Source organism: Microvirga sp. ACRRW, from assembly GCF_022346925.1.
In the GTDB taxonomy this organism is placed as follows: Bacteria; Pseudomonadota; Alphaproteobacteria; order Rhizobiales; family Beijerinckiaceae; genus Microvirga.
Genome location: NZ_JAKRNJ010000002.1, coordinates 398,380 through 512,085, shown reverse-complemented (window position 1 = coordinate 512,085; position 113,706 = coordinate 398,380). Strand labels below are relative to the sequence as shown.

The window sequence follows — 113,706 nt, the reverse complement described above, 5'->3', positions numbered from 1 at the left end:
GTGTGGCCATAATCAATGTTCCGGAAAGCGAAAGACGTAAGCGAGATGGCGCCGCCACCAGGGCGCGAAAGCGACGTCGGCAACGGAGGCCCCGTCATGGGCGTGAATCATAGTCTCGGTCGAAGTCGCGATGGCGCAGTGCTTGGCCGGGACATTGTCGCGCCAACGAAAGAGCAGCACGTCACCCGGCTCGAACGCCGCACCGTCGATCGCGATGAGATGCCTGCGCGCGGCGGCAACGAGCGTGTCGGCGCCAGCTTCCGCCCAATCGGGTGAGTACGGCGGCGGCAACTCAGGCTCTGCACCCATCACGCCCCGCCAAACACCGCGCAGCAGGCCGAGGCAGTCGCAGCCGACGCCTTTCAGCGATGCCTGATGGCGGTAAGGCGTACCGATCCAGGAGCGTGCTTCAGTGATGACGCGTGTCGAGAGGGCCTCGATCATTTGAACAGGCTCCCGCCATCGAGCCCCGGCTCGCCCTGCTGCGGCATGCGGATGATGAAATCATTGCCGGGCATATGCGGGAAGCCACGGAAATTCGCCGCATTCTTGAACTTCCTGCGGCACATGCCGTGCGTCTTGTCGCAGCCCGCCGTCACGCGGAACGTGTCGCCAGCCTTGATCGCCTGCGGCGCGCGCTGCCAGAGATCGAACTCATCGGTGCCGCTGATCGCGCGGTGCACCTTGATCTCGACGGAGACGCCCACATTGCTACCGGTCAGCCACGTGAGCATTCCGCCCGTGCACCAGCCGTCCGCAAAGCCGATGCCGGAAGCCGCGATTCCGAGGAAGCCATCGGTACGCGTGACGGTGCCCGTGTCGGAATAGGTGGATGACGAGAGGTTCATCTTGCACCTCGCATCGCCCAGATCCGCCGCGCAGGTGGCGCGATACAGGCGTCCGCGTTCCTCATCGTAGCGGTGCATGATGCCGCGCACCTCGGCGACGAAGCTTCCGTCGGAGCGGCGGATCTCGCCGATGGAGCCAATGTCGAGAAGCAGGCGCTCCTCCACCTTGCTCCAGTTCACGAGCCAGGTTTCCACGCTCGCGTCATCGTAGAGGCCGGAGGAGATGTCATCCTCCGTCAGCCCCGCTGACATGAGCGCGCCTGATACCTCGCCACCGCCGACCGCGAAGCCGAGTTCGGCAGTGGCCTCCGCTGCCTCCAGGCCCGAGCGCGCGGCAAAGGTCGTTCCGCCGAAAGCGAGATCGCGATCGTGGTCGGTGAACCCGAAGCTTTTGCCGTCGCGGCGAATGAGCTTCCAGCAATGACAAAGATTCGTCGCCCCGTCCGCCATATGGGCGGCGAGGTTCGAAGGGATGTTGCGCATGTTGTGATGTGCCTTAGGGAACGATCTCGATCAGCGGGATCTGCGGAATGCCGCCCGCCTCGAAAGTGGACAAATCGATGTCGAGTTCATCCGTGTCGAAGCGCACGGGCACGTCGAAGCCGTAGCCCGCCGTGATCGCAGCCCCTGCGGGCGGCGGAAACGGAAACGTCACGAGACCGGTCGCCGGATCGCAGTTGAACGCCGAACCAACCGGCTGCTCAGTGCCGTTCATCGCCACACGCACCGATCCGCCCACGGGCTTTGCGATGGTGCGTATATAAGGCGCGAAGGACGAACCATAGGTTTTGACGAGCTGAAACACTTTTGTCGTGCCGTCGCCCGTGCCTATGCGCTGGTCTAACGGCGTCGGCTCCTTCGAGGGTTGGCCTGAGCGCCAATCGGTCCGGTCGCGAAAGCGGAAACCGTAGAGCTTGCCGCGCCGCTCCTCGAAGAAGGCGATCACCGCGTGCAGAGCATCGACGGTTCGCACGCCTAAGCCCGCATCGTAGCGCCGGCGGGACGTGGCCCAGCGGCTGTTGCGGTGCTCGCGGCCGGAGGCAAGCGTGACGATATCGGTCCGCCGCACAGGCCCTCCCCGGCTGCCTAAGCTGACGTCGAGAGGAAAGCGGACCTCATGGAAATCGGATGCCATGATCCATCCTTATGAATATGAAACGAAAAAAGAGCGGGTGGCGTTGTCGTCCGAGCAGGACATTCGAGCCAAGGAGACGGCAGGCGATGAGCAACGCCCCCAACGACCTCCCAGAAGATTTTCCGGACAAGATCGACCGCATCCGCCAGCTCAAGGAGAGCAACAATCACTTTGCGCGGCTCTATGACGAGTACAACGAGCTGAACCGCACGATCCATCGCGTCGAGACGCGGGTGGAGCCGAAGCCTGAGGAAGTCGAGGAAGAGCTCAAGCGTCGCCGCCTGAAGATCAAGGACGAGATCATGGCGATGCTCGACAACGAGAAAGCCTGATCCATCCTTTCAAGAATTACATTCCGCGCTGCCCGCGCGCGACCGCCCGCGCCAGCGCGGCGGAGACCTGCGCCTCGGACCGGCGGAAGCTCTGCGCATCCGGCGTCGAGATGTTCACCGTGATCGAGGCTGAGCCACCTCCGCCGCCGGAACGTACGCCGAGCTTGCCGTCAGGCCCGCGAGCCAGCGGCATCACGGCCTCCGCGCCCCGCTCACCCATGACGCCGAGACCGCGCCCAAGCGGAAAGTAAGTCGGCGCGCCGACTACGCCCCCTTGCGCGAACGGCATCACCATGCCGCGAGAGAACACGCCGCCTTTGGCGAAGGGCGCGGCGGAGGTCGCACCTCCGCCGCCACCGAAGAGAGAGCTGAAGATCGAGCCGATTCCCTTGAAGAGGCCGCCGAACAGGTCCCCGCCGCTCATGGGCAGTGAGCTTCCCATGCTCCCAACAGTCATACCCTTGATGCTCTGGCTCAAGGCCATCTGAAGAGGCGCCAGGGCCAGACGTAACCCTGTTTCCACAAGAGACTCGCGCATCTTCTTCAAAACCAGATCGAACTTCTTGCCCTCGGCGATATTCTTCGCGAAAGCATTAGACAAAGAGTCACCGAACTTCTCGGAGAGGCTGATGAGTGTACCGAGCTGGCGTTCTCTGTCCTTCTCCCAATCCGATTTGGAATTGTTATTGCCGGGCTTCGTGTCTTCAGCAGCCATGAAATATAGCTCTCTTATCTTTATCACAGCATCCACGATGCTAATAGGTTGTAATACGAAGCCGGAAACAAGGCCGAACTTCATCTTCAATACACAAGATTTAAATCAAAAGCAGTTCCGCCAAGCTGAAGCGGAGTGCGACCTGGAAGCTGAGAAAGTTGCCATGCAGGCCAGCAATGGCATCACAGCAGGTGAGAGATGGAGAAAGATCTTCATCCTTTGCATGGAGGCGAAAGGGATCCGGTTTGTCGGGACAGCCGACCAAGTGCCTCCAGACGCGAAATCCCATCGGATCCACCAATGACTCTTCGCTCCATCATCGCCATCACCCTGTTCATCCCAGCAGTTGGACTTAGCGCGTGTATGAGCGTCCCTCCGACGAGGAGCATCTACAAGACACCTGGGATGAGCGATGCGGAATGGAGCCGCATCAGGGATGAATGCTGGTACGAGGCGGAAAAGGCAACAGCTTCTGCCGACCCAATGACAGCGACCTCCTATACGCAGCGACGCCTTTTCAAGATGTGTGTGGAGCTCAAGGGTGCAACATTTGCTGGCAGGGTCACGATGCCCAATGATCAATGGAATCGGATCGAAACTCTCTGCAAGGAGGAGGCCGCCAATGCTGTTGCAGGACAACCGCCATCACGCGGAAGAGACGAACGAAAAGAGGATGTAGAAGTTGAATGCGCCAAGCGGAATGGCGCGGTGTTTCAACAATCGCTCTATCCCTGACAGGCCCTGCAAAATCGAACTGCAGGGCTATCCGGCTCGAAACATGTAGCTGAATGATGTTCTTTGGAGACTTCATTCTGTCGGCCGTATTGAGAGCACTCGTCACACCTCTTTTATATCATCAGGAAACGCCTCCATCATCCGCCTCAAGTCGCGACTAACCGCAGGCTCCGTCCGTCGCTCGCCGCTCAACCCCTCCCATGCCGCGAATAACTCACGCGGCGTTGCGCGCCAGAACTGGTCGGGGCTCCACCGCAGGACGCTCAAGCCCAGCATCATCGCGTCTTCCCAGGGAAAGACCTGCGGTTCGCTTAAATGTCCTGCGGCTGCGGAGGGTTTGCGGAAGGTGAACCTGCGCCGAAAGTGACGACGAGAAGATCGGCGATGGCAGATGCCACGGGCTCGATGCCTTCCGTGAGTGAAAGGCTCGCCACCTCCCCGTCGCTCATCTCGTGACCGCCGCCGCGCAAAGCGACGGCCAAGAGCTTCATCAGATTCCGGCTCGACAAGCGCCCCGTGCCGAAGCGCTCGGCGAGAGCCATGAGATCCTCGACGCCGAATGCCTCTTCCAGTTCGGCAAGAGCCCCGAGCGTCAGGCACAGGGTATAGCGCTTTTCACCCAATTGCAGCGCGACTTCGCCGCGTCTTTTATTCGCCATGACGACAGCCCTCACAGTGCCACAAAGGTCAACGCGCCGGCGGATTCGAAGGCCATCTCGAAGGTGACTTCGCCCGCGTGATCGCCGCGATATTCGAGGCTGGTGATCTGGAACGGGCCTTCGATGCGCCCGAAATCGGGAACGATGATCTGATAGGTGAGAATATCGCCATCGAAGAACACCTGGCGCATGCGTGCATCCGAGGATTCATCCTTGAACACGCCGGAGCCGGTGATGCCGGCGCGGCGCACGCCGACGCCGGCCAGAAGCTCACGCCAGCGCCCGGCGGATTCCGCGTGGGTCACATCGACGGTTTCCGCATTGAACGAAATCTGGCGGGTACGAAGGCCTGCCACGGTGACGAAGCCGGTGCCGCCGTCGCTGATCTTGATGAGCAGGTCCTTGCCCTTTTGAGCAGGCATGAAGAAGTCCTTTCTGAAGAAGAGAGCAAACGCTCACGCACGTTCGGTGACCGCGCGCAGATGAAGAGTGACGCGGGAAAGCTGCGTGTCCTTGTCGCGCGCGGATGCGATTTCCGTCACGCGCAGGTTCACGAGGCGATGCATGTCGAGATCGAGCGGCACATCGTCGAGAATGGCGGCGAAACGTTCAGCGACAGCAAGACCGGTGCGCGTGCTGCCGCGTTCGGACCACACCACGAGGGAGAGGTCCTGCTCGTGCCCGCGATCCGTATCGGTCGACCAGTCCTGAGCCGTCACATCGCCGAACAGGGCATAGACAGGCTCCACATTGCGTGGCGGCTCATCGTAGAGGCGCATCGTTCCGCCCATGAGCGACGCCAGCTCAGCATCCGCCGAGGCCGCTTCGACGATGGCGCGGCGCAGCGCGAGGATCGGACTCGTCATGCCTTGATCTCCTCGACGAGGCACACGAGATCGCGCCGCGAACCATCCGGATCGGAGGCCGCGCGGATCGCGAACCGGCGAAGGCCCGAGGTCAGGCGCATGGCGCCCGTCACGCCATCGCGATAGCGCAGCGTGATCCTATGCGTGAGGCTCTGCTCAGGCCGGTCTCCACGCACGCGCTCGGAGCCGGAGAGCATCTCCATCGCGCCCCAGAGCTGCGGCCCGGACCTGTAGGAGCGGATGACGCCCCCGAACCCGTCGGGACTCTCGAGAGGCACTTCGAGAACGAACCGGCGCGAGCGTGCGCCGATGGGCAATGATTTGGTTTTCATCGGAAACTCGAAAAAGAATTAAAGGCGCACTCGCTGGAACGGCGCGACGAGCGCCATGGCTTCCGGCGGCAGGATCTGCTCGCCCGCCACATCGCCCCGGTTCTCGAACCAATGGGCGACGAGAATCTTGATGGCGAGCTTCAAGGTGGCTGGAACCGCATCGGGCGAGGTGCCGAAGCCGGCGCGGAGCTCGATCTCGATGCCGTTTCGCGGCTTGCCGGGATGAGGCGCATCGGCAGCTATGATGCTCGGCGGATCGCCCATGAGATCGACGTCGATGGAACTGGCCTCCACCTCAGAGGCCGTGCCTGCCGCGTCCAGCACTTTGATGGCGTCCACACTGAGCAGAGGTCCGACCGGCAGCAGCACTTTCCCGCCCGTCGGCCAGCGATCCATGAACACCCGCCAGCGCTGTTCTATCAGGACGCGGCGGGAGGCGGCCTCCACCATGAGCCTCGCGGCCTTGATGAGCCCGGCGACCAGATCGTCCTCCGCCTCGTGGTCAATCCGCAGATAGGCCTTCATCTCAGGCAGTGTTATGGGCTCGACGGCGGGGCCATCTACGAATATCGGGATCATCGAAACAGGAATCCTTCCATGATGAATCGTCTGATCACGCTCTCCCTCGCCCTGTCGCTGGCTGCGACCGGGGCAAAGGCCATCGTCGGCGGAGCGGAGGACCAAGGTCCCCTCGCCCGCCAGAGCGTGATGGTGTTGAGTTCGAACGGCGGCGTCTGCAGCGCCGTGGTGGTGGCGCGCGACGTGGTGCTCACGGCCGCCCATTGCGTGACGGGCGCGGACGAGCACCGGGTGCATTTCCGGGACGAGACGGGCGAGCCGGTGCTGATCAAGCCAGCCTCAAAGGCTGTTCACCCGGGCTACAACGCGAAAGCCATCGAGGCCCGGCAGCGCTCCATCGACCTGGCGCTCGTGCGTATCCCCGAGGCGCTCCCCGAGCGTTTCGAGCGAGCGACGCTCACCGCTTCAACACCTGTCAAGGGTGAAGCCGTCATCGTCGGCGGCTACGGGCTGGCCAGCGAGGGCGACGCCAAGACAACAGGCACCTTCCGCGCGGCTCATCTGAGCGTCACGGAACCCTACGGCCCCAGCAAGATCCTGCTCTGGTTGCAAGGCTCCGGCGCCATGGGAGCATGCCAGGGCGATTCCGGAGGTCCAATGGCATCGGGGGCGGCCATTGCGGCGATCACTTCCTGGTCATCGCCATCGCGCGGCAAGAGCTGCGGAGGCGCCACGCAGGGCATTCTTCTGGGCCCGCAGAAGGAATGGATCGACCGCACGCTCAAATCATGGAATCGCGCGGCGTTGTGGATCGGCAACTAGCGCTGGAAATTTCCACACGCGTGGAACTATCCTAGCTTAGCAAATCTTGCCCCTTCGTAACGCCCTTTCCTCACTCCATTTTTTTCAGATGCGCGCACTTCCATTTCTCGCACTTGCTGCCCTCACTTTGCTCACAAGTTCCGCGCAAGCGGTTCTGCTGGGCGCAACGTCGCGCGACCCCAACGGATTGCGGCGCTCTGTCGTGTCCATCGAAAACTCCCTGGGCGAGCTTTGCTCAGGGGCTCTCATCGCATCGGATCTCGTTCTCACCGCGGCTCATTGCGTCACCGATCCGGCCTCTTATCGAGTCACGGCGGTCAATCGCGCATTCAAGCCGCAGCGCATCCGGGTCATCGCCATGGCGACGCATCCCAGCTTCAAGACCGGCACGACGCCGCGCACGCAGCCCGGCGTCGATCTGGCGATCCTGCGTCTCGAACGTCCGCTCGGCGGCGAGTTCCTGCCGCTCGATCCTTCCCTGGCCGGCAGGATCGATGTCGGCGACGAGGTAACCATTGCGGGCTTCGGCGTCTCCGCCGAGAGCCGCAAAGGAACGGCGCGCGTTCTCCGTCAGACCAATCTCGTCTCGCTCGGCCCCATCGAGGTAGCCAATCGCGTCCTGATCGTCGTCGACCGCCAGCGCCTGGCCGAAACGAGCGGCGCCGGCGCCTGCCGAGGCGATTCCGGTGGCCCGATCCTCGCCGAAACTCAGGACAGCTACCTGCTTTACGGCATCATCAGCTGGTCGAGCGGCGCATTCCGCACGCGCTCAGCCAGCGCATGCGGAGGCCTGACTGCGGTCACGCCCATCGTTGAGCATCTCGGCTGGATCAGGCAGGCGGTCCGCAGTCTCAGCGCGGATGGAGAATGGGCGAGACGTTGATCTCGCCCACGCTTTCAACTTAAGCCGCGAACTTCAGCAGCTTGATCGCCGCATAATCCTGCACGCCGCCGCCCACACGCTTGGTGGTGTAGAACAGCACGTAGGGCTTTGCGGAATACGGATCGCGCAGGACACGCATGCCGGCGCGGTCGACGATCAGGTAACCGCGCTTGAAATCGCCGAAGGCGATGGCGCAGGCGCCTGCAGCGATGTCCGGCATGTCCTCAGCCTCCACCACAGGGAAGCCCATGAGGCTTGCAGACTGGCCGAGGCTCGCGGGCGGCGTCCAGAGATACTGGCCGTTCGTGTCCTTGAACTTGCGGATCGCACTCTGCGTCTTGCGGTTCATGATGAAGGAGGCGTTCTGGCGATAGCCCGCCTTCAGGGCATAGACGAGCTCCACCAGCACATCGGAGGGATTGCTCGACGGGAACACCGCGCCGCCCGTATGGACTGCGCCGAGCTTGCCCCAGCTCCAGGTGTCATCCTTCACGATGTCGGAGGCGAGGAAACCCTTCGGCTTGTTGATGCCGTCGCCGTTCACGAAAGCCATGCTCTCCTGCTCAGCGAAGGCAGCCTCGACCTCTTCGGCGATCCAGCGGTCAATGTCGACCACCGCATCGTCGAGAAGCGTCTGGGTCGCCGCAGGCATGGCATAGAGCTCCATGGCCGGGAAGCTCATCTCGGAGAGTGTGGGACTTGCGGTCTGCGGACGGGCCCCCGTCTCGCCGACCCATCCGGTCGCCGGGCCAGATGTTGAGAAGGCGCGCTTGTACTGACCGCCCGAGATCACGCGCACCGACGAGATCGCGCGGATCGGAGAGACGGCGGAGAGACGGCGCAGAACTTCCGTCTCGACGGTATCGGGAACGAGATAGCCGCCGTCCGGGCCGGAGCCGGCGGAGAGCGCCTTCTCCTCCAGGCGCTTCAGGCCCGATGCCTCGCCGGAGCGCATATAGGCATGAAAGGCGGTCTTGTGCTCATTGCGCGCCGGATCGCGCTGCGTATCGGCATCGCGGCCCAGCGGCGGGCGGGAACGGTCGAGGGCGAGCCGGTCGAGGCGGCGCTTGGCATCGTCGAGCGCGGTATCGATGCGGGTGAGCTTTTCTTCCGTGACCACGTCGCTCGACAGGCGCGTCTCGATCTCGGACAGGCGCGTGTCGTTGGTGTCCTTGAACGCCTCGAAGGCGCGGGCGAAATCCTCGAAGGCCGACGCGACATCGTCGGAGACGGATTTGGTTTCAACAGCAGGAATCATATCAATCCAATAATTTTGCCAAAGGTTTTGAAAAAGTTCGGCTTCAACGAAAAAGGCCCGCCGAGGGGCGGGCCCGTTATTTCCCGTGAGGGAATGCTTACATCCGGCGAGCCGCGCGGCGGGTCGTTTTTGCGACGGTCGGTCCGGTCACAGCGCCGACAGCGCCGCCGACGATTGCACCGGGGGGGCCGGCCACAGCGCCGACGCCGGCGCCGACGGCCGCGCCGCCAACGCGCTCTTCCGTGGTGGTGCAGGCTGCGGCGGCAAGGCCGATCAGGGCAACGAAAGCGAGTTTCTTCATGGAAAACTCCCGAGGAAGCGGACGGCATATCGGGTCACGCCCGCAGCATCCGCTTCCCTGCGGGCTAGCGTGTAACGCGCCTGGTCAACCGAGGTTCAGGAAAATAATCGAGCCGTACCGGCTCGAATGGATGAGGCTAGGTTTTTTGGCACCTCCTTCACGGTTTCCACGCGCGCCCCCGGCAGCATCGGAAAGGTCACGACGGAGATCTCCCACAGGTCGAGCTTTTCGAGGCGCCGCAGGCCGGTGGGCCGCTCCGCCCTCGCCCGCTCCACGCGAAAGCCGATGGACAATCCATCCACCGAACCCTCGCGCATGAGCGCATGGATGTCCCGCGCCCGCTCGACGGCGAGGTTGAGCTTGCCGCGGACGCGAAGCCCGCGCCGATCTTCCGCGATGGAGAGCCAGCGGCCGATAGGTGTCGATGGATCGTGCTGCCAGAGCAGCCTCACCGCACCCGCGTCGCGCTTCTTCAGGCTCTCGGCGAATGCACCCGGCATGACCACGTCCTTACCGAGATCGGCCACGCCGAAGAGGCTGGCATAGCCTTCGAACACGCCGTCCACATCGACGGCATTCAGCGGCTGACTCAGAAACTTCATCTCCTGCGTAATGGGAACGGACGCCTGCTTCATGCCCGCGCTCCGCGAGGAGGCTTAGGCGGCTTTGCATCGAGCTTTTCGAGCTGACGCACGAAGTCGCGGAACACGAGCGACGAGCGGCTCTGCCCGTTCCGCTCAGATTTAGGCTTCCGGGCGGAACGAGGCGCGGATCGGGTCATGAAAGATCTCCCGTATGACGGCGGTTGAAGAGGGACAGCTCGCGCACGAACTCGTCGAAGCGGCGGTTGGCCGCGAAGAGGTCTCGAAGAGTCATGGCAAGCAGCGTGGATGCTCCGCTCGCCCAGACGAAAAGGGCGAGGTGAGCAAGATCGCCCCGGCTGATCACAGCCTCGGCGATCTTATCGGCAATGTTCATTGTTTGTTCCTTTTGCAAGATCATGTCGGGCTGATCTTGCTGGGATTTTTTGGAAGGAACGGGTGGATGATGAATGTCGGGACGGTTCGATGCCGCAAACATCCCGGGACTGCGAAGCAGAACCCGGGATCATGCGACAAGCCTGGCGCACATCCTGGCGACGATCTCGGATCTTCGCTGCACTTCGTCCGGGACTGTGCTAGGCAGCCCGCGAACGTTTCCCCTTCCCCGCATTCTCAGCGGGCGCGCGACCATAACCCACGGCCTCGCGCTTCTCATCCTCCGTGAGGAACGACGCCGCCGAGACGCGGCGCCAGAGGCTTTCGCGCTCATCGGCCAGGGCGTTGATGGCGTCGAGATCGGGTTCGAGCTGCAGCGCCTCACTGAACCCGGGCGAGAGCCATTGCGCGAAGGCTTCCATCGTGCGTTTCACGAGCGGGATCACCGTCTGCCGGTAGAAGGCGCGGTTGGCCTCCGCGTAATTCGCATGCGTGTTGTCACCCGGAAGGCCGAGCAGCAGCGGAGGTACTCCGAACGCCAACGCGATCTCTCGCGCAGCTCCCGTCTTCGCTTCCACGAAATCCATATCCTTCGGCGATAGCGACAAGGGCTTCCAGTCGAGGCCTCCTTCGAGAAGCAGCGGACGGCCTGCATGGGATGCGCCTTGGTAGTTTGCCTCCAACTCGCCTTTCAAGCGGTCGAACTGCGTATCGGTGAGCGTCGCGCCACCGACGACGAGCGCGCCCGAGGGACGCGCAGCGTTGTCGAGGAGCGCCTTGTTCCAGGCTCCCGCCGCGTTGTGGATGTCGAGCGCGGTGGCCGCCGCCTCCATCGGCGACAATCCGTAATGATCGTCCGCCGGATGAAACAGGGTCAGATGCAGGATCGGCGGAACCGCCTCCCCCATGGCGAAACGGATCGTCTCCGTTCCGACATTGTATTCGTAAGCGGCAGGCCATCCGTCCGTGCCCGGCACCACGCGCATGCGATCGGGCCGCAGGGCATACAGCTCGGACGGCGAACCATCGACGCCAACCGCCTCCACATAGGCGTTGCCCGACACCATCAGATGCCCGTAAACGCTCTCGAGAAAACGTTGCCCGCCCTCCCGTGCATTCGGACGCGACAGCAGCGACAGCAGCGGATGCGCCGCCAGATCGCGTCCTTCGTGCTTCAGGGTCAGCGGCAGCGAGGCCGCGGCCTCCGCCACCAGCCGCACCGCGCGATGCACGATGGCATTCTTCTGAAATCCCTCACGGGCAAGCGCTCCATAATCGCGCGGCGTCCACACGGCACGTCCGTCGAAATAGAACGCAACGGCAGAATGCGCGCGCGAGGCCTTGGCTTCGGGCACAGCCCGAAACCAGCGGGTTACTTTGGTCAGCATGAAAAACTCCTGGCCTCTCGATCTTAGGCCAATGAATCAAAGACACTCAGTTGCGTCAGAAAAGGAAAGCGCACTCTGCCTGTTCAAACTGCAAACGATTTCCTCAGCCATTGCTGAACAAGCGTGCAGCTTGGCCGAAATCGTCATTCGACAGTCACACCCCGCAGGGTAATCTTGAGATGTTGCGGGGCAGCTTGCGACATTCACGCGCCAGCCGAGCGGTGTTTCCCCCCTTGGCTGGCGCGACCATCGGTTTCTTAAACTCTGCCATGTTTCATGGCATGAGGCAGACGGCGCGGCGGACGGGCACGGATGTACTGCCCTCCGCCCGCCCTTTGCACGAAGCGCATCTCAGACGTTCTCAATCCACAGATGCGTTTCCTACCCCATGACGACGCCGCTCATGGCGTTCTTGGCGGCCACCACATTGAGAAACTTAGCGGTTGGCACACCCTCCACCATGGCAGCCATTTCGCTCCACAAAGCGCGAACTTGCGGCATGGCGGCTTGGGCTGCAGCTTCATCGTCGAAGAGAGCAACGACGACAAAGTCTCCCTTGTCGTCCATCAACCCGATCCAGTCCCGTAGACCCGGTTGGTCATAGATCCTGGCCTCGTTGGCATCGCGCCAGCGGCGCATGTCCTCGACTTTGTCGGGCTTTACGCGGAACGTCGTCAGTCGTGCATACATGGTAGCCTCCTGAAGGAGGAAGAGACTGGCATCAGGCCAGCGCTGCACAGGGTACGACGGAGGGAGTCTAGTTTGTCCCGAAGCCGTTGTGAATTAGAAAGCGCCTGTTGAAGGCTATAGCATCCGCAAACGCGGCTCTTTCTTCTCGCGCAGCATCAATTCGGTGAGCGCCCAGACGAGCGCATCCATACGGTCCGGAGACCGGCCGGAGGTCAGGCCGCCGGGACCGAAATCGCACATCTCGTCTTCGAGTTCCGGCATCACGCCCACATGGCGCACGCGGCCCTGTGCGTACAGCACCGAGACGGGTTCCGCGCGCAGATACTTTCCGCGCGTGGCGCGCACGCTCATGACAGGCACGGCTGGGTCGACCTCGCGGATCACGCCGGTCGCCATCTCGCCGCCCTGGTTCGTCTCGACGATTAGCGCATCCGCCTGAAGCCGGTGATAGAGCGCTACTGCCTTCGCCGCCCATTCGGGTGGCTTGAGGCCGGACGCCGTCGCATCCTCCAGCACATATGCCGTGCCGCCGTCATCCATGCCGACCGCGACGATGCCGCAGGCATCCGCGCGTTTGGAGGACGAGGCGGGCGGATCGACGGCGACCACGATGCGCATGAGCGGAGGCGCGGCGTCGATGCGGCTCAGTTCGATCATGTCGCGCGTCCAGAGCGCGTCGGGACGATCCTCGATGATGTCGCCGTCGAGTTCCTGCCGTCCGAGCCGCGTGCCGGCATAGCGGCCGACGACGGTTTCGAGAAAAGCGGGCGCAAGGTTCTCCGCATTATCCGATGTTCTGACACGCGATACCGCAACCCTGGGATCAGCCAGGAACCGCTTCAGAAGCGGAATGGGACGCGGCGTCGTCGTCACCATCTGGCGCGGATGCGCGCCGAGACGCAGACCGAATTGCAGCATGTCCCAAGTTTCCTCCACGTGTTTCCACTTGGCGAGCTCGTCCGCCCAGGCAGCCTCGAATTGCGGGCCGCGAAGCGAATCCGGATCCTCCGCAGAGAACACATGCGCCACCGCGCCGTTGGGCCATTCGAGCTTGCGCAATGACGGCGACCAGGCGGGTCGCTCGTGACGCGCATGGACGGCGAGAATGCCCGCAGGCCCCTCCACCATCACGTTGCGCGCGTCCGAAAATGTTTCTCCGATCAGCGCGATGCGCCGCATGGGACCATCCGTGAAATCCGGCTCGCCGAGCGCGATGCCGCGGACCCATTCGGAGCCCGCGCGGGTTTTGCCCGCACCGCGACCGCCGAGCACAAGCCAAAGCGTCCATGGGTCGTGGTGGCGGCTTAATCCCGGCATGCGCTGATCGACCCGACACCGGATCGGCCAGAAGCGGATGAGTTGTTGTAGTTCGGCCTCAGATAAGCAGGCCGTCGCTTCCGCGAGCTTCCTCTTCCGCGATAACCCGCTCAAGATGGCGAGCAAGCTCGTCGCGGAGTTCGTGGAGGCTGCGGGGAGTTTCGTTGTGTTGCTCGTTGGCATCGAGCGTTGAACCTTCCTGCTCCAGGAGCGCCCGCGCGGTGGTCAATGTCTTGGCAAAGGAAGCCAGCGTTCGGGCGATCCGGTCATGATCATCAAGGCCCCCGCTCCGCTGCTGCTCCATGAGTTCATTGATCTGCGTCCTCGTGGCCCGCGCCAGGGTTCGCGCCGCTGCGTGCAAGGATGTCGTCGCGCCCGCAGCGCCGACGGCGACATCGGCGGGGTCCTTCGCGGCCTTGCTCAATTCGTTCTGGTTGAGTGCGGCATGGCGCGGCGGCCAGCCCCAACGCTGCCTCATGCGAACGAAGGTGCTCGCGCCGACGCCAAGAAAGGCGGCAATGTCATTCAAGGTGACCTTCGGGTCCCCTGCGTAAAGAGCATAAGCCTGCTGACGCTTATCGTCGGAAACTTCGATCCTGGGGAGCATGGGCACTCAACAAAAAACCGCCCAAGCGGCACTTGAGCGGTGGAGGTCTTTGTCACGAATGAAGCCGGGCGGGGTTTCATTCACACTTCGTCAGTGTTCACGTTTTGTACTCTATCAGCGTTGCGCTGTCAAGCGAGATTTCGGGGCTGGCGGAAATTCGGACATCGACGCTTCATCCAGTTGCGCGCCAGCGTCTTGGTCACCCCTAAGGAATAAGGGAAATGCTCTCACTCTCACTGGGCTGATTGTCAAAACACGACATCCATGACGATCATCTCGTGATCGGAGATTGGCTGTCCTTGCGAATCCAGGGACGGAATCACCCGCGGATTTTCCACCGACACGCCGCGCACGAAAAACCAATCGAGTTTTCGGAAAGGTCGCGGGTGCGATTTCGAAGGACCGTCGCGCTGCGTCGGCACAGGCAGGTTCGCGCCGGCCCAAGAAAATCCTGCGGCGTGGAAATCGGCGAAGAACGGTTCGTACCGCTCCGGCTCCTTGAGCAGGAGATGCCGCTCGCCCTTCTCTCCCGGCAGGGCCTTCGTATTGAAATCCCCGCCGACGATACAGGCCTCGTTCAGCGCGAGACGATCGAGCGCGCACAGCAGATGACGGACTTGGGATTGCCGGTCGGCAGGATCGGTTTTGCTTTCGAGATGTAGACTCACGACCCATACCGGACGTGGGCAGCCGACCAGGCGCGTAGTAACCGCCATTCGTCCGCCGATCCGTCTCTGCGCGCCCTTGAACCCCGCAAACCATCGCCCGCTTTCCTCGATTGGAATCAGATGCGGCTTCTCGCATGCGAGACGGCTGACGACGGCGTTGCCATGAAGGCTGCAGGCATTGCGCTCGCCCGCGTGGCGGCGCATCTCCTCCGCATCGCCGAGATCGAGTTCCACGAACTCGACGCCGTAGAGATAGCCCTCGCCCGATGAGCCTACGAGTTCGCGGATCGTATGCACGTTGCCGGATCGCGCCATGCCCACGTCAACCTCGCTGAGAAGCAGCACGTCTATCCCTTCGCGATCCGCTGTTTGCCTGACAGCATCGGGGCGCTTCAGCCGCTCGGCATTCAGGGCGGCCACCCTTAACCGCTCCGGGCACGACACCTCCTTTCTCGGAGGCCGGGCCTCAAGGGCCTGGAAGGCCTCGACCCGCTCCCAAAGGCGCCCGTGCATGGACGGGTCCGGCGCTCCGTTACGCACCTCCTCGAGAAGAGGCTGTTCCGGGCATCGAAGATCTTCGACGGTCGCATGGATCAAGGAACGCAAGGCTCACACCTCCGCCGTTCGGGCATTCCAGCACATAAGGCAGGCGGAAGCATGCGCGAGCGGCGACGCACGAAAAAAATTCTGGGTTAGGATTAGGAACTTCTTTGCCTCTTTCGAGTTATCGCAGCGCACGAGAACATGCAGGGAGAAAGCCCATGCTTGCCTGGGCTACGATCGTCGCGTCCATCATCGGCGCGCTTTTCTATTTTGCGGACCCTGCAACCTTCGCGAGAAGCATCGCGGAACTGGTTGCGGTCATCGCCCTCTTTGCCCTCGTCTGCGCAGCGGAAGTCTTCAGCGAGCCAAAGGGCTGATCGCAGCAGGTGTTACACCCTCCCCGGAACAGCTTTCGGAAGAGCGTGGACGCCTATTAAACTTTTATCCTGGCACAGATTTTTAACCGCACTCCAAGCATGGCCGAGGATTGCCCTTTTGATGCAACATCATTATATTTCATCAAATGACTATGCCGCGCTCCGCTTTATCCAGCTCTCCTGACCAGGACAGGCTCTCGAGCGATCTCGTCATCCCGAACTCGTACAAGGGTTCTCAGGGAATGAGGGGCGACGTCATTCAGCATGCCATCGCCCAATCCGTGGAAGCGAAGGTCGAGGCCCGTCTCTCCGTCATCCTGGAGGGCATTGGGGACGCCTTCTACTCACTCGATGGCGATTGGCGCTTCACCTATATCAACCGCGCGGCACAGGAATATTTCGGCGCCCCCGCTCAGGATATGCTCGGGCGCGTCATCTGGGACATCTTCTCCCATTCGGAGGGCACCGAGCTCAGGCGCCGCTATGAGGAAGTCGCCGCCACCGGGATTGCGGCGATGTTCGAGGCGGAGGCCGTGGGGGTGCAGGGACGCTTCCTAGAACTCCGCGTGTTTCCCTATAATGGCGGCCTGGGCGTGAGCTTCCGCGACTGGACGGAGCGCCGCCGCACCGAGGAGGAACTCCGCGAGAGCCAGGCCCGCCTCAGCGCCCTTGCCGACAACCTGCCCTCCTGCATGGTTTTCCAGTTCCTGGATTCGGCGGAGTACAAGGACCGGCGCCCGGTTTACATTTCCAAGGCGTGCGAACAGCTGACCGGCATCCGCGCAGAGGATGCGTTGGCCAATATGGGCCTGATCGCTCAACTCATCCTGCCCGAGTATCTCGAGCAGATGCACGTGCGGGGGATGAAGGCTCATGACGAGCGCAAGACCTTCGACACGGAACTGAAGCTTCGGCATGCCAAGACCGGGGAGATCCGCTGGCACCGCATGATCACCATGCCGCGTCAGTTGAGCAACGGAACCTATATCTGGGACGGCGTTCAATACGACATCACGGACCACAAGCGCGCGGAAGAGCATCTGCGCCTCATGGTCAACGAGCTGAACCACCGGGTGAAGAACACGCTTGCCACCGTCCAGTCCCTGGCCGTCCAGAGCTTTCATAAATTCGGCATCACGGCCTCCGACGATATCGGCGCGGCGCGCACGGCTTTCGAAGCCCGTCTTTTCGCCCTCTCCCGCGCCCACGATGTTCTCACGCGGGAGAACTGGGAAGGAGCCTATCTTTCGGATGTCGCCCTCGAGGCCTGCGCACCCTTCCGGACCCATATGGAAGACGAAAGCAGGATCGAGGTGCGGGGCGAGGATCTGCGCCTCCCGCCAGCCATGTCGCTGAGCCTGTCCATGGCCATCCATGAGCTCTGCACGAACGCGCTGAAATACGGCGCGCTCAAAACGTCCGCAGGCGGCGTGCGGATCTCCTGGGCTACCGTCCCGAACGAGACCGGCACGCGCCTCGTGTTCCGCTGGGAGGAGCATGGCGGGCCTGTCGTCATCCCTCCCCGCCGGACGGGCTTCGGCTCCCGTCTGATTCAGAAGGGCCTGGCGCGGGAGCTAAACGGCTCCGCGGAAATCGCTTACGAGCCCACAGGTGTGGTCTGCATCATCGACGTGCCCCTGGATGTGCCGTTTTCTTGAGCACCCGAAGGCTGTTTTCAAAGAGCGTCTAAGTCATTGGTCGATAATGCGCGAAACCTTCTTGCGAGGTGGCCCGGATTCAGTGTCAATTGGGCGCAAGTGACGAAGTCACGATCCAGGGAGGAGTTTAAGACTATGAAGCGTCGTCAGTTTCTTCAGGCCGCTACGGTCGGTGCCGCCACGACGGCGGTAGCCGCCCCCGCCATTGCCCAGTCGATGCCGGAGATCAAGTGGCGCCTGCAATCCGGTTTCCCGAAGTCCCTCGACACGATCTACGGCGGCGCCGAAGTGATCGCGAAGTACGTTTCGGAAGCAACGGACGGCAAGTTCCAGATCCAGCCTTTCGCCGCCGGTGAAATCGTCGGCCAGCCCCAGATCGCCGATGCCGTGGGCAACGGCACCGTCGAACTCGGCCATACCTGCTCCTATTATTATTTCGGCAAGGACCCGACCTTCTCTCTCGGCACGGCAGCCCCCTTCGGCCTCAATGCCCGCCAGATGAATGCCTGGCTCTATCACGGCGGCGGCAACGACCTGCTGAATGAATTCTATGCCAAGCATAACCTGTACGGCATGCCCGCCGGCAATACCGGCGTGCAGATGGGCGGTTGGTTCCGCAAGGAGATCAAGTCCGTTGATGACCTGAAGGGCCTGAAGATCCGTATCGCCGGCATCGCTGGCATGGTTCTCGCCAAGCTCGGCGCCGTTCCGCAGCAGATCCCCGGCGGCGATATCTACCCGTCGCTCGAGCGCGGCACCATCGATGCCGCCGAGTGGGTCGGCCCCTATGACGACGAGAAGCTCGGCTTCTCGAAAGTCGCGCCGTACTACTACTATCCGGGCTTCTGGGAAGGCGGTCCCGCCATCCACCTTTTCGTCAATCAGACGAAATGGAAGGAGCTCCCGAAGGCTTATCAGGCCGTCCTGACGACCGCTGCCGGCTACGCCAACACCGACATGCTGGCCAAGTACGACGCCCGCAACCCGGCCGCTCTGCGCCGCCTGCTCGGCGCCGGTACGCAGCTGCGTCCGTTCTCGCCGGAGATCCTCGAAGCCGCCTATAAGGCGACGAACGAAGTCTATGACGAGGTTTCGGCCAAGAATCCCGACTTCAAGAAGGTCATCGACTCGATCCGCGCCTTCCGCAACGAGGAATATCTCTGGTTCCAAGTGGCCGAATACGCCTACGACACCTTCATGATCCGCGCCCGCGCTCGCGGCTGATCGGACCAGAATCGATCCTGAAAAGGGCGGCCAATCGGTCGCCCTTTTTTATGCCCTGGCGATTCCTACATAGGAAACCTCCCCCCTGCTGCCCGGCCTGCTACGCGCGGGACAGTCGCTGCATAACGAAGGGATGGTTTTTGGCTTATGCGCTGGACATTTCGGATCAGTTTTTTCCTCTTCCTGGCCTGGGCGATCTTCATGGTTTCGCCCTTCGTGGCGCTCTACGACCTCAGCAAGGCGGTTGAGGCGAAGGATGTCGGGAGGATCACGGAGCGTGTGAACTTCAACGCCTTGAGATCATCCCTCTCCCGCCAAATCCTCGGCGAGTATTTGAAAGATCAGGATCTTCAGGGCGCTGAGCTGGACATCGCGACCGAGGCTGGAACCGCCGTCCTCAATCCCGTCGTCGAGGAGCTCGTCTCTCCTCAGGCCCTGATCGATCTGTTCGAGAAGGGCTGGCCCGAGAAGGCTACGGGCGGACGCTCAAGCAGCGGCGTTTCCCCGTTAAGCTTCGATTTCGGCTCGCTCCGGCAAGCCTGGCGCACCTTCCTGTTTTCGGAATCGCAAGGCTTTCGAAGCGTGACGATTCCCATCCCGATCGAGAGTCCGAAAGACCAGCAGTTCAGGATCACCATGCGCCTGCGCAACACGACTTGGCGGCTGAGCGGCCTCGAACTGCCCGTTGCCCTGAGAGAGGAACTCATCAAGCGTGCGGCCGTAGCTTCACGGTACGCGCAGCCCTCTTCCGGACATCAAAAAACCCGCCTCTGACATGGCGGGCTTTTTTATATTTGCATCGCAGACAACTTCCGCATTCACTGCCATCATCTTACGGACAGCCCATCTATACACTACTGATGAACAATCATCCAGCCGACTGCGGCGAGCGGGAACACAGTACCAAGCAAAAAGCAGATTACCTGAGAGGTCATTACATGAATCCTCCTTCTGCTTTATCAACTTCCTCCACCGTTTTACGTTCCTAATCCGCGACGAAATCCCTTAGATCAAAATAATAATAGCCAAGCATGAACTAAATCGGCCCTTGGGATATATGCGGGATCTTTCGAGGGAACTCGGCTTTGCCGTTTCGATTGTCCTCCGGAGCGAGGCAGGGGATGGGCTGATGGACGAGGACAGATACTCTTTTCGCAGGATCATGGGCGATGCCGAGTTCGTGCGAAAAACGCTCATCGTCCTGGGTTTGATTCTGCTGGCTCTTCTGCTCTGGAAACTCGCGGATGTTCTCCTGCTGGCTTTCGGCGCCATCCTTGTCGCGTTGATCCTGCATTCCTCCGCGGATGTGCTGGTGCGTTATGCCCGTGTGCCGGAACGCTGGAGCCTCTGGATCGCGACCCTCATCATCTTCCTCATCTTCGTGGGATTGATTGCCCTCTTCGGCACACAGATCCGCGCCCAGTTCACCAACGTGATGGAACGCCTTCCCTCCGTCATCGACGACTTCAGCAAGAATCTCGGCTTCGGCGCGGTGTCGGACGATCTTTCCGAGATGGTCAACAACATGCCGAGCGGGGGCCTGGCGACGCGCATCGCAGGCATCGGCGGCGCGGTTCTCAGCGGGCTGGCCGATTTCCTGCTGGTGGTGATCGCCGGCATCTACATCGCGGCCTCGCCGCGCCTTTACAAGCAAGGCCTCATCAAGCTCTTCCCGAAACGCCATCATGAACGCGTCGAGAGTTCGCTCGATGCCTCGGGCCAGGCCCTTCGGCTCTGGCTCATGTCCCAGATGATCGCCATGGCCTGCGTCGCCGTGCTCGCCAGCCTCGCCTTCTGGCTCATCGGGCTGCCTTCGCCCTATGCGCTGGGCATCATCGCGGGCCTTGCGGATTTCATCCCGTTCCTCGGGCCCATTCTCGGCGCGCTTCCGGCCGTCCTGTTCGCCTTCAGCATCAGCAGCGAGACGGCTCTGTGGACGGTGCTTGCGATCCTTGCGATCCAGCAGATCGAAGGCAACGTGATCTTCCCTCTCGTGGCCCGAAGCATGGTCAGCATCCCCCCGGCCCTCGCGCTCTTCGCGATCCTTGTCGCTAGTATCCTGTTCGGCTCCACGGGCCTCGTCTTTGGCTTCCCGCTTGCCGTCGTCACCTATGTGCTGGTGAAGAAGCTCTACGTGCGCGAGGCCCTGGGCGAGGAAACGAGCGTTCCCGGAGAAGCCGAGGCCAAGGAGAAGGGAAGCGTTTAAGCAGGCTCCTCGGACGACACGTCCTCCATGGGCCAGTCGGTGAGGCGTTCGAGAAGCTCGGCTAGCGAAAAGTCTTCCTCCGGCCCCGCGACCCGATCCCGCACGGAAACCCCTGCGGCGTGCACCGTCTCGGGATCGCCGGAGACCAGCGGGTGCCACCAGGGCAGATCCCGTCCCTCGGACACGAGGCGATAGGCGCAAGTGTGCGGCAGCCAGGACAGGCCGCGCACGGTCTCAGGCGTAAGCCGCACGCAATCGGACACCTTGGCCTGCCGGTTGGGATAATCGCGGCAGCGGCAGCTTCCTTCGTCGAGAAGCGTGCAGGCCACATCCGTATAGAGAACCTCGGCCGTATCCTCGTCCTCTAGCTTGACCAGGCAGCAGCGTCCGCAGCCGTCGCACAGGCTCTCCCATTCGTCGGAGCTCAGGGCCTCAAGCGTCTTCACGCGCCAGAAGGGTTGCTCCTCCGGCTTGGAGCGGGGTCGGGATGCGGTTTTGGACATGCGGGCTCTGTGGTCTCTCTTTACGGCGGTTTGAAGGAATGTGCGGCCTCGCACAAGCCCAAGCCTTTTTTCCGGACGAGGTAGATCTATTTGAACCGCAGAACCTGTTTGTGAGTTGTTGATAATGCATCACGTTACGTGCAAACGTTGCCGTAAGGGAAATCAACGATCATAAGACGGCATCTCAGGCCTCCTGACCTGCCCCGAAGGACCAAAGTGTCACAGCAGCCCCCCACCCCTCTCTCGACACGGATGAAGCGTGCCGCGCTCTGGCTGGACGCGTGGTTGAACTCGTTCCTGTTTCAGAGCGGGCGAGGACTGGCTTCGGCTTACGATTCCTATTCCGAGAAGATGAAGGCCCTGCGCTTTCGCGGGCCCCTGCGCATTGTCCTGGACCTGACGAGCGAGGCGACGACTCTTGGCGCCGTCGGCGCCGTCGTGATGCTGGCTCTCGCGCTGCCCGCCTTCCGCGAGACTGAGGACGACTGGCTCAAGACCCAGGACCTCGCCGTCACCTTCCTCGACCGCTACGGGCAGGAAGTCGGCCGCCGCGGCCTGCACCTGGACGATTCCTACAAGCTCGAGGATTTCCCGGATTACATGATCAAGGCTGCGCTCGCGACGGAAGACCGGCGCTTCTACGATCATTGGGGCATCGACCCCATTGGCACCTTCCGCGCCGTCGTGGTCAACGCCAAGGGCGGCGGGGTCGTGCAGGGCGGCTCCTCCATCACCCAGCAATTGGCGAAGAACCTGTTCCTCACCAACGAGCGCTCGCTCGAACGCAAGATCAAGGAAGCCTTCCTGGCGGTCTGGCTCGAGTTTCATCTGACCAAAGACGAGATTCTCAAGCTTTATCTCGACCGCGCCTATATGGGCGGCGGCGCGCACGGCGTCGTGGCGGCGGCGGATTACTATTTCGGCAAGCCGGCGAAAGACCTGACGCTCGCCGAATCCGCCATGTTGGCGGGCCTGTTCAAGGCCCCGACGAAATATGCCCCGCACGTGAACCTGCCGGCAGCCCGCTCCCGCGCGAACGAGGTTCTGCGCAACATGGTCGAGGCGGGTTTCCTCACCGATGGCCAGATCCAGACAGCCCGCCGCAATCCGGCCACTCCTGTAAACCGCGAGCGCGAGACGACCCCCGATTTCTATCTCGACTGGGCCTATGAGCAGGTTCAGGCGCTGGCGGCCCAGAAGAAGTTCGGCAGCGAGCGTGTTCTCATCGTCAAGACGCCCCTCGACACCACCCTTCAGCGGCATACGGAAGAAGTTCTGGAAAACCAGCTGCGCCAGAGCGGGCGCCAGTATCACGCCGGACAAGGCGCCATCGTCGTGATGGACGTGGACGGGGCCGTGCGCACCATCGTCGGCGGCCGCGATTACGGCCTGAGCCAGTTCAACCGCGCCACCAATGGCCTGCGGCAGCCGGGCTCGTCCTTCAAACCCTTCGTCTATGCCGCCGCGCTCACCACCAACCCGAAGCTCAATCCCAACTCGAAGGTGGTGGACGCCCCCATCTGCCTCGGCAATTGGTGCCCACAGAATTATGGCCGTTCCTTCTCGGGCGCGATGCCCATGGTTTCCGCCCTGGCGCGCTCGATCAACTCCATCCCGGTCCGCATGTCGCTTGAGATCGGCAAGGGTAACGCCAAGGCCGGCCGCGCCATCATCATCGATACCGCCAAGCGCATGGGCCTGACCCATCCGCTCGCGAACGAAGCCCCTCTCCCCATCGGTGCCGCCGAGGTGACGCCCATCGACATGGCCTCCGGCTATGCGGTCTTTGCCAATGGCGGCAAGCAGGCAACGCCCTATGCGGCCTGGGAGGTGCGCAACTCGTCCGGTGAGGTGATCTACAGCCACGACCGCGACACGCCGCCCAAGCAGGTGCTCGAGCCCCGCGTCGTCACCGACATGAACTTCATGCTGAACAAGGTGGTGACCGAAGGCACCGGCAAGCGCGCCGCCGTCGAAGGCGTTCCGGTCGCGGGAAAGACCGGCACGACCAACGGTTACAAGGACGCATGGTTCGTAGGCTATACCGGCAACCTCGTCGCCTCCGTCTGGTACGGCAACGACGATTCCAAGCCCATGAACAACATGACTGGCGGCACGCTTCCGGCCCTGACCTGGCACGAGGTGATGAACTTCGCGCACCAGAACCTGGAAATCCGCCCGATCCCAGGCGTCGATTCCGGAGCCTTCGCCCGTGTGGCGACGTCGAACCGTCCAGCCGCCGATCAGGCTCAGGGCGCATCGCAGGCCTTCCTCGCCGGCACGCTCTCCCGGAAGTCCTATGAGGCTCTGGGGAATATCGGCAACCTGTTCGAGACCGCCGAGCGCTCTATCTCCACCGCGAAGGAGAACTCCGTCCCCAGCGCGACGGGTTCCGTGGAAGTTCCCCGCCAAGTGGCCATGCCATAACAATGAATACAGAGGCGATATTGACGAACGCCCCCGGGGCCGCTTCGATGCGCGCCCCTGTGACAGCGTTGAGATCCGTGACCAATCGAATTGTCCCTACTGCTTTTCTGGTCGTCTATGCGCTCCTGCTCGCCCTCGGGCTGGGACTGGGCTCGACCTATTGGGTCCTGAAAGGTGAGCCGCCCCTGGGGAGCCTGCGCATCGGCCCTTGGAAAGCCTGGCCCGATCTCGGATCGGCCGATGCCGACCCTTACATGCGCGCTATTCTCGCACAGCGCGGCGAGGTGCCCTTGGCCACCGGCGAGGGGCTCGGCTTTACCGCCGTGACGGACAGCGAAGGCAGGCCGCTCGATTCCACTTGCACCTATCGCATCGGCTCCGTCATACCGACGGCACGCCTTTGGACCCTCACGGTCTACGATCAGAACGGCGGGCTGGTCCGCAGCGAACTGGGACGGGCGAGTTTCACATCCGCCGAGATTTTGCGCGATGCGCAGGACCAGTTCACGATCGCTCTCTCGCGCAGCCTCCAGGACGGAAACTGGCTCCAGCTTCCGGTCTCGGGCAAGATCAGCATCATGCTGAGGCTCTACGACACGCCGGGTGCCGCAGGCACGGGGCTCGACGAGAGCGTCTTCCCCACGATCCAGCGCGGGGAGTGCGGAGCATGAGAGGGTTCAGCCGCTTCCTGATCGCCACCCTCAGCGGCCTCGTCCTGGCTGTGGGTGTTCACATCGTCTCTATTCTTGCCACACCGCATCTCGCCGAGCAGGACGCGTTCGCGAAAGTGCAGTCGACCCTCACCGCCGAAACGGCGCAGATCATCAGTGCTCCCGGCGGCGAGAACACGTGGATGCCCCTGCCCGATCCGGCGATCGCAGTGGCCGCCTGCGCCTTCGATCTGCGCGATGGGCCCATGCGCGTTTCCGCCAAGACCGGGCAGAACCTCTTGACCTTCTCCTTTCACAAGGAATCGGGCGGCGTGTTCTTCGCCGTGACTGATCGCGCGGCCGTGCGCGGAGAGCTCGAGATCGTCGCCATGACGGCACGCCAGCTCGATGAGGCCCGCGCAGCCGAGGACGAGAACGATCCGTCCCGGGACGTGCGCATCGTCGCCCCCGAGCAGCAGGGCTTCGTGATCGTGCGCGTGGCCGCTCCCACCGCAAGCCAACGCCCCCAGGCGGAGGATGCAGCGAAAGCTGTCTCGTGCGTCACCGAACAGGCAGAGGGCTGAAAACGAAATGCCCTGGCGTCCCATGACTGCGCAGGACCTCGCGCAGGTTCAGATCCTGGCTGACACGATCCATCTCGATCACCCGGAAGATGCGCGGGTCTTCGAGGAGCGTCAGCGACTTTATCCGCAAGGGTGCCTCGTGCTCGAAGAGGGCGGACGCATCGTCGGATACGCGCTCACCCATCCCTGGCATTTCGGCTCGCCGCCTGCGCTGAATTCCCTGCTCGGAGAGATCCCGAGCAAAGCCACGACCTATTACGTGCACGACGTGGCCCTGCTGCCGGAGACGCGCGGCAAGGGTTATGCTGTGCAGGCAGGCGAGCGGCTGGCACGTCACGCACACGATGCCGGCTTCGGTAATATGTCGCTGGTCGCTGTAAACAACTCTCAGGCATTCTGGGAGCGGCTGGATTTTCGCGCAGCTGATGTTCCCGGCCTGGAGGCAAAACTCCTCACATATGGACCGGATGCGGTGCTGATGATGCGCAACCTGGCGCAGGCATACAGCTGACGCGAAAAGCGTCTCGTCTTTGCAAAAAACTCAAATGGAAATTACGAGCGACGGCGACCGGGACGGCTGCTGGCGTAAGGACGGGAAGGACCTGGACTGGGCTCGGGCCGTTCGTAACGCACACCCGTGAAGAGAAGGATCTCGCCTCGCGGTTCGCCGGCATTCAGGAGCGGACGTTGCGGTCGATCCGCAGCATCCGGGAAAGTGACCACCACGCCGGGCGATCTTGCCCATGCATCCTGCATTGTGTCCTCCTCTATGGTCTCACGATTGGCCTCTGTAACTGACTCACACAAAAAGCCTTATGGTTAACAGACCGTTTCCAGCAGGCATGCCCTGCCCGAAAATTCGCTCACCCTGGCACAAAAACAACATTGGCCGCCGCGCTTCAGTTCCGAGAAAGGCACGAACATGTGTGCCATCTCGCACACTCGTAAGGTGTAGTCGCGGCCCGGATTTAAAGATGCGCTAACAGACCGCCTCTACGGTGTGAGCGGGCTCAAGCTGGTGAGAGAGTTGAGTATGGCGTCCTCTGCGAACCCTGGTCTCTGGTCCGACCTGTCCGATCTGAGCGGCGCGGATGCCTGCGCCGCTCTTCTGAAAGTAAATGCGGAAATGTTCGTCGCCGCGCCTGCGCGCGACCGTGAAAGCATCGAAACCTTCGAGGCATTGGCGCTGGGTTTCTTACCCAAGGCGGATGATGCCACTCTCAGCGACATCGCGCGCATTCTCGCGCCTTGTCCTGATACGCCAACTTCGGTTCGCGACTACCTCCACCGGCATACATCGGAATTGCACAGCCCCGCACGGCAAAACCGGATGTATTCTGCTCCCACATCCGACAAGCAGCATCTCGCAACACCTGCGGGACGATTGAATCTTGCCTCGCGCGCCCGGCTCGATGCTGAAATCATCGAGCGGATTCTCGTGTTGCGGGAAGACGCGAGTGAGAATGCTCTTGCGTCCAATCTAGCCTTCCCGTCCTCAATACCGGCGTTCCACCAGTTGGTCAGGCGTGCCATCGAACGACCTGACCTTGCACGTATCCTGCTTCAGCGCAGCGACCTCACGGCGGCGCATGAAGCCTGCCTTTATCTTGCGGCCAACGCTGAGCAACGCGCCCTCATTCGCGAGCGCATCACACGGGGTGAAAGTTCTTCGCCCTTTCGCGTATCGTCACAGGACATGGACGCCATCTCGGCTGCCGCCGCCGATGGCGACATCGCATGCTTCGAGCGGCTGCTGACGGAAGCCTTCGGTTTTCCCGAATCAAAGGAATGGCGCATTCTGCAGATCGGCCGCCATGTGCTTCTCGCACTCGCTCTGAAAGCCCTCGGCGTGGAGACCAAGGAAGCGGCCCGCATCTTCCTGAACCTGCATCCCGCCCTCTCATACCCGCTCTCCGCCATCCGCGAATTGATGCATGAGATGCGGGACGTTCCGCAGGCAGTCGCTCTTGTTCTTATCGAGTCGATTTTAAGTGCGAAGGCGCTCTGCGGGCAGAGCGGAGAAGTCTAGGCGTCGGACGCGAGATCGAGGAAGTGACGGCCGTCGCGGTCGTCCACTTCCACCAACCAGAGATCGGAATCGAAGCGCAGCTCCTTCGTCATCCTCTCCTCCACATCGAGTGGCGTTACGCCTTGCAGGATCGGCGTGAAGAGGCGCTCGCTCGAATCTTCGACAAACGATTGCGGCGCGGGTCCGTAGAGACTTGCCGTTCCGTCGAGATGATCGACCTTTACGAAGATCGCACCTGCTTCCGCTGAGCCACGCTTGCGCAAGGCGGCATCCAGGCCTTCGACGCCGCAGCGGCGCAGGTATGCGGACACCCAGAAATCGGAGCGCAGACGTGCCATTACTGCACGGCAATGCCCGACAGCGCGGAGAGTTCGCGCGCCGTGCGGGCATTGAGCGAGCCGGTGACGGGCAAGCGCCTGTCCTGCTCGAAACGCTCGATGGCCTGGCGGGTGCCCGGCCCCATCGCACCGTCGACCTTCACTCCGTAGCCGAGCCGCGCGAGGGCGCGCTGACCTGCGAGCACAATGTCCCCGCCATCGGGCCGTCCCACATTGGCAGGCGGCGTCGGCACCGGGCCGCCGAGGCGGATCATTTCGGCGATGGGATCGCGCACCGTCGGCGCGCGCGACGGCGCGGGTGCCGGAGCCGGGCTTTGGACGGCGGCCTGCTGCGCGCGCTGTGGAGCAGCGCTCGGTGTCCCGTTGTTGCGGATCATGTCGGTGATGGCGCCGCGCGGTGCGGGACGTGGCGCGGAAGTGGCCGAGGATGGAGCAGCCTCGACCGATGCGACCGGAGCATATGGCTCCTGCGCCACCATGGCCTGCGCTTCGGGCACTTCGCTTCCGGGGCGGGCCGGCGGCAGGGGCTGCTCCGAAGTCGAGAGCTGTATCGGCGCGGGAGCCACGGGACCCGCCGGATCGTGATGGGTGAACAGCGGTGCGGGATGGCGCACATTCTGCAGGACCAGCGCATTCCATGCGATCACGCCGGCGCAGCCGGTCAAGAGCACGGAGGCGGCCATCCGGCCCGGATGCTTCAGCGCCTGCGCAGCGAGACGCTCGCCCATACCCGCCTTGCGCGGCGCCTGCTTGGCCGAGCGCTTCTGCTGCGGACGCGGCGAAGCCTTCCGCCGGACCACGGCGGGCAGTTCCATATCGTCATCCATGTCGGCAGCGAAAGCGTCACGCACAATCATCGTCCTGTCTTTGGAAGAGCGCCGCCTCTCCATGATCCCCTCCATGACATGCCCGGCCGCGCCGGAAGTCACGGGCGAGAGCATTGAAGCCGCTCCTCCCTCTTCTTGGCGAAAGCGTGGCAGAGCCCCTTTAACGAACGCTAAAACCCGCGCCCTCTTCTTATCCTGCTCATAGCCCCCTGACGGGAGAATGAACGCCCGCGAATTCGCACGCGGAATGAAGCCCGTCTCATTTTCCTTGAATTTCAAAGGTCTTAACAGCCATGCCAAAACACGAAGGGCGTTTAACCTTTCATTCATCCTGTTCGCATGTTCCCGTTCCAGCGCCTACGCGGGACCGGGGCGGCACGTTATGATGCATCACCTTTCATTCGTTTCAGGCAACGGCAGCCGCCATATGTTTTCGATCCTGCGTTTCATCGTCATCGTCGGCGTGATCTTCTACTACTCGCCCGTCCGTCAGCGCGGCGAAGGACCGGACCCGCTCCAGGCCTTCTTCGCTCCGAAGACGACGGAGCAGGCAGCCCCTGCCGCAACCTCTCCCTCCGCCGACGCATCGTCCGGGCATCTCGAGACGGTATGGCAGGCTCTGCCCGACACCGCCAAGCAGGCGGTGGTGGAGAAAATCCTGACCACCTCCGGCCTCGCGCCTGCCTCCACGAAATCCACCGACACCCTGACCTCGGACGACCGCGCCCCTGCGCCGCATAAGCCTCGCGGCTGATATGCGGCCTCCCCGGTCGCCAAATGCCCGCGTCGTGATTATATGACCGGCAGACAAAGCAGGGATGCCATGCTGCCGAACATTGACGAGATCGTCTCCAATTTCGAGCTGCTCGACGACTGGGAAGAGCGCTATCGCTATGTGATCGAGCTGGGGCGGATGATGGAGCCGCTGCCGGAGGAGGCGCATACCGACGCCAACAAGGTGCGCGGCTGCGCCAGCCAGGTCTGGTTGGAGACACGCCTCGACCGCTCCAACGACAAGCCGGCGCTGCACCTCCTCGGAGACAGCGACGCCCATATCGTGCGCGGCCTCGTGGCGCTGATGATCGCCCTCTACAACGGCAAGACCCCTGAGGAGGCTCTCGCTACCGATGCGCTGGGCCTGTTCAAGGAACTCGGCCTCGCGGAGCATCTGACGCCGCAACGGTCGAACGGCGTCAGATCCATGGTCGAGCGCATCCGCCACGATGCGCAGGCGGCTCAGATAAGCAATTAAGATCGAATTTCACTAAGCCTCTCACAGTCGAAAGCCACTGTTGCAACAGGAAGCAAATCAACCCTAGAGTTGCAGCAGAGAAGCAGAAAACTTTGGGGCATAGTTCGTGTTAGGACTAGAGATATCTGATGGGCACATTCTGGAAGTGCTCCCTATCCACTTTAATGTCCCAGGTCATCACCTTCCCCTCAGAACCTTCATTGAAACCGCATATGAGGCAGAATCCATAATTGGAGCCTTCAATGAGAAAATTTTCTTAGGGAGGCTGCAGTATGAGCTTTTAGTTTTGCCACCTGAGCCTGGGTCATTCATGACCAAGCTGGCCCTCATCGTAAGTGGTTCGGCAGCTGCGCTTTGGGGTGGTCTTGAGAGTGATATTGGCAAAGGATTTGTGAAAGGCTTAACAGGTTATGAGCCCGCTCATTGGGCAGAGCTTGCGGGGGAACGGCTGTCGCAAAGCATAAAATCAGCGAGCGCCCCTGAACTTCCAGGCCCTCAAAAGATATCATACGATCAGCTACAGGCGATTATACTACTCGAATCGACTAAGTCTTTTCTTCAGAAAGATGAAAGTGAATTAAGAAGAATAGGAGTAAGCAAATCTGAATTCAGAGGCGCTTATGAAGCAAGGAATAATTTTTATTATTCCTGCTATAATTATTCTGAGATAAAAAGTATTGGCTTTGAAGAAGAGCCAATATTTCCAATCACTCGCAGTGACTTCTCTCGATTACAAGTCGCTCTTCCACCTAAGGAGGAGGAAGCTCCTGCCTATCCGTGGCAGGTGGAAATTGTAACTCTAAAAGTGACTTCTCCGAACTGGGATCGCTCCGATCAACAACGCCTTTGGAAAGCCAAGGATCAATTCGGGAAAGAGAAGCTCTTTAAAATTGAAGACGAGCATTTTTGGGCTTTAGCTAGGCGTGAGCAGCTGGATTTACATGTCATAGATACCATAAAAGTACAAATGGCCTTCCAAATACATAATGGACGGCAGAAAAATATAAGAGCCTTGGTAGTAATTGAATACAATGACAAATATCTAGCTGAACCTTTAGACGAGAACGCCCTTAATGCAATTCTAGGAGACCTAGAAATAAGCGCACTCTCAGCCGAACCATCTGACGACCTTTTTAGTAGCTATTCTAAAGGCTTCTAACACTATTATAAACTACCTCGAGGATTGAAATGTTGCTCAATCGTCGAGGCAGTTTCCCTTAAGCTGCTCGGCTTTAGGCACGCCCTCCTTCGATCACCACTGCCCGCCACGTTTTGATGCCGCGCGAGGCCGCAGGTCCCCGTGCCACGGCTTCGATGCCGTAATGCTCGGCGAGCCGCGCCAGGGCAAGGCGCACCACGATCTTGGCGGAACGCTGCGGCCATCCCCTCTCCCGCTCGATCAGCTCCAGGCCTTTGAGGAAGCCGCACAGATCCATGAGCAGGTCGCTGAAATCGGAGCCCACCGCATCGAAGGCGTGGCGGATGCGCTGGCGGGCGGCGATCATGCGATCCGTCGCCTCCGACGGAGACGCAGAGCCGCCTCCGGACGGCATGGCGTCCCAGCGGGCCGTGACGCCCGGCAGAAGGCCCGCCAGCATGATATCCGTGCGCAGCCTTTCGCCGGCTTGATAGGCGGCTTCGTCGATCATAGGCGTTCCGTTACGGTCCTTGCGGCGGCGCAGCCAATCGAGCGGGCTTTCCTCCGCATCCACGCGCACCCGGCTTGGGCCGGTCTCGGTCCGGACCGTCTCGACCACGATCTCCCGGTGCTGCTGTAGGAAGGCCGTTTCCGGCTCATCCGCGCAGGCACGCCGGAGGTAGGAGCGTCCCGCCTCGCTCAATGCGAGCCTCGCCTGCCCCGTCTCGCCCTTCTCCCAACAGGCGAGATCCTGCCGGACGAGCGTCTCGGCGGCGGCCATTCCGAACCGTCCTGCACCGACCGAAATGCCTGCGCGCTTCCTGTGGACGATGACGCTCCCCTCATCCGTCGGGTCGACCATTACGCGAGCTTCCGCATCGTTCAGCACAACCATAAGGCGAGCGACTTCTCCTGAGAGAGAGGTGCCCTTCAAGACGAGCCGGGGCGACTCGTTCAGGCCTCTGGTTTGCTTGGTACGCCTTGATTTTCCGGTCCTCCGAGACACTCCAAAACCTATCGGGGCAATTGCTCGATGAACGTTTTCGTTCTCATTTTTGTTCATGTTTTGTTCCTATAAATAAAGAAAGAAAGGACACGCCCCTCCACCTCCGATAGTGGGCGCATATTCCTAGTTGTCAATGAAATTCAAAACTGTTGATAAGAATGAGGATAAGTCGGACAGGGCTGCTCACAGGCCAAGAAACGCCACGATGGAAGCGTCCAAAAATCGAGTCTAGGCAACGAGAAAGCCGCCCCGAAGGGCGGCTTGGAACAATCAGTTCGCAGTGCCTTTAGCCGCGCGACGAACGGCGCTTGCGGCGCTGCTGGCCGAGGCCCATTTCCTTCGCCAGCTCGGAGCGGGCCTTGGCGTAGTTCGGGGCGACCATCGGATAATCGACCGGCAGAGCCCACTTCTCGCGGTACTGCTCGGGGGTCATATTGTACTGCGTGCGCAGGTGGCGCTTCAGCGACTTGAACTTCTTGCCGTCCTCCAGGCAGACGATGTAGTCGGGAGTGACGGACTTCTTCACGGGAACCGCAGGCTTCGGAGCCTCGGTCGGGGCCTCGACGGTGCCGCCGCCGACGCGCATGAGCGCGGAATGGACATCGTTGATCAGCATCGGCAGATCGGACGAAGGGACGGAATTGTTGCTCACATAGGCCGAGACGATATCCGCAGCCAGCTCAATGTAGTTCGATGAAGCGATATTGTCGCTCATTTTGATTTTCTTCCTTTCCGGCCCACAAGAACAGCTCAAATGCCTTTCGGCCCATTTTCTGAGCAGTCATCGCGCAAGCAATGCTTGCCGCATTCTTGAACCGCACTTTACGCGCACCGAGATCGTGCCTGCCCGTTGAGGTATGTCAAATCCGCCACAAACACAAGATCAATAAAAGGAAAACTTTGGAAAACTTGGGGTCAACTTTAAGTGTGTAATAAACTCAGGTTTAACGAAGGCGAAACCCGGAATCGGATTGAAGCAGCACAATACTGAATTCGCGTTCCTTCCAACCAGAAGAAGTAGCTAAAAAGGCACCGTCGCGAGGGCGAAGGGGACGATGCACGGAGCCAAAGCCACGGACCTCGCATGGGAAATCCGGGTTATGTATGCATAATCACCCCTGTCTTAGCCCCTGATCCGGATCGTTTCATGAGAATCGAGCGCCTTCCCTCCCGTCCCCTGCCTCCTGCGCCGGTCACGCCGGCAAAGCCACATAGCTTCGAGATGCATGGGACGAGAATCCAGGACGACTATGCCTGGTTGAAGGCCAAGAACTGGAAGGAAGTGCTCAAAGACCCCGCAGCACTCGATTCGTCCATCCGCGCCTGCCTGGAGCAGGAGAACGCCTATGCCTCCGCCGCTTTTGCCGGCACCGAGGATTTCCAGGCGAAACTCGTGGCCGAGATGCGCGGGCGTATCAAGGAGGACGATTCCTCCGTTCCTCAAGCAGACGGCCCCTTCGCCTATTTCACCCGTTACCGCGAAGGCGGACAGCATCCCCTCGTCGCCCGCCAGCCACGGGACGGCGGCGCCGAGAGCATCATGCTCGACGGCGACAAGGAGGCCGATGGCCACGCCTTCTTCCAGCTCGGCGGGGCGGACCACTCCCCGGATCACCGGCTTCTCGCCTGGGGTTCGGATGTAAAGGGCTCCGAATACTTCACGATCCGCATCCGCGATCTCGAAACCGGCGCGGACCTCGCCGATGCAGTACCCCAGACATCGGGCGGGGTTGCGTGGCTCAACGACAGCTCTGGCTTCTATTACGTGGAGCTCGATGAGAACCACCGGCCCGTCAGGGTCCGGCGCCATCTGATCGGCACCGACCCGGCTCAGGATCAGGCGATCTATGAGGAGAAGGATCCCGGTTTCTTCGTGAAGCTTGGGGTGACACAATCGAATGCCTTCGTTTTGATCGAGGCGAGTGATCACGAGACTTCGGAGGTCTGGCTGCTTGACCGGTATGATGATTCCGCCACGCCCCGCCTCATCGAGCCCCGCACCCTCCAACTGCAATATGACGTGGAACATCACGGGGACAGCCTAATCATCCTCACCAATGCAGACGGAGCCGAGGACTTCAAGATCATGACCGCGCCGGTCGCGACGCCCGGCCGGACGCATTGGAAGGATCTCGTTCCCTATCGTCCCGGCACGATGATCCTTTCCGTCGTGGCCCTCGCCCGCTACCTCGTGCGCCTGGAACGCGAGAACGCGAATCCGCGGATCGTTCTGCGCGAGATCGCGAGCGGCCGGGAAGAGAGCATCGCCTTCCCGGAGGAAGCCTATTCGCTGGCCTTCAGTCCCGGCTACGAGTTCGACACGGATGTGATCCGCTACCATTACTCGTCCATGACCACGCCGACCGAGGTCACGGATTACAACCTGAGCACCGGCGAGCGGACCTTGCGCAAGCGGCAGGAGGTTCCGAGCGGGCATAACCCCGCCGATTACGTGACCCGCCGCCTCTTCGCCACTGCGCCGGACGGGGAGCAGGTGCCGATCTCGATCCTGTATCGGCGCGAGACCGCGCTCGACGGCTCGGCACCATGCCTTCTCTACGGATACGGCTCCTACGGCATGTCCATGCCCGCAAGCTTCCGCACGAGCATCCTGTCGCTCGTGGATCGAGGCTTCGTCTATGCCATCGCCCATATCCGGGGCGGCACGGAGAAGGGCTGGCGCTGGTATCTCGACGGCAAACGCGAGAAGAAGACGAACACGTTCAAGGATTTCATTGCCTGCGGCGAGGCGCTGGCGAAGGCGGGCTATACCTCTCGCGGCCGGATCGTCGCCCATGGCGGCAGCGCGGGCGGCATGCTGATGGGGGCGGTTGCAAACATGGCTCCGGACCTCTTTGCCGGCATCGTCGCGGAGGTGCCTTTCGTCGACGTTCTCAACACCATGCTGGATGCGGAACTACCCCTCACACCGCCGGAATGGCCCGAATGGGGGAATCCTGCAGCTGACCAGGCTGCCTTCCATACCATTCTCTCCTATTCGCCCTATGATAACGTAATGCCCCAGGTTTACCCTGCCATCCTGGCGCTCGCCGGTCTTACGGACCCGCGAGTGACTTATTGGGAGCCCGCCAAATGGGTGGCGCGGCTCAGGGCTACGATGACTGGAGGCGGACCTGTCCTTCTCAAGCTCAACATGGATGCAGGCCATGGAGGAGCGGCGGGGCGCTTCGACCGATTGGAGGAGGTTGCCCTCGCCTATGCTTTCGCCATCAAGTGCATTGAAGGGTTTCAGGGTTGAGGCAGCCTGTCATCACGATGACAAGCAGCCCTGACGAGAGTGAACGTGCATGAGTAAGCGCGGGACGCTATCAGTATCCGGCGAGGTGTCCTCCCTCAAGGAAGGCACCCGGTCACGCAATGGCCACCGGGAAAGGATCGCAGAACTCGAGAACCAGCTGAACGAGGCGAACCAGGCCCTGCGCCTGAGCAGCAGCAAGCTGCGCATGGCGCTGGATGTCGGCAAGCTCGGAGCTTGGGAACGCGACCTCGAAACCGGCATCGTGACGGGCTCTCCCGCCTTCAAGGCGGCCCTTGGCCTGTCGGCCGATGCCTCCCTCACCTATGAAGAACTGGCGAGGATCTTCCACCCTGGAGATTCGGAGCGCATCGAACAGGCCATCGCTTATTCGCTTCGGACCAGAACCGACTTCAATATCGAGCATCGCATCATCCGTGCGGACGGGCGCATCGGACGCGTGCTTGCCCGAGGTGGCGCAGTCTATGAGGGTGACAAGCCCGTTCGCATCGCAGGCGTTCTCCAGGACATGACGGAGCGGGAAAAGGCTAAGGAGGAAGCGACCCTTGCCCAACGGCGCCAAGAGTTTCTCTTGGACCTGAACGATCAGATCGGCGATTTGGGCGATCCCCTGACCATCATGGAAACGGCGGCGCGCAGCCTGGCGAAGTTCCTGCATGTGGACACGTCCGGCTATGGCGAAGTCTTCGAGGATCGCGGCATCATCATTGTCGAAAGAGAATGGTCGCGCGGCCTTCTCACCAACGAAGGCAAGGTCGAGGTCATCGCTCAGACTCCCGCCCCCCTCATAGATACGCTCCAGCACGGTCAGCCCGTTACCGCAACGGACGTCAAAATCGATCCCCGCTTCGATCATCCCGCCATTCAAAGCTATTACAGCAACTCCAATATCCGTGCGGGCCTGACCGTACCGCTGCTCAAGAACGGGCGCTGGGTTGCGGTGTTCTATGTGTTTTCGTCCGTGGTTCGGGAATGGACGAGCGATGACATTGCCCTTGTCGAGGATGTCGCCAACCGTACTTGGATTGCGGCTGAAAAGGCCCGCGCCGAGGAAAAACTGCTGGAGACGCAAACCCGCTTCCAGATGATCGCGGAATCGCTGCCTGCCATCGTGTGGATTCTGAATCCGAATGTCGAACTCGTTTACACCAACGAGTGGTGGGTGAAGTATTCCGGCATTCCTCCCGAAGACGCTCTTGGCCATAGCTGGATGAGCGCGATCCATCCCGACGACATGGCGCGCATGAGAATTGAGCTAGAAAGCGTCGTCAGCAACCACACCGATTACGAAACTGAGGCGCGCTACAGGTCGGCGGAAGGCTTGTACCGGTGGCACTTGATTCACGGGGCTCCGTTTCACGGCCCTGCCGGTGAGTTCAAGGGCTGGGTCGGCACCAGCGTCGACATTCATGATCTCAAGATGACGGAAGAAGCGCTCAGGCGAAGCGAAGAGCAGTTGCGCCTCGCCTTCGAAGCGGCCCAAATGGGCGATTGGCGGCTCGATGGAGAGACCGACGTCATCCATCTCTCCGAAAGGGGGGCCGAGATCTTCGCACTTCCACCCGGCTCGAAATTCACGCGCTCTCAGCTGAGGGAGCGCATCGTTCCCGCCGACTTGCAACGGATGCTGGAGGCCATGCAGCATGCCGTGCAGCATAAAACGCAGTTCAGCGTCGAGTACCGCGTCCGGCGTTTCGGCGACGACGCGCAGATCTGGGTCGCGTCGCAGGGACAAGGGACCTATCATCCCGATGGCACGGCCAGCGGCATGACCGGCGTCATTCAGGACATTACGGAGCGCAAGCACGCAGAAGAGCGTCAGCAGCTGCTCATCCGCGAGCTGCATCACCGCGTCAAGAACACGCTCGCCACCGTCCAGGCCATCGTCGGATCCACCGCACGAACCGCCACCAGCATCGACGACTTCTACCAGGGCTTCGTCGGCCGCATCGTCTCGCTCGCCCGCACCCACAACCTGCTCACCGAGGACCTCTGGCAAAAAGCCGACCTGCGCGAGCTCGTGGAAACCGAACTCGGGCCCTACGAGGACGAGGCCCGCAACCGCGTGCTCATCGACGGCCCGCCTGTGGAGCTGCCCTCCGAGGCCGCGGTGCCCATCGGCATGGCCATGCACGAGCTGACCACCAACGCCGCCAAGCACGGCGCCCTGTCCACCTTCGGCGGCCAGGTGGAGGTGCGCTGGCGCATCGAGCCGGGGCCGGAGCGTCCGGGGCTGCACTTCACCTGGATCGAGCACGGCGGGCCGCGGGTGACGGCACCGGCGCGCCAGGGCTTTGGCTCGCGGCTGCTGCAGCGGGTGCTGACGACGCAGCTGCAGGCCCAGGTGAAGATGGAGTTTCAGGAGCATGGGCTGGAGTTCACCATGACCATGCCCATCCCCGGCGAACCGCCCCTCTTCAATCCAGACAAGTAGGCTTCAGCGGCCGTTAAAAGCTGATAGTGTGAGCTTATGAGCAAGCGGCGCACTCAAAAAGGCGAGACCGACCCTCTGGATGAGGGCGACACGCTGCGTATTGCGGAACTCGAAAGCCATTTGCGTGCAACGAAAACAATGCTGGGCTTGAGCGATGCCAAGCTGCATGCGGCGCTCGACGTCGGCAGGCTCGGCTCCTGGGAGCACGATCTGACGACAGGCGCCGTCAAAGGCAATGCAGTGTTCAAGATTTGCCTCGGCCTCTCTCCCACCGCATCGCTCACATACGCTGAACTGCAAGCGATCTTTCATCCGGACGACGTCGTTCGCATCAATCAGGCGATCGCCTATTCCATCAAGACCAAGACCGATTTTCAGATCGAGCACCGGCTGGTCAAACCGGACGGCCAGATCAATCGCGCGATCTTGAGGGGCACCGCCCTCTTCAACGGAGACGAACCCATCCGCATCATGGGCATCCTTCAGGATGTGACGGAGCGCGAGCGGAAAAAGGAAGAGATCGCCCTGGCTCAGCGGCGACAGGAGTTTCTTTTGAAGCTCCACGATCAGATTGCCATGGAGGAAGATCCGGCTCTCATCCTGGAATACATCGTTCGCGGCCTTGCTCTCTACCTTCAGGTCGACAGCGTCGGATATGGCGAGGTTTCCGAGAAGCTCGGCGCCATCGTCGTCGAGAAGGAATGGTCGAGAGGCCTGTTTTCCAACGAAGGCCACGTCGAGCCCATGGGGCAAGCGCCCGCTCATGTCGTTCAATCGCTGATCGCAGGAAAGCCGAGCATCATCGAGGATGTCGCGTTCGATCCGACCGTCGATGCTTTCTACTCAAGCGTCAACATCAAGGCGATCCTGACCGTACCCTTGATGAAAGGCGAGCGCCTTATCGGATTGTTCTATGCCAGTACGTCCCGCCCCCGCCCCTGGTCGAGCGACGAGGTGGCTCTCGTCATCGATGTGGCGGAGCGCACCTGGATTGCGGTGGAGAGAGCCCGCGCCGAACGGAAGCTGCGCGAGACCGAAACGCGTTTCAAGATCATCGCTGAATCGCTGCCGGCGCTCGTCTGGATTCTCAATCCCAACATCGAATTGATCTACACCAATGAGCGTTGGGTGAAATATTCCGGCCTGAATCCGGAACAAGCGCTCGGCCATAGCTGGACGCGCGCGATTCACCCGGATGACTGGGCCAGGATGGAGATCGACCTGCAGGAGGTTGTTCCCAATCACCTGCCCTATGAGGCTGAGGCGCGCTATCTCTCCGCGACCGGAGAATACCGCTGGCACCTGATCCAGGGTGCACCGGTCCACAGCGACACAGGCGAATTCGAGGGCTGGGTCGGCACCAGCGTAGACATCCACGATCTCAAGATGACGGAAGCGGCCCTGCGAACCAGCGAAAGCCAGTTTCTCCTCACATTGCGGGCGGCAAAACTGGGGAATTGGAGCTGGAAGGCCGATTCCTCGCAAATCCAATTGTCGGACAGGGCCACCGAGATCCTAGGCCTGCCTGCGGGCTCATCGATCACGAGAGGAAAACTGCACGAGCAGGTTCATCCTGCCGACCGCTCGCGCGTGCTTGCGACGATTCAAAAAGCCATTGAGAAACGCGAGCAGTATTATGTTGCTTACAGAATTCTTCGCAGTGCCGATAAACCCTATACCTGGATCACAGCCCAGGGACAGCCGCTCTATGCATCCGACGGCACCTTCATAGGTACGACCGGTGTCTTCCAGGACATCACGGAGCGCAAGCACGCAGAAGAGCGTCAGCAGCTGCTCATCCGCGAGCTGCATCACCGCGTCAAGAACACGCTCGCCACCGTCCAGGCCATCGTCGGATCCACCGCACGAACCGCCACCAGCATCGACGACTTCTACCAGGGCTTCGTCGGCCGCATCGTCTCGCTCGCCCGCACCCACAACCTGCTCACCGAGGACCTCTGGCAAAAAGCCGACCTGCGCGAGCTCGTGGAAACCGAACTCGGGCCCTACGAGGACGAGGCCCGCAACCGCGTGCTCATCGACGGCCCGCCTGTGGAGCTGCCCTCCGAGGCCGCGGTGCCCATCGGCATGGCCATGCACGAGCTGACCACCAACGCCGCCAAGCACGGCGCCCTGTCCACCTTCGGCGGCCAGGTGGAGGTGCGCTGGCGCATCGAGCCGGGGCCGGAGCGTCCGGGGCTGCACTTCACCTGGATCGAGCACGGCGGGCCGCGGGTGACGGCACCGGCGCGCCAGGGCTTTGGCTCGCGGCTGCTGCAGCGGGTGCTGACGACGCAGCTGCAGGCCCAGGTGAAGATGGAGTTTCAGGAGCATGGGCTGGAGTTCACCATGACCATGCCCATCCCCGGCGAACCGCCCCTCTTCAATCCAGACAAGTAGTGATCGATTAAAACGCCGCAAGCGAAGAGTAAATCCTCCTGCCGGCTCCCCTCTGCCGCCAACCTCCAAGCATTCGAGAACCAAAAGTTACAAGGTGACGAAAGGTAGGGAATGCTATAAAGGTCGGTACAACGACTTCAAGAGAACAATAATGGCAATTTCATCTGGGGCAACGATCCTGACTTTGGGTGGCAAAACGCAACCCACAGGTGCGCAACTTTCATCGAATGCAGCAAACGAGGCCGCACTGCTTATCAGCAGCGGCAAGCTTCGGATGGCTCTGGATGTCGGAAAGCTCGGCGCCTGGGAGCGAGATCTCGAAACCGGCGAGATCACCGGCACCCCGACCTTCAAGAATTTTTTCGGGCTGCCGCCCGATGCCTTACTGAGCCATGAGGCATTCCAGAACATGATCCATCCCAGCGATGTAGATCGTCTCAATCAGGCCATCGCTTTCTCTCTGAAGACGAAAACCGATTTCCACATCGAGCACCGGATCATTCGCGTCGATGGCCGGATCGGGCGCGTCCTCGTCAGAGGCGGCGGCGTTTTCGACCAACACAGCAAGCCCATCCGGCTCATGGGCGTGATCCAGGACGTCACGGAGCGGGAGCGGATCAAGGAAGAAATCAGCCTTGTCCAACGCCAACAGGAATTTCTCTCGAAGTTGAACGAGCAGATCGGGAGCCTGGACGATCCCTATGCGATCATGGAGACCTCGGCGAAGAGCATCGCTCACTTCTTGAAGGTCGACAACACCGGCTATGGCGAGGTCTTCGAGGACCGGGACATCATCGCCATCGAACGCGAGTGGTCGAAGGGGCTCTTCAGCAACGAAGGCAGGATCGAGAAGATCAGCGACCTCGGGCCTTACGTGTTCGGCCCTCTCCGGCAGGGCATGCCACTCTTTACGGAAGATGTTCTGAACGATCCCTGGGTCCGCGATGATCCAGAGAAGATCGTGATGTACAAAAGCGTCAATGTCAGAACCATCCTGACCGTTCCTCTCCTGAAGAACGGTCGACTAGTGGCCGCCTTCTATGTCAGCTCCTCTCAACCCCGCCCCTGGCCCGCCGAGGACATCTCGCTAGTGCAAGAGGTTGCGGACCGCACCTGGATCGCCATCGAGAAAGCGCGGGCCAACATCCGCACGCGCGAAATCGAAGAGCGACTCAGGATGGTGACGGAAACCTTCCCTGCCCTCATCTGGAGCGTCGATCCCGACCTGCGGCTGACTTATGTCAACGAGCGCTGGAACATGCTGATGGGGCGCTCACCCGATCAGCCCTACCATACGGACTGGCAGTCCCTGATCCATCCGGACGATCTCGCGGCAGTGATGAGCAAAGAGTGGCCGCGCGCCGACCGCCAGACATCTCACACGCTCGAAATCCGGTATCTTTCTCCGGACGGCACTTACCGCTGGCATTTGGTTCGCGCTGTTCCAACTATTGGAGAAGCCGGCGAATTCAAAGGCTGGCATGGTACGAGCATCGACATTCACGAATACAAGCTGGCAAAAGAGGCCGACAAGAAGCCGTCCATCATCTAAGGAGACCTCATGCTGTTGAGCGCGCAACGATCGCATCTTCTTGTGGTGGATGTGCAGACGAGGCTCATGCCAGCCATCCATGAGGCCGAGGCCACGCTCGGGAATGTGAACGTCCTGTTGCAGGTGGCATCACGGCTCGGCATTCCGGTGACCGTGACCGAGCAATATCCCAAAGGGTTAGGTCACACGGTCGAATCCGTGACCGAGGCGCTTCCCGTCGAAGCTCTCGTACTGCCTAAGACGAGCTTCTCCTCCGCCGGCGATCCGGGCATTGCGGGGCGGGTCGCGGAGCTTCGCGGCGAAGGCCGCGACCAGCTCGTGATCTGCGGAGCCGAGGCCCATATCTGCGTGCTGCAGAGCGCGCTCGGGTTCAAAGCGGCAGGACTCGATGTCTTCGTGGTCGCCGATGCGGTGTCGAGCCGCTCACCGCACAGCGTTGCTGCGGCCTGCGCACGCCTGCTCCACGCAGGCTGTCACTGGGTCACGACGGAGATGGTGGCCTTCGAATGGATGGAGAGGGCTGCGACGGAGGATTTCCGGGCCCTCGCTCCGCTGTTCAAGTAGCGGAACTTCCGCCCTCTCCGCCGGAGGCGATGAAGGCTTTCAGCTCGTCGAGAGACTGGAAGTGGAAAATGCCGCTGGGCGTCTGAGCTTCGATGGAGCCATCAGAGAACATCACATAAGTGTTGTCGCCCGAATTGTAGGTGCCGATGACGGTTGCGCTCGGGCGGGGCTCCTCTTTCGCCGTTTCCTCGGGAGCCTCTTCTTCGACGGCAGGCTCATCAAGCACGATCTCGATTTCCGACTCACGAACGGAAACAGGCTCGTTCAACGGCTCGAGAATGTCGTCGCGATGAAGTTCGTCCCGCTGCTCCTCTTCAGGCTCGTCCAGCTTGGGCTCGTCGCCGAACAGCGACGCCTCGGCAGGCGCCGGGCGGGACTCGACATAATCGTCCCGCAGCCGCTCGGCGAGCAGGAAGTCCGGCACCTTGATGTCGGCCCCCTCTTCGCCGCGACGTTCCGTATCTTCGGGTGTCGTCCTGGGCGGGAACGACAGAAGCGGCTCGCCGACCTTCAGTTCCTCGGCCTCTTCCCTGCCCTCGCGGCTCTCAAGCGCAGGCTCGGGCTTCTCGTCCTGGAAAAGCGGCAGGTCGGGCTGCTTCTCGTCTTCAACCTTGGTCTCTCCGCGACCGAACATGCGGCCACCGAGAAGGCCACCGGCGAGAGCTGCCATGGAGAGACCTGTCGAGGACGAGGGAGCCTCCTCACGAACCTCTTCGTCGAAAGCGACCTGAAGGCGGGCCATCTCAGCCTGAATCTGGGCGAGCTTGGATACGGCAGCCGTGATGCCAAGCAGCAGAGCGCCGCAAGAAACGCTGAAGCTGCCGGCGATGACCATTGTCCAGCCACGTTCTATCAGAACGATGTCCCAGCCGAAGAGAATGGCCAGTAACCCGCCGACGATCATCGCAAAAGCGAGGGCCAGAAGAGCGATGATCATGCCGTCTCCATCATACGCAAACCAAGGTTTTCAAAGGCAAAGCTATGCCTCTATAGGCGAAAGGCAACCTCATGGAAAGATTGGGCAGAAAAAAGTCCGCCTGCTGGCCGTTGCTCTTGGACCTATGGAGCTTTAACTAACGCAGCACAGGTCGCTCAAATCACAAGGAGACGCCGATGTCATTCACTCTGCCCGAACTGCCCTACGCCTATGATGCCCTGCAGCCCTACATGTCGAAGGAAACCCTGGAGTTTCACCACGACAAGCACCATGCTGCTTACGTCAACACCGGCAACAACCTGCTGAAAGGCACGGAATTCGAAGGCAAGAGCGTCGAGGAGGTCGTGAAGGGCTCCTACGGCAAGAACCAGGCTCTCTTCAACAATGCCGGCCAGCACTACAATCACATCCACTTCTGGATGTGGATGAAGCCCAATGGCGGCGGCGCGCTTCCCGGCAAGCTCGAGAAGAAGATCATCGAGGATCTCGGCTCCGTCGAGAAGTTCAAGGAAGACTTCATCCAGGCCGGCGTCGGCCAGTTCGGCTCCGGCTGGGCCTGGCTCGCGGTGAAGGACGGCAAGCTCACGATCATGAAGACCCCGAACGGCGAGAACCCGCTGGTTCACGGCGCCCAGCCGATCCTCGGCTGCGACGTGTGGGAGCATTCCTACTACATCGACTACCGCAACCGCCGTCCCGACTACCTCAAGGCCTTCCTCGAGAACCTGGTGAACTGGGAGCACGTCGAGGAAATGTTCGAAGCCGCGACGAAGTAAGTCGGACTTCACGTTACGTTACACACGGGCCTCTTCGGAGGCCCGTTTTGTTTTGTGGCTATGAAACGGAAACGAGCCTGATCCCCCGCTCACGCAACATCAGGTCGAACTGATCGGATTTCAGATATTCCAGTTCAGCAACGCGGCTCTCCACGGCAGGATCGAGCGCGCGTAACTCGTCATCCATATAGCCGGGATGGCACATGACCAGCGGGCTTGCCCCTAGTCGCGAAAATGCCGTTTCAAAGATGCGTTGAGGAGACACCGAGAGATCGAAGGGCGCAAAGCCCGAAAAGCCTCTGTTCGTCGCAAAACCTTCGGCCTGCGCCTGCTTGGCAAAGCCCCGAGCGAAGCCTTTGACGAGGAGCGCCTTTCCTCGACCGATGGGACGGCGCAGGATGGCAACCGCCCGGTCGGATGGATCGCGCAGCCAGAGGCGACCGGCATGGCCCCTCTCCTTCAGCACCTGAAACAAGGCAGCTCTCACCACGGGCAGCACATGCACATGCTGATGGCCATCGACGAAGGATGGGGTCTCCCCGAACGCCTCCTCGAACGCGTCGAGCTGTCGTGCGATCTCGCCGGCGATCTCAGTCTGATCCAAGCGGCCCTTGAAGGACATGCCCAGAACCGCCTCCAGAAGCGGCAGCCGGCCTGCCGGGGCGAGCTTCGGCATTGTCCCCAGGGGAGAGCCGGTCGTGAGGTTGAGATGCAGGCCGATCCCGATCCGCCCTCTCAAGGGCTTCAGGGCGGCCGCATTCCGCCGCCAGCCGGGCATGTTGGTCATGGCACCCGTGGCTGAGAGGCGGCCCATTTCCGCCAGTTCCACGATGCCCCGGCTCACGCCATCGCTGAGGCCATAATCGTCGGCGCAGAAAATGACGTTGCGGAATACAGGCATAGCCCCCTCTAAATCAGGTTTGCCGCACCCTACCCCCCTTGAGCAAAGCTGAAAACTCGGCTCTTGATGCGGCCAAACATGAAGGGTTTCAAAACCGTGCCGTCGCCAAAGCTCAGCGTTATCATTCCCGTCCATAACGAGAGCGCCAATATCGGGCCGCTTTCCGAGCGCTTGTTCCCAGTCTTAGAGAAGATCGGCCATTCCTGGGAGGTGGTGTTCGTGGATGACGGCAGCCGGGACAACACCCTCGAAGCCATCCGCAAATTGAGCCAGACGGAGCCCCGGGTCGGGGCCGTCTCCTTCAGCCGCAATTTCGGCAAGGAGATCGCCATCGCGGCGGGCCTCGACCATGCAAGAGGCGATGCGGTTGTCATCATGGATGCGGATTTGCAGCATCCGCCGGAGATGATCGAAGCCTTCGTCGAGCGCTGGCAGGCGGGCTACGACATGGTCTACGGCCAGCGCACCGACCGCTCTGACGAAACCCGGACCAAGCGCGGCTTCGCGCATCTGTTCTATCGCCTCTTCGCGCGCTTTGGCGAGATCAGCCTGCCCGAGGGCGCGGGCGATTTCCGTCTCATCGACCGCAAGGGCGTCGAGGTGCTGCGCACGCTGGGCGAAAAGGCACGTTTCTCGAAAGGTCTTTATGCCTGGATCGGCTTCAAGGGTACGGGCGTGCCCTTCGTGGTGGAGGAGCGCCAGTTCGGCGCGTCGAAGTGGAGCTTCAGGAAGCTCTTCCGCTTCGCCTTCGACGGCATCGCGGCGTTCTCCACGGTGCCGCTGCGCATCTGGACCTATCTCGGCTTCCTGATCTCTTTCCTGTCGATCGCGACCGCTCTCTATTTCGCGATCAGAACACTTCTCTTTGGCACCGATCTTCCCGGCTTCCCGAGCCTGATCGTGTCGATCATGTTCTTCTCCGGCATCCAGCTCATGTCACTCGGCATCATCGGCGAATATGTGGGCCGCATCTTCGCGGAGGTAAAACGCAGGCCGCTTTATGTGGTAGCCGAGCGCATCGGCGGCGCGGCGGAAGTCTCGAACCACCTCGTTCCCGAAAATTATCTGCTGCGCCGGGCCTGACCGATGTTCAAAAAGATCCTCTCCGTCGGCGGCTGGACGCTGGTTTCACGCCTCACCGGCTTCATTCGCGACGTGGTGATCGCCGCCGTAATGGGCATCGGCCCCGTGGCCGATGCGTTCTTTGTCGCCTTCCGCATTCCCAATCATTTCCGCGCCATCTTCGGCGAAGGCGCATTCAACAACGCGTTCCTGCCCACCTACGCGCAGGTGCTCGAAGCTGAGAGCGAGAAGGCAGCGAAATCCTTCGCAAGCCGCATCACGACGCTCATGCTGATCGTGCAGATCGCTCTGCTCATCGTGGCGTTTCTCGCCATGCCCTTTGTGGTGCGACTTTTGGCGCCTGGCTTTGCGGAAGATCCCGCGAAATTCGAACTCGCCGTTTCGCTGACGCGGATCACGTTTCCCTATCTTCTGCTGATCACGGTCGTCACGATCTATTCGGCCATCCTCAACGCGCATGATAGGTTCTGGGCGGCGGCCGCCGCGCCCGTTCTCTTGAACGTCACGATGATCGCGGCACTTGCGGTCGCATTCCTGTTCCCCAACGCAGGCTATGCGGCGGCTTGGGGCGTCACGGCCGCAGGCATTTTCGAATTGCTTCTGGTCTGGATGTCGGCGCGCAGCATCAAGGCCGCCCCCCGTCTGGAGAAGCCGCGCAGCGACATGGCCATGAAGCGCTTCTTCAAGGCACTCGGTCCCGCCATTATCGGCTCCGCAGGCGTGCAGCTTGCGATCTTCGCTGATACGATCATCGCCTCGTTCCTGCCCACGGGCGCGGTCTCCTCGCTCTATTACGCCGACCGGCTCTATCAGCTTCCCCTCGGCGTGATCGGCATTGCAGCCGGCACGGTGCTTCTGCCCGAGATGAGCCGCCGCATCGCAGCGGGCGACGAAGCGAGCGCCTATGCCGCGCAGAACCGCACGGTAGGCCTCACGCTGGCGCTTGCCGCGCCTTTCTTCGTGGCCTTCCTGGCGATGCCGGACCTCATCATGTCCGCGCTCTTCCAGCGCGGCGCTTTCAGCGCTGATGCCGCGCAGCGCGCAGGCGCAGTGCTCGCGGCCTACGGCTTCGGCCTGCCTGCAGCCGTTCTCATCCGCTCCGCCGTGTCGAGCTTCTTCGCCCGCTCAGATACCACGACGCCGCTGATCGCCTCTCTCACGGCGGTCGGCGTCAATATCGTCGTCAAACTGATGCTGATGGACACTTACGGCGTCGTCGGCCTCGCCATTGGCACGGCCACCGGCGTGTGGGTCAATCTGATCCTGCTCTTCATCCTCGCCTATCGCCGTGGATGGACCGCGCCGAACCGCTCGCTCGGTAAAACATGTCTGGTCGTTGCCGCAGCAAGTGCAGTGCTGGCGGTATTCGCTTGGTTCGCCCCTGCTTTCTTGAGCCAATGGACCACGCTTCTGCCGATCTGGCAGAATGAGACCCTGCTCGGTCTGCTCGGGATTTCAGGTGCAGCGATCTATGGCGTCATCCTGCTGATCGGCATGAAGGCAAGCGGTATCAAGCTTGCGCGTCACTGACGGTAAAAAGCTCCCGCTCCGCCGCAATGCCCCGCAAGCGATGAGAACCGAGTGAGCGGACAGGGACCGGACTTGAAGCCGCAACGCTGCTCGACATGATGATGGCACAATCGAGAACGCTACAAAGCGCTTCCATGCGACTCACCTCGTTCACCGCAGGCCCGATCACGGTGAAGTCGAGGCGTCCCGCCGCGCCGATATTGCCGTAGAACACGTCTCCGCAATGAAGCGCGATGTCGAGGCTCAACGCCGTATCCTCGGCACGATTGACGGCTTCATTCCTTTCGAGCGCGGCCTGGGCCGCGTGAATGGCGGCAACACAGGCCTCGCCTTGTGAGCGATCTTCCGTGATCGGAAAAACCGCCAGCACGCCGTCGCCCATGAATTTGAGAACCTCGCCGCCCTGCTCCGTTACCGGTGCAGTCATGGCTTCGAGATGCCGGTCGAGTCGAGCGATCAGATCTATCCCGGCCCTGTCAGCTAGAGTGGTGAACCCGCGCAGGTCCGCAAAGAACAAGGCTGCCGTGATCGTCGTCCCGACCCCACGGCGGATTTCGCCGCTTAGCACGCGCCGCCCCGCGGAGAGACCCACATAGGTATCGAGCATGGCGACCGTGAGGTCGAAGAGCGTCATGCGATACGCGGCCAATCCCAAAAGCGGCAGCAGCGCGTCGATCCGCGCAATCTCGTCCGGCAGGAAGCCCTCGGGGCGGCCGGACGAGAATGAGATTCCGATGCCGCGCAAATCCGGCGCGCTTGCATTGTCGAAGCTGAAGAGACGGGCGAGATAATCCGTCCCGCCTTCCCGCCTCACATCCTCGAAGACGCCGAACAGCTCCGCATCCGGACCATCGACCCGCCAGTAGCCGCTCATCTGCTCCATGCGCATCAGATGCGCGAAGGGGCTCACCTCGAAGGCGACCTCATTGCGCTCATGAGAGACGCCCTCGATCATCGTGCCGTCTGATCGGGTCCAGACATGGGTGTAGACGCGGATCGTCGGATTGACGGTCGGCAGCGCGATATAAGCCCGAACCAGATTGACGCCCTCAGCGCTCAAGCCGTCGGCGAAGCCGGAGAGCAACGTTTCAACGTCGGTTCCGCGCAGGCCCTGTTCGACGATCCAGTCTTCGAGTTTCGGCATGGTGACAGCCCTGATGAAACGAGCACCCTCGCCGCCAATGTCCGCGATGAATGTGTAAATCTAACGGCTCGCAAGGCGCGTCGTGCCGCCCGTTCCCGCAATCTCCGTCAGCAGCTTGCGCCGCGCCGCCACGGCGAAAGGTTGCGTCTCATCGGCGATCTCCACGAATGAGCCCGGCCCGCCGATCACGTTCTGCGCGTAGTAATCCTCAAGTGACATGCCGCCGGGCCCTCCGGGTCGTCCGCTGCCGGGGCGACGGATGGCGAGAGCGTTGATGATAAAGCCCTTCGCGAGTGCATCGGCCCGCGCCTGCTCCAGCGATCTGCCGTTCATGTTGGGGCCGTCTCCCGACACGTCGATGACCTTGCGCGTGCCCTCATGTGCATTCTGCTCCACGAGGCGCACGGAAAAGTCGATGGCGTTGGAGATGGAATTGTAGCCGGTAGCGCCGCGCGGCGCGCTCATGAGCTTGTCGGCGAACACCTTCGCGCTCACAGCATCCCGGATCACATGCCAGTCGACGATAAGAACCTGGGAACTCGGTCCGCCCCATTCCATATAGGCCACCGCGATGGCACCCGCAGGACCGTCCTTGATCCCGTTCAGCACCTCGGCGCTCATCATCGCATCGGCCCAGCCCTTCCGCTGCAGGCGCAGCTCGTCGGTGTCGATGGAGCCGGAGCCGTCGGCCGCAAAGACCAGTTCCAGATCGACGGATTCCGCCTGGGCCGGCGCTGTCAGGAGGCTGAGGGCGAACAGGCTTTTGAGGATCAGGCGCATCGGAGGCTCCAGCTAAGGCATGACCCGGAGCCATGTAGGGCAATAAAAAACCGGGACCTCTCGGCCCCGGTTCACAAGTCCTTGAAACGACTTTACGCCGCTTTGGTGACGGGCTGCGAATGGGCGAAGGCCCAATAGAGCTCGCGGGCGCGGCGATAGAACGGGCCAGGCTGGAGATCGCGGTTATCGATGCGCAGCACCGGCATCACCTTGGAGTAATTGCCCGAGATGAAGATCTCGTCGGCGGCCGCGAAATCCTCGTAGCGCAGCGTGCTCTCTACCACCTGCACGCCATCGTCGCGCAGCAGCTTGATCACGCGCTGGCGGGTGATGCCATTGAGGAAAGTGCCATTCGGGAACGGCGTATAGACCACGCCGTCCTTTGCCATGAAAACATTGGACGTGCCGGTCTCGGCCACGTTGCCCAGCGCGTCGCAGACAAGCGCGTTGTCGAAGCCCTTTTCCTTCGCCTCGCGGATCACACGGGCATTGTTGGGATAGAGCGCGCCGGCCTTGGAATCGGTCGGCATGGATTCCAGCGTCGGGCGGCGGAAGCTCGACTTCATCACCGACAACCCGCCCGGCACCGGCATGGGAGCCTCGAAGAGCGAGAGGCAGAACTGGGTCGATTCCGGATCGGGCGCGATGGTGGCCAGGCCCTCGGCCTCGCCCCAATACATGGGCTTCACGTAAAGCGCCGTGCCGGGAGCGAACTTCTTCACGCCCTCGCGCACCAGATCGACGATGACCTTGGGGTCCATGGTGGGCTTGAGGCCGATGGTGAGGGCGGAGCGGTTCACGCGGGCGCAGTGCAGGTCCATGTCGGGCATGACGTTCTCGAACACGCGCGCCCCGTCGAACACGGAGGAACCAAGCCAGGATACGTGGGAACGCGGCCCGATAAGCGGCGGGTTACCCTCCTGCCATGCTCCGTTGAACCAGTTCCAGGTCTGCGAATACCAAGCCACGTGTCTCGTCCTTTGGGTCAGAATGCCTGCCCTATCGAATCCCTTTGGGGCACATCCGTCAATCGCTTGGCCGAGTTGGACAAGATAAAGTCTTGTGATGAAATGCATGACAGGAGATGATCGTTCGGTCCCTCCCAGGAGCCATGCCTTTGCCCACCCTTATTCCGACCCATATCAAGGCTGTCGTGTTCGACGCCTATGGAACATTGTTCGATGTTCACTCTGCAGTCGCTCGCCATGCGGCTCAGATCGGGCCGGAGGCCTTGCGGCTGTCGGAGATGTGGCGCGCCAAGCAGCTCGAATATTCCTGGGTCCTTTCCCTCGCCGGACGCTACGAATCCTTCTGGTCGCTCACCGAGAAGTCCCTCGACTACGCCTTTGCCCGGTGCTCCACGGCGGATTACTCCGTGCGCCCTCTCCTGCTCGATGCTTATCGCAGGCTCGATGCCTATCCTGAGGTTCGCATCGCCCTGCAGTCCTTGAGGGCGCGGGGCCTGCGCACGGCGATCCTCTCGAACGGCGATCCCGCCATGCTCAGCGCCTCGGTGTCATCCGCCGATCTCGGCGCCCATCTCGACGCGGTTCTCTCGGTCGATGCCGCGAAGATCTTCAAGACGAGCCCGGACGCCTATCAGCTCGCTTTGGAGGAATTGTCCCTCAACGTGGACGAGATCGCGTTCGTCTCCTCCAACCGCTGGGACGTGGCGGGCGCTGCCGTGTTCGGCTTCACGCCGATCTGGGTGAACAGGCTCGGCATGCCGGATGAATACACCGACATTCCCCCGCACGCCGTCATCGACACGCTGTATGGTCTGCTGACGTAAAAAGGCCTGCCACAGCCTCGATGCCACGGCAGGCCTGTTCGCTTCTGATGACCTGATTTACTTCGCCATTGCCGCAAGAATGCGCGCCCAGGAGCGCGTGCCCTTGTGGAAGCTCTTGAGGTCGTATTTCTCGTTCGGCGAATGGATGCGGTCGTCGTCGAGGCCGAAGCCGACGAAGAGCGTGTCGAGGCCGAGGATGCGCTTGAAATCGCCGCCGACCGGGATAGAGCCGCCCGATCCGATGACGACGGTGTCCTTCTTCCATTCGTCGTGGAGCGCGGACTTCGCCACCGTGAGCGCCGGGAAGTCATGCGGCAGCGCGAGAGCGCGCGTGCCCTTGTGCTTGATGAACTCCGCCGAGCAATCGGCGGGAATGCGCGCGCGCACGAAGGCCTGAAAGTTTTCGGAGATCTTCGCGGGATCCTGATCGCCCACGAGGCGGAACGAGATCTTGCAGCGCGCTTCCGCCGCGATCACCGTCTTGGTGCCCTCGCCCGTATAGCCGCCGATGATGCCGTTCACGTCACAGGTGGGACGCGACTGGACCTGCTCGATGAGCATGCGGTCCTTCTCGCCGGCGGAATGCTTCAGGCCGATCGGACCGAGGAAACTCTCCTCTGTCAGGCCCAGGCCCTTCCACTGCTCCAGAATCTGCGTCGGGATTTCAGGAACCCCCTCGTAGAAGCCCGGAATCGTGATGCGGCCATCCGCATCGTGAATGTCGGCGATGATCTTCGACAGCACATGGATCGGGTTGCGAGCAGCACCGCCGAACATGCCGGAATGCAGGTCGCGATCAGCGCAACGCACGATCACTTCCTCATAGACCATGCCGCGCAAGGACGAAGTGATCGCAGGCGTGTCCTGGTCCCACATGCCGGTGTCGCAGACGAGCGCCACATCGGCCTTCAGCTCGTTCTTGTTGGCCTCGATGAACTCGGGCAGGAACTTTGAGCCGTCCTCCTCCGCGCCTTCGATGAGGAAGGTGATATTGATCGGAAGCGAGCCGGTCACCGCCTTCCATGCGCGGCAGGCTTCGACGAAGGTCATCACCTGGCCCTTATCGTCGGAGGAGCCGCGGGCGCTGATGGCTTTGCGGCCATCCGGCAGCGTGATGATGCGCGGCTCGAAAGGCGCCGTCTCCCACAGTTCCAGCGGATCGACGGGCTGCACGTCGTAATGCCCATAGAACAGCACATGCGGCTTCGCCTCGCCCTTGGCATGGGCCACCACGGCGGGATGCCCGCCCGTCTCGCGCAAGCTTGCCTCGATGCCGATGGTCTTCAGATCGTCCACGAGCCACTGGCCGGCCTTGCGACAATCGTCCTTGTAGGCCGGATCGGTGGAGATCGAAGGCATCTTCAGCCATTGGAACAGGCGCTCCAGGGAGGCATCGAGATCGGCATCGATCTTGGAGAGAACTTGGTCGAGCTGGGACATGGCGTTTTCTTTTGGTTGAAGAATCTATCCGGTTGCGCGGCAAGGTGCTCCTAAGAAGGCCATACTGCAAGGGGGAACCCAAAAGCAGTCATCCCGGGGCTGCGGAGCAGAACCCGGGATCGCTAGACAAGAAGAGCACCTAATTCTGAGGACGATCCCGGATCGGCTGACGCCGTCCGGGATGACGCTTATGAGGAAAGCCTCAACGCCGCAACAGTCCGCCCAGGGTTCCTCGCACGATGGCGCGGCCGATGGAGCCACCTTGGCGGCCGCCGATGGACTTGCCGATCTCGGCGGCGAGGTTGCCGACCGTCTGGTTGACGATGGTGCGTGTGACCTCGCGCGTGACCCTTTGAGTGGTGCTCAGGCTGCCCTTGCGCTGCGGACCGTTGGTACCGAAAAGACCACCGATCATATCGAGGATGCCGCCTCCGCCTTCCGCAGCCTTGGCGTCGGCTGCCGCCTGCTCGGCACGTTTGGCGAGCAGCTCGTATGCTGATTCTGGATCGATGGCCTGATCGTATTTGCCCTTCATGGGACTCGCGTTCAGGATTTTCTGACGCTCGGTCAGCTCGATGGGGCCGACCTGCGCCATGGGCGGCGCGATCAAGGTGCGCTCCACCATGGACGGCGCGCCTTTTCCTTCGAGGGTCGAGACCAGAGCCTCGCCGACACCGAGTTCGGTGATCGCCTTTTCCGTATCGAAGGCCGGATTCTGCCGGAAGGTTTGGGCTGCCACACGCACGGCTTTCTGCTCGCGCGGCGTGTAAGCGCGCAAGGCATGCTGCACGCGGTTGCCGAGCTGGGCCAGCACAGACTCGGGCACATCGACCGGGTTCTGCGTGATGAAATAGACGCCCACGCCCTTCGAGCGGATGAGGCGCACCACGCGCTCCACGGTCTCAACGAGAGCCTTCGGCGCATCGTTGAACAGAAGATGCGCCTCGTCGAAGAAGAACACGAGCTTGGGCTGGTCGAGGTCGCCCACCTCCGGCAGCTCTTCGAACAGCTCCGACATGAGCCACAGCAGGAAGGTGGCGTAGAGGCGCGGATTGCTCATGAGCTTATCCGCCGCGAGGATGTTGATGACGCCGCGCCCGTCGCGATCAGTGCGCATCAGATCCTTGATATTGAGCGCGGGCTCTCCGAGAAACTCGTCGCCCTGCTGGTTTTCAAGCACGAGCAACTGCCGTTGGATCGTGCCGATGGTCGCCTTCGACACATTGCCGTAGGTGGTGGTGAGTTCCCCCGCATTGTCGGAGATAAGCTGCAGCAGCGCGCGCAGATCCTTCAAATCGAGCAGCAGCAATCCCTGCTCGTCAGCGATGCGGAAAGCAATGTTGAGCACGCCTTCCTGCGTGTCGTTGAGATCGAGAAGGCGCGAGAGCAGCAGCGGCCCCATCTCGGAGATCGTGGCGCGCACGCGGTGTCCCTGCTCGCCGAAAATATCCCAGAATACGACGGGGAATTGATCCGGCTTGTATTCGATGCCGATCTCCTGCGCGCGCTTGACCAGCGGCTCCTTGGCGTTGCCAGGTGCAGCAAGACCCGAGAGATCGCCCTTGATATCGGCGGCGAAAACCGGAACGCCCGCGTTGGAAAAACCTTCCGCCAACACCTGCAATGTAACTGTCTTGCCGGTGCCCGTGGCGCCCGTCACGAGGCCGTGGCGATTGGCGAGCCGCAAGTCCAGATATTCCGGCTTGGTGCTTTTGCCGATGAAGATCTTCCCGTCTACGAGCATCGTGTTTGTCTCCAGAATCTTATCCAAGGATCTTAGAAGCCCTGTCGCCAGTTTCCACTGCGAAGACTTTTCGTTTGAGATTTATCGACTAAATAGTTTACAGCTAAACCATCATATCGATCCAGCATGAGGAGAATCAGATGGACGAGTTGCTCGCCCGCGTGACGCAAAAGACCGGCCTCGATCAGGATACGGCCCGCAAGGCCATCGGCCTCATTCTCGGCTATCTCCAAAAGGAAGGCCCGCAGGCTGAGGTCAGCAAACTCATCGAAGCCCTCCCGGGCGCTCAGGATGCCATCGAGCAGTCCAAGTCGGGTGGCGGTGGCGGCCTCATGGGCATGGTAGGCTCCATGGGCGGTGGCGTGATGGCGCTGGGCGGCCAGCTCATGGGCATCGGCGTGTCCATGGGCCAGATGCAGCCGCTGGGCAAGGAACTCTTCGCCTATGGCCGCGAGAAGGCCGGCGAGGACACGATGGGCACCATCATGGGCTCGATCCCCGGCCTATCGCAGTTCGTTTAAGTCCCGGTATTGAGTCATCCCGGGGCTGCGTAGCAGAACCCGGGATCGCAAGACGAGAATGGCGCTTCATTCTGCACACGATCCCGGAGCGGCTCCGCCGTCCGGGATGACGCGCTTTTCACCCCCGCCCTTTGGGGCATTCCCACATCCCGTCCGACCCACTATCTTCCCGCGCAATTGCACTTGCCCTCCTCCGGACGGGGATTCCCATGGACGATCTCTCTCTTGCCGCCGATTTTCCTCAAGCCACCCGCGAGCAATGGCTCAAGCTGGTCGAGGGCGTGCTCAAGGGAGCCGACTTCTCGAAAAAGCTCGTCGGCCGCAGCCAGGACGGCATCGAGATTCAGCCGGTTTATCCGAAAGCGGAAGGAGCGGCGCGGATTGCGCGCGAGGAAGCCGGGCGCTGGCGCGTGTCGCAGCGGGTGGATCATCCCGACGCTGCCAAGGCCAGCGAGCTTGCCCTCATGGATCTCGAAGGCGGGGCCGATGCTCTGACGCTCGTGACGCGAAAAGCGCCCTCCGCGCGTGGCTTCGGCATCAAGGCCGACAGCGTCGAGGATCTCGACAAGGCGCTCTCGGGCGTGATGCTCGACCTCATCCATCTGCGCCTCGATGCAGGCGGTAAGGGCCGCGTGATGGCGGAGCACCTGATCGAACTCGCGGAAAGGCGCGGACATAAACTCTCCGAACTGTCACTCGATCTTGGCATGGACCCCATCGGGGGGCTTGCCTCCTTGGGCGGCCTCTCGGTCGAATGGAGTGAAGTTTCAGCGCGCATGGGCGCGATGCTGACGAGCCTGACCGAGAAGGGCTTCAACGGCCGCGCCTTCATCGCCGATGGCCGTGCCTATCATGAGGCCGGAGCAAGCGAAGCACAGGAATTGGCCGCCGTTCTCGCCACAGGCCTGAGCTATCTGCGCGCCCTTGAAGCACAAGGCCATTCTCTCGATGCCGTGCGGCATGCGCTCTCCTTCCTGCTGGTCGCGGACGCGGACGAGTTTCTCACGGTCGCGAAATTCCGCGCCCTGCGCCGCCTCTGGGCGCAAGTTGAGCAAGCCTGCGGTTTGGCACCAAAGCCCATTCGCCTGCATGCGGAAACCGCGTGGCGCATGACCACAAAGCGTGATCCGTGGGTGAACATGCTGCGCACAACCGTCGCCACCTTCTCGGCCGGCATAGGCGGAGCGGATGCGATCACGGTTCTGCCTTTCACGGCGGCGCTCGGCCTGCCCGATGCCTTCGCCCGCCGCGTGGCGCGCAATACCCAACTCATTCTTCTGGAGGAATCGAACCTCTGGCGCGTGGCCGATCCCGCCGCGGGCGCCGGTGGCTTCGAGGCGCTGACCGATGCGCTCTGCGAGAAGGCGTGGAGCCTGTTGCAGGAGATCGAGCGTGAAGGCGGCATCATCGAGAGCCTGAAAGCGGGCACTCTTCAAAGCCGCATCGCCACCACGCGCGCGCAGCGGGAGAAGGCCGTCGCCACCCGCAAGGAGCCGATTACCGGCACGAGCGAATTCCCGAACATTCACGAGACGGATGTCGCGGTGCTGATGCCGCCCGCACACAATGCGAAGGAGGCCTCCGCTTCATCTGCCGTGACGGTCGAGCCCCTACCCTCCATACGCACGTCGGAGGCTTTCGAACGCCTGCGCGACCTGTCGGATGCTTACCTTGCAAAGACGGACGCGCGCCCAAAAGTGTTCCTTGCCAATCTCGGACCCGTCTCGGCTTTCACGGCCCGTGCCACCTTCGCCAAAAACTTCTTCGAGGCAGGCGGAATAGAAGCCGTGATGAACGATGGCTTTTCGGATAGCGAAAAGCTTAAGCATGCCTTTATCGAAAGCAAAACAAAGCTTTCCTGCATCTGCTCGTCAGATGAGATTTATGGAACCCACGCTGAAGACGCCGCGAAAACCTTGCATGAGGCTGGATCGTCTCCCATCTACCTGGCAGGACGCCCGGGGGACCGCGAAGAGGTGCTGTCCCGCGCCGGTATCACCACTTTCATCTACGCTGGGTGCGACACCCTCAAGGTTCTGAGCGAAGCTCTCGACAAGGCCTGCGCGTGAACCTTTCGGGCCGCTGGACCGCTCAGAAGCGCGCTTAAAACAACCAAGCCGGACCATTACAGCCGTCGCATCACACGATGCGGCGGCTTTTGTCATGCAGGAACCGCGCCGGAAGCCTCACGTTGTTCACCCACTTCTTCGAAGTCATGGAGTTTTCAATGCGTATGATGTCCTGGCTCGGCGCGGCGGCTGTTGCCGCATCCTTCCTCGCGCCGCAAGCCCATGCACAGACGAACAAGTTCGACGGCAACTGGAGCGTGGAAGTCGTCACCGAAAAAGGCAGCTGCGACCGGGCCTATCGCTATGCGGTGGTCGTGCAGAACGGCCGTGCCCGCTATGGCGGGCCGGAACAATTCGACGTGAACGGCCAGGTCCGGCCCAACGGCTCCGTTTCCGCCAGCATTTCGCGGGGGGAGGACCGGGCGAATGTCAGCGGAAGCCTTGCTGGCAACACGGGACGCGGCACCTGGACCACATCGGGCGGGCGCCCCTGCTCCGGCAGCTGGAATGCGGAGAAGCGCGGCTGATCCCTAAGACGATGCTCCGATAGCATCCCTGAGACGGATGCCCTAGAATGGCCGGAACTCATATTTCCCCGTTCGACGAGGGCGTCCGTTTCAAGGCCATGACACGCATCCCGGATTTCTCGAGCCTCGCCTGGGCAGGCCCTTCCCATGCTTCCCCCGCGTTGCAGCCCCAGGCTGAGCCCTGGCTCACGCCGGAAGGCATTGCCGTGAAAGGGGCCTACGGCCCCGAGGATCGCGCGGGGATCGACTTCCTCGATACGCTTCCGGGTATCGCGCCGTATCTTCGCGGCCCCTACCCCACCATGTACGTGAACCAGCCCTGGACCGTGCGCCAATATGCGGGCTTCTCCACGGCTGAGGATTCCAACGCCTTCTATCGCCGCAATCTCGCGGCAGGCCAGAAGGGCCTCTCGGTGGCCTTCGATCTCGCGACCCATCGCGGCTACGATTCCGATCATCCGCGCGTGGCGGGCGATGTGGGCATGGCGGGTGTCGCCATCGACTCCATCTACGACATGCGCACCCTGTTCGCCGGCATTCCGCTCGATCAGATGAGCGTGTCGATGACCATGAACGGGGCGGTGCTGCCCATTCTCGCGCTTTACATCGTGGCGGCCGAAGAACAGGGCGTACCGGCATCGAAGCTCTCGGGCACGATTCAGAACGACATTCTCAAAGAGTTCATGGTGCGCAACACCTATATCTACCCGCCTAAGGGGTCGATGCGCATCATCTCGGACATCTTCGCTTATACCTCCGCGAACATGCCGAAGTTCAACTCCATCTCGATCTCCGGCTATCACATGCAGGAAGCGGGAGCGACGCAGGACCTGGAGCTCGCCTACACCCTCGCCGACGGCGTGGAATATATCCGCGCCGGTATCCAGGCGGGGCTGACCATCGACCAATTCGCACCGCGCCTGTCGTTCTTCTGGGCGATCGGCATGAACTTCTTCATGGAAGTCGCCAAGATGCGCGCCGCGCGCTTGATCTGGGCGAAGCTCGTGAAGGGCTTCAACCCGCAGAGCGAGAAGTCACTGCCACTGCGCACCCATAGCCAAACCTCCGGCTGGTCGCTGACCGCGCAGGACGTGTTCAACAACGTGACGCGCACCTGCATCGAGGCTATGGCGGCAACGCAAGGCCATACGCAATCGCTGCACACCAACGCGCTCGACGAGGCGCTGGCGCTGCCGACCGATTTCTCGGCGCGCATCGCCCGCAACACGCAGCTCTTCCTGCAGCAGGAGAGCGGCACCACGCGCATCATCGATCCCTGGGGCGGCTCCTATTATGTGGAGCGCCTGACGAAGGAGCTTGCCGATAAGGCCTGGGGTCATATCCAGGAAGTGGAAGCACTGGGCGGCATGGCGAAGGCCATCGAGGCGGGCATTCCGAAGCTGAAGATCGAGGAGGCCGCCGCCCGCACTCAGGCGCGCATCGATTCAGGCCACCAGAAGATCATCGGCGTCAATGCATTCAAGCCGACGGACGAAGCGTCCATCGACATCCTGAAAGTCGACAACGCTTCCGTGCGCGCGCAGCAGATCGAGAAGCTGAAGCGGCTGCGCGCAGAGCGTAAGCAAGCGGACGTCGACGCCGCCATCGACGCGCTGTCGAAAGGCGCCTCGACAGGCCAGGGCAATCTGCTCGACCTCGCCGTCAAGGCCGCGCGCGCGAAGGCGACGGTGGGTGAAATTTCGGACGCCCTCGAAAAGGTCTGGGGCCGTCACCGCGCCGAGATCAAGGCCATTTCGGGCGTCTACAAGCGGGAGGTCGGCATGGAATCGCCAGCCGTGGAGAAGGTACGCGAGCTGGTGGAGCAGTTCGAGCACGATGACGGCCGCCGTCCGCGCATTCTCGTCGCCAAGATGGGGCAGGACGGGCACGATCGCGGTCAGAAGGTGATCGCTTCCGCTTTCGCCGATCTCGGCTTCGACGTGGATATCGGCCCCCTCTTCGCGACACCGGCGGAAGCGGCCCGTCAGGCCATCGAGAACGATGTGCACATCATCGGAGTATCGTCGCTTGCCGCAGGCCACCTGACGCTCGTGCCCGAACTGAAAGCAGAACTCGCCAAGTTCAACCGCGAGGACATCATGATCGTTGTCGGCGGCGTGATCCCGCCGCAGGATTTCGACGCGCTCACCGAGGCAGGCGCTTCCGCGATCTTCCCGCCCGGCACTGTGATTGCGGATGCGGCGGTCAACCTTATCGAGGAACTGAACCGCCGCTTGGGCCATGGCCCGAAACAGGCGGCGGAGTAAGGTCACGTTCGAGGCAGCGGGCGATTGAAGACATAGTCGCCCTTCTCAAGATACGCGGCCTCCTCCGGCGTCGAAATCCGCCCAAGGATTGCGTTTCGATGCGGGAAGCGCCCAAAGCGCGCGATCACGTCGCGGTGTCCGCGCGCTTGGCTAAGGGAAAACTCGAATATCGGCCTGAGATGTTCGGGCACATCGCCGACAGCAGCTTCCGAGAGAATAACGATGCGCGCCATCCGCTCCCGATGGTCCGGCCCCTCTGTATGAGCGATGGGGATCAGGAAGAAAAATTTCTCCCACGGATGCGTGAGCGCTTCATAATCGCCGTTCTTCAGACCGTCCTCTGTGATCCGCAGCGCCTCCCGATCCGACGCATAGGCCTCGGGCTTGCCGGCCAGCAATCCGCGTGTGAACTGGTCGAGAACAATGATCAGCGACAACCGCCCGCGAGGCTCGGCAAGCCAGTGATTCAACTGGCCTGCTCGCGCTGCCTCCACGACAGGCGCAAAACGTGCGAGTTCCGTGTTGGCGCCGCCACCCATCCACCATTGAAGCATTCGCCAATGGGCTTCCTGGCTCGTGCTCTCCAAACCTGCCGGAAACCAGAAATCGTAGACCGGTTGCCAATGCATGGTTTCGTTCATCGGCGTTCTCTCCCGGTAATGGAGACATTCAGCTTGCCCGGCGCGGCTGCTTCCAACCCGTGTCCAGAGCGGCAAGGGCTTCGCTGAGGCGCTTCTTTGCCCGCTCGACCTCACTGCCCTTCAACGCATCGAGATCGAGAAACAGGTCGAGACCTGTGACATGCTCGATAATGACCTGAGGCCTTTGCGCGAGTTCGCCCAAGAGTCCCTCGACGGCATAGGGCACGACCTCGCGCTTGATGCCTTTCATGAGAATGGGCTCGAGCGGCCTTGCCCGCACCATATCGCGCACGAGCGCATAGGTTTCGTAGCTCAGGCAGATGCCGCCCGGCTCTGCGATGGCCTGCAGCCGCGCGGCGAGGTTTGCCTCCGCGCCGATGATCGTGTAGACCATACGGTCGTCGCTGCCGAAATTGCCCACGTTGCAGAAGCCCGTATTGATGCCCATCCGCACCTGCATGGGCAGCTCGATGCCGCGCTTGCGCCATATGGCGTTGAGATGATCCATATGCTGCTGCATATCGACCGCCATGCGCAGGCAGGCGCGTGCATCCTCCTCCACGCCCTTGGTCTCCGGATCGCCAAAAAAGATGAGGATCGCGTCACCGAAAAACTTGTCGATGGTCGCTCCATGCCGGAGTGCGATGGTCGACATCTCGGTGAAATAGTCGTTCAGAAGCTCCGTCAAATCCTCCGGCTGCAAGCGTTCCGAGATGGCTGTGAAATCCTTTATGTCGGAGAAGAAGATCGTGAGCTTCTTGCGCTCCGTGGCAATCGCGACATCCTTCTGCCCGCTGAAGATGCTCTTGTAGACCTGCGGTGAGAGATACTTCGCGAGCTTCATCGAGATTCCGGCGAGGAAATCGTTCGTGTCGGTCAGCTCCTGATTCATGCCGTTGATGAGACGCGCCTGACGACGCTGCAACATGATGATGGCAAGGCCCGCGAGCGATGCGAGGATGAGATAGGACAAGGAATACTTGAACGAGAACATGTTAGCGAAGATCGGCTGCGTGACCGAGATCTCCTGAATGCCGCGCACGTCGCCCACCTTCCAGTCCGTCTTCGGGCTCTCGGGATGCGTGTTGTGACAGCTTACGCAGACCGGCCCCATGATGACGGGTGCAGCGGTTCTGACGTTGTTGTTGAAGAGGGAGCCGGACACATCGACGATCCGCTGATCTGGATTCGTTCTTAAGCTCCCAATGGCCTTGCGCTCGAAATCGTCGAGCTGGTGCGGCGGACGCCCCTTGAAGGTCATGTCAGACACGAAGCGATACTTGGCCGATCCGTCATGGGCGCTGATGCGCTGGCCGAGCTCGATGGAGAGCGTCGCGGGAATGGGGATCGCGCCCTTCACGTCCCGGTAATTGTGGGTGACGGTAACGGGGACGTCCGCATCCAGCACCCGCGCCACGACATCACTGCCGTAAAAACCGCGCATGTCATCGACGATGCGGCTGATCTCGCTCGCCTGCATCCGCAGCATGCGCTCGGAGAGGATGCGCAGATCGAGCCACACGGCGAGAGGCAGCCCAAGAAGGCCGAGCACGACCGCAGCAATCAGCAGCGGGCCCATGAGCCTTTGCGAATAGGAATGACGCTCACCCAGGACAGCCATGGATCGGCCTCATCGTGGAACGAGGAAACCTGATCTTTTGCCCTAGAGCCGTTCGGATCAACCCTTTCCGGCGGAAAAGATGATGTATTTCGGGGCAGCGGAGCTTGATGTGTGACTTAGATCACATGAGCGAAGCTCAGCAGCAGCAGGTGAAGCGCTACCTCGCCCGCTCGATGGCGCGCTTCACCACCTGCTGCACTTCCGGGTTCGACAGGAAGAGATCGTGATTGATGATGCCGCCGCCGAATTCAGAGGCATCCGCCACACGAACACCGAGTGCCTCCAGCCTCTCGCGATCCGCAGCACCGGCGCGGACGATGCCGCCGGCGAGGCGGCTTGAGACGGCGAGCGCGCGGTCGTTGGTGGAGCTGATCACCGTGATTTTCTGCGCATCCGGTCCCAGACGTTCCAGGCCGCGGGCGAACAGGTCGATGTCGATGTCAGGCGCTGCCAGCACGATGGCGCCGATACGCTCCATGGCGTTCGCCCCGCCGTCTCCGCGCAGCATGCGCAGGGACTCGAGTGTCAAAAGTGTGCCCATGCTGTGCGCGACGATGTGAATGCGCCCGCCGCTCGGAGTTTTCGCAATAGCCGCAAGCACATCCTCCAGGGCATCGCGCGACCACATGGCCGCCTCGCGATCCGCCACATAGCTGAAGGTCGAGGCAGCGGAGGGCCATGTGAAGAGGCCCGTTGCACCAGGGAACTTGATGCCCTCCGACAGATCGATGGTGGAAGCAGCCGCCGTCTCGAAGCTCTCGCGATAGCCGTGAATGTAGAGCAGCAGGTCGCGCCCGAAGGCAGCTTGCGCGAAAGCCTGCGCGCCGTTGCTGCGCGTGACGGAATCGACCTTCGCAATGCTCCATCCTGAGCGTCCGATGAGGGAGTCGGAGGGCGGCGTGAGGCGTGCTTCCGCAAAGACGAGTTCGGGCGAGCGCTCGCTGCTGAACCAGGGTTTCCTCGGCGGATCGCCCGCCGGCATGCGCGTGGTCGCGACCAGCAGCTTCGGGTCCTTCGACAGGCCCGGCGCGGGCGCGGCAAACGGGCTCGTCATGATATTATCGTCGCCGACACACCCAGACAGGGCGACAGCGGTCAGGCAAACGACGGCGAGGCGGGAGATGGAAAGCTGCATGAGGCGGGAGAACCGAACCGTAAGAGGGTTGCTGCTGTGTTGCCACCGATCATGGCATGCGCAAGGCAAAGTCGGGCGATGTCCCCCATTCCGCAACATCCAAGGTAAACCATTGGTGAACGAAGCGCGCCATTCAGCGCCTTGAATGGCCTTGCTCAGCCTTGTTACTTTGGTGCCATGGCTACCCTCTCCCGTATTGTCCTCATCATCATCGGCCTTTTCATCTTTCCGCTGAGCGCTCATGCCCTGTGGTGGACCCTGCGCGAGGATGTCGCGCCCAGCTGGCGCGCTGCCGATTGGTCGAGCGCGAAGCTGCTGCGGCCTGCGACCGAGAACCCCCAGGCCATCGTGGCGGTTTATGCGGCGCGAGTGGGCCGTTGGCGTGGCATCTTCGCCCATCACACCTGGGTCGTGGTGAAGGAGGCCGGAGCCGGGCAGTATACCCGCTACGACAAGGTCGGCTGGGGCAGCCCCGTGCGCACCAACGGATGGGCTCCGGACGGGCGCTGGTTCGGTAATGCTCCGCATCCGGTCGCGATCATCGAGGGCGAGGCCGCCGAGCGCCTGATTCCGCAGATCCGCAACGCTGTCGCGAGCTATCCCTATTCTTCTTACGGCGCTTACAACGCCTGGCCGGGCCCCAACTCCAACACCTTCGTGGCCCATGTGCTGCGCGCTGTGCCGGACCTCGACGCGGCCCTGCCGCCGACGGCCCTCGGCAAGGATTGGCGTCCGCTGCAGGACCTCGTTGGCCTCACGCCCAGCCGCACCGGCATCCAGATTTCCCTTGCGGGCTATGCTGGTTTCGCCCTGGGCTGGGTCGAAGGCGTCGAGCTGGACTTCATGGGGCTGGTCGCCGGAATCGACATCCGCCGCCCGGCCGTCAAGATTCCCGCTTGGGGACGGATCGGGATGGACCCGATCACGTGGTGAAAGCCCGATCCGAATCCGGTACAGCTATGCTCATGACCGGGGGATCTCACAAAAAGACGGCTGTGACGGCGGAAGCCGTGGCGCGGGGCGACCGCGCCGCGCTCGCGCGCGCCATTACCCTCATGGAATCCCGCCGCGCCGACCATCGGGAGGCTGCCCGCGCCCTGCTGCAAGAGCTGATGCCCCGCACCGGCAAGGCTGTGCGCATCGGCATCACCGGGGTGCCGGGCGTCGGCAAGTCCACTGCCATCGACTCTCTCGGCAGCATGCTCACGGAAAAAGGCCACAAGGTCGCCGTGCTCGCCGTCGATCCCAGCTCCACCCGCACGGGCGGCGCGATCCTCGGCGACAAGACACGCATGGCCCGGCTCGCTACCGATCCGAACGCCTTCATCCGCCCCTCCCCCTCCTCCGGAACGCTTGGCGGTGTCGCCGCCAAGACCCGCGAGACCATGCTGCTCTGCGAGGCTGCTGGCTTCGACGTGATCCTCGTGGAAACGGTCGGCGTCGGGCAATCCGAGACGGCGGTCGCCGACCTCACCGATTTCTTTCTCGTGCTCATGCTGCCGGGCGCGGGCGACGAGTTGCAGGGCATCAAGAAGGGTATTCTGGAACTCGCCGACCTCATCGCCGTCAACAAGGCCGACGATGCCGGCATGAATGCGAAAGCCGCCGCCGCCGAATACAAGGCCGCCCTCCACATCCTGGCCCCCGCCTCCCCCACCTGGACGCCGCCAGTGCTGACGATCTCCGGCCTAACGGGCCAGGGCCTCGATGACATCTGGTCCAAGGTTCAGGACCACCGCAAGCGCCTGGAGGCGACCGGCGAGCTTGCCGCGAAGCGGCGCGGACAGGACCAGAAATGGATGTGGGCCCTCGTCCATGAGCGCCTGCACGAGCGGCTGACGCATGATCCGATTCTGAAGAAGCGGGTGCCGGAGATCGAGAAGGCTATCGCAGAAGGGGCTTTGTCCCCAGACGCCGGTGCAAGCGAAATCGTGAAAATGCTGGGCCTATCAGGCAAGAATCCTTAAATTCTTTGCATTTCTGCAAATCTAAGATGGGCAAAGGTTTGAGCCCCTTGCATTCGCCCTCCAACACACCCCATAAAGCTACGATATAAAGTTATATACCGAGCAATTTAGAAGGGGGCTTCAATGGTATCGGTCATTAAATGGAGCGAGTTTTCCGTCAATTCCGTCAAGGACGGCGAACAAGAAGGCGTTCAACTCCATGCGCTCAGCAATGGCCAATTCATGGCTGTCTGGGAGCATCAAAACGGCGCGGTCAGCACGATCTATGCTCAGCGCTTCTATAGCGGCGCGGCTCCTGCCGGCCCTCAGATCCAAATCAATACGAGCAGCGGCGAGCATAGCAAGCCCGTAATGACTGTCCTGAGCGACGGCCGCATTCTGTATGTCTGGCAAAACATCGATGCCACAAGCGCTGAGCCGAACCGGATTCTCGGCCGTATTTTTGGCGCCGATGGCAATCCTGTAGACGACGATTTCGTCATCGCCTCAAGCGCCGCGCCGCTGCAGACCCCGAAGGTCATCGCCGACAAAAACGGCGGGTTTGCTGTCAATTATACCGAGGGCGATGCTTCAAGTGGCCCCAGGGGAGCAGATGCAAAAATCGCTTTCTTCGATGAAACCGGCACCGCCTACGGAGGCGAATCCTTTGCTACGTTTAGTGAAGAGAAGAGCGCTGGTCTCATCGCGTTGGACGACAATATTTTCGTCTCGTTCGTGACAGACAGCTCTCTCGGTAGCGAGGTTTCCCATACGCTGCGAGCGCAGATCATCATTGCGGATGGAACCACCGTCACTAATCGTGGCGCCTGGACATGGTCCATCGAGTACGCGAAGAACACCTCCCCAAGCGCGGCAGCTTTGCATGATGGACGTGTCGTCGTCACTTGGACGACTCCCAGTTCTAGCGGGACGGGCCATGATATCATGGCACAGGTCCTGGAGGTAAACAGCGACGGCACTTCTACCCTTGTCGGCACTCCGATCACCGTAAGTGCCAATGTGGGCAATCAGACAAGCCCGAGCGTGACCATGCTCCGTCAAGGTGGATTTGCTATCTCCTATCTCGATAGCAGCGAGCCTGGCGCCGCTCGTGTCATGGTTGCCGTTTATGATGAGAACAGGAATGCAGTCGCAACGCAGATCGTCGCCAACGAGAGCGATGTACCCGCTGGCTTGCGTTTCGCTCCCACGCTTATCGAGCTTCGCGACGGTCGCCTCATTGCATCCTGGAACGAGAACATCCCCACTTCTCCGCACGATCCCTCCGGCATCCGTGGCCGCGTGATCGACGCGCGTTTCAAGGGCTTCCAAGATGATGGCTCGGATGCCAACGACCAGCTGATCGGCTCTGCGCTGGGCGATACGCTCAGCGGCGGCGCTTTCGGCAACGATGAGCTTCTGGGCCGTGACGGCAACGACAAGCTCTATGGCGGATCGGGGACCGGATTGGGCGACGATACGCTCGATGGCGGCGCTGGCGTTGATACGATGGAAGGTGGTGTTGGCAATGACACCTACCATGTCGATAACACTGCCGACGTAATCGTCGAACTCGCGGGCGGCGGCACGGATCTGGTCAAGACGACTGCCAGCTATACCCTGTCCGACCATGTCGAGAATATCCTGGCCGAAGGTACCAACGCCATCAACCTCACGGGTAACGCTCTCGACAACACGATCACCGGCAACGCAGCCGCGAACGTGCTGAAGGGCGGCCTCGGCAACGATACCTATTATGCCGACAACCTCGACACCATCGTCGAAGGTGCGGGCGAAGGCACGGACCGGGTCATCACCTCGTTCAGCCATACCCTTGCCGCGAATGTCGAGAACCTGACGGCCGTCGGAACGGCGGCGATCACCCTCACCGGCAACGGGCTCGCCAACACGATCAACGGCAACAGCGCCAACAACACGATCAATGGCGGCGACGGCAACGATACCATGGCCGGCGGCTTGGGCGACGACACCTATTATGTCGGCAGCGCAGGCGATCGCGTCACGGAATTGGCAGGACAAGGCACCGACAAGATCATCGTTGGCTTCAACTACACGCTTGGAGACAACATCGAGAATCTTCAGGCCACCGGCTCGGGCAACCTTACGCTGACCGGCAACAGCCTGAACAACAACATCGAGGGCAACAGCGGCGCCAACACCATCATTGGCGGCGCAGGCAACGATACGCTCGACGGCGGCACGGGTGCCGACCGCATGGAGGGTGGCAACGACAGCGACACCTATTATGTCGACAATGCCAAGGACGTTGTCGTGGAGGGTAAAGGTGGCGGCTACTACGATCAGGTCGTGACCAAGATCAACTACACCCTCGGCACCAACGTGGAATGGGGCTGGATCTTCAGCGCGAAGGGACTCACGCTCACGGGCAACTCCGTCAATAACCACCTCAACGGCAATGTCGGCAACGACAAGCTCAATGGCGGCGCAGGAAACGATACCCTGGTCGGCGCGTCAGGCGCCGATACCATGACCGGCGGCACGGGCAACGACAGCTACTTCGTCGACAACAAGAAGGACAAGGTGATCGAGACCGCCAACGGCGGCAAGGCTGACATGGTGACGACCGGCATCAGCTACACCCTCGGGGCTTACGTGGAGAACCTCACGGGCGCCGGCTCTTCGGCTCTGTCTTTGACCGGTAACTCGCTGAACAACAAGATCGTCGGCAATGACGGCAAGAGCACGATCAAGGGCCAGGCCGGCAACGACATCATCGACGGCGGGTACGGCAACGACGTGCTCTATGGTGGGTCCGGCAAGGACTCGTTCGTGTTCAGCAAGGGCTTTGACAGAGGCTCGAACGTGGACACGATCAAGGACTTCTCGGTCAAGGACGACACGATCCGCCTGGACAACGCGATCTTCAAGTCGCTCGTCAAGACCGGCAAGCTCAACAAGTCGTTCTTCACCATCGGCCCGAAGGCGAAGGGCGCGGACGACTACATCATCTACGACAACAAGAAGGGCATCCTCTATTACGATGCCGACGGCTCGGGCGCAGGCGCTGCGATCAAGATCGCAACGCTCGGCAAGAAGCTGAAGATGACCCACGCCGACTTCCTCGTCATCTGAGGTCTCTAGCTCCAACACGATTGACGAAGAACGGGCTGCTTCTCGCGAGGCAGCCCGTTTTTCTTGGGCGGGTCATGCGGCTGTCAGACGCTCGGTCTCATGGTCTTGAAGGTAGGGCTGCCGGAATGGCCTGCTCCCTTGCCTTTGCGGAAGAGGGAGGATAATCCCATACATTATATAGTTAAGCTTACACAATAGACCTTACGTAAGGGAAGATCATGGCCACACCAGCACCTTGGGGCAATCCGTTCGGCGTCAGCACGACCAAAGGCCGTCAAGCGAATATGAAAGTCGCAGCTTTCGTGGATGGCTCTTTCGTAGCCGTTTGGCAGGATTCAAGCGGAGAAGGCGAGGATCCGAACGCCATTCGCGGCCAACTCTTCAATGCCGACGGCAGCAAGCGCGGCGGTGAGTTCATCGTCAATTCCACGCCTGAGGGCGATCAGTATGAGCCGACTGTTACGGTTCTCGCCGATGGACGCTTTGTAGTGGCCTGGACGGATCTTAGTGAGACGGACGATCCGTCGTCCGCAGGTATCCGCGCCCGTATCTTCAGCGCGGACGGCACCGCCTTCAACCGGACGGGAGCGCCGGGTGGCGACGCGGACTTTCAAGTCAATGGCACCATGAAGGACGGTCTGCAGGAGAAGCAATCAGTCGCCGCGCTCGCGAATGGTGGCTTCGTCATTACCTTCAGGGATATGCAGACAGGTTACGCTTACGCTCAGGTGTTCGATGCTCAGGGCTTTCATGCTGGAGCAGAAGTTGCAGTCCAACAAACATATGGCATCACTACCGTCATTGCTTCGGCTGATGGCTACAGAGTATTCAATGTATCCGATTTCAAAATCTACGGCAGAACTTTTTACAACGATGGGCGGGAGCCGTCGGCGGAATTCCTTATTTCAAACCCGGATACGCTCGCTAGCGACCTGAATGTAACGAGCCTCTCGGATAGCCGTTACGTCGTCACCTGGGTGGCCATGGTATTTCCTGAGGGCGCATCTAGGCCGAGCTTCTCCAACAAGGCACAGATCTACAATTCCGACGGGAGCAAGTTCAGTGTCGAGATCAGCATCAGCGGCTCGGATACAGCCTTCCAATATATAAACGGTGCGACGGCTTTGCCCAATGGAGGCTTTGCCGTTTCTCTCGTGTCCACCATGAAATCAGAGCCCTCAGTAGATGACCTGTTCGATGTCGGCATGATTTCTTTCGACGCCAATGGCAACAAAACCGGCACGAACATGAAGCTCGGCCAAATCTCGGGCCGTAACCTTGAAAGCGTCGATATCTCGACCCTGGCCGATGGCCGTGTGATCATCACGTGGGATACATCCGATGGGACCGACGGCGCCAATGTGCGCGGCCAGATCGTTGACGGTCGCGCGGCGGGCATCACGCTTCCAGGCACATCTAACAACGATGAGTATTACGGCTCTACCTTCAACGATCACCTGAACGGTGCAGCAGGCAACGACAAGCTCGTCGGTGGCAACGGCAACGACACGCTCATCGGCGGCACCGGTGTCGACACCCTCGACGGCGGCGCAGGCGACGACACATACACCTACGACGTCGAGGACATCATCCTCGATGCGGGTGGCAACGACACGCTGATCGTCGCATCGCATTATACCTTGAGCAACACCTCGGCGTTGGAAAACCTCACTGCATCGGGCACGGCTGCGATCAAGCTCACCGGCAACAATGCCGCCAACGCCCTGACCGGCAATGCCGGAGCCGATACGCTGACCGGCAACGGCGGCAACGACACGCTGGACGGCGCAGGCGGCGCGGACCGCATGGAGGGTGGCAAGGGCAACGACGTCTATTACGTCAACCACAAGTCCGACAAAGTGATCGAGGCCAAGTCCGGCGGCACCGACACGGTCCATTCCCGCATCAGCTATACGCTCGGCACCCATGTCGAGAAGCTGATCGGCGACGGCGCGAGCGCCATCAATCTGACCGGCAATGAAGCGTCGAACACCATCATCGGCAACGCGGGCAAGAACACCATCAAGGGCAATGGCGGCAACGACGTCATCGATGGCGGGCTCGGCAACGACGTGCTCTATGGCGGCACGGGCAAGGACGCGTTCGTGTTCAGCACGGCGCTCCACAAGAGCAAGAACGTCGACACGCTCAAGGACTTCTCGGTGCGTGACGACACGATCCGCCTGGACAACGCGATCTTCACCAAGCTGACCAAGACGGGCAAGCTCAACAAGTCGTTCTTCAAGATCGGCACCAAGGCCGGGGATAAGAATGACTTCATCGTCTACAACGACAAGACCGGCGCGCTCTTCTACGATGCCGACGGCTCGGGCAAAAAGGCCGGCCTGATCAAGATCGCCCAGCTACCCAAGAACTTGGAGATGACCGCCGCCGACTTCCTCGTCATCTGAGGTCTGCTTCCCGACAAAACGGAAGGGTCGGAGATCATCTCACCGGCCCTTTTCTATTGTCCATCGTTGAAAGCACTCACCCCATAAGGGCAGGCGTGGCGCGCATACTGCCGACTTCGAGGCCGTTCCAGTTCTTGAACACGGGCTTTGCAAGCGCCTCGACGGCGGCACGCTCCTGATCGTTCAGGGGCAGGAAGCGCAGGACGAGCCCGGCCATCATGACTTCCGCCGCACGTGCGTTTCCATCCTCGGCCTTGAGCGCGACGCCGTAGCCGAGTTCCGGGAAGGCGGCGCAATAGACGCCCTCGGCGCCGACCTTCACGAAGGCGCGCTCCTTCAGAACGTCCATGAGCTTGGTGTCGAACCGGTCTGTCCCCGCCACCATGAAGGGGTGACCCGCCACGGCTTTGCGGATGCGCTCCGCCGCCGCTTTCGTCTCACGCGAAAGATGAGCGCCGGAGCCGAACTTGGCGAAGCCGAAAGCGAGCGATGGCAGTGGGATGGCGTAAGTCGGGATCGAGCAGCCATCGATGCCGCTATTCTCCATGGTGTGGCAGGCGCCCGTCATGTCCTCCAGGGCCTCGCGCACCATGCGCTGCACCGGATGGCTGGCGCTCACATAGCCCTTCGGGTCCTCGCCTGTCCCGCAGGCGAGGCAGATGAAGCCTGCATGCTTGCCCGAGCAATTGTTGTGAAGGGCATTCGGAGTACCGCCTTGAGCCGCAAGGGCCCGGTTTGCCGCCTCGCCCATGGGCCAGTGAGTGCCGCATTCGAGGCATCCCACATCCTGTCCGGCCTTGGCCAGCATGGCCTGCGCCACTCGCGCATGATCCGGCTCTCCCGAATGGGAGGCGCAGGCAAGCGCAATCTCTTCATCGGTCAGGGCATACTTTTCCGCGATGCCCTGCTCCAGCAGGGGAAGCGCCTGAAGTGCCTTGACGGCCGAGCGCGGGAAGACCCGCCGGTCCACGTCGCCGATGGAAAGGACTGTCCCGCCATCCGCATCGACCACGGAAACGCTGCCCCGATGGCGCGATTCGATCAATGGTCCGCGGGTGACCTCGACAAGGAAAGGGTTATCCATGAATGCCCCGTTTCTGAAACGGCGGTCTTTTGGGCGCGCTTTGGCCGGATGTCAAAGGGGGTATTGTTTCATAAGAGCCGGTTCCCCGGCCTTTCCCTGGGTTGCGGCCCGGTCCCGGAGGCCCTAAACCGTCGCTTTGAAGAGAGAGGGGAGCGATCCTGATGCGCATTGCGATGATCGGGTCTGGTTATGTTGGTCTGGTGTCCGGGGCGTGCTTTGCCGATTTCGGCCACGAAGTCTGCTGCGTGGACAAGGACCCGAGCAAGATCGAGGCCCTCAACCGCGGCGAGATCCCCATCTTCGAGCCCGGCCTCGACGATCTCGTGGCGAACAACGTGCGCGAAGGCCGCCTGACCTTCACCACTAACCTGCCCGACGCGGTCAGGAATGCAGAGGCCGTGTTCATCGCTGTCGGCACTCCCTCCCGCCGCGGCGACGGCCATGCCGACCTGTCCTATGTCTATCAGGCCGCCCGCGACATCGCAGGCGCCATCAGCGGCTATACGGTGGTGGTGACCAAGTCGACCGTGCCGGTGGGCACAGGCGACGAGGTGGAGCGCATCATCCGCGAAACCCGCCCCGACGCCGATTTCTCGGTGGTCTCCAACCCGGAATTCCTGCGTGAAGGGGCGGCGATTACCGATTTCAAGCGCCCCGACCGCATCGTCATCGGCACCGATGAGGTGCGCGCGCAAAACGTCATGAACGAGGTCTACCGTCCGCTCTACCTCAACCAGTCGCCGGTACTCGCCATGTCGCGGCGCACAGCGGAGCTGACGAAATATGCGGCCAACGCCTTTCTGGCCACCAAGATCACCTTCATCAACGAGATCGCGGATCTGTGCGAGCAGGTGGGCGCGAACGTGCAGGATGTCGCCCGCGGCATCGGGCTGGACAACCGCATCGGCGCCAAGTTCCTGAATGCCGGCCCCGGCTATGGCGGCTCGTGCTTCCCGAAGGATACGCTGGCGCTGATCAAGACGGCGCAGGATTACGAGGCTCCCATCCGCATCGTGGAGACGGTGGCGGCGGTCAACAGCCAGCGCAAGCGCGCCATGGGCCGGAAAGTCATCGCGGCCTGCGGCGGCTCGGTGCGGGACAAGACCATCGCGGTGCTGGGGCTGACCTTCAAGCCCAACACGGACGACATGCGCGATGCGCCGTCGTTGGACATCATCACGGCGCTGCAGGATGCGGGCGCCCGGGTGCGGGCCTATGACCCGGAAGGCATGGAAGCGGCGAGTTCCATGCTCACCAACGTGGAATACGCCAAGGACGCCTATGATTGCGTGCGTGGAGCCGATGCCCTGGTGATCGTGACGGAATGGGACATGTTCCGGGCGCTCGACCTCAAGCGCCTCAAGGCAGCCCTGGCGGAACCCGTGGTGGTGGACCTGCGCAACGTCTACCGGCCTGAGGAGATGGACCGGAACGGCTTCACATACGTGAGCATCGGACGGGTTTAAATCGAGGCGGGGGCTGTTCACGCGGACGCCGTCCGTGCCATACCTCCCGCACCGTCACCGTTGCTGATGCCGACGCCTTTTGGAGCGCCCCATGCAGACCTTCTTCGTCGAGATCAAGTGCAAACTCGGCAAGACCTACGCGGTCGCCAACGCCCTCGCCGACCGGGAAATCGCGTCCGAGATCTACTCGACCGCAGGCAATTACGACATTCTCGCCAAGTTCCACGTGGATGACGGCGTCGATATCGGCCATTTCATCGCCCAGAACGTGCAGGTGATCCCCGAGATCGCGGACACTCACACGATCATCACGTTCAAGGCGTTCTGATCAAAAGCCATTTGGATCAGCGCGTCACCGCGCTGGTCTCCGCCACATCGGAAGCGACTGCCGGGCGTGTGACCTCGGCGAGATAGGGGCCAATGCCTTCATAGCGGTCGAGGCGGCGCACGATCTTCGAGTCGATCTTGTTGTAAAGCTCGGCGACCGAGACCGGGCGGCGCTTACGGCCCTTGCCTTCCATGAACAGGCCCGTATTGGCCTTGGCTGCTGCCGGGAACAGCTTGGAGGCCTTCATGTTCGGGTCCTGGTCGAGCACCTCCAGGAAGCGCACGGCGCTCCTGGCGCCGAGGAAATGAGCGAGGTAGAGCTCGGCTTCCGCAAGCTCGCGCTCGCCCTGCGCGATGAGCGCGCGCTCAACATCCTTGATCAGCTCACCGGCCATCAGCGCCGAGAAATAGGGATCGGTGCGCAGGTTCATCACCCATTCCCGGTCCTTATCGCTCACCACCGGATCGCCATTGACGATGCGGATGGCAGCGGCTGCGGCAGTAAAGCCGTAATCGGCCGCGTGCATGGAGACGATCTCGAGCCAGGTACGGTCGATGAACTGGAACAGGCCCTCGGCTGACGAGGTCGGAGCCTTGGCCTCGGGCGAGAGGCTCGATTCCACGTCCGCCAGCGTCATCATGTAGACCGGGTCTACGCCCGTCACATGGGCCGCCTTGAGGATGGAGTGAACCAGCCAGCGCGGGATGTTGCGCCCGTTGAAGGGAATGATCTCGTCCGGGTTGGCTCCGTCCGAGTACATGTCCTCATGATGGGGCTGAGGCTTCGGCTTGGACTTCTTGGTGAGAGCGAACGCCCCGTCGAGAATCGCCTGGAAGAGACCCGGCTGCTTGCCGAGCTCCGGCACATAGGCCACGGAGGCCACGATGGGATTGGCCACGATCCGCGATTTGGCGTGAGATGAGTAGTTGTCGCCCGCCATTGCGGTTGGCAGGGTGGCGACGGCGGCAGGTCCCGCCGTCAGCCCCTGGAATCCAACCATCAGGCCCAGAGCAAGGGCCACATGAACCGTCTTGAGACGGCCACCTGAACGCGGGTCCGCAACAGGTTGCGGCACAGCGCACAGCAGCGTTCTTGCATTACTCGGCATCACACTTGTTCCCGCAAGGTCCGGTTTGGGTCCGAACCACCCCTTGTGTCATTCTGGGACAAGAGTTGACGGGTAGTTGTGTCGAGATTCGGTCAGCTTGGCCGTAAGAAGCCAATCTTAGGGGCTTCCAAAGCGTCTTTTCCCCGGGAAAAGATCCCTAAATCCAAAAAATCATGAGGAAGATTGAGCCACGAGCTGCGCGTTCGTCCGCTCGAGGCGCTGCGCCAATTCGCGCATCACGGCCAGGGACATCTGCGGGAATTGGGCCAATAACTCGAGAAAAACACGCTTATCGATGCGAAGCGCCGTGGTTGGCTCGGCGGCCATGATGGTTGCCGAACGCGGCGTATCGGAAAGAATGCCCATCTCGCCAACAAGAGCATTGCTGGAGAGTTGTGCCACCTGAATTTCTCCCGTGGGCGTGTTGAGAAGAACGCTCGCGCGCCCGTCGAGGAGCACAAAAGCCGCGTCGGAAGGGTCTCCCTGCGAAAAGAATCGCTGGCCGGCGGCGAATTGCACCCGCTCGCTGGTAAAGGCGAGAAGCTTCAGGCGGGCCGGATCCACATCCCGGAACATCGGCACCTGCCTCAGGGACTGAACCTCGGTTTCAAGGGTCATGCCACCTCTCCTACGCTCGGGGCGGTCTCCGCCGGGGGCTTCTTAGGTTGCCCCTGCGGGTCTGCCGCCTTTTCTGTGACAATACGTCCATTGTTGAAACGCATCTGAACATCGAAAGCCTCGGTCTGTCGATCATTGGACAGCACCATGAACAGGCTTTGTTGTTCAAGGTGATCGAGCAAGGCCTTGAGGATCTTATGAGCGCGCTCCTCGTCGAAGGGTGCGAGAGCACCGTCGATGACGAGAATGTCGGGCCGTTTCACTAGGCAGCGCACCAGATTGACGCTCGCCCGCTCTTGCGGAGAGAGGAGCCGGCCCGCGGCGCCTACCTCATGATCCAGGCCGATCCGCTCGACATCTTCCAGAAGATCGAGTTCCCGAATGACCGTGGCAATGGCCTCCGCAACCCTATGGCGGGCATCGGCGACCTGATAATTGACGCGGCCGAAGAGCAGGTTGTCGCGCAAAGGGGCGGCCATGCAGATCGCCTCGGGATCGTAAAGATCCACCCCAGCGGCCTCCGCCTTTTCGAGGGTTTTGCGCACGAGCTTGCGGGCCTCGACGATCTGCTGCCTCAGCTCGTCGTCGAGCAGGCCGAGGCGGTGTCTGGCCTCGATATAAGCGAGCGGCAGGGACAGGAGCTTCGTCCGCTCTTCGCGTCTCAGATCGCCCCTGCCCCTCGCCCGGCGGCGCAGGATGGCCTCGTATTCGGGGAGTTCATCCGCGCCGATGAACGAGAACTGCGCGAACAGGGAATGGCCCGGCGGCAGGCCCTGGAAGATCTCGGTCATGGTCTCCGCAATCTGCAGGCCCATCTCGGTGAGCTTGTCGGTGAGCCCCGCCCTGTCGATGGCGCTGCGGAACAGCGGATTGTCGGCAAGATTGCGGCCCATGAACTCGTCGGAGATCGGAACGCCGAACAACAGGTTCTCGGCAATCGTAGCCTGCTCGTTGTAGCGATCCATATCGAAAGGCTCGACGAGATCGGACATCCCGTTCGAGCGGAAGTTCTCCCGCAACCGGCGGCGAGCCTCGACCACGCGCTCCGCAAGCGCCGTGTGCCGTTCCGGATCGATCCTACCGGCAAGCCCGAACAGGTAGATCGCCTCCCCCATCTCGACCCGCTCCAGCAGGCCGACCAACACCCGGTCGAGATCATGCTCGTCCTTCACGCCGAGCCGTTCATAATCGATCCAGCGATCGCTGATGCTCTCGAAGGGATTGCCCGTCCGCGCCGCCTCGGCGATGCGCTGGGTCATCTCACGCCTGTCCTCCTCGCTGCGGCCCACGGGCTTGAAGCGAAGGCCATAGACGAGATTGTCGCGAATGCTGCCGGGGAAGAGAATAGGATCGACACCCGCATAGGCGATCCTGTGGCCGGTCACGGCGGGAGAAAGCTGCATGAGTTCCCGGTCCCCGATGCAGACGCGCCCGCCGAAACTCGGGATGCGGCGAGCCAGGATGCGCGCCACGATGCTTGCCGCGGGACTGCCGTAGGAGATCAGCGCCAGGGTGGTCGGCAGCTCCAGGGAGAAGGACGCATCATCGATGATCAGGTCGCCGTGCGGACCGCTGACGCTGAGCCCTTCGACCACAAGCGGCCCGACCAGAGGCTCGCCCTCGGCCTCCTCCTTGGCTTCGATCATCGGCCCCAAACGCTCTTCCGCAAAGTGCTGGGTGACCTGATCGTATTTCACCTGCACGTCGAGGCGCTGCTGATCCCAATCGATCAGCTCCTTCAGGGGCGGCGGAAGCTCGCGATAGGCGTTGATCACGGCCACCAGCTGACCGATGTCGAGCGTGCCGCGCAAGGCGAAATAACCGCCGATGGCGTAGAACAGGAACGGCGTGACCTGAGACAGGAAATTGTTGAGGAATTTGACCGCGAATTTCCGGTTATAGATCTTCAGGCGGATCGCGAAGAGACCGAACAGACGGCCGCCGATCTCCGCCCGCTCCCAGGCATAGGCATTGTGAACGTGCACGACCTCGATGCCGTCGAGCACCTCGCCGATGCGCCCCGCAAGCTCGCGGGAGGCGAGCTGGCGTTGCTTGCCAAGGCGCAGAAGCTCCCGCCGCAGACGGGGAATGATGGTGAATTGTAGCGCGATCACGCCAAGGGCCATGAGGCCGAGCCAGATGTTCTGCACCATGATGAAGATCAGCGCCGTCAAGGCCTGCATGCCGAGCAGGACCGGCGTGATGAAAGCATCGCCGATGAACCCGCCAATGGGTTCGACCTCATCCTTGATAATGGTGGCGGTCTCAGAGGATTTGACGTTGCGCAGCGCATCCGGCGTGAATCGCAGAACCATCGCGAACAGCTCGAAGCGCATGCGCCGGAGCATCCGCTCCCCGAGGACGCCCTTGGCGAGGTTGATCCAGTATTTGAAGCCGTTGTTCACGACCACGAAGAACAGGAACAGGGACGAGAGGCCGAGCAACAAACCGACCCTGCCCACCTGGAATCCGTCGAAGAGTTGAAGCGATCCGCCACCCAGCCATTGGGGCCAGTCGATATGGATTTGCAGGAAGGGTGCCGTAGCGTTCCCGTCCTTGAAGGCCTCACCCTGAATGGCTTCGTTCACGATCCGGCGAGGCAGGTCGAGAGAAATGAAATAAAACGGTTGAGACAAAAGCACGATGAAGCATATGAACAGCTGGTCGCGCCTTGAGTGATTCCAGATATATCTAAAGAGGCTCTTTTCCATTGACGTAGAGTTACAACCTTCAAAGCTGAAGAGACCTCTTCCCGATCCCCGATCCCGCCTTATCTGATCGGAGGGGGCATGAGAACAGGTAGAGACGGGAGACGCGTCGTCAACCGACGCGCCTTCCTGCCAAGGGGCATCCGGATGGCGGATTTGGCGACCATTTTGAACAAGGAACCGGCTCCGCACCCGATCTGGCCCAGCCCCGCCCGGGGCCCCAGGGTCCTGATCTACAGCCACGATACCTTCGGCCTGGGCCATCTCCGCCGCTCGCGGGCGCTGGCCAACGCCATCGTCGGCGACCGGCCCGATGCCTCGGTGGTGATCATCTCGGGCTCGCCGGTGATCGGGAATTTCGAGTTCGGCAGCGGGGTCGACTACATTCGCATTCCCGGCGTCACGAAACTGCCGGACGGCGATTACCGCACCCTCAACCTCAATGTGGACCTGGACGAGGCCGTAGGCCTGCGCCAGGCGCTCATTCTCCAGACCGCAAAGGCTTTCCAGCCGGACGTTTTCATCGTGGACAAGGAGCCCACCGGCTTTCGCGGCGAGGTGGTTCCGGCCCTCGATTACCTGCAGGCCGTCGGCTGCCGCCTCGTGCTCGGCATCCGCGACGTGATGGACGAACCTGCCCTGCTCGTTCCCGAATGGGAGCGCAAGGGCGCGCGGGAAGCGTTGATCCGCTACTACGACGAGATCTGGGTCTATGGCCTCAGGGATGTGTATCAGCCGCTCCAGGCCCTCGACCTGCCGGAGGAAGTGAACCGGCGCATCACCTATACCGGCTATCTGCGCCGCGAGATCCCGCCAACGCCCTCGCTGACGAAATATCCGAAGATCACCAAGCAGCCCTTCATCCTGGTGACCACCGGCGGCGGCGGGGACGGCGACGATCTCATCGATTGGGTGATCTCGGCCTATGAGGCCGATCAGACCCTGGAACAGCCTGCTCTCATCCTGTTCGGCCCCTTCATCGACCGCGACAAGCGTCGCGCCTTCGTGGAGCGCATCGCCAAGCAGCCGAAGCTCGATGTCATGTCCTTCGACACCAAGATCGAGCGGCTCATGAGGAAGGCTGACGCCATCGTGGCCATGGGCGGCTACAACACGTTCTGCGAGGCTTTGTCGTTCGACAAGCGCACGCTGATCGTGCCGCGCACCCGACCGCGCCTCGAACAATATATCCGCGCCGTAGAAGCCGAGCGCCTCGGCCTCGTGCGCATGCTGAGCGACCACAACGAGCCGCGCACGCCGGAGCGCATGGCGGAAGCCCTGCGGGCGCTCGCCTCGCAGCGGCGCCCGTCCGAGGTGACCATTCCTGGTCTTCTCGACGGACTTGACCGGGTGCAGGAGCGGCTTAAGGCTCTCACCGAGCCTGCCATCCAGTTCACGCCAACCTATCGTCAGGCGGCAGAGTAAAATTTCTGATGCTCCCTTCCAAAGACGCCCGCCGGATCGCCATTGTCGTGAAAGGCTATCCGCGCCTGTCCGAGACATTCATCGCGCAGGAAATCCTGGCGCTCGAAGAGCGCGGCCTCGATTGCGAGATCTGGTCCCTCCGCCATCCGACGGAGCGGGCCGTGCATCCCATGCACAAGAAGATCAAGGCGCGGACGACCTATCTTCCGGAATATCTCTACGAAGAGCCCCTGCGCGTTCTCAAAGGCGCGTGGTGGAGCCTAGGACGCAAAGGATTCGGCACAACGCTCACAGCCTTCTGGCGCGACCTGAGACGAGACTTCACTGCCAACCGCGTGCGGCGTCTCGGACAAGCATTCGTCATGGCACGAGAATTGCCCGCCGACGTGAAACACCTGCACGTTCACTATCTCCACACGCCCGCTTCCGTGGTGCGTTATGCGGCGCTGCTCACCGGCCGCACCTGGTCCTTCTCGGCCCATGCCAAGGACATCTGGACGACACCCGACTGGGAGAAGCGCGAGAAGATGCAGGAGGCATTGTGGGGTGTGACCTGCACGATCCATGGCGCGGAGCACCTGCAATCGTTGTCGACGCCCGAGCGCGTGACGCTCGCCTATCACGGCCTCGACCTTTCGCGTTTTCCCGCGCCTCTGGAAAATCGTCCGATGCGCGACGGCGCCGATCCCATGGATCCGGTGCGGATCGTTTCCGTGGGACGCGCGGTGGCGAAGAAGGGTTATGGCGATCTCATCCAGGCGCTTGCGGCGCTCCCGAGCGATCTGCACTGGCGCTTCGCGCATGTGGGCGGCGGCGAACTCCTGAGCAGCCTCAAGAAACAGGCGCAGCAGGCGGGCATCGCCGACAAGGTCGCGTTCCTGGGCTCGAAGGCGCAGCCCGACATCGTCGCCCTGCTGCGCGAGGCGGATCTCTTCGTGCTGCCATCCAAGAAAGCAGCCTCCGGCGACCGGGACGGATTGCCCAACGTGATCATGGAAGCGGCAAGCCAGGAGCTTGCCATTATCGCCACCGACTTCGCGGGCATTCCCGAATTCATCCGCGACGAGCAGGAAGGCAAGCTCGTGCCGCCCGGCGATTGGGAAGCCGTGTCGAACGGGCTAAACCTTTTGGCCCGCGATCCGGAACAGCGAAAGGCCTTGGGCGAAGCAGCCTATCGCCGCCTTCGTCACGACTTCTCGATGGAAGGCGGCATCGACATGCTGGCAACACGCTTCCGCGCGCTTGTCGGCGAAAACCCGAAACAGCCGGAGTCCGTGTGAGCGCCAAGGAACATAGCGTAAAGAAGCCTATTGCGTTCTATGCCCCTCTGAAAAGCCCGAACCACCCTCTGCCGTCGGGCGACCGCACCATGGCGCGCCTTCTCATGAAAGCGCTCGAGCGTGCAGGTTTTGCTCCGCAACTCGCAAGCGAATTGCGAACCCTCGACAAGATCGGCGACAGGCAGTTTCAGGAGAGCCTGAAACTGCAATCCCTGACCGAAGCCTCGCGCCTCATCGCGCATTATTCTGCGTTGCGACAAGAAGAGCGGCCCTGTCTCTGGTTCACCTATCACGTCTATTACAAGGCCCCCGACTGGATCGGCCCGCAAGTCAGCAAGGCTCTGAACATTCCCTATGTGATTACCGAGGGATCGCGGGCCAGCAAGCGCGCCGATGGACCATGGGCGCTCGGACACGAAGCGGCGGAGGCAGCGCTCGATCAAGCAGAAGCACTTTTCGTGATGACCATGAAGGATCGCGTGGCACTGGAGCGCGCCCGCCCATCACACCAGACCCTAATCGATCTGCCGCCTTTCATCGATGCTGAGGAATGGCCCCAACCCTTGTCTCGGCACGCATCGAAAACACCGCACCTTCTCACCGTCGCAATGATGCGCGAGGGCGACAAGCTTGCCTCCTATCGCATTCTCGCAAATGCGCTTGAGCGTATCGCGGATCTTCCCTGGTCGTTCGACATCGTCGGCGACGGCGAGGCGCGCCCCGAAATCGAACGCTCATTTGCACCTTTCAAGGATCGGGTGCACTTTCACGGACAGATCGAGAGCCGGACCGATCTGGCGAACCTTTATCGGAGCGCCGATCTTTTCGTCTGGCCTGCGGTCAACGAGGCCTATGGCATGGTGCTCTTGGAAGCTCAGCTTTTCGGCTGCGCCATCATTGCCGGCAATTTCGGCGGCGTCGCCAGCGTGGTGAAGCATGAAGAGACGGGCCTGTTGACGTTCCCCGGCGATGCACCAGCTTTCGCGGATGGGATGAGAAACCTACTTGAACATACCGAACGGCTTCGGGCCCTCGGCCAGAACGCGCAACGTTTCGTCAGCGAGGAGCGCAACCTCGATGGCGCAGCCATGCGTCTGCGCAAGGGGCTGTATTCGCTCTTGAGGCCCGAAGGAGCACGATCTTGCGCGTCCTGATCGCCGTCACGCATCTTTTGGGAGCGGGCCATCTCACGCGCGCAGCAGCACTTGCTCGGGCCTTCGCGCAAGGGGGCCATAAGGTTACGTTGGTTTCAGGAGGCGGTCCTCTTCAGCCCGCCGGCCTCGATGGCATCTCCTTCGTTCAATTGCCACCCGTTCGCATCACCGGCACGGATTTCAAGACGCTGCTCGATGAAGAAGGCGCACCGGTTCACAACTTCCGGCTGGCGGAACGGCGCATCCAGCTTCTCGAAACGTTGCGAACATTTCGCCCCGACATCGTCATCACCGAGCTCTTCCCCTTCGGCCGCCGCGTGCTGGCGGATGAGTTCACGATGCTTCTCGATGAAGCAAAGAGACAAAATCCGCGCCCGCTCGTCCTGTGCTCGATCCGCGATATTCTCGCCTCTCCCTCGAAGGCCGAGCGCATCGAGGAAACGCACGCACGCATTCTCGAAAGCTACGACGCCATCCTCGTTCACGGCGATCCTCGGATCGTGCCGCTCGAAGTCACATGGCCCGTGATTGAGCGCATTCGTCCTCTCATCCGCTACACCGGCTATGTGGACGAAAACCCAGAGCCATTGGAGCAGAGGAAGCGCGAAGGCATTCTCGTCTCCGGCGGATCGAGCGCGGCGAGCCTGCCGCTTTACCGCGCGGCCATCGCGGCGGCGCATGAGATCGCCGACAAGCCCTGGCGCATCCTGATCGGACGTGGCGTTGCGGAGGCTGATCTTCTGGCGCTTCGCGATAATGCGCCCGGCCATGTGACCATCGAGCGGGCACGGCCCGACTTTCGCGCCCTACTGGCGCAGGCTGAGCTCTCCATCAGCCAGGCTGGCTACAACACGGCCGTCGATCTTCTGCGCAGCGGCGTGAAGGCGGTTCTCGTGCCCTTCGAGGCAGGTCATGAAACAGAGCAGCGCCTGCGAGCGGAACGCCTGAAAGCCCTTGGCCTTGCGGAGATCGTGCCGGAAGCGGAGCTTTCGCCTCAGATGCTCACTGAGGCCGTGCGGCAAAGCCTGTCACGTGAGCCGTCGCCTCCTCCTCACGTCGAACTCGATGGCGCGCGCCAGTCGGTTGCCATTGCCGAAAGCCTCGCGCTTTCCCGCCCTGCCCTTCACCGCCCGATCGATTGGACGCCCATGGATCGGGCGCTAGACCGCGCGAGGGATCGCGGGTGCACAATCCGGTTCTGGTGGCGCGATGACGATGCGGTGGCGGACACGCCCCGGCTCGACCACCTGCTGACCTTGAGCCGGCGCGCGAAGGTCGGCGTTGCGCTCGCCGTGATCCCTCACGCCCTCGAACCTTCACTTGTATCGCGCCTGCAGAGCGAGGACGCTGTTTTCGCCCTGGTCCATGGCTGGTCTCATGCCAACCATGCGCCCATCGGTGAGAAGAAAGCCGAATTCGGGGCGCATCGTCCAGTTGAAGCCATGGCGCGGCAGGCGGAACAGGCCCTTCGCATTGCGCGCGAGAAGCTTGGCCGCAAGCTCCTTCCCGCCTTCGTCCCGCCCTGGAACCGGATCTCGCCCGAGTTGGTGCCTCACTTGCTCGGCTTGGGCTTTACGGCGCTTTCGACCTTCAACGACCGCAAGACCGCTTTCCCCGCTGAAGGATTGCTTCAGGTCAACACCCATATCGACCCCATCGACTGGCACGGCACCGGAAGCCTCGTCGATCCGGCCTCCCTCGTCGAGAACCTTGCTGCCGCCATCGAGTGCAGAGCGTCAGGCGATGCCGAAGAGGAGCCGATCGGGCTCCTGACGCATCATCTGGTACATGACGATATCACCTGGTCGTTCTGCGAGGAGCTTATGATGCGCCTCAATGCTAAGAACATTCCCATCCTCAGTCCTCGTGATGTGTTTTCGGCAAGAAACAGGATCACAGCCTTGGCTTGATGCGTTATGATGAGGGCCCGTTGGAGAAGCCTATGGAAGCGCCGCTCCTGTCGATCCGTCAGCTGACGGTCGATTTCCATACCGATACCGGGGATTTCCGGGCGGTAGACGGCTTGTCCTTCGACATCCCGAAGGGCAGGACAGTGGCGCTCGTGGGCGAGTCCGGCTCCGGCAAGTCAGTGACGGCGCAGGCCATTCTCCAGATCCTGTCGAAAAAGGCGCGGATCACCGGCGGCTCCATCAGTTTCGACGATCCGGCCCTTCAGGCTCCCATCGACATCGCGTCCCTCAAACCCGAGGGCGAGGCCATGCATCTGCTTCGGGGCGGACGCATCGCCATGATCTTCCAGGAGCCGATGACCTCGCTCTCGCCGCTGCACACCATCGGCGACCAGATTTCGGAAGCGCTTCTGATCCATGCGGATGTGAGCAAGGCAAAGGCGCTGCAGCGCACCATGGAAGTGCTTGCGCGCGTAGGTTTCCCCGATCCGAAGCGGGCCTTGCGCACCTATCCTTTCGAACTCTCGGGAGGGTTACGCCAACGTGCCATGATCGCCATGGCGCTGATCACGCGCCCTGCCCTTCTGATCGCGGACGAGCCGACCACCGCGCTCGACGTGACGACGCAGGCCCAGATCCTCGACCTCATCAAGGAGTTGCAGGCCGAGACAGGCATGTCGGTGCTGCTGATTACCCACGATCTCGGCGTGGTGGCGAACATCGCCGATGAGGTCGTCGTCATGTATCGCGGCAGGGTCATGGAGGCAGGCCCGCGCGAGAACATCTTCCGCAACGCCCAGCACGCCTATCTCAAAGCGCTCATGCGCGCCGTGCCGCGTTTCGCCATGGCTGAGAATGAGCGCCTGACCCCGATCCGCGAGGTGAAGAGCGCGACGCTGGCCAGCGCCCATGCCCCCGAAAGGGCGGAACCTCAAGGCCCGATCCTCAAGGCCGAAGGCCTGACGAAGTGCTACACGCTGCGCTCCGGCCGGTTCTTCGGCAAGCCGAGGATTATCCACGCCGTCAACAAGGTCGATCTTTCGTTGCCCGTTGGCAGGACCTTGGGACTCGTCGGCGAATCCGGCTGCGGCAAGACCACCGTGTCCAAGATGATCATGCGCGCGCTCAAGCCCGATGCGGGCCGCGTGCTGTTCGATGACGGCACGGGCCCGAAGGATGTCTTCCAGCTCGAAGGCGATGAGCTGACGGCCTATCGCCGCTCCGTGCAGTTCATCTTCCAAGACCCGTTCTCGTCACTCAACCCGCGCATGACGGTCTACGAGATCCTCACCGAGCCCTTGCGCATCCACGATATCGGCACGCCTGACGAGCGCTATGAGCGCGTGAAGCAATTGCTCGACATGGTGGGGCTCGATCAGCGTTCCTTGCGCCGTTATCCGCACTCCTTCTCGGGCGGACAGCGCCAGCGCCTCGGCATCGCGCGGGCCTTGGCACTGGAGCCGCGCGTGCTGTTGTGCGACGAGCCGATCTCCGCCCTCGATGTTTCCGTGCAGGCGCAGGTTCTGAACCTGCTCAAAGATCTGCAATCGGCCCTCGGGCTTTCCTATCTCTTCGTGTCGCACAATCTAGCGGTCGTGGATTACATCGCCGATACCATCGCTGTGATGTGCCGGGGCTACATCGTCGAGGAAGCGCCTAAATCCTCGCTCTTCCGCAATCCGGTTCATCCTTACACGCAGGCGCTTCTCGCCGCGGTGCCGGACCCGGATCTCGACCGTCCCCTCGACTTCGCGAAACTGCGCGCCGACCGCTTCTCCAATCCCGCCGAGTGGCCCGAGCCCTTCCGCATTCCGGACGGCGAATTCGGCGTGATGCAGGAGATCGAGCCCGGCCACAAAATCCGCTTAGGACGCGCCAGAGAGCAGGAGGCTGCGGAATGATCACTCATCTGCGGATGAAGTCCTTGCTTCTTGCTCTTGCGTGCAACCTTTTCGTGTTGCCCGCCGGAGCGATGGAGCTACAGGAAACGCCCTTCTTCAAGACCCAAGAGAAGAAGCTCCCGCCCATTGCCGAGCGTGTTCCCTCGACACCGCTCGTGGTCGAATCTGCGGGACAATCCGGCGGCGACATCATCACCCTCGTGCCGCGCGCCCGCGATATCCGTTACATCTCGACCTATTCCTACACGCGCCTCGTCGGCTACGACAGAAACCTGCAGCTCCAGCCCGACCTGCTGGAAAAGATCGACAGCCAAGGCGATCAGGTTTTCACCTTCACGCTGCGCGCCGGCCATCGCTGGTCGGACGGCACGCCGTTCACAGCGGATGATTTCCGCTATTACTGGGAAGACATCGCGCTCAACAAGGATCTCTCACCCAGCGGCCCGCCTGAATTCATGCTGGTGGATGGAAAGCCCCCGCGCTTCGAGGTGCTCGACGAGCGGACTGTCCGCTATAGCTGGGACAGTCCCAATCCGCGCTTCCTGCCGCAGCTCGCCGCCCCCCTCGACCCTGGGATCTACCGCGCCTCGAAATATCTCAAGCAATTCCACGCGAAATACGCGGACAAGGCGGCTCTTGAGGAAAAGGCGAAACAGCAGAAGCTGAAATCCTGGGCGGCCCTTCACAACCGCATGGACGACATGAAGGAGCAGACGAACCCTGATCTGCCGACCCTCATGCCCTGGCGCGTGACGAACGCAGCTCCTGCAAACCGTTTCGTCTTCGAGCGCAACCCCTATTATCACCGCATCGACAAGCAGGGTCATCAACTGCCTTACGCCGACCGCATCGTCATGGATGTTTCCGCCAGCGGCCTGTTCGCGGCCAAGGCCAATGCGGGAGAGACGGATCTTCTGTTCCGTGGCCTTTCCATGAGCGACATTCCGGTTCTGAAAGAAGGCGAGAAGCTGCAGGGCTACAGAACACTGATCTGGCCCTATGCGCGCGGCACGGAACTCGCGCTCTATCCCAACCTCAACACCGTCGATCCTGTCTGGAAACAGCTCAACCGCGATGTCCGCTTCCGCCGCGCCCTGTCGCTCGGCATCGACCGCAAGACCCTGAACAATGCCCTGCTCTTCGGCCTCGGAACGGAAGGTAACAATACGGTCGTGCAGGAGAGCCCGCTCTTCTCACCGGATCTGCGCACGCTCTATGCGCAATACGACCCGGCTGAGGCCTCAAGGCTTCTTGACGAGATCGGCCTGACGAAGCGCAACGGCGCGGGCTACCGCCTGCTGCCTGACGGGCGTGAGCTGGAGATTATCGTAGAAACGGACGGCGAAAGCAGCCTCGTGGTGGATGGGCTGACGCTCATCGGCGAGTTCTGGCGCGAGATCGGCGTGCGCCTCTTCGTGAAGCCGCAGGACCGCACCGTCCTGCGCAACCGCTCGTTTGCAGGCCTCACCGTAATGGTGGCGGCTCCCGGATTCGACAACGCCATTCCCACCGCCATCATGCCGCCGACGGAATACGCGCCCATGCGCCAGGACAATTATTCCTGGCCAAAATGGGGCCAGTACATCGAGACGAAAGGCGCGAACGGCGAGGCCGTCGACCTGCCCGCAGCCAAGCGGCTGTCCGAACTCTACGATACATGGATGTCGACGGGCGACGAGACCGTGCAGGACAAAGTCTGGCGAGAAATGCTGCTCAATCACGCGGAAAACCAATGGGTGATCGGCACGGTGGCGGGCGCCTTGCAGCCCATCGTTGTGCGCAATCACCTGCAGGGGCTGCCCGAAAAGGCGCTTTATTCCTGGGAGCCAACGGCCATGCTCGGCATCTACCGCGTCGATGAGATCTACTGGAACAAGGCCGCCGGCAAAGAGGCCCGCCGATGATCCGCTTCTTGTTGCGTCGCTCCGTGACCATGGCCGTCACGCTGTTCATCATCTCGGCGCTCGTCTTCTTCATCATCAAGTTGCCGCCGGGAGACTTCCTGTCGAACCTGATCCAGGAACTGCGATCACAAGGAGACAGTGCTGCCATTGCGAAGGCGGAGTTCCTGATCAAGCAATACGGCCTCGACCGTCCAGCCTGGGAGCAATACCTGATCTGGATCGGCGCGATGCCCGGCCCCAACGGCTTCTCAGGCCTTCTGCAGGGCGATTGGGGCTGGTCCTTCGAATACGACAAGCCGGTGGTGGATGTGGTGGGCGATGCCTTATGGCTCACGCTTCTCGTGAACCTCGCAGCGGTGATCTTCATTCACATCGTCTCGATCCCGATCGCGATCTATTCCGCCACGCGCCAATATTCGGTGGGCGATTATCTCGCGACCTTCATCGGCTATATCGGCCTTGCGACGCCGAGCTTCCTGCTTGCTCTCATCCTGCTCTACTACCTGAACCGCTGGTTCGGCATTTCCATCGGCGGCCTCTACGATGCGAAATTCGCGGGCGAGCCGTGGACCTGGGAGAAGATCAGATCGCTCCTCTCCCATCTCATCGTCCCCACCATCGTGATCGGCCTTGCGGGTACCGCCTCCATGATCCGGCGCATGCGCGCGAACCTGCTCGATGAACTCGGCAAGCAATATTACGTGACGGCGAAAGCCAAGGGCCTCGGCCCCACGAAGGCGCTGCTGAAATATCCCTTCCGCATGTCGCTCAATCCCTTCGTCGCCGATATCGGCAACCTGCTGCCGCATCTGGTATCGGGCTCCGTGCTGGTGTCGCTGGTGTTGAGCCTTCCGACGGTCGGTCCCATTCTGCTCAGCGCCTTGAAGAACCAGGATCAGTTCCTCGCGGGCTTCATCCTGATGTTCGTGGCGGTGCTCACCGTCGTCGGCATGCTGGTCTCCGATATTCTCCTCGCCTGGATCGATCCGCGCATCCGCATGGGAGGCGCGCGATGAACACGGTGACGACCCAAGCACGTCATTACGTCGATCCGACGCCCTTCGATCCGGGCACCACGGAGCCCATCGGCACGGAGAGCGAGGATTTCTATCGCGCCTCGTCCTGGCAGCTCATGTGGTGGAAATTCCGCCGTCACAAGGTGGCCCTGGCCGCGGCCTTCGTGCTGCTCGCCTTCTACCTCATGGTGCCTTTCGTCGAGATGATCGCGCCCTACAACCAGACAAAGCGCAACGGCGACTTCATTTATGCGCCGCCGCAGGGCATCCATTTGATGCATGAGGGACGCTTCGTCGGCCCCTTCGTCTACCCTTACAAATACAGCTTCGATCTCGAGACGTTCCGACGAGTCTACACGGTCGATAGATCCCAGCCCCAACCTATCCGCTTCTTCTGTCGGGGTGACGCCTACGAGTTCTGGGGCGTCGTGAACATGGATGTGCATCTCGTCTGCCCGCCTCAAGGCGGCACGATGTTCATTCTCGGTACTGACAGGCTGGGACGAGACCTCTTCTCGCGCATCGTCTACGGTGCGCGCATCTCGCTCACCATCGGCCTCATCGGCATCGCGGTATCGTTCACCCTCGGCCTCTTCTTCGGCGGGTTGGCCGGTTATCTCGGCGGATGGGTCGATCACGTGATCCAGCGCATGATCGAGATATTGCGCTCGTTGCCGGAATTGCCCCTATGGCTTGCGCTCTCCGCGGCGCTGCCGGCAAACTGGAGCCCGATCCTCGTCTTCTTCGGCATCACGATCATCCTCGGCCTGCTCGATTGGCCCGGCCTGGCGCGCGCCGTGCGCTCCAAACTGCTGGCGCTGCGCGAGGAGGATTTCGTGAAAGCGGCGGAGCTGATGGGCGCATCGAAGCAGCGCGTCATCGCGCGCCATCTCATCCCGAACTTCATGAGTCATCTCATTGCTTCCGCGACGCTCTCGATCCCTTCCATGATCCTCGGCGAAACCGCGCTATCCTTCTTAGGCCTCGGTCTTCGTCCGCCGGTTACGAGCTGGGGCGTTCTGCTCAACGAGGCGCAGAACCTCGCTGCCGTGCAGCTTCATCCGTGGCTGCTCTTCCCCATGGTGCCGGTAATTATCGTCGTGCTGGCCTTCAACTTCATGGGCGACGGATTGCGCGATGCGGCCGACCCTTATCACTGACGGAGACTGAGATGGCCGGTTCGAAGCTTGCGACCAAGGATGCCCTGGCGACAGTTCCGGTGAAGGATCTGGCGAGAGCGAAAACCTTCTACGAACAAAAGCTCGGGCTTGAACCCCTCGATACCGAAGAAAGCGGCGTGCAGGCTTATCGCGCAGGCTCTTCGACAATCATTGTCTATGAATCCGCATTCGCGGGCACCAACCAAGCCACCGCCGTCACATGGCCCGTGGGCGACGATCTCGACGCCATCGTGGCCGATCTCAAGGCGAAGGGCGTCATCTTCGAACATTACGACATGCCCGGCACGACACTGGAAGGCGACATCCATGTGTCAGGTCGCATGCGAGTGACATGGTTCAAGGACCCCGACGGAAACATCATCAATGTCGGGAATTATTGAGCGCTGACAGACCAAGCCGCTGAAGACGTTGCATGATGATGCCACACCCGGGTATGAAACAATGATTCATATACGGATGTGGCGACATGTTGATGAACCAAGCCGAATACGACAAACATCTCAAAGGCTTTAGGATCACCGGCTGCGCCATCCGCTCCAGGGATGCCTTTTACTTTGTGGCGATTGCGGACAGCCCTAATCGTGCGCGTCCGGAAAGCGATCTCACGACCCGCGTCATCCCGTACTTTTTTGAAGAGATAGAGAAACGCTGGGGACACATTAATTATACGGGCTACAGTAGGACCCTTGCAGGCACCTCCCAAAATCCTGAGTCAAAGTTCGTCGGCGTGGACAGAGGCGGACAGGTCATGGTGGTCGGCGGCGGCAAGATGGAGATCGAGGATATTCCCGGAGGCCGCACCGGACCGATCCGGGGATCGGTCAATCGCGTCAGAACCATCAATGGGTTCACCCACATATGCTCGAACAATCGCGGATTGGCGCGCCGGGACGGCACCAATCTTTGGACTTCCCTATGCGGGAACCTGCCGATCAAACCCGATCCTGACGGCTTCGGAGACGCTTACGGCTTCAACGACTTCGATGCCTTTGACGACGGCGAGGTTTACTGCGTCGGCGGGCAAAGCGATGTCTGGCGCTTCGACGGCGCAAGCTGGACCCAGATCGACGTTCCGGGCAATCACAGCGAGGCCTCGAACTTCTTGACGAAGGCCGGCAGCAAGGTGGCTCGCGTCCCTCTCCATTCAGTCTGCTGCGCAGGCGACGGATACGTCTATATCGGCGGCCCCGATGGAAGTGTCTGGAAGGGACGCAACGAGAAATGGAAGCTGATTCACGACGATCGGCTATCCAGCTCCTTCAAGGACATGGTTTGGTTCCAGGATCGCGTTTACTGCACATCGGATTATGGTCTCTGGGAAATCGTGAACGACGAGGTGCGGCCCTGCGATGTGTCCGAAGAGATCACCCTATGCTCCGGCAATCTCGCGGTCGCGGACGGCGTCATGCTTCTCGCAGGCGAAGGTCGTGCGGCCTATCACGATGGCCATGAGTGGAAGCTGATGTTCAACACTGCCAACTTCACATAAAAAGAAAAGGCGCCCTTTCAGGCGCCTTCTTCATTTCACTCTGTTCTTAATCAGCGGCGGCGCGGGCTCTTCTCGAGCCATGCCACCTGCGCGCCATCACCACGGCGTCCTTCGGAGCGCTGTGCGGGCTTGCCCTGCGCTGAGCGCTGAGGCTGCTGCGGGCGCTGGCCCTGGGCAGGCTTCTGGCCTTGAGCGGGACGCTGCTGCTGACCGGCAGCCTGTCCGTTGCCCTGCTGCTGTCCGCCGGGCTTGCCGCCACGACCGCGACGACGCTTTGGGCCCTTGTCGGCATTCGGATCGCTGTTGCGGGGCTGCCCGTGGCCCTGATGTCCACGCGCATGCGGCGCGGGACGACCGCGCTGGTGATCGCGGCGATCATTGTTCTCCGACGGAGGCGGAGCGGCAGGCAAGCCTTCCGGCAGCGGCATGACCGGCACCTTCAGGCGCGTCAGCTTTTCGATGTCCTTCAGGTACGCCTTTTCCTCGTCGTTGCAGAACGAGATGGCAAGACCCGTCGCACCTGCGCGCGCGGTACGGCCGATGCGGTGCACGTAGGATTCCGGGACGTTCGGCAGATCGTAGTTGATGACGTGCGTCACGCCTTCAACGTCGATGCCGCGCGCGGCGATGTCGGTGGCGACGAGCACACGGCACGAGCCGTCGCGGAAACCGGCGAGCGCACGCTCGCGCTGCGGCTGCGACTTGTTGCCGTGAATGGCGGCGCCCGAAATGCCGGCCTTGTCGAGGCCGCGCACCACCTTGTCCGCGCCGTGCTTGGTGCGGGTGAAGACAAGCACGCGATCAATAGCTGGATCGCGCAGGAGAGTCTCGAGCAGAACCTGCTTGCGGCCCGTCTGCACGAAGATCACGCTCTGCTCCACGCGCTCGGCGGTGGTGGCAACGGGCGTCACCGCCACATGGGCCGGATTGCGCAGGAACGACTCCGCCAGAGTCGAGATCGTCTTCGGCATGGTGGCCGAGAAGAACAGGCTCTGACGCTCCTTCGGCAGCAGCGTCACAATGCGCCTCAGCGCATGGATGAAGCCGAGATCGAGCATCTGGTCGGCCTCGTCGAGAACGAGGATCTCGATGTCGCGAAGCGACAACGAGCGGCGATCCACGAGGTCGATGAGACGGCCCGGCGTTGCGACGAGAACGTCGACGCCATGCGCCAGCGCCTTCTCCTGGCGGGAGATGGTGACGCCGCCGAACACCACTTCCGTGGTGAGGCGCAGGTTGCGGCCATAGGCCTTGAAGCTGTCGGCGATCTGGCCGGAGAGTTCACGGGTCGGGCTCAACACGAGCACGCGCGGGCTCTTCGGCTTGCGCGCCTTCGGGTTCGCAGCGAGGCGGTGCAGGATCGGCAGCGCAAAGGCAGCGGTCTTGCCGGTGCCGGTCTGCGCGATGCCGCACACGTCGCGGCCTTCCATGGCATAGGGAATGGTCTGGGCCTGGATCGGCGTGGGCTTCTCATAGCCCTCAGCGGACAAGGCCTTCAGGATCGGCTCGGCCAATCCAAAATCGGTAAAGAGTGTCAAAGTGTGTCTTTCGAACGGATGCGGTGAGCCGCAAAGCTGGTTCGGCTTGGGTTCTAAGCTAAGGCGCTTCAGGGCTCTCAAGGCGACAGCCCGCGTGTTGGGGCCGTCGTATGGGTCAAGCGATTGAAGAAGGGGACCGGGCTTTCGCCTCAAAGCGAATTTCCGTCACGCAGTCCCGCTCAAGCGGCTCTGGATAAAGAGCGCTGACGCCGTGCCGTTCATATGAGGGTTAAAGGCCTATCCGTCAACCTCAGAGGCTGACATAAAGTTTCGGACGGAAACGACGGCTAAGGGAACTGGGGCAATGCGGGGGAAGGTCTTCCTGTTCGATATGGACGGCACCTTGATCGACTCGAACGGAGTGATCGAGGAGATCTGGCACCGCTGGGCCGGCAGGCACGGCATCGACGGGCATGCCGTTCTTGCCAAGGCCCACGGGCGGCAGGCCGCGGAGACCATTCGCCTCTTCGCGCCGGGCGGCGTCGATCAGGAAGCGGAGACGGCTTGGGTCAACGAGCAGGCTGCCAGGGAGACGAAAGGCATCAAGGCAACGCCGGGAGCGAAGGCCTTCCTTGCTCAGCTCGAGCCTTATGAATGGGCCATCGTGACGTCCGCGAAGCGTTTCATCGCAGAACAATGGCTGGCTGCTGCGGGGCTGCCTCAACCCAGGACACTGATCGCGGCGGAAGACGTATCGCGGAGCAAGCCCGATCCAGAGGGGTATCGCAAGGCTGCGCAGCACCTTGGCTGTGCCGCGGCAGACGCCATTGTCTTCGAGGATGCTCAGGCAGGGCTGGAAGCAGGACGTCAGGCAGGAGCAAAGGTCGTGGGCATCGGCTCCGCGAGCCATTTGTCCCACCTCGCCGACAGCTGGATTTCAAGCTTCCGGCAGGTCGATCCATTAAGAGACCCTTCAGGCGGTTTCAGGCTTCAATTCTGATCCCATCTTCCGTTCGCCATCCGAGCCCGAAAGAACGATCATGTCTTCCCCCACCCGCATGCCCTGGGGTTTTGTCTCCGCTCTGTCCCTGAGCGTCCTGATCTCCTACGGTACGATCTTCTATGCCTTCGCTCTTTTCATAGAGCCGATGAGCCAGGAGCTTGGCTGGGACAAGTCGGAACTCGTGGCCGCTTATTCGCTGGCGCTCGGCACTTCCGCCTTCTTCGCCGTGCCGGTTGGGCGTCTCATCGACCTTGGCTATGGCCGCACAGTCATGACGGCAGGCTCGGTTCTGGCCGCGGCCCTGATGGTGATCTGGTCACGGATCGAAAGCTATCCGGTTTTCATCGCCGTGTGGGCGGCCTTCGGCCTTTCCATGAGCAGCGTGTTCTACGAGCCGGGCTTTGCGGTCTTGGCCCGCAGGCTCGGGTTTCTCACGCGACGGGGCATCACCTTCATGACCCTGGTCGGCGGCTTCGCGAGCACGGTCTTCATTCCCCTCACCCATCTGCTTGTCGAGCACCTCGGTTGGCGCAATGCCCTCCTGGTGCTCGCCGCTTTCAATCTCTTCGTCTGCGCGGTCGTGCATGCGGTTTTCATTCCGCCGGCCCTGAAGCCGTCCTTGCCCTCTCATGCCGATGAACCCCGCGCGCTTCCGCAAAACGCCCGCCGCGTGCTTCTCAAAGCCTCCTTCTGGTGCTTCGTCACCTCTTCGGTTCTTCAGGGCCTCATCGCAGCAGGCCTGCCCATCCACCTGATCCCGCTCCTTACCGAAAGAGGCTATAGCCTGGAGATGGCCGTGATCGCTTTCTCCATCATCGGTCCCGCTCAGGTGGCAGGACGGATGACGATGGCGCTGGGAGAGCGCGCTTTCGGCATGAAGGGCACCGGAATCGTCACATTGGGCCTTGGTGTCCTTGCTTTCGGGCTCCTGCCGCTGCTTCCTCCCGGCTCCTGGCTGGTGGCCGCCTTCGCGATGCTGTTCGGCGCCTCCAACGGCATGATGACCATCGTACGCGCCCTCCTGCCTCCTGAGCTGTTCGGACGGGAAAGCTACGGCACCGTCCAGGGGATGATCGCCATGCCCGTGCGCCTGACCACGGCCGCCGCTCCCTTCCTGTTCGGAGCGCTCTGGGCGTGGTGGGGCAGTTACAGTTCGGTCATGATCCTGTGCTTAGGCATGTCCATCTGTTCCCTAGGGTTCTTCCTGGCCGTGCTTTTGTTGCAAAAGGGGCGTGATAACCCCGAAAATTCGCTTGCGTTAGGCGGCTAAAGAACTCATTGCAAACTGACTGAAATTGCCTGGTTTAGAGAAAGACGCGTTCCGTGACGGCAGTAACTGATCTCCTCATCATCGGTGGCGGCATCAATGGCGCGGGCATCGCGCGCGATGCGGTGGGCCGGGGCCTTTCCGTGGTGCTCTGCGAGCAGGGCGATCTGGCGGGCTATACTTCCTCAGCCTCGACCAAGCTTATCCATGGCGGCCTGCGCTATCTGGAGTATTACGAGTTCCGCCTGGTCCGCGAGGCCCTGTTCGAGCGTGAGCGCCTGCTGAACTCCGCTCCGCACATCATCTGGCCGCTGCGCTTCATCCTGCCGCACGAGAAGGGCATCCGCCCGGCCTGGTTCGTGCGCCTCGGCCTCTTCCTCTACGACCACCTCGCCCCGCGCAAGAAACTGCCGGGCACGGAAACCATCAAGCTCACCAAGCACGCAGCCGGCCAGGGCCTGAAGCCCGGCTTCGACACCGCCTTCGTCTATTCGGATTGCTGGGTCGAGGACAGCCGCATGGTGGCGCTGAACGCCATCGACGCCTCCGAGAAGGGCGCCGATATCCGCGTGCGCACCAAGCTCGTCTCCGCGCGCCGCGACGGCAAGGTCTGGGTGGCCAGCTTGCAGAACACCCAGACCGGCGAAACCCAGGAAGTCCGCGCCAAGGTCATCGTCAATGCGGGCGGCCCCTTCGTGGCGGACGTGCTCAATTCCAAGCTCGGCCTCAACACCACGAAGAACGTGCGCCTCGTGAAGGGCAGCCACATCGTTGTGCCGAAGCTCTTCGACACCAAGGAAGCTTTCATCCTGCAGAACACGGACAAGCGCATCGTGTTCGCGATCCCCTACCAGGAGAAGTTCACCCTCATCGGCACCACCGACATTCCGGTCGAGTCCGTGCCAGACAAGAAGGTGGAGATCAGCCCGGAGGAGGTGCAGTACCTCTGCAACATCGTGAACCACTTCTTCAAGAAGCAGGTCACGCCGGCGGAAGTGGTGTGGAGCTATTCCGGGGTGCGTCCGCTCTTCGACGACGGCTCGTCCAACGCCTCCGCCGTGACCCGCGACTATGTGTTCGACATGGACGCGCCGGAAGGACAGGCTCCCGTGCTGTCGATCTTCGGCGGCAAGATCACCACGTTCCGCAAGCTCTCGGAGCACGCCCTCGAAGAGCTGAAGGCCTATTTCCCGGACATGAAGCCGTCCTGGACGGAAACCGCCAAGATGCCGGGCGGCGACATCATCGACGCCGATTTCGACAAGTTCTTCGCCACCGTGCGCCAGCGCTGGTCGTTCCTGCCCGAGCAGGTCGCCTACCGCCTGTCGCGCGCCTACGGCACGCGCATTCTCGAATTGCTGGGCGAGGCCAAGTCCATGGCAGACCTGGGCGAGGATTTCGGCGCGGGCCTGACGGCGGCGGAAGTCGACTACCTCGTGCGCCGCGAATGGGCGCGCACCGCAGAGGACATTCTCTGGCGCCGCTCCAAGCTCGGCCTGCATGTTCCGGCCGACGCCGCAGCCAGGATCGATGCGCATATCGCGAAACAGAAAGCAGCATCCATCGCGGCTCAGTAAGCATCGGAAGGCCTGCCCATGGCTCAGTATATCGGCGCAATCGATCAAGGCACGACGAGCTCGCGCTTCATCGTGTTCGACAAGGCGGGAAGCATCGTCTCCGTCGGACAGAAGGAGCACGCGCAGATCTATCCCAAGCCCGGCTATGTGGAGCATGATCCGCTTGAGATCTGGCGCAACACGGAAAGCGTGATTCAGGAGGCTCTGGCGAAGGGAGGCCTGAAGCCTCAGGAACTCGCTGCCATCGGCATCACCAACCAGCGTGAGACCACGCTGATCTGGGACAGGCGCACCGGCAAGCCTTTGCACAATGCGCTCGTCTGGCAAGACACGCGCGTCGACGCAATCGTCGACGAGTTCGCGAAGGATGGTGGGCATGACCGCCTGCGCACTAAGACAGGCCTTCCGCTCGCAAGCTACTTCTCCGGCCTCAAGCTGCGGTGGCTGCTCGACAACGTTCCCGGCGCGCGTGAGAAAGCGGAAGCTGGCGATGTGCTGTTCGGCAATATCGACACCTGGCTCGTCTGGAACCTGACGGGCGGCGTGAACGACGGCTGCCACATCACCGATGTGACCAATGCCAGCCGCACGCAGCTTATGAACCTGGCAAGCCTCGAATGGGATGAGGAGATTCTCTCTCTCTTCAATATTCCCCGGGCCTGCCTACCGCAGATCAAGTCGTCGAGCGAGGTCTACGGCATCGCCAAGGACAATCTGGCGGGTGTGCCGATTGCAGGCATTCTCGGTGACCAGCAGGCCGCTCTCGTGGGCCAGGCCTGCTTCCAGCCGGGCGAAGCCAAGAACACCTACGGCACCGGCTGCTTCATGCTCATGAACACTGGCGAGACGCCCTACCCGTCCAAGTGCGGGCTGCTCACGACCATGGGTTACAAGTTCGGCAACGAGAAGCCGGTCTATGCGCTGGAAGGCTCCATCGCCATTGCGGGCGCTCTCGTGCAGTGGCTGCGCGACAATCTCGGCATCATCCAGGCGAGCCCCGAGATCGAGACCCTGGCCCGCAGCGTCGAGGACAATGGCGGCGTCACCATCGTGCCTGCCTTCTCAGGTCTTTACGCGCCGCACTGGAACTCCCATGCGCGCGGTCTGATCGGCGGCCTGACCCGTTATGCCACCAAGGCCCATATCGCCCGCGCGGCGCTCGAGGCCACCGCCTTCCAGACCCGCGAGGTGCTGGAAGCTATGACCAAGGATACGGGCATCGCGGTCAAAGAGCTGCGCACCGATGGCGGCATGGTGGTCAACGAGCTGCTCATGCAGTTTCAGGCAGACATCCTCAACGTGCCCGTCGTCCGTCCGGTGATCATCGAGACCACCGCGTTGGGAGCAGCCTATGCGGCAGGCCTCGCGGTCGGCTTCTGGGCGGGCAAGGACGACCTCTTGCGCAATTGGGCCATCGACAAACGTTGGACCCCCGCCATGGATGCAGCCCGCCGCTCCCGCCTCAACGCGGAATGGGACAAAGCCGTCGCCCGCTCGCTCGACTGGGCTGACTAAAGAAAAAAGCGGCCCTAAGGGCCGCTTTTTCGTATCGGCATCAGCCGTTGAGCGCTGCACGGATCTTTTCGGCAAATCCGGCCAGCTTGTCGTTGGCTTCCATCTGGCCCGTATGAGGCTTCAGAGGCACGCCCTCGAAGCGCGGAATGACATGGACATGCAGGTGGAACACCACCTGTCCGCCTGCGCTCTCGTTGAACTGCTGGATCGTCAGACCGTCGGCGGAGAAAGCGTCCTTCGCCGCGCGGGCTACGACCTGGACGGCCTTCGAGAGCTCCGCGAGATCGTCCGGCTTCGCATCGAAGATGTTGCGGGACTTCGCCTTGGGCACGACCAGCACATGCCCGTCGCCGCGAGGCATGATGTCCATGAAGGCCAACACATGCTCGGTCTCATAGACCTTGTGGCACGGCAGCTCGCCCTTGAGGATCTTCGCGAACACGTTGTTGTCGTCGTAGGTCATTCTGCCCTCTCATCATGCATGGTCATGGCATTCATATACCGGCCCATTGCTTCCCGGAAACGGCCCGCATGCCCGCTCCAGCCCTGGATTTCTCAGAAGAAAGCCTTGGAGCCAAGAATTCTGTATCGAGTCAATCCATGGCCGGACAGGGAAGCTCAGCGTCAAACCTAAGCGGTTATCGGACATCATGAGGCAATTTTCAGAATATTAACGTTGAAACGCGCCCGGTTTAAAGGACGGCGCGGCAACGGGAATGCTTGCAAACTCTGCATTCGACTCAACCGACACAAAATACTAAAGCCGACACCGTCTTAACTTCTTAAATAGATTTGCCCCTTTGCTGTGTCATTCCAGATTGTCGCACCCCTCACGACCGAAGGCACAAACAACAAAACTCGGCCATTATTTAAGCGTAGCAATCAAAGCGGAATAGGTTCTTCATCTCGATTGCTTTTATTCATGAGAACTTTTTTGCAAAGGTTCCGCCCTTCTGGCCGGAACCATCGAATTTGCGAGTGGTTGTTCAACCACGAACACAATTCATGAAGGAGGCATAAGATGGCGCCCAGTGGTTCGACTTCAAAGCGCGGTTTCGCATCCATGGATTCTGACCGCCAGCGTGAAATCGCAAGTAAAGGCGGCAAGAGCGTTCCGGCTGAGAAAAGGTCTTTCTCGCAGGACCGAGAGCTTGCCTCCGAGGCAGGCCGCAAGGGCGGGCAGGCCTCGGGCAACACGCGCGGCAACCAGGAATAACCCGTTCCAGTTCCCATATTCAAAGGGGCCGCTCAGCGGCCCCTTTATTTGGCGTTTCTGCAAGTCGCCAAAGATATCAGAAGCTGAAATGACGCCCGGACCGGTCGAAGGCCTCGACGATTGCCTCCTGTCGTACGCCTTCGACCCCGACGACCGCCCTGAACTCGCTCACATCGGGCATCGGGAAGACGATCGTTCCAAGATCGATATGTCTTGCAAGCTCCCCAGCAAGGGCGGACAGAAGATCCAGCGGCGATACCTCCAGGAAAACCGAAGCCTCCCGGGCCACATCCGAACCGGGCTGCCGCGACGCACCTATCAAGGCCATGAGGCAATACTCGTCGAAACTTCCGTGACGTGAGCGGACCTGCCGATGATTGAAAGCCCTCCCCCGCTGACGGGTGAGCGCAAAGGCCAAAAGCAGGGCATCCGATACGATCCCTTTGGCCGCAGCCGGCTCAACGAAGGATGAAAGCGCCTGCTCAGGAGCATCCAGCAGCGACAGATCGTACTGATCGTCGAGACTGCCGATGGACCGAAAGACATCCAGCACCGGCACGGCACTGGGATGAAAGAGGACGGCAATAGGATCGGGTTGAACTGAATGCGGGAATACTTCTGACATCAAAACAAGCCTAAAAACGGTTTGAAGCTTACGGATTGCGCTGGACGCCCGGAGTTGCTCCCCAAGACAAGGCAGGCACGACAAGGTGCCTTCTCAGCATGAGGGGACACGTGACCTCGTCCTGCTGGCAGGCGGCGACAATGCCGCTGAGCATCCAGGCCACATTCGGCTTTTCACGGGCAGACGAGCTCGAAGCGAGCCGGGAGAACTCGTCCGGCAGTTCCTCCTGGCACAAGGCCGCATCCAATTCATTGGTCGCAGTCATCGTCGTCTCCGCATCTCTTGTGCTTCGGCAACGTGCCCGCAACGCCCCGGTTCCTCTGCAACCGGCACTTCGATTCAAGGCAGCACGATTTTTTGAAAAATGCCTGGAACTCCTTTCGTTTAGCCGGCGTTATGCAAGCAACCGGTCCGAACGCCCCCTCGGACTGGCACCTTTAAAGGCGCAGTCATTCGTGGCTGCGCCTTTTATTTTGCCGTTTTCCCAAAAGAAACGGCGCCCCGAAAATCGGAGCGCCGCGGACTAGGCTCTAGCCTTGAGGCAATTACTTCTGCGGTGTCGTATTGGTCGTGCCCGTTGTGCCGGTGTTCGAGCGGTTGGCATCGGCGTCAGCGTTCGCCTTGAAAGCGGGAGCGGCCTGAAGCTCGGCCTTCGTCATCCGGAGGATGACCCGATCCGGCTCGTTCGAGGAGGACGCATTGCTGTTGGCCGCAGGAGCGTTGTTGGTCGCCATATTCGGGTTCGATGCAGTCGAGCCGGTGGTCGCCACATTGTTGTCCGTGGCGCTCGCCTGCTGATTGCTGGCAAATTCCAGGGAGCCGAACGGAACGGCCACGTCCTTTTCACCAATACCCAAAAAGCCGCCGACGCCGACCACGACAGCCATCACTTGAGCGTTGCGGTCAACGATCACATCGTTGATGTCGCCGATGGATTCATTGTTGGTGCTGACGACACGGGTGCCGATCAGATCCGAGGCCATCATCTGGCTCGACTGCATCTGTGTCATGAACTGGCCCGGCGTTGCGCCGCCCTGGCTCATGGCGGAGGAATTCGTGGACAAGGCACCTGACGCGCCCGGCTGCATGGCCGGTGAGCCCGAGGTCGTTGTGCCGGAACCAGAGGCGGTCGGACGATCAGTCGGAGCCGAAGGCGCAGGGGATGTCTGAGCAAAAGCGGGCGCCGCCGCGAAAGCCGTCACGACAAGGCAAGCTGCCATATGCTTCTTCAGCATCGTCAAATTCTCCTGAGTATCCGTTGAATCGCGATATGCGCCAAATGCGCTGAAGCAAAACGCTGGCTTCGTCGAGGCGTTCCAGATTTATCAGCATCTTGCAGAAGCAATCAGCAATTGATCAGATGAATTTTATTATGAATATTTATTCATAGATGCGGGAATAACTGCATTACGCACTCACATTGTCATGAAGAATATTTGAGTTTCCTCACCCCTGACAACATATCCGCTAGCCTCTGTCGTTTCACGACAGAGGCTGCTCCAGCGATGCGAGGCACAAGCTCGGCATCCTGTTGGAGCTGGCTCTTGCCAGCGGGCTCACATCGGCCACGCAGCCGACGGGCGTCTGACGCTTGACCTTGCGGGGCTCCTCGCTTTCTTCACGGGCGACAGGCGGGGTCTGAACGGCGGGCGCCTGCATCTCTTCCTTCATCGTCATGACGGGTAGATCGGTGTTCTTCGTGACGGTCGTCATGCCGGAGCGGGGGTCGGAGCGATAGAGAACCTTGCCGTCGTTTCCGCGTAGGATGACGGTCGCATGTTCAAGACCGACGATCTCAACGATGGACACGCTCGTCTGGTCCTCTGCCGGGCGCGTCATCGCCAGCCGGTCGCCCTTGGATGCCAACTGCTCCTGGAACAGCGCCGCCTTGAGGAAGTCGTGCGGGGATTGAAGGGGCGCAAATCCGGTATCGGCGAAGGCGATGCCGCCCGCCAGCAGGGCGGCTCCGGTCAGAACATAGAATTTTGTGGATGTGAGGAGCATCCCTGTCTCCCGCTGATCAGCTAAACCATTCGAGAAAACAACGCGACCTTATCTTTGATGTTCCGGCACATCTCCATGAGGATAAGCAAAGAAAAAAGGTGGGAACCTTTATTTTCCAAGCAGCGTTCTTAAAGCACCGGCCTCCTGGTCCTCCCCGCATTCCCCTTGTGCATTGGCCGGCACCTTTAGACGGGCTTTGAGAGCCCGTCTTTTTTTGTCCCGATTACAACGTGATAAAAGAAAAGCCCGGCCTGAAGGCCGGGCGATTACTTAAGCGCAACTGAGACGCCTATCAGGCCGTCGCAGCGCGAGGCTCACGCCGCCGGGCGCTCTGCTGGAAGAACAAGGCCTGGCTGATGACAGCAGACACGTTGGCCGGCTGGAACGGCTTGGCGATGAGGAAGGCCGGTTCCGGCCGCTCACCGGTGAGGAAGCGCTCCGGATAAGCGGTGATGAAGATCACCGGCACTTCGAAGGATTTCAGAAGGTCGTTGACCGCGTCGAGACCGGAGCTGCCATCGGCAAGCTGAATATCCGCCAGGATCAGGCCAGGCTGCTTGCTGGAGGCGAGCTTGACGGCTTCCGTGCGTGTCCGGGCGACGCCCGTCACGTTGTGACCGAGGCCTTCCACGAGCGCCTCGAGATCCATGGCGATCAGCGGCTCGTCCTCGATGATGAGGATGTCGGTCGCCATGTCGGCGGCCAGTTCACGTCCGGCCTCGTCGACGAGCTCGCGCACAGTCTTGGTGTCGACGTCGAGAATTTGGGCGACCTCCTCCTCTCCGAAGCCTTCGAGGCAGGACAGGAGGAAGGCTTGGCGCGGCAGGGGAGTGATCTGGCCTAGGCGGACCTCCGCCGGCAGATCGCGCTGAATCTGCTCGCTGCGTCCGTTGACGGAGAGCGAATTCCAGATGCGCGTGAAGACCTGGAAAAGTTCCACCTTGACGTTGCCGGACGGCCCGATGGTCTCAGGCTCGCTTACCAGGGTCTCAAGGGTCGCAGCCACATAGGCATCACCAGCCATCTGGCTGCCTGTGAGAGCGCGTGCATAACGACGAAGATACGGTAAATGCTGGACGACAAGCTGAGCTGTCGACATTCGCTTCCCCTTATAGTGCTTATGACTCGTTGTACCGATGGACCATTCAACGCTGCAAAGCTGCAAAAGTTCCATTTCTGGAACTGAGTTCAACAACAAGCGTTATTGCTCGAAAATGAGTATAGAGCTACTGCCAAGGTTGGCTATCCCTTAATAATATTCCGGGATGGCAAGGGGAATCAGATGACAGGTGACAAGGGGAACAAGCTGGCCCGGGCGCTCTCGGGCGAGCCTACCAATGGCAAGCTTGGAACCGACGCAAAACTCGACAGCGGCAGCCAGAAACGTATCGGCGACCAATTGCGCGCCATGTACGACGAATTGATGCAGCAGCCCGTTCCGGACCGTTTCAAGGAATTGTTGGACCAGCTCGACAGGAAGAAAGACGGGCCCCAATGACCCAAGAGCCTGACCTGCGAGAGGCTCTGCTGGCTGCAGTCCCCGGTTTACGCGCCTTCGCCATCTCGCTCTCAGGTCAGGTCGACAAGGCGGACGACCTTGTCCAAGACACCCTCCTCCGCGCTCTCGCCAATCTTCATCGCTTCCAGCCAGGCACGAACCTGAATGCCTGGCTCTTCACGATCCTGCGCAACCTCTTCCATTCCGAGTATCGCAAGCGCCGTCGCGAGGTCGAGGACCCCACCGGATCGTTCGCAGCCCGCCTGAAGGTCCAGCCCGAACAAGGCGTGCATCTCGATTTCGAAGATTTTCGCGTGGCCCTGTCGGAACTCCCGTCCGACCAGCGCGAGGCGCTGCTGCTGGTCGGCGCTTCCGGTTTTTCCTATGAGGAAGCCGCCAGCATCTGCGGCTGCGCCGTCGGTACCATCAAGAGCCGCGTCAACCGTGCGCGCCTGCGCCTGGCCGCGGCCTTGAACGTGAGCGACATCGATGATCTCGGCCCCGACAGCATGACCCGCGCAGCCCTTCAAAATTGACGCTTCAAAAAGAAAAACGCCGCCCTTGAGAGGCGGCGTTCTCATGAAGCCAGGGAAGGCTTCCTACATGGGGCTTCTTCCGCGCAGAAGACCGATCACGGCCGAGATGGCGAAGAGCACGATCGCCACGAAGAAGATCAGCTTTGCGATCTCGACGGCAGTCCCGGCGATGCCGCCGAAACCGAACAGCGCTGCGACCAGCGCGATGATGAGAAAAGTGACAGCCCAACCGAGCATGGTGTTACCTCGCTAAGATTTAGGATCGGCTTTGTGAACCGATGCGCTGAAACAACTCCAAGCGCGGCCGTGTGGTTCCGCATGAAAGACGCAGAACTGCGATTTGAGGAAGCTCGGCATAAGTATTTTCCGAAATCGCCTGAGTATGGAACCCGGCTCTTTCAGGTACGTTTTTCAGAACACTTGGGAGAAATGTCGATGACCCGTTCAGTTGCCCTTCGTGCATTTATTCTTTTCACCGTTCTTACTTTGCTTGCAGGCGTCACCGGAATGGCCTCGCAGGCTGAAATTGCAGAAGTCGTTTTCCTGATCGGTGCGTCCCTGTCCGCCGTGCTGCTGTTCTTCGCGCTCACGGTGCAGGCCCCCGCTCCGATACCCGTTCGGGTGCGTCGCCGTCGCTGAGATGCCTCGTCCTTCACGAAAAAGGCGGCTCGAGCGAGCCGCCTTTTTTTGTTGTCAGGATTCGGTTGGATCGCCGCCGTTCGGATGCAGCACCGAGCCTGTGATATAGGAGGCGTCTTCGCAAGCGAGAAAGAGATACGAAGGCGCGACCTCGTTGGGCTGGCCCGGACGCTTGAGCGGCGTATTCGCGCCGAAGCTCTTCACTTTCTCCGCCGGGAAGGTCGATGGGATTAGAGGTGTCCAGATCGGTCCTGGCGCGACACCGTTCACGCGGATGCCCTTCTCCGCGAGCTTCTGCGCCAGGGAGCGCGTGAAAGCGACGATGGCGCCTTTGGTCGCACTGTAATCGAGCAGATCAGAACTGCCGCGATAGGCGGTGACGGAGGTGGTGTTGATGATGGCGGCACCCTGCTTCAGATGCGGCATCGCAGCCTGCGTCATATAGAAATAACCAAAGATGTTCGTGCGAAACGTGCGGTCGATCTGCTCGGGCGTGATCTCCGCCATCTCCTTTTGAGGATGCTGCTCGGCCGCGTTGTTGATGAGCACATCGAGCTTGCCGAATTGCTTGACGACTTGATCGATTGCGGAGCGGCAGAAAGTGGGATCGCCGATGTCGCCCGCGATGGTCAGGCATGTGCGCCCTTCCCTCTCCACGAGCTTCTTGGTCGCCTGCGCATCCTCGCTCTCATTGAGATAGACGATGGCGACATCCGCGCCTTCGCGCGCGAAGAGAACCGACACCGCGCGGCCGATGCCGCTGTCGCCGCCGGTGATGAGCACCGTCTTTCCCTGCAAGCGATTGCTGCCCGGATAACGCGGCTCGTAATCAGGCCTCGGATTCATCTCGGTTTCATGACCGGGCTGCTGATCCTGTACCTGGGGAGGAAGTGTCTGCTTCTGTTCGGAACTCATCGCACCATCCTTCTTTGAAAAGCGATACGGGCTCCGGCTCCTCATTGAGCAAAGAAAAGCCCGCGTTGATGGCTCAACGCGGGCTCCGAAGACGTGTTCCTGGTACGTGCTTTAAGCGCGCGGAGCCTCGTCGGCGTGCTGCGACCCCATGTTCAGGAGATGATACAGGATGATCGCCCCGAAGGTCGCGGTGCCGATGCCGTCGAGAGTGAAGCCCGCGACATTCAGCTTGAAGTTACCGGCGCCCAGGATCAGGGCGGCAGCGACCGTGATGAGATTGCGCGGGTTCGAGAAATCGACCCGGCTCTCTACCCAGATGCGGCCCGCCGTTGCGGCGATGAGGCCGAACACCACGATGGACAATCCGCCGAGCACCGGCCCCGGAATGGTGCCGATGAAAGCGCCGAACTTCGGCGAGAGGCCGAGCAGAAGCGCGAAGCCTGCGGCGATGATGAAGACCAGCGTCGAGTAGATGCGGGTCACGGCCATCACGCCCATGTTCTCGGCGTAAGTGGTCATGCCCGTGCCGCCGGCGGAGCCGGAGAGCATCGTGGCAAGGCCGTCGCCCATGAAGGCGCGTCCGAGATAGGGATCGAGGTTGCGGCCCGTCATGGCGCCGATGGCCTTGATGTGCCCGAGGTTCTCGGCGACCAGAATGATGGCGACGGGCGCGATCAGGCTCATGGCCCGCGTGTCGAAGACAGGGCTCTGGAAGGTCGGCAGGCCGAACCAGGCCGCCTCGCCGATCTTCGTGAAGTCGATGGGCGCGCCGTAGCCCAGATGGTTCGCGAAGATGTAGTAGACCAGGTAGCCCATGGCGCCGCCGAGCAGCACCGGCAGGCGCTTCCACATGCCCGGCGCATAGACCGCGACGAGGCCGACCGAGAGCGCCGTCGCAAGAGCGATCCAGCGGGCGAAGTCGGAGCCGTTCGCATTGTCGGGCGTCACACCAGACGCGCTGTTGATGGCGATCGGAGCCAGCACGAGGCCGATGGCGGCCACGATGGCACCGGTGACCACCGGCGGCATGAGCTTCTCGATCCAGCGATGCCCGATCACCTGGACGATCAGGCCGATGGCGAAATAGAGCGCACCGGCCGCGATGATGCCGCCGAGCGCAAGAGGAATGTTCGGGTTCGGGCTGCCGACCGAAGCGCCCATCGCCACCAGTACGGGGCCGATGAAGGCGAAGCTCGAGCCGAGATAACTCGGCACCCGGCCGCCGACCACGAAGAAGAAGATCAGGGTGGCGAGGCCAGAGAAGAGAATGGAGACGTTCGGGTCGAAGCCCATCAGGATGGGGGCCAGCACCGTGGCGCCGAACATGGCCACCACATGCTGCAGACCGACGACGATCATCTGACCCGTCGGCAGCCGCTCATCCGGCATGATGATGCCTTCGTTCTTCAAGGTCCATTTAGGCAGGAAACTATCGCTCATGTTCTATTCCCCCAGACAATGACGCTTGAGGTGGCACCCTAGTGCCAGGCCGGGAGGAAAAGCTAGCGCCCGGGAACACTTATTAACCGCCACGACAGCCCCATTTCTGGACAAGTGCCTGTTCGGCAGCCACATCATGTCCCCCTACGAGCAAGAAGGATCAGCGATGCGCAAGGACCAGAACGTGCCGGAAGGCGTGGTGCACTCCCTCCGGATCGACAGCGAGTGCCTGAAAGGGAACCTCCTCGGTGATCCCGCAAGGCGGCGGATCGACGTCTATGTACCTGCCGGCCATGACGGGCGCGGCCTCCCCCTCCTCGTGGATCTCGTGGGCTACACGGCGGGCGGGCCTGCGCATACCAACTGGAAGAATTACGGCGAGAGCGTTCCGGAGCGGCTCGACCGCCTGATCGGCACGGGCGCCATGCCTCCGACAGTCGTCGCCTTCCCCGATTGCTTCACGCGCCTCGGCGGCAACCAATATGTCGACAGCGCCGCGATGGGCCTGTGGGAGACCTTCCTGATCCGCGAGATGCTGCCTTTCGTGGAACAGCGCTTCGGCTGCGGCGGGGACGGACGACGCGGCGTTTTCGGCAAGAGTTCAGGTGGCTACGGCTCTCTGGTCCATGCCCTGCGCCATGGCGGCTCGGTGTGGGCAGCAGCGGCTTCTCACTCAGGCGATGTGGGCTTTGAGTATCTCTATCATCTCGGCGAGTTCGCGGGCGCGCTGCGCCATCTGGCGAGCCACGGCATGTCCATCGAAAAGTTTCTGAACAAGTTCGCGGAAGGGCCGAAGGCGAAGGATCAGGATTGGCACGTGTTGATGATCCTCGCCCAGGCCGCGAGCTTCGATCCCGATCCGAGCCAGTTCTGCGGCATCAGGCTGCCCGTCGATCTTCACACCTGCGAAGTCATCGAGGAACGCTGGACGAACTGGCTGCGATGGGATCCGCTGCGCATGGTCGACGACAAGCAGGCCCAGGACAACCTGCGCAAGCTGAAGGCCTTCTACATCGATTGCGGCGACATCGATCAGTACAACATGGTCTATGGCTCGCGCCAATTGCACCGCAAGCTGGAGACTGCCGGCATCGCGCATGTTTACGAGGAATTCCCCGACAATCACTCGTCGGTGGATTACCGGATGGATGTGAGCCTGCCTCTTCTCGCAAAAGCTCTCGCCTGACGAAAGATCAGGCTCCGCCGGGCTCATCCTCGGTGGGCAATTCGCAATGGTTGTGAATGTGCGTGGCGGCGTGTGCAGCATGCCCCATGCCCACCACGATCTGGTCGATGCCGCGCACAATGTCACCTGCTGCATACAGCCCCTTCACGCTCGTCTGGCAATGGCTGTCGACGATCAGGCTGCCTGACGGATCGTGCTCTGCGCCCAAAGACAATGCGAGATCGGAGCGGTACTTCAAGCCCAAGGCTGAATAGAGCACATCGAAGCGATGCTCCTTGCCGTCGAAGTGGAGAGCGGAAATCCTGTCTTTCTCCATGTCGAGAGACTCGACGGGCGTTTCGACCATCTTGATGCCATGCTCGTCGAGCCTGCCGCGCTGCTCCGCATTCAATTCGAGAGGCTGGCCCAACGTGAGCAGCGTCACGTCGCGGGAATAGGTGCGGGCGATGAACACCGCCTCCCCAATGCCGTGAGCGCCATAGGCGATGACGGCGATCTTCCGGTCGCGGGATTCATAGCCGTCACAGATAGGACAATAGCGCACGAGACCGCGCTGAACGGCATGAGGCACATTCGGCAGATCGGGCTCGATATCCACCGCGCCCGTTGCCAGCACCACCCGCCGGGCCGCGATCTGCCCGGTGCGGCCATCGTCGTCCTCGACCAAAGCGATGAAACGATCCGGCTGCTTGCTCAGGCCCGTGACCCGCCCTGCCCTGATGCATTTACCGTACTGTTCCAGATTGGTGCGCGCCCGGGCCAGGAGATCCTTGCCGGAAATCCCATCCGCAAACATGGGAATATTGTGGCTCGTCGGAATCCACGCCGCCCTCGGCGTGCCGCTGTCAACGATCAGGAAGCGGCGCTTGAACCGCGCCAGATAGAGACCTGTCGTCAACCCTGCCGGCCCGCCGCCGACGATCAGGCAATCGAGCATATCCGCATTGGACGCCATGCAGCCTCGTTCCCCCTCGTGTGATGCTCCCAGAGGAAGCACAACACATCAGGAGCGAAAAAGATCAGGCGCGCGTCAAATCCCCAAGGCGAAGACGCAACCGCCTCTCATAATACGTGGGCGGATTGCGCTCCTTACCGTCCCATAAGAAAAGGCTCCAGCGGCTTTCCGCTGGAGCCCAATCGGGATTTCCTGTTGTCCAGGTCCGCCAGGGCGGTGGTGAAGGGGCCGCCCTGCCAGTTTCTTACGTTCCGGAATAAATCCAGAAATTCGCCGCGGTCAGATCCGCCCGCGAGCCCATGTAGGTCTCGATCGTCGCAAACCACACCTTGTCGAACCGCGAGCCCGTGCCGTCCTGGTCGTAGTACAGACGCCCGTTCGACTTGTCGTACAGGATCTGCGCCCGCGCCTCCGTCGCCACCGTGCCCAGCACAAACGCCGCAGCGTCCAGAACCTTGTTGTTCTCCGTCGTCTTGAAGCCGCTGAACCCGAACTGGCGGTTCAGCCAGATCATGTCGTTCTCGCCCCCCGTCGTGCTCGCCCGGAAGTCCTTGATGCTGTCCCGGTTGGTCGTCGCATCCGGCGCATACTGGAACTGGAAGACGTCGTTGCCTTCCCCGCCCCACAGGTTGTCGTTGCCTTCACCGCCGCGCAGGGTGTCGTCGCCCTTGCCGCCATTCAGGTTGTCGTTGAAGCCGCCACCATAGATCTTGTCCGAGGTGTCGGCCTCCTCCACGAACTCAATGAAGAGGTCGCGTGCGTTGATGCGCAGCGTCGTGATCGCCGAGGCCCCGCCGTCCGCCTTGTCCTCGAAGGCCTGCACCTGGATGGTGTAGTACTTCGCCGAGCTGCTCAGCTGCTCGTAGTCGATGGCGATACTGTTGGCGACCTTGATCACCCAGCGGCCATCTTCCTGCACCAGCTTGAACCGGCCGCCGGCATCGTCCTTCAGCTCGAAGCGCAGCGGGTCGCCGTCCAGGTCGGTGGCGGTCAGCGCGGCCACGACGATGTCGTTGCTCGTGCCCTCGCGCACCGCAGCAGTGCCCGAAACCCACCGAACATCCGTCGGAGCATGGCTTCCTGTGTCCTCCACGGTCACCGTCACCGAGCCTTCCACGATGCTGTTCGGTGCCCCCATGTCGTCGTTGGCGACAATGACATAGGACTTGGTTTCCGTAGCCGCCACGCCCGGAGACTTCACCAGCATCAGCACGTTACCGACGAACTTGTAGTATCCGTCCTCGCTGGTGTCGTACAGCAAGCCGTCCGAGTGCTTGAACTTGTAAATGATCGTCTGTCCGTCGAGATCCACCGCATCGAATGTCAGCAGCGCTCCGAGGGCGGCTCCTTCCTTGATCGTGAAGCTGCCAGACGGCACCGTCGGCGCGTAGTTGCCCGTGGCATCGTCCGGATCCTTGATCGTGACGGTGATCGTGCCCTCCACCTCGCTGTTAGGCGCGCCCTGGCCGTCATTGGCGACAACGACATAGTTCCTGATCGTGTCGGCATCCACTGCCGCGGCGCCGAGCGCCACGAGACGGTTGCCCTCGAACCTGAACAACCCATCCTCGCTTGTGTCGTACAGCAAGCCGTCCGAGTGCTTGAACTTGTAGACGATCGTCTGTCCGTCAAGGTCGGTGTCCGCCAGGATGAGAACAACACCCAGCGCACCGTTGGCCCAGTCAAGCGTCCGCGACGGGTCGGTCGGCGCATGGTTGCCGCTCGGCTCATCCAGGTTCTTGATCGTCACCTTGATCGTGCCGGTCACGGTGCCGTTGGGAGTTCCCGAACCGTCGTCCGCCACCACGGTGTAGTTCTTCGCCGTGTCGCGGTCGACAGCTTCCGCGCCGATGGCCTCCATCCTGTTGCCGACGAAGCGGAACAGGCCATCCTCGCTCTCAGCGTGCAAGGTGCCATCCGACCACTTGAACTTGTACGAGATGGTCTCTCCGTCGAGGTCCATCTCCGCCAGGATCAGGACGGCACCCATCACCCCTTCAAACCAGTCTACGGCTCGTGACGGGTCGGTCGGAGCATGGTTGCCGGTCGCCTCATCCAAGTTCTTGATGGTGATGGTGATCTGACCGTTCACGACGCTGTTGGGAGCGCCCTGCCCGTCATCCGCCACCACGTTGTAGATCTTGATCGTGTCGCGTTCCACCGTGGCGCCGGTTGCAGCTTCGAGCTTGCTGCCGACAAAGCGGAATAGCCCATCCTCGCTCTCATCGTGCAGCGAGCCGTCACGCCACTTGAACTTGTAGGTAACGGCTTGGCCGTCAAGGTCCCTATCCGCCAGGATCAGGACATCGCCAAGCGCGCCCTCCTTCCAGTCCAATGCGCGTGTCGGATCGGGGGGAGCATGGTTGCCCGTCGTCTCGTCCTCATTGCTGATCGTGACGGTGATCGTGCCTTCCACCTCGCTGTTGGGCGCGCCCTGGCCGTCATTGGCCACGACGGTGTAAGTCTTGAGCGTATCTCGATCGACCGTAGCACCGGTGACAGCTTCGAGCTTGTTACCCACGAAGCGGAACAGCCCGTCCTGGCTTTCGTCGTGCAACGAACCGTCACGCCACTTGAACTTGTAGATGATCGTCTCGCCGTCGATGTCCGTCTCCGCCAGGATCAGAACCTCGCCCGTCGCGCCTTCCTTCCATTCGAGCGCGCGGGAAGGATCATAAGGCGAACGGTTGCCGGTGGCCTCGTCCACGTCCGTGATCGTGATGGTGAGCGTGCCTTCCACCACGCTGTTCGGCGCACCTTGGCCGTCATCGGCGACAACTGCGTAGGACTTCAGCGTGTCGCGATCGACCGAAGCGCCCACGACTGCCTCAAGCCTGTTGCCGACGAAGCGGAACAAGCCATCCTGGCTCTCGTCGTGCAACGAGCCGTCTTTCCACTTGAACTTGTAGATGATCGTCTCGCCGTCGAGATCCCTCTCCGCCAAGAACAGGACATCGCCTGTCTTGCCTTCTCTCCAGTCAAGCGAACGTGACGGATCGGACGGGGCATAGTTGCCGGTCGTCTCGTCCTCGTTCTTGATCGTGACGGTGAGCGTGCCTTCCATCTGGCTATTGGGCGCACCCTGACCGTCATCGGCAACGATGACATAGGTCTTGAACGTGTCCCGATCCACTACGGCGCCAGTGACGGCAACGAGCTTGTTGCCAACGAACCGGAACAGCCCGTCCTCGCTGGTGTCGTACAGGAAGCCGTCCGAGTGCTTGAACTTGTAGATGATGGTTTCACCGTCAATGTCCTTCTCGGCCAGGATCAGGACATCGCCCGTCGCACCTTCCGCCCAATCGAGCGAGCGCGACGGATCGGACGGCGCATGGTTGCCCGTCGTCTCGTCTTCGTTCTTGAGCGTGACGGTGAGCGTGCCTTCTACCTCGCTGTTGGATGCACCCTGCCCGTCATTGGCCACGATGGTGTAGGTCTTGATCGTATCCCGATCGACCGTAGCGCCGGTGACAGCAACGAGCATGTTACCGACGAAGCGGAACAGGCCGTCCTGGCTCTCGTCGTGCAGAGAGCCATCCTTCCACTTGAACTTGTAGATGATGGTCTCGCCGTCGATGTCCTTCTCGGCCAGGATCAGGACATCGCCCGTCACACCTTCCTTCCATTCGAGCGAGCGGGAGGGATCGGTCGGAGCGTGGTTGCCCGTCGTCTCGTCTTCGTTCTTGAGCGTGACGGTGAGCGTGCCCTCAACCAAACTGACCGAGGTGCCCTGCCCGTCGTCGGCCACGATGGTATAGTTCTTGATCGTGTCGCGATCGACCGAAGCGCCAGTGACAGCTTCAAGCTTGTTGCCGACGAAGCGGAACAGGCCATCCTCGCTCTCATTGTGCAGCGAACCGTCACGCCACTTGAACTTGTAGGCAATCGTGTCGCCGTCCTCGTCCTCATCGTCGAGGGTCAGAATTTCGCCGGTGATGCCCTCTTCAATTTCGAACGCGGCTGTTGGATCGGTCGGGGCCCGGTTCGGCGGCAGCTCCTGCGTGAAGATCGTGACGTCCTGGTAGGAGGAATTCCCCCACCGATCCGTCGCAACGATTCTGATCGTAATGCTGAAGCGCGTCGACAGATCCAAGCCGGACCCATTGAGCACATAAAGAACCCAGGTCCCAGGCTCATCGCCAGCCTTGATGTCGAAGATGCCGGCCATGGCGCCTTCAACGGAATAGGTAAAGTCGTCGCCCTCCGGATCAAAGCCGCTCAGGGTACCGATGATCGTTCCGTCGGCAGCATCTGGAATGACCGCATTACCACGCCAATCCACCAGGTCGGCGTCGAAGCCGAGACCGGTCGGACCGAAGTTTTCCGTGATCGTGACAGCCAACTCCGTCTCGTCACTGCGGTTGATCCCGTCGAAGGCAGTCACATAGACCTTAAAGAAGTTATCGCCGCCCGCAGCATAGATGAGTTCAGCCGTCGCCAAGCTCACTCTGAGTTCGAACCTACCGTCGTCCAACTTGACGACCCGGAAGTAAGTCCCCGAGCCATCGTCGCCGGGGAGATTGCTTCTCACGCTGAAGGTCAGTTCCTGCCCATCCGGATCGTCGACTTCAATATAACCGACAACCGTACCGGCCGACGCATGCGCGACGACAGAAGCCGGGTCCGTGAACCGGACATTCGTCGGGATCGTGTTGGTTTCCAGGATGTTCAGATTGACCGACATCGAGGTTTCATGCTCGCCGTCGGAAGCGGTGATGATGAGGCTCCCATCGGAGGTCGGCTTGATAAGGCTGCCGTTGAGAACCTTGATCACCCAAAGTCCTGTTTCGTCATCAGGTTCGAGGCTGAGAGCCCCGCTGTCGAACAGCTCGCCTCTTATGGTATAAGTGATCGGATTTC

The 113,706-nt window shown here is 61.5% G+C and carries 108 protein-coding genes (2 of these 108 cut by a window edge); 56 read left to right on the top strand and 52 right to left on the bottom strand.

Going from position 1 to position 113,706, the window contains the following annotated elements:
* The 4 genes in view from MHY87_RS06590 to MHY87_RS06575 are tightly spaced (at most 13 nt apart) and all read right to left on the bottom strand, a layout consistent with a single transcriptional unit that may run on beyond the window.
* Positions 1-10, bottom strand: the start of a protein-coding gene (locus MHY87_RS06590; protein WP_239350520.1) for a glycoside hydrolase/phage tail family protein. It extends 3,851 nt beyond the left edge of the window; only the first 10 of its 3,861 coding nucleotides appear in the window; the start codon lies at positions 8-10; the stop codon falls past the left edge of the window.
* A gap of 2 nt (positions 11-12) precedes the next feature.
* Positions 13-444 carry an NlpC/P60 family protein gene (locus tag MHY87_RS06585; RefSeq protein ID WP_239350519.1) on the bottom strand — a complete coding sequence of 144 codons (432 nt, stop codon included), beginning with the start codon at positions 442-444 and terminating at the stop codon, positions 13-15.
* A complete protein-coding gene (locus MHY87_RS06580) occupies positions 441-1,331 on the bottom strand; it encodes a DUF2163 domain-containing protein (protein ID WP_239350518.1) in 891 nt (296 codons plus the stop codon). Before MHY87_RS06580 ends, MHY87_RS06585 begins: the two co-directional genes overlap by 4 nt.
* Positions 1,332-1,344: 13 nt before the next feature.
* Positions 1,345-1,983, bottom strand: a complete 639-nt coding sequence (locus tag MHY87_RS06575) for a DUF2460 domain-containing protein (protein WP_239350517.1) — start codon at positions 1,981-1,983, stop codon at positions 1,345-1,347.
* A gap of 86 nt (positions 1,984-2,069) precedes the next feature.
* On the opposite strand from MHY87_RS06575, the gene MHY87_RS06570 reads away from it, so the two are divergent.
* Positions 2,070-2,315: a YdcH family protein gene (locus MHY87_RS06570; protein WP_239350516.1), complete on the top strand. Its 246-nt coding sequence runs from the start codon at positions 2,070-2,072 to the stop codon at positions 2,313-2,315.
* A 16-nt stretch (positions 2,316-2,331) separates the two neighbouring features.
* Here the strand turns inward: MHY87_RS06570 and MHY87_RS06565 are convergent, their stop codons facing one another.
* Entirely contained in the window at positions 2,332-2,916 is a 585-nt protein-coding gene (locus MHY87_RS06565) for a phage tail tape measure protein (protein WP_239350515.1), read from the bottom strand.
* 28 nt (positions 2,917-2,944) lie between these two features.
* On the opposite strand from MHY87_RS06565, the gene MHY87_RS06560 reads away from it, so the two are divergent.
* Together MHY87_RS06560 and MHY87_RS06555 are read left to right on the top strand one after the other, a co-directional pair.
* A complete protein-coding gene (locus MHY87_RS06560; protein WP_239350514.1) occupies positions 2,945-3,334 on the top strand; it encodes a hypothetical protein in 390 nt (129 codons plus the stop codon).
* 101 nt (positions 3,335-3,435) lie between these two features.
* Positions 3,436-3,765, top strand: a complete 330-nt coding sequence (locus MHY87_RS06555; protein WP_239350513.1) for a hypothetical protein — start codon at positions 3,436-3,438, stop codon at positions 3,763-3,765.
* 102 nt (positions 3,766-3,867) lie between these two features.
* Here MHY87_RS06555 and MHY87_RS06550 read toward each other — a convergent pair whose 3' ends face one another.
* From MHY87_RS06550 to MHY87_RS06525, 6 genes are read right to left on the bottom strand one after another with little or no spacing between them, the layout of a single operon-like run.
* The gene (locus tag MHY87_RS06550) at positions 3,868-4,041 is read right to left on the bottom strand and encodes a phage tail assembly chaperone (RefSeq protein WP_370644865.1); all 174 of its coding nucleotides are present in this window, start codon (positions 4,039-4,041) and stop codon (positions 3,868-3,870) included.
* Between the two features lie 35 nt (positions 4,042-4,076).
* Complete coding sequence (locus tag MHY87_RS06545; RefSeq protein ID WP_239350510.1) at positions 4,077-4,424, bottom strand: gene transfer agent family protein; 348 nt, start codon at positions 4,422-4,424, stop codon at positions 4,077-4,079.
* 11 nt (positions 4,425-4,435) lie between these two features.
* Positions 4,436-4,846 carry a phage major tail protein, TP901-1 family gene (locus tag MHY87_RS06540; protein WP_239350509.1) on the bottom strand — a complete coding sequence of 137 codons (411 nt, stop codon included), beginning with the start codon at positions 4,844-4,846 and terminating at the stop codon, positions 4,436-4,438.
* 33 nt (positions 4,847-4,879) lie between these two features.
* Positions 4,880-5,290 carry a DUF3168 domain-containing protein gene (locus tag MHY87_RS06535; RefSeq protein WP_239350508.1) on the bottom strand — a complete coding sequence of 137 codons (411 nt, stop codon included), beginning with the start codon at positions 5,288-5,290 and terminating at the stop codon, positions 4,880-4,882.
* The gene (locus tag MHY87_RS06530) at positions 5,287-5,622 is read right to left on the bottom strand and encodes a phage head closure protein (protein ID WP_239350507.1); all 336 of its coding nucleotides are present in this window, start codon (positions 5,620-5,622) and stop codon (positions 5,287-5,289) included. The genes MHY87_RS06535 and MHY87_RS06530 overlap by 4 nt, the downstream gene beginning before the upstream one ends.
* Before the next feature lie 18 nt (positions 5,623-5,640).
* Positions 5,641-6,201: a head-tail connector protein gene (locus MHY87_RS06525; RefSeq protein ID WP_239350506.1), complete on the bottom strand. Its 561-nt coding sequence runs from the start codon at positions 6,199-6,201 to the stop codon at positions 5,641-5,643.
* A gap of 18 nt (positions 6,202-6,219) precedes the next feature.
* Here MHY87_RS06525 and MHY87_RS06520 point away from each other — a divergent pair, with 18 nt between their 5' ends.
* Positions 6,220-6,963: a trypsin-like serine protease gene (locus MHY87_RS06520; RefSeq protein WP_370644854.1), complete on the top strand. Its 744-nt coding sequence runs from the start codon at positions 6,220-6,222 to the stop codon at positions 6,961-6,963.
* Positions 6,964-7,051: 88 nt separating this feature from the next.
* Positions 7,052-7,846, top strand: a complete 795-nt coding sequence (locus tag MHY87_RS06515) for a trypsin-like serine protease (RefSeq protein ID WP_239350505.1) — start codon at positions 7,052-7,054, stop codon at positions 7,844-7,846.
* A 19-nt stretch (positions 7,847-7,865) separates the two neighbouring features.
* Here the strand turns inward: MHY87_RS06515 and MHY87_RS06510 are convergent, their stop codons facing one another.
* The 9 genes from MHY87_RS06510 to MHY87_RS06470 form a co-directional block, all read right to left on the bottom strand.
* The gene (locus MHY87_RS06510; RefSeq protein WP_239350504.1) at positions 7,866-9,104 is read right to left on the bottom strand and encodes a phage major capsid protein; all 1,239 of its coding nucleotides are present in this window, start codon (positions 9,102-9,104) and stop codon (positions 7,866-7,868) included.
* A gap of 97 nt (positions 9,105-9,201) precedes the next feature.
* Positions 9,202-9,405, bottom strand: coding sequence for a hypothetical protein (locus MHY87_RS06505; RefSeq protein ID WP_239350503.1), 204 nt, complete (start codon positions 9,403-9,405; stop codon positions 9,202-9,204).
* A gap of 95 nt (positions 9,406-9,500) precedes the next feature.
* The gene (locus MHY87_RS06500) at positions 9,501-10,040 is read right to left on the bottom strand and encodes an HK97 family phage prohead protease (RefSeq protein WP_239350502.1); all 540 of its coding nucleotides are present in this window, start codon (positions 10,038-10,040) and stop codon (positions 9,501-9,503) included.
* Positions 10,041-10,182: 142 nt separating this feature from the next.
* The gene (locus MHY87_RS06495) at positions 10,183-10,383 is read right to left on the bottom strand and encodes a hypothetical protein (protein WP_239350501.1); all 201 of its coding nucleotides are present in this window, start codon (positions 10,381-10,383) and stop codon (positions 10,183-10,185) included.
* A 199-nt stretch (positions 10,384-10,582) separates the two neighbouring features.
* Positions 10,583-11,770 carry a phage portal protein gene (locus MHY87_RS06490; RefSeq protein ID WP_239350499.1) on the bottom strand — a complete coding sequence of 396 codons (1,188 nt, stop codon included), beginning with the start codon at positions 11,768-11,770 and terminating at the stop codon, positions 10,583-10,585.
* Between the two features lie 381 nt (positions 11,771-12,151).
* On the bottom strand, positions 12,152-12,460 hold the full coding sequence (locus tag MHY87_RS06485; RefSeq protein ID WP_239350498.1) for a putative quinol monooxygenase: 309 nt from the start codon (positions 12,458-12,460) through the stop codon (positions 12,152-12,154).
* Positions 12,461-12,574: 114 nt separating this feature from the next.
* Complete coding sequence (locus MHY87_RS06480; RefSeq protein WP_370644853.1) at positions 12,575-13,903, bottom strand: DNA-packaging protein; 1,329 nt, start codon at positions 13,901-13,903, stop codon at positions 12,575-12,577.
* Entirely contained in the window at positions 13,836-14,384 is a 549-nt protein-coding gene (locus MHY87_RS06475; RefSeq protein WP_239350496.1) for a hypothetical protein, read from the bottom strand. Before MHY87_RS06475 ends, MHY87_RS06480 begins: the two co-directional genes overlap by 68 nt.
* A gap of 248 nt (positions 14,385-14,632) precedes the next feature.
* Positions 14,633-15,658, bottom strand: coding sequence for an endonuclease/exonuclease/phosphatase family protein (locus MHY87_RS06470; RefSeq protein ID WP_239350495.1), 1,026 nt, complete (start codon positions 15,656-15,658; stop codon positions 14,633-14,635).
* 155 nt (positions 15,659-15,813) lie between these two features.
* Between MHY87_RS06470 and MHY87_RS06465 the strand changes: the two genes are divergently transcribed.
* From MHY87_RS06465 to MHY87_RS06445, 5 genes are all read left to right on the top strand, one after another.
* The gene (locus tag MHY87_RS06465; RefSeq protein ID WP_239350494.1) at positions 15,814-15,972 is read left to right on the top strand and encodes a hypothetical protein; all 159 of its coding nucleotides are present in this window, start codon (positions 15,814-15,816) and stop codon (positions 15,970-15,972) included.
* 242 nt (positions 15,973-16,214) lie between these two features.
* Entirely contained in the window at positions 16,215-17,630 is a 1,416-nt protein-coding gene (locus MHY87_RS06460; RefSeq protein WP_239350493.1) for a sensor histidine kinase, read from the top strand.
* A gap of 135 nt (positions 17,631-17,765) precedes the next feature.
* Complete coding sequence (locus tag MHY87_RS06455) at positions 17,766-18,854, top strand: TRAP transporter substrate-binding protein (protein WP_239350492.1); 1,089 nt, start codon at positions 17,766-17,768, stop codon at positions 18,852-18,854.
* Positions 18,855-19,001: 147 nt separating this feature from the next.
* Positions 19,002-19,628 (top strand): DUF2939 domain-containing protein, encoded by a 627-nt coding sequence (locus MHY87_RS06450; protein ID WP_239350490.1) that lies wholly within the window; start codon positions 19,002-19,004, stop codon positions 19,626-19,628.
* Positions 19,629-19,983: 355 nt separating this feature from the next.
* Positions 19,984-21,060, top strand: coding sequence for an AI-2E family transporter (locus tag MHY87_RS06445; protein ID WP_239350488.1), 1,077 nt, complete (start codon positions 19,984-19,986; stop codon positions 21,058-21,060).
* Here the strand turns inward: MHY87_RS06445 and MHY87_RS06440 are convergent.
* On the bottom strand, positions 21,057-21,563 hold the full coding sequence (locus tag MHY87_RS06440) for a YcgN family cysteine cluster protein (RefSeq protein WP_239350486.1): 507 nt from the start codon (positions 21,561-21,563) through the stop codon (positions 21,057-21,059). The two genes, MHY87_RS06445 and MHY87_RS06440, sit on opposite strands and share 4 nt — an antisense overlap.
* Positions 21,564-21,815: 252 nt before the next feature.
* Here MHY87_RS06440 and MHY87_RS06435 point away from each other — a divergent pair, with 252 nt between their 5' ends.
* From MHY87_RS06435 to MHY87_RS06420, 4 genes are all read left to right on the top strand, one after another.
* Positions 21,816-23,990 (top strand): transglycosylase domain-containing protein, encoded by a 2,175-nt coding sequence (locus MHY87_RS06435; RefSeq protein ID WP_239350714.1) that lies wholly within the window; start codon positions 21,816-21,818, stop codon positions 23,988-23,990.
* Between the two features lie 77 nt (positions 23,991-24,067).
* Positions 24,068-24,661, top strand: coding sequence for a DUF1214 domain-containing protein (locus MHY87_RS06430; protein WP_239350484.1), 594 nt, complete (start codon positions 24,068-24,070; stop codon positions 24,659-24,661).
* Positions 24,658-25,224 (top strand): hypothetical protein, encoded by a 567-nt coding sequence (locus MHY87_RS06425; RefSeq protein ID WP_239350482.1) that lies wholly within the window; start codon positions 24,658-24,660, stop codon positions 25,222-25,224. The genes MHY87_RS06430 and MHY87_RS06425 overlap by 4 nt, the downstream gene beginning before the upstream one ends.
* A 22-nt stretch (positions 25,225-25,246) precedes the next feature.
* Complete coding sequence (locus tag MHY87_RS06420) at positions 25,247-25,735, top strand: GNAT family N-acetyltransferase (RefSeq protein ID WP_239350480.1); 489 nt, start codon at positions 25,247-25,249, stop codon at positions 25,733-25,735.
* Positions 25,736-25,776: 41 nt separating this feature from the next.
* Here MHY87_RS06420 and MHY87_RS06415 read toward each other — a convergent pair whose 3' ends face one another.
* Positions 25,777-25,980, bottom strand: a complete 204-nt coding sequence (locus MHY87_RS06415) for a hypothetical protein (RefSeq protein WP_239350478.1) — start codon at positions 25,978-25,980, stop codon at positions 25,777-25,779.
* A gap of 277 nt (positions 25,981-26,257) precedes the next feature.
* On the opposite strand from MHY87_RS06415, the gene MHY87_RS06410 reads away from it, so the two are divergent.
* Positions 26,258-27,253 (top strand): hypothetical protein, encoded by a 996-nt coding sequence (locus MHY87_RS06410; protein WP_239350476.1) that lies wholly within the window; start codon positions 26,258-26,260, stop codon positions 27,251-27,253.
* Here MHY87_RS06410 and MHY87_RS06405 read toward each other — a convergent pair.
* Positions 27,250-27,591 carry a DUF1491 family protein gene (locus MHY87_RS06405; RefSeq protein WP_239350474.1) on the bottom strand — a complete coding sequence of 114 codons (342 nt, stop codon included), beginning with the start codon at positions 27,589-27,591 and terminating at the stop codon, positions 27,250-27,252. The two genes, MHY87_RS06410 and MHY87_RS06405, sit on opposite strands and share 4 nt — an antisense overlap.
* Entirely contained in the window at positions 27,591-28,448 is an 858-nt protein-coding gene (locus MHY87_RS06400) for a peptidoglycan-binding protein (protein WP_239350472.1), read from the bottom strand. Before MHY87_RS06400 ends, MHY87_RS06405 begins: the two co-directional genes overlap by 1 nt.
* A 397-nt stretch (positions 28,449-28,845) precedes the next feature.
* Here MHY87_RS06400 and MHY87_RS06395 point away from each other — a divergent pair, with 397 nt between their 5' ends.
* From MHY87_RS06395 to MHY87_RS06385, 3 genes are all read left to right on the top strand, one after another.
* Complete coding sequence (locus MHY87_RS06395; protein WP_239350470.1) at positions 28,846-29,172, top strand: hypothetical protein; 327 nt, start codon at positions 28,846-28,848, stop codon at positions 29,170-29,172.
* Between the two features lie 69 nt (positions 29,173-29,241).
* Complete coding sequence (locus MHY87_RS06390; protein ID WP_239350468.1) at positions 29,242-29,670, top strand: SufE family protein; 429 nt, start codon at positions 29,242-29,244, stop codon at positions 29,668-29,670.
* 310 nt (positions 29,671-29,980) lie between these two features.
* Positions 29,981-30,829: a hypothetical protein gene (locus MHY87_RS06385; protein ID WP_239350466.1), complete on the top strand. Its 849-nt coding sequence runs from the start codon at positions 29,981-29,983 to the stop codon at positions 30,827-30,829.
* A gap of 73 nt (positions 30,830-30,902) precedes the next feature.
* Here MHY87_RS06385 and MHY87_RS06380 read toward each other — a convergent pair whose 3' ends face one another.
* Positions 30,903-31,703 carry a DUF6456 domain-containing protein gene (locus MHY87_RS06380; RefSeq protein ID WP_239350464.1) on the bottom strand — a complete coding sequence of 267 codons (801 nt, stop codon included), beginning with the start codon at positions 31,701-31,703 and terminating at the stop codon, positions 30,903-30,905.
* Positions 31,704-32,100: 397 nt separating this feature from the next.
* On the bottom strand, positions 32,101-32,529 hold the full coding sequence (locus MHY87_RS06375; RefSeq protein ID WP_239350463.1) for a MucR family transcriptional regulator: 429 nt from the start codon (positions 32,527-32,529) through the stop codon (positions 32,101-32,103).
* Between the two features lie 432 nt (positions 32,530-32,961).
* On the opposite strand from MHY87_RS06375, the gene MHY87_RS06370 reads away from it, so the two are divergent.
* The 5 genes from MHY87_RS06370 to MHY87_RS06350 all read left to right on the top strand — a co-directional run bounded on the left by MHY87_RS06370 (position 32,962) and on the right by MHY87_RS06350 (position 42,041).
* Entirely contained in the window at positions 32,962-35,073 is a 2,112-nt protein-coding gene (locus MHY87_RS06370) for a S9 family peptidase (RefSeq protein WP_239350462.1), read from the top strand.
* 49 nt (positions 35,074-35,122) lie between these two features.
* On the top strand, positions 35,123-37,525 hold the full coding sequence (locus tag MHY87_RS06365; RefSeq protein ID WP_239350461.1) for a PAS domain-containing protein: 2,403 nt from the start codon (positions 35,123-35,125) through the stop codon (positions 37,523-37,525).
* Positions 37,526-37,561: 36 nt separating this feature from the next.
* The gene (locus tag MHY87_RS06360; protein WP_239350460.1) at positions 37,562-39,925 is read left to right on the top strand and encodes a PAS domain-containing protein; all 2,364 of its coding nucleotides are present in this window, start codon (positions 37,562-37,564) and stop codon (positions 39,923-39,925) included.
* Between the two features lie 274 nt (positions 39,926-40,199).
* Positions 40,200-41,477, top strand: coding sequence for a PAS domain-containing protein (locus tag MHY87_RS06355; RefSeq protein ID WP_239350459.1), 1,278 nt, complete (start codon positions 40,200-40,202; stop codon positions 41,475-41,477).
* 15 nt (positions 41,478-41,492) lie between these two features.
* Entirely contained in the window at positions 41,493-42,041 is a 549-nt protein-coding gene (locus MHY87_RS06350) for a hydrolase (protein WP_239350458.1), read from the top strand.
* Here MHY87_RS06350 and MHY87_RS06345 read toward each other — a convergent pair.
* Positions 42,034-42,978, bottom strand: coding sequence for a hypothetical protein (locus tag MHY87_RS06345; protein ID WP_239350457.1), 945 nt, complete (start codon positions 42,976-42,978; stop codon positions 42,034-42,036). The genes MHY87_RS06350 and MHY87_RS06345 overlap by 8 nt on opposite strands.
* A 176-nt stretch (positions 42,979-43,154) precedes the next feature.
* Between MHY87_RS06345 and MHY87_RS06340 the strand changes: the two genes are divergently transcribed.
* Positions 43,155-43,754: a superoxide dismutase gene (locus MHY87_RS06340; protein WP_239350456.1), complete on the top strand. Its 600-nt coding sequence runs from the start codon at positions 43,155-43,157 to the stop codon at positions 43,752-43,754.
* A 58-nt stretch (positions 43,755-43,812) separates the two neighbouring features.
* On the opposite strand, the gene MHY87_RS06335 is transcribed toward MHY87_RS06340, so the two are convergent.
* Entirely contained in the window at positions 43,813-44,655 is an 843-nt protein-coding gene (locus tag MHY87_RS06335; protein ID WP_239350454.1) for a ChbG/HpnK family deacetylase, read from the bottom strand.
* A gap of 78 nt (positions 44,656-44,733) precedes the next feature.
* On the opposite strand from MHY87_RS06335, the gene MHY87_RS06330 reads away from it, so the two are divergent.
* On the top strand, positions 44,734-45,738 hold the full coding sequence (locus MHY87_RS06330; protein ID WP_239350453.1) for a glycosyltransferase family 2 protein: 1,005 nt from the start codon (positions 44,734-44,736) through the stop codon (positions 45,736-45,738).
* Between the two features lie 3 nt (positions 45,739-45,741).
* The gene (gene murJ / locus MHY87_RS06325; RefSeq protein ID WP_239350452.1) at positions 45,742-47,268 is read left to right on the top strand and encodes a murein biosynthesis integral membrane protein MurJ; all 1,527 of its coding nucleotides are present in this window, start codon (positions 45,742-45,744) and stop codon (positions 47,266-47,268) included.
* Here murJ and MHY87_RS06320 read toward each other — a convergent pair.
* The 3 genes from MHY87_RS06320 to MHY87_RS06310 form a co-directional block, all read right to left on the bottom strand.
* Positions 47,249-48,412 (bottom strand): adenylate/guanylate cyclase domain-containing protein, encoded by a 1,164-nt coding sequence (locus MHY87_RS06320; protein WP_239350451.1) that lies wholly within the window; start codon positions 48,410-48,412, stop codon positions 47,249-47,251. The two genes, murJ and MHY87_RS06320, sit on opposite strands and share 20 nt — an antisense overlap.
* Before the next feature lie 60 nt (positions 48,413-48,472).
* Positions 48,473-49,192: a DUF1194 domain-containing protein gene (locus MHY87_RS06315; protein ID WP_239350450.1), complete on the bottom strand. Its 720-nt coding sequence runs from the start codon at positions 49,190-49,192 to the stop codon at positions 48,473-48,475.
* Between the two features lie 92 nt (positions 49,193-49,284).
* A complete protein-coding gene (locus MHY87_RS06310; RefSeq protein WP_239350449.1) occupies positions 49,285-50,160 on the bottom strand; it encodes a branched-chain amino acid aminotransferase in 876 nt (291 codons plus the stop codon).
* 143 nt (positions 50,161-50,303) lie between these two features.
* Here MHY87_RS06310 and MHY87_RS06305 point away from each other — a divergent pair, with 143 nt between their 5' ends.
* Positions 50,304-50,984: a haloacid dehalogenase type II gene (locus MHY87_RS06305; protein WP_370644852.1), complete on the top strand. Its 681-nt coding sequence runs from the start codon at positions 50,304-50,306 to the stop codon at positions 50,982-50,984.
* A gap of 57 nt (positions 50,985-51,041) precedes the next feature.
* On the opposite strand, the gene MHY87_RS06300 is transcribed toward MHY87_RS06305, so the two are convergent.
* Positions 51,042-52,424 (bottom strand): M20/M25/M40 family metallo-hydrolase, encoded by a 1,383-nt coding sequence (locus MHY87_RS06300; RefSeq protein WP_239350447.1) that lies wholly within the window; start codon positions 52,422-52,424, stop codon positions 51,042-51,044.
* A gap of 202 nt (positions 52,425-52,626) precedes the next feature.
* On the bottom strand, positions 52,627-54,168 hold the full coding sequence (locus MHY87_RS06295; protein ID WP_239350446.1) for a helicase HerA-like domain-containing protein: 1,542 nt from the start codon (positions 54,166-54,168) through the stop codon (positions 52,627-52,629).
* A gap of 140 nt (positions 54,169-54,308) precedes the next feature.
* Between MHY87_RS06295 and MHY87_RS06290 the strand changes: the two genes are divergently transcribed.
* The 4 genes from MHY87_RS06290 to scpA all read left to right on the top strand — a co-directional run bounded on the left by MHY87_RS06290 (position 54,309) and on the right by scpA (position 59,552).
* Positions 54,309-54,689, top strand: coding sequence for a DUF2267 domain-containing protein (locus MHY87_RS06290; RefSeq protein WP_239350444.1), 381 nt, complete (start codon positions 54,309-54,311; stop codon positions 54,687-54,689).
* Positions 54,690-54,898: 209 nt separating this feature from the next.
* Positions 54,899-56,758 (top strand): methylmalonyl-CoA mutase family protein, encoded by a 1,860-nt coding sequence (locus MHY87_RS06285; RefSeq protein WP_239350442.1) that lies wholly within the window; start codon positions 54,899-54,901, stop codon positions 56,756-56,758.
* Positions 56,759-56,916: 158 nt separating this feature from the next.
* Entirely contained in the window at positions 56,917-57,285 is a 369-nt protein-coding gene (locus MHY87_RS06280) for a hypothetical protein (RefSeq protein ID WP_239350440.1), read from the top strand.
* A gap of 98 nt (positions 57,286-57,383) precedes the next feature.
* Complete coding sequence (gene scpA / locus MHY87_RS06275) at positions 57,384-59,552, top strand: methylmalonyl-CoA mutase (protein ID WP_239350713.1); 2,169 nt, start codon at positions 57,384-57,386, stop codon at positions 59,550-59,552.
* A gap of 2 nt (positions 59,553-59,554) precedes the next feature.
* On the opposite strand, the gene MHY87_RS06270 is transcribed toward scpA, so the two are convergent.
* From MHY87_RS06270 to MHY87_RS06260, 3 genes are all read right to left on the bottom strand, one after another.
* Entirely contained in the window at positions 59,555-60,193 is a 639-nt protein-coding gene (locus tag MHY87_RS06270; RefSeq protein WP_239350438.1) for a DUF924 family protein, read from the bottom strand.
* Between the two features lie 28 nt (positions 60,194-60,221).
* On the bottom strand, positions 60,222-61,814 hold the full coding sequence (locus MHY87_RS06265; protein WP_370644851.1) for an adenylate/guanylate cyclase domain-containing protein: 1,593 nt from the start codon (positions 61,812-61,814) through the stop codon (positions 60,222-60,224).
* A gap of 157 nt (positions 61,815-61,971) precedes the next feature.
* A complete protein-coding gene (locus MHY87_RS06260) occupies positions 61,972-62,949 on the bottom strand; it encodes an alpha/beta hydrolase (protein WP_370644850.1) in 978 nt (325 codons plus the stop codon).
* A 177-nt stretch (positions 62,950-63,126) separates the two neighbouring features.
* On the opposite strand from MHY87_RS06260, the gene MHY87_RS06255 reads away from it, so the two are divergent.
* From MHY87_RS06255 to MHY87_RS06240, 4 genes are all read left to right on the top strand, one after another.
* On the top strand, positions 63,127-63,882 hold the full coding sequence (locus tag MHY87_RS06255; RefSeq protein WP_239350434.1) for a DUF3750 domain-containing protein: 756 nt from the start codon (positions 63,127-63,129) through the stop codon (positions 63,880-63,882).
* 32 nt (positions 63,883-63,914) lie between these two features.
* Positions 63,915-64,916: a methylmalonyl Co-A mutase-associated GTPase MeaB gene (gene meaB, locus MHY87_RS06250; RefSeq protein ID WP_239350432.1), complete on the top strand. Its 1,002-nt coding sequence runs from the start codon at positions 63,915-63,917 to the stop codon at positions 64,914-64,916.
* 123 nt (positions 64,917-65,039) lie between these two features.
* Entirely contained in the window at positions 65,040-68,009 is a 2,970-nt protein-coding gene (locus tag MHY87_RS06245; protein WP_239350430.1) for a calcium-binding protein, read from the top strand.
* 218 nt (positions 68,010-68,227) lie between these two features.
* The gene (locus MHY87_RS06240) at positions 68,228-70,420 is read left to right on the top strand and encodes a calcium-binding protein (RefSeq protein ID WP_239350428.1); all 2,193 of its coding nucleotides are present in this window, start codon (positions 68,228-68,230) and stop codon (positions 70,418-70,420) included.
* 76 nt (positions 70,421-70,496) lie between these two features.
* Here MHY87_RS06240 and MHY87_RS06235 read toward each other — a convergent pair whose 3' ends face one another.
* Complete coding sequence (locus tag MHY87_RS06235; RefSeq protein ID WP_239350426.1) at positions 70,497-71,504, bottom strand: asparaginase; 1,008 nt, start codon at positions 71,502-71,504, stop codon at positions 70,497-70,499.
* Positions 71,505-71,665: 161 nt separating this feature from the next.
* Between MHY87_RS06235 and MHY87_RS06230 the strand changes: the two genes are divergently transcribed.
* Together MHY87_RS06230 and MHY87_RS06225 are read left to right on the top strand one after the other, a co-directional pair.
* Positions 71,666-72,970 carry a UDP-glucose/GDP-mannose dehydrogenase family protein gene (locus MHY87_RS06230; RefSeq protein ID WP_239350424.1) on the top strand — a complete coding sequence of 435 codons (1,305 nt, stop codon included), beginning with the start codon at positions 71,666-71,668 and terminating at the stop codon, positions 72,968-72,970.
* Between the two features lie 91 nt (positions 72,971-73,061).
* Entirely contained in the window at positions 73,062-73,298 is a 237-nt protein-coding gene (locus tag MHY87_RS06225; RefSeq protein ID WP_239350422.1) for an Lrp/AsnC ligand binding domain-containing protein, read from the top strand.
* Positions 73,299-73,314: 16 nt separating this feature from the next.
* Here the strand turns inward: MHY87_RS06225 and MHY87_RS06220 are convergent, their stop codons facing one another.
* The 3 genes from MHY87_RS06220 to MHY87_RS06210 all read right to left on the bottom strand — a co-directional run bounded on the left by MHY87_RS06220 (position 73,315) and on the right by MHY87_RS06210 (position 77,612).
* Positions 73,315-74,406, bottom strand: coding sequence for a transglycosylase SLT domain-containing protein (locus tag MHY87_RS06220; RefSeq protein WP_239350421.1), 1,092 nt, complete (start codon positions 74,404-74,406; stop codon positions 73,315-73,317).
* A gap of 171 nt (positions 74,407-74,577) precedes the next feature.
* A complete protein-coding gene (locus MHY87_RS06215; protein ID WP_239350420.1) occupies positions 74,578-75,024 on the bottom strand; it encodes a Crp/Fnr family transcriptional regulator in 447 nt (148 codons plus the stop codon).
* Positions 75,021-77,612, bottom strand: coding sequence for an ABC transporter ATP-binding protein (locus MHY87_RS06210; protein ID WP_239350419.1), 2,592 nt, complete (start codon positions 77,610-77,612; stop codon positions 75,021-75,023). The genes MHY87_RS06215 and MHY87_RS06210 overlap by 4 nt, the downstream gene beginning before the upstream one ends.
* Positions 77,613-77,897: 285 nt before the next feature.
* Between MHY87_RS06210 and MHY87_RS06205 the strand changes: the two genes are divergently transcribed.
* From MHY87_RS06205 to MHY87_RS06160, 10 genes are all read left to right on the top strand, one after another.
* Positions 77,898-79,157 (top strand): glycosyltransferase family protein, encoded by a 1,260-nt coding sequence (locus MHY87_RS06205; RefSeq protein ID WP_370644864.1) that lies wholly within the window; start codon positions 77,898-77,900, stop codon positions 79,155-79,157.
* A gap of 8 nt (positions 79,158-79,165) precedes the next feature.
* Positions 79,166-80,437: a glycosyltransferase family 4 protein gene (locus MHY87_RS06200; protein WP_239350417.1), complete on the top strand. Its 1,272-nt coding sequence runs from the start codon at positions 79,166-79,168 to the stop codon at positions 80,435-80,437.
* The gene (locus MHY87_RS06195) at positions 80,434-81,591 is read left to right on the top strand and encodes a glycosyltransferase family 4 protein (protein WP_239350416.1); all 1,158 of its coding nucleotides are present in this window, start codon (positions 80,434-80,436) and stop codon (positions 81,589-81,591) included. The genes MHY87_RS06200 and MHY87_RS06195 overlap by 4 nt, the downstream gene beginning before the upstream one ends.
* Positions 81,579-83,501: a glycosyltransferase gene (locus MHY87_RS06190; RefSeq protein ID WP_239350415.1), complete on the top strand. Its 1,923-nt coding sequence runs from the start codon at positions 81,579-81,581 to the stop codon at positions 83,499-83,501. The genes MHY87_RS06195 and MHY87_RS06190 overlap by 13 nt, the downstream gene beginning before the upstream one ends.
* Before the next feature lie 32 nt (positions 83,502-83,533).
* Positions 83,534-85,402 carry an ABC transporter ATP-binding protein gene (locus tag MHY87_RS06185; RefSeq protein WP_239350413.1) on the top strand — a complete coding sequence of 623 codons (1,869 nt, stop codon included), beginning with the start codon at positions 83,534-83,536 and terminating at the stop codon, positions 85,400-85,402.
* On the top strand, positions 85,399-87,306 hold the full coding sequence (locus MHY87_RS06180) for an ABC transporter substrate-binding protein (RefSeq protein ID WP_239350411.1): 1,908 nt from the start codon (positions 85,399-85,401) through the stop codon (positions 87,304-87,306). Before MHY87_RS06185 ends, MHY87_RS06180 begins: the two co-directional genes overlap by 4 nt.
* Complete coding sequence (locus tag MHY87_RS06175) at positions 87,303-88,322, top strand: ABC transporter permease (protein ID WP_239350410.1); 1,020 nt, start codon at positions 87,303-87,305, stop codon at positions 88,320-88,322. The genes MHY87_RS06180 and MHY87_RS06175 overlap by 4 nt, the downstream gene beginning before the upstream one ends.
* A complete protein-coding gene (locus MHY87_RS06170; RefSeq protein ID WP_239350409.1) occupies positions 88,319-89,482 on the top strand; it encodes an ABC transporter permease in 1,164 nt (387 codons plus the stop codon). The genes MHY87_RS06175 and MHY87_RS06170 overlap by 4 nt, the downstream gene beginning before the upstream one ends.
* An 11-nt stretch (positions 89,483-89,493) precedes the next feature.
* Positions 89,494-89,883, top strand: a complete 390-nt coding sequence (locus MHY87_RS06165; protein WP_239350408.1) for a VOC family protein — start codon at positions 89,494-89,496, stop codon at positions 89,881-89,883.
* 86 nt (positions 89,884-89,969) lie between these two features.
* Positions 89,970-90,992 (top strand): hypothetical protein, encoded by a 1,023-nt coding sequence (locus tag MHY87_RS06160; protein WP_239350407.1) that lies wholly within the window; start codon positions 89,970-89,972, stop codon positions 90,990-90,992.
* Positions 90,993-91,042: 50 nt separating this feature from the next.
* Here MHY87_RS06160 and MHY87_RS06155 read toward each other — a convergent pair whose 3' ends face one another.
* The gene (locus MHY87_RS06155; RefSeq protein ID WP_239350406.1) at positions 91,043-92,530 is read right to left on the bottom strand and encodes a DEAD/DEAH box helicase; all 1,488 of its coding nucleotides are present in this window, start codon (positions 92,528-92,530) and stop codon (positions 91,043-91,045) included.
* A 304-nt stretch (positions 92,531-92,834) separates the two neighbouring features.
* On the opposite strand from MHY87_RS06155, the gene MHY87_RS06150 reads away from it, so the two are divergent.
* The 4 genes from MHY87_RS06150 to glpK are packed head-to-tail and all read left to right on the top strand — an operon-like array spanning position 92,835 to position 97,832.
* Positions 92,835-93,470: an HAD-IA family hydrolase gene (locus tag MHY87_RS06150; RefSeq protein WP_239350405.1), complete on the top strand. Its 636-nt coding sequence runs from the start codon at positions 92,835-92,837 to the stop codon at positions 93,468-93,470.
* 40 nt (positions 93,471-93,510) lie between these two features.
* Entirely contained in the window at positions 93,511-94,743 is a 1,233-nt protein-coding gene (locus MHY87_RS06145) for an MFS transporter (RefSeq protein ID WP_239350404.1), read from the top strand.
* Positions 94,744-94,796: 53 nt separating this feature from the next.
* Entirely contained in the window at positions 94,797-96,317 is a 1,521-nt protein-coding gene (locus tag MHY87_RS06140) for a glycerol-3-phosphate dehydrogenase (protein ID WP_239350403.1), read from the top strand.
* An 18-nt stretch (positions 96,318-96,335) separates the two neighbouring features.
* Complete coding sequence (gene glpK, locus MHY87_RS06135) at positions 96,336-97,832, top strand: glycerol kinase GlpK (RefSeq protein ID WP_239350401.1); 1,497 nt, start codon at positions 96,336-96,338, stop codon at positions 97,830-97,832.
* A gap of 40 nt (positions 97,833-97,872) precedes the next feature.
* Here the strand turns inward: glpK and MHY87_RS06130 are convergent, their stop codons facing one another.
* Positions 97,873-98,295, bottom strand: coding sequence for an HIT family protein (locus MHY87_RS06130; protein ID WP_239350399.1), 423 nt, complete (start codon positions 98,293-98,295; stop codon positions 97,873-97,875).
* A gap of 558 nt (positions 98,296-98,853) precedes the next feature.
* On the opposite strand from MHY87_RS06130, the gene MHY87_RS06125 reads away from it, so the two are divergent.
* A complete protein-coding gene (locus MHY87_RS06125; protein WP_091129372.1) occupies positions 98,854-99,048 on the top strand; it encodes a general stress protein in 195 nt (64 codons plus the stop codon).
* A gap of 76 nt (positions 99,049-99,124) precedes the next feature.
* Here MHY87_RS06125 and MHY87_RS06120 read toward each other — a convergent pair whose 3' ends face one another.
* The 5 genes from MHY87_RS06120 to MHY87_RS06100 all read right to left on the bottom strand — a co-directional run bounded on the left by MHY87_RS06120 (position 99,125) and on the right by MHY87_RS06100 (position 102,776).
* A complete protein-coding gene (locus tag MHY87_RS06120; protein WP_239350397.1) occupies positions 99,125-99,673 on the bottom strand; it encodes a hypothetical protein in 549 nt (182 codons plus the stop codon).
* Between the two features lie 28 nt (positions 99,674-99,701).
* The gene (locus tag MHY87_RS06115; RefSeq protein ID WP_239350395.1) at positions 99,702-99,938 is read right to left on the bottom strand and encodes a hypothetical protein; all 237 of its coding nucleotides are present in this window, start codon (positions 99,936-99,938) and stop codon (positions 99,702-99,704) included.
* A 280-nt stretch (positions 99,939-100,218) separates the two neighbouring features.
* Positions 100,219-100,908: a PRC-barrel domain-containing protein gene (locus tag MHY87_RS06110; protein WP_239350393.1), complete on the bottom strand. Its 690-nt coding sequence runs from the start codon at positions 100,906-100,908 to the stop codon at positions 100,219-100,221.
* A 247-nt stretch (positions 100,909-101,155) separates the two neighbouring features.
* Positions 101,156-101,677: a hypothetical protein gene (locus MHY87_RS06105; RefSeq protein ID WP_239350391.1), complete on the bottom strand. Its 522-nt coding sequence runs from the start codon at positions 101,675-101,677 to the stop codon at positions 101,156-101,158.
* A 292-nt stretch (positions 101,678-101,969) separates the two neighbouring features.
* Positions 101,970-102,776 (bottom strand): response regulator, encoded by an 807-nt coding sequence (locus MHY87_RS06100; protein ID WP_239350390.1) that lies wholly within the window; start codon positions 102,774-102,776, stop codon positions 101,970-101,972.
* 183 nt (positions 102,777-102,959) lie between these two features.
* Here MHY87_RS06100 and MHY87_RS18700 point away from each other — a divergent pair, with 183 nt between their 5' ends.
* A complete protein-coding gene (locus MHY87_RS18700) occupies positions 102,960-103,175 on the top strand; it encodes a NepR family anti-sigma factor (protein WP_255726422.1) in 216 nt (71 codons plus the stop codon).
* Positions 103,172-103,711 (top strand): sigma-70 family RNA polymerase sigma factor, encoded by a 540-nt coding sequence (locus MHY87_RS06090; protein WP_239350389.1) that lies wholly within the window; start codon positions 103,172-103,174, stop codon positions 103,709-103,711. The genes MHY87_RS18700 and MHY87_RS06090 overlap by 4 nt, the downstream gene beginning before the upstream one ends.
* Before the next feature lie 63 nt (positions 103,712-103,774).
* Here MHY87_RS06090 and MHY87_RS06085 read toward each other — a convergent pair whose 3' ends face one another.
* Complete coding sequence (locus MHY87_RS06085) at positions 103,775-103,948, bottom strand: DUF1328 domain-containing protein (RefSeq protein ID WP_009494036.1); 174 nt, start codon at positions 103,946-103,948, stop codon at positions 103,775-103,777.
* Between the two features lie 81 nt (positions 103,949-104,029).
* On the opposite strand from MHY87_RS06085, the gene MHY87_RS06080 reads away from it, so the two are divergent.
* Positions 104,030-104,350 (top strand): hypothetical protein, encoded by a 321-nt coding sequence (locus MHY87_RS06080; RefSeq protein ID WP_239350387.1) that lies wholly within the window; start codon positions 104,030-104,032, stop codon positions 104,348-104,350.
* A 54-nt stretch (positions 104,351-104,404) separates the two neighbouring features.
* Here the strand turns inward: MHY87_RS06080 and MHY87_RS06075 are convergent, their stop codons facing one another.
* Positions 104,405-105,265 (bottom strand): SDR family oxidoreductase, encoded by an 861-nt coding sequence (locus MHY87_RS06075; RefSeq protein ID WP_239350385.1) that lies wholly within the window; start codon positions 105,263-105,265, stop codon positions 104,405-104,407.
* A gap of 111 nt (positions 105,266-105,376) precedes the next feature.
* Entirely contained in the window at positions 105,377-106,705 is a 1,329-nt protein-coding gene (locus tag MHY87_RS06070) for a solute carrier family 23 protein (protein WP_239350383.1), read from the bottom strand.
* Between the two features lie 166 nt (positions 106,706-106,871).
* Here MHY87_RS06070 and MHY87_RS06065 point away from each other — a divergent pair, with 166 nt between their 5' ends.
* Complete coding sequence (locus tag MHY87_RS06065) at positions 106,872-107,891, top strand: alpha/beta hydrolase family protein (RefSeq protein WP_239350381.1); 1,020 nt, start codon at positions 106,872-106,874, stop codon at positions 107,889-107,891.
* A gap of 7 nt (positions 107,892-107,898) precedes the next feature.
* Here MHY87_RS06065 and MHY87_RS06060 read toward each other — a convergent pair whose 3' ends face one another.
* Both MHY87_RS06060 and MHY87_RS06055 read right to left on the bottom strand, forming a co-directional pair.
* On the bottom strand, positions 107,899-108,846 hold the full coding sequence (locus MHY87_RS06060) for an NAD(P)/FAD-dependent oxidoreductase (protein WP_239350379.1): 948 nt from the start codon (positions 108,844-108,846) through the stop codon (positions 107,899-107,901).
* A 244-nt stretch (positions 108,847-109,090) separates the two neighbouring features.
* Positions 109,091-113,706, bottom strand: partial view of a hypothetical protein gene (locus MHY87_RS06055; RefSeq protein ID WP_239350377.1) — the 3' portion only. 3,688 nt of this gene lie beyond the right edge of the window; only the last 4,616 of its 8,304 coding nucleotides appear in the window; its start codon lies beyond the right edge, outside the window; the stop codon is at positions 109,091-109,093.

Excerpts from the sequence above, each read along its gene's own strand:
- MHY87_RS06520 (WP_370644854.1), top strand. The coding sequence starts at position 6,220 with ATGATGAATCGTCTGATCACGCTCTCCCTCGCCCTGTCGCTGGCTGCG.
- MHY87_RS06525 (WP_239350506.1), bottom strand. The coding sequence starts at position 6,201 with ATGATCCCGATATTCGTAGATGGCCCCGCCGTCGAGCCCATAACACTG.
- MHY87_RS06560 (WP_239350514.1), top strand. The coding sequence starts at position 2,945 with ATGAGTGTACCGAGCTGGCGTTCTCTGTCCTTCTCCCAATCCGATTTG.
- MHY87_RS06305 (WP_370644852.1), top strand. The coding sequence starts at position 50,304 with ATGCCTTTGCCCACCCTTATTCCGACCCATATCAAGGCTGTCGTGTTC.
- MHY87_RS06495 (WP_239350501.1), bottom strand. The coding sequence starts at position 10,383 with ATGAACATTGCCGATAAGATCGCCGAGGCTGTGATCAGCCGGGGCGAT.
- MHY87_RS06130 (WP_239350399.1), bottom strand. The coding sequence starts at position 98,295 with ATGACCTACGACGACAACAACGTGTTCGCGAAGATCCTCAAGGGCGAG.
- MHY87_RS06395 (WP_239350470.1), top strand. The coding sequence starts at position 28,846 with ATGTTTTCGATCCTGCGTTTCATCGTCATCGTCGGCGTGATCTTCTAC.
- MHY87_RS06105 (WP_239350391.1), bottom strand. The coding sequence starts at position 101,677 with ATGCTCCTCACATCCACAAAATTCTATGTTCTGACCGGAGCCGCCCTG.
- MHY87_RS06585 (WP_239350519.1), bottom strand. The coding sequence starts at position 444 with ATGATCGAGGCCCTCTCGACACGCGTCATCACTGAAGCACGCTCCTGG.
- MHY87_RS06280 (WP_239350440.1), top strand. The coding sequence starts at position 56,917 with ATGCGTATGATGTCCTGGCTCGGCGCGGCGGCTGTTGCCGCATCCTTC.
- MHY87_RS06435 (WP_239350714.1), top strand. The coding sequence starts at position 21,816 with ATGAAGCGTGCCGCGCTCTGGCTGGACGCGTGGTTGAACTCGTTCCTG.
- MHY87_RS06365 (WP_239350461.1), top strand. The coding sequence starts at position 35,123 with ATGAGTAAGCGCGGGACGCTATCAGTATCCGGCGAGGTGTCCTCCCTC.
- MHY87_RS06405 (WP_239350474.1), bottom strand. The coding sequence starts at position 27,591 with ATGGCACGTCTGCGCTCCGATTTCTGGGTGTCCGCATACCTGCGCCGC.
- MHY87_RS06530 (WP_239350507.1), bottom strand. The coding sequence starts at position 5,622 with ATGAAAACCAAATCATTGCCCATCGGCGCACGCTCGCGCCGGTTCGTT.
- MHY87_RS06080 (WP_239350387.1), top strand. The coding sequence starts at position 104,030 with ATGAAAGACGCAGAACTGCGATTTGAGGAAGCTCGGCATAAGTATTTT.
- MHY87_RS06070 (WP_239350383.1), bottom strand. The coding sequence starts at position 106,705 with ATGAGCGATAGTTTCCTGCCTAAATGGACCTTGAAGAACGAAGGCATC.
- MHY87_RS06175 (WP_239350410.1), top strand. The coding sequence starts at position 87,303 with ATGATCCGCTTCTTGTTGCGTCGCTCCGTGACCATGGCCGTCACGCTG.
- MHY87_RS06455 (WP_239350492.1), top strand. The coding sequence starts at position 17,766 with ATGAAGCGTCGTCAGTTTCTTCAGGCCGCTACGGTCGGTGCCGCCACG.
- MHY87_RS06185 (WP_239350413.1), top strand. The coding sequence starts at position 83,534 with ATGGAAGCGCCGCTCCTGTCGATCCGTCAGCTGACGGTCGATTTCCAT.
- MHY87_RS06410 (WP_239350476.1), top strand. The coding sequence starts at position 26,258 with ATGGCGTCCTCTGCGAACCCTGGTCTCTGGTCCGACCTGTCCGATCTG.
- MHY87_RS06110 (WP_239350393.1), bottom strand. The coding sequence starts at position 100,908 with ATGCTGAAGAAGCATATGGCAGCTTGCCTTGTCGTGACGGCTTTCGCG.
- MHY87_RS06290 (WP_239350444.1), top strand. The coding sequence starts at position 54,309 with ATGGACGAGTTGCTCGCCCGCGTGACGCAAAAGACCGGCCTCGATCAG.
- MHY87_RS18700 (WP_255726422.1), top strand. The coding sequence starts at position 102,960 with ATGACAGGTGACAAGGGGAACAAGCTGGCCCGGGCGCTCTCGGGCGAG.
- MHY87_RS06505 (WP_239350503.1), bottom strand. The coding sequence starts at position 9,405 with ATGAAGAAACTCGCTTTCGTTGCCCTGATCGGCCTTGCCGCCGCAGCC.
- MHY87_RS06415 (WP_239350478.1), bottom strand. The coding sequence starts at position 25,980 with ATGCAGGATGCATGGGCAAGATCGCCCGGCGTGGTGGTCACTTTCCCG.
- MHY87_RS06400 (WP_239350472.1), bottom strand. The coding sequence starts at position 28,448 with ATGATTGTGCGTGACGCTTTCGCTGCCGACATGGATGACGATATGGAA.
- MHY87_RS06315 (WP_239350450.1), bottom strand. The coding sequence starts at position 49,192 with ATGCGCCTGATCCTCAAAAGCCTGTTCGCCCTCAGCCTCCTGACAGCG.
- MHY87_RS06065 (WP_239350381.1), top strand. The coding sequence starts at position 106,872 with ATGCGCAAGGACCAGAACGTGCCGGAAGGCGTGGTGCACTCCCTCCGG.
- MHY87_RS06340 (WP_239350456.1), top strand. The coding sequence starts at position 43,155 with ATGTCATTCACTCTGCCCGAACTGCCCTACGCCTATGATGCCCTGCAG.
- MHY87_RS06555 (WP_239350513.1), top strand. The coding sequence starts at position 3,436 with ATGAGCGATGCGGAATGGAGCCGCATCAGGGATGAATGCTGGTACGAG.
- MHY87_RS06420 (WP_239350480.1), top strand. The coding sequence starts at position 25,247 with ATGACTGCGCAGGACCTCGCGCAGGTTCAGATCCTGGCTGACACGATC.
- MHY87_RS06180 (WP_239350411.1), top strand. The coding sequence starts at position 85,399 with ATGATCACTCATCTGCGGATGAAGTCCTTGCTTCTTGCTCTTGCGTGC.
- MHY87_RS06265 (WP_370644851.1), bottom strand. The coding sequence starts at position 61,814 with ATGGCTGTCCTGGGTGAGCGTCATTCCTATTCGCAAAGGCTCATGGGC.
- MHY87_RS06385 (WP_239350466.1), top strand. The coding sequence starts at position 29,981 with ATGACCAAGCTGGCCCTCATCGTAAGTGGTTCGGCAGCTGCGCTTTGG.
- MHY87_RS06475 (WP_239350496.1), bottom strand. The coding sequence starts at position 14,384 with ATGCTCCCCAGGATCGAAGTTTCCGACGATAAGCGTCAGCAGGCTTAT.
- MHY87_RS06545 (WP_239350510.1), bottom strand. The coding sequence starts at position 4,424 with ATGGCGAATAAAAGACGCGGCGAAGTCGCGCTGCAATTGGGTGAAAAG.
- MHY87_RS06425 (WP_239350482.1), top strand. The coding sequence starts at position 24,658 with ATGAGAGGGTTCAGCCGCTTCCTGATCGCCACCCTCAGCGGCCTCGTC.
- MHY87_RS06300 (WP_239350447.1), bottom strand. The coding sequence starts at position 52,424 with ATGTCCCAGCTCGACCAAGTTCTCTCCAAGATCGATGCCGATCTCGAT.
- MHY87_RS06500 (WP_239350502.1), bottom strand. The coding sequence starts at position 10,040 with ATGAAGCAGGCGTCCGTTCCCATTACGCAGGAGATGAAGTTTCTGAGT.
- MHY87_RS06515 (WP_239350505.1), top strand. The coding sequence starts at position 7,052 with ATGCGCGCACTTCCATTTCTCGCACTTGCTGCCCTCACTTTGCTCACA.
- MHY87_RS06230 (WP_239350424.1), top strand. The coding sequence starts at position 71,666 with ATGCGCATTGCGATGATCGGGTCTGGTTATGTTGGTCTGGTGTCCGGG.
- MHY87_RS06160 (WP_239350407.1), top strand. The coding sequence starts at position 89,970 with ATGTTGATGAACCAAGCCGAATACGACAAACATCTCAAAGGCTTTAGG.
- MHY87_RS06575 (WP_239350517.1), bottom strand. The coding sequence starts at position 1,983 with ATGGCATCCGATTTCCATGAGGTCCGCTTTCCTCTCGACGTCAGCTTA.
- MHY87_RS06580 (WP_239350518.1), bottom strand. The coding sequence starts at position 1,331 with ATGCGCAACATCCCTTCGAACCTCGCCGCCCATATGGCGGACGGGGCG.
- MHY87_RS06570 (WP_239350516.1), top strand. The coding sequence starts at position 2,070 with ATGAGCAACGCCCCCAACGACCTCCCAGAAGATTTTCCGGACAAGATC.
- glpK (WP_239350401.1), top strand. The coding sequence starts at position 96,336 with ATGGCTCAGTATATCGGCGCAATCGATCAAGGCACGACGAGCTCGCGC.
- MHY87_RS06220 (WP_239350421.1), bottom strand. The coding sequence starts at position 74,406 with ATGCCGAGTAATGCAAGAACGCTGCTGTGCGCTGTGCCGCAACCTGTT.
- MHY87_RS06440 (WP_239350486.1), bottom strand. The coding sequence starts at position 21,563 with ATGTCCAAAACCGCATCCCGACCCCGCTCCAAGCCGGAGGAGCAACCC.
- MHY87_RS06510 (WP_239350504.1), bottom strand. The coding sequence starts at position 9,104 with ATGATTCCTGCTGTTGAAACCAAATCCGTCTCCGACGATGTCGCGTCG.
- MHY87_RS06490 (WP_239350499.1), bottom strand. The coding sequence starts at position 11,770 with ATGCTGACCAAAGTAACCCGCTGGTTTCGGGCTGTGCCCGAAGCCAAG.
- MHY87_RS06170 (WP_239350409.1), top strand. The coding sequence starts at position 88,319 with ATGAACACGGTGACGACCCAAGCACGTCATTACGTCGATCCGACGCCC.
- MHY87_RS06535 (WP_239350508.1), bottom strand. The coding sequence starts at position 5,290 with ATGACGAGTCCGATCCTCGCGCTGCGCCGCGCCATCGTCGAAGCGGCC.
- MHY87_RS06200 (WP_239350417.1), top strand. The coding sequence starts at position 79,166 with ATGCTCCCTTCCAAAGACGCCCGCCGGATCGCCATTGTCGTGAAAGGC.
- MHY87_RS06090 (WP_239350389.1), top strand. The coding sequence starts at position 103,172 with ATGACCCAAGAGCCTGACCTGCGAGAGGCTCTGCTGGCTGCAGTCCCC.
- scpA (WP_239350713.1), top strand. The coding sequence starts at position 57,384 with ATGACACGCATCCCGGATTTCTCGAGCCTCGCCTGGGCAGGCCCTTCC.
- MHY87_RS06075 (WP_239350385.1), bottom strand. The coding sequence starts at position 105,265 with ATGAGTTCCGAACAGAAGCAGACACTTCCTCCCCAGGTACAGGATCAG.
- MHY87_RS06465 (WP_239350494.1), top strand. The coding sequence starts at position 15,814 with ATGCTTGCCTGGGCTACGATCGTCGCGTCCATCATCGGCGCGCTTTTC.
- MHY87_RS06215 (WP_239350420.1), bottom strand. The coding sequence starts at position 75,024 with ATGACCCTTGAAACCGAGGTTCAGTCCCTGAGGCAGGTGCCGATGTTC.
- MHY87_RS06345 (WP_239350457.1), bottom strand. The coding sequence starts at position 42,978 with ATGATCATCGCTCTTCTGGCCCTCGCTTTTGCGATGATCGTCGGCGGG.
- MHY87_RS06355 (WP_239350459.1), top strand. The coding sequence starts at position 40,200 with ATGGCTCTGGATGTCGGAAAGCTCGGCGCCTGGGAGCGAGATCTCGAA.
- MHY87_RS06460 (WP_239350493.1), top strand. The coding sequence starts at position 16,215 with ATGAGGGGCGACGTCATTCAGCATGCCATCGCCCAATCCGTGGAAGCG.
- MHY87_RS06145 (WP_239350404.1), top strand. The coding sequence starts at position 93,511 with ATGTCTTCCCCCACCCGCATGCCCTGGGGTTTTGTCTCCGCTCTGTCC.
- MHY87_RS06320 (WP_239350451.1), bottom strand. The coding sequence starts at position 48,412 with ATGCCGAAACTCGAAGACTGGATCGTCGAACAGGGCCTGCGCGGAACC.
- MHY87_RS06225 (WP_239350422.1), top strand. The coding sequence starts at position 73,062 with ATGCAGACCTTCTTCGTCGAGATCAAGTGCAAACTCGGCAAGACCTAC.
- MHY87_RS06150 (WP_239350405.1), top strand. The coding sequence starts at position 92,835 with ATGCGGGGGAAGGTCTTCCTGTTCGATATGGACGGCACCTTGATCGAC.
- MHY87_RS06335 (WP_239350454.1), bottom strand. The coding sequence starts at position 44,655 with ATGCCTGTATTCCGCAACGTCATTTTCTGCGCCGACGATTATGGCCTC.
- MHY87_RS06485 (WP_239350498.1), bottom strand. The coding sequence starts at position 12,460 with ATGTATGCACGACTGACGACGTTCCGCGTAAAGCCCGACAAAGTCGAG.
- MHY87_RS06235 (WP_239350426.1), bottom strand. The coding sequence starts at position 71,504 with ATGGATAACCCTTTCCTTGTCGAGGTCACCCGCGGACCATTGATCGAA.
- MHY87_RS06260 (WP_370644850.1), bottom strand. The coding sequence starts at position 62,949 with ATGCAGCTTTCCATCTCCCGCCTCGCCGTCGTTTGCCTGACCGCTGTC.
- MHY87_RS06100 (WP_239350390.1), bottom strand. The coding sequence starts at position 102,776 with ATGTCGACAGCTCAGCTTGTCGTCCAGCATTTACCGTATCTTCGTCGT.
- MHY87_RS06360 (WP_239350460.1), top strand. The coding sequence starts at position 37,562 with ATGAGCAAGCGGCGCACTCAAAAAGGCGAGACCGACCCTCTGGATGAG.
- MHY87_RS06450 (WP_239350490.1), top strand. The coding sequence starts at position 19,002 with ATGCGCTGGACATTTCGGATCAGTTTTTTCCTCTTCCTGGCCTGGGCG.
- MHY87_RS06115 (WP_239350395.1), bottom strand. The coding sequence starts at position 99,938 with ATGACTGCGACCAATGAATTGGATGCGGCCTTGTGCCAGGAGGAACTG.
- MHY87_RS06120 (WP_239350397.1), bottom strand. The coding sequence starts at position 99,673 with ATGTCAGAAGTATTCCCGCATTCAGTTCAACCCGATCCTATTGCCGTC.
- MHY87_RS06330 (WP_239350453.1), top strand. The coding sequence starts at position 44,734 with ATGAAGGGTTTCAAAACCGTGCCGTCGCCAAAGCTCAGCGTTATCATT.
- MHY87_RS06295 (WP_239350446.1), bottom strand. The coding sequence starts at position 54,168 with ATGCTCGTAGACGGGAAGATCTTCATCGGCAAAAGCACCAAGCCGGAA.
- MHY87_RS06285 (WP_239350442.1), top strand. The coding sequence starts at position 54,899 with ATGGACGATCTCTCTCTTGCCGCCGATTTTCCTCAAGCCACCCGCGAG.
- MHY87_RS06125 (WP_091129372.1), top strand. The coding sequence starts at position 98,854 with ATGGCGCCCAGTGGTTCGACTTCAAAGCGCGGTTTCGCATCCATGGAT.
- murJ (WP_239350452.1), top strand. The coding sequence starts at position 45,742 with ATGTTCAAAAAGATCCTCTCCGTCGGCGGCTGGACGCTGGTTTCACGC.
- MHY87_RS06540 (WP_239350509.1), bottom strand. The coding sequence starts at position 4,846 with ATGCCTGCTCAAAAGGGCAAGGACCTGCTCATCAAGATCAGCGACGGC.
- MHY87_RS06240 (WP_239350428.1), top strand. The coding sequence starts at position 68,228 with ATGGCCACACCAGCACCTTGGGGCAATCCGTTCGGCGTCAGCACGACC.
- MHY87_RS06255 (WP_239350434.1), top strand. The coding sequence starts at position 63,127 with ATGGCTACCCTCTCCCGTATTGTCCTCATCATCATCGGCCTTTTCATC.
- MHY87_RS06445 (WP_239350488.1), top strand. The coding sequence starts at position 19,984 with ATGGACGAGGACAGATACTCTTTTCGCAGGATCATGGGCGATGCCGAG.
- MHY87_RS06060 (WP_239350379.1), bottom strand. The coding sequence starts at position 108,846 with ATGGCGTCCAATGCGGATATGCTCGATTGCCTGATCGTCGGCGGCGGG.
- MHY87_RS06550 (WP_370644865.1), bottom strand. The coding sequence starts at position 4,041 with ATGCTGGGCTTGAGCGTCCTGCGGTGGAGCCCCGACCAGTTCTGGCGC.
- MHY87_RS06375 (WP_239350463.1), bottom strand. The coding sequence starts at position 32,529 with ATGAGCGACAATATCGCTTCATCGAACTACATTGAGCTGGCTGCGGAT.
- MHY87_RS06165 (WP_239350408.1), top strand. The coding sequence starts at position 89,494 with ATGGCCGGTTCGAAGCTTGCGACCAAGGATGCCCTGGCGACAGTTCCG.
- MHY87_RS06270 (WP_239350438.1), bottom strand. The coding sequence starts at position 60,193 with ATGAACGAAACCATGCATTGGCAACCGGTCTACGATTTCTGGTTTCCG.
- MHY87_RS06085 (WP_009494036.1), bottom strand. The coding sequence starts at position 103,948 with ATGCTCGGTTGGGCTGTCACTTTTCTCATCATCGCGCTGGTCGCAGCG.
- MHY87_RS06390 (WP_239350468.1), top strand. The coding sequence starts at position 29,242 with ATGCTGCCGAACATTGACGAGATCGTCTCCAATTTCGAGCTGCTCGAC.
- MHY87_RS06245 (WP_239350430.1), top strand. The coding sequence starts at position 65,040 with ATGGTATCGGTCATTAAATGGAGCGAGTTTTCCGTCAATTCCGTCAAG.
- MHY87_RS06370 (WP_239350462.1), top strand. The coding sequence starts at position 32,962 with ATGAGAATCGAGCGCCTTCCCTCCCGTCCCCTGCCTCCTGCGCCGGTC.
- MHY87_RS06380 (WP_239350464.1), bottom strand. The coding sequence starts at position 31,703 with ATGGTTGTGCTGAACGATGCGGAAGCTCGCGTAATGGTCGACCCGACG.
- meaB (WP_239350432.1), top strand. The coding sequence starts at position 63,915 with ATGACCGGGGGATCTCACAAAAAGACGGCTGTGACGGCGGAAGCCGTG.